Source organism: Streptomyces sp. DSM 40868 (genome assembly GCF_011820545.1).
GTDB classification, from domain to species: domain Bacteria; phylum Actinomycetota; class Actinomycetes; order Streptomycetales; family Streptomycetaceae; genus Streptomyces; species Streptomyces eurythermus.
In genome coordinates, this window is record NZ_CP050504.1 from 3524843 (window position 1) to 3637215 (window position 112373).

105 protein-coding genes, 4 tRNA genes, 2 pseudogenes and 1 riboswitch (1 of these 112 cut by a window edge) are annotated in these 112373 nt (G+C 72.4%); of the genes and pseudogenes, 39 read left to right on the forward strand and 72 right to left on the reverse strand.

Going from position 1 to position 112373, the window contains the following annotated elements:
- Positions 1–324: 324 nt before the first annotated feature.
- The 6 genes from ehuB to HB370_RS15890 all read left to right on the forward strand — a co-directional run bounded on the left by ehuB (position 325) and on the right by HB370_RS15890 (position 4407).
- A complete protein-coding gene (gene ehuB / locus HB370_RS15865; RefSeq protein ID WP_244405537.1) occupies positions 325–1242 on the forward strand; it encodes an ectoine/hydroxyectoine ABC transporter substrate-binding protein EhuB in 918 nt (305 codons plus the stop codon).
- Positions 1239–1886 (forward strand): ectoine/hydroxyectoine ABC transporter permease subunit EhuC, encoded by a 648-nt coding sequence (ehuC, locus tag HB370_RS15870; RefSeq protein ID WP_030782549.1) that lies wholly within the window; start codon positions 1239–1241, stop codon positions 1884–1886. The genes ehuB and ehuC overlap by 4 nt, the downstream gene beginning before the upstream one ends.
- The gene (gene ehuD, locus HB370_RS15875; protein WP_030782552.1) at positions 1883–2533 is read left to right on the forward strand and encodes an ectoine/hydroxyectoine ABC transporter permease subunit EhuD; all 651 of its coding nucleotides are present in this window, start codon (positions 1883–1885) and stop codon (positions 2531–2533) included. Before ehuC ends, ehuD begins: the two co-directional genes overlap by 4 nt.
- Positions 2523–3305, forward strand: a complete 783-nt coding sequence (gene ehuA, locus HB370_RS15880) for an ectoine/hydroxyectoine ABC transporter ATP-binding protein EhuA (protein WP_030782555.1) — start codon at positions 2523–2525, stop codon at positions 3303–3305. The genes ehuD and ehuA overlap by 11 nt, the downstream gene beginning before the upstream one ends.
- A gap of 179 nt (positions 3306–3484) precedes the next feature.
- Positions 3485–4237 (forward strand): IclR family transcriptional regulator C-terminal domain-containing protein, encoded by a 753-nt coding sequence (locus HB370_RS15885; RefSeq protein ID WP_030782558.1) that lies wholly within the window; start codon positions 3485–3487, stop codon positions 4235–4237.
- A 96-nt stretch (positions 4238–4333) separates the two neighbouring features.
- Positions 4334–4407: transfer RNA gene (locus HB370_RS15890), tRNA-Lys, on the forward strand.
- Between the two features lie 46 nt (positions 4408–4453).
- Here the strand turns inward: HB370_RS15890 and HB370_RS15895 are convergent.
- From HB370_RS15895 to HB370_RS42475, 3 genes are all read right to left on the reverse strand, one after another.
- Positions 4454–5059: a lytic polysaccharide monooxygenase gene (locus HB370_RS15895; RefSeq protein WP_030782561.1), complete on the reverse strand. Its 606-nt coding sequence runs from the start codon at positions 5057–5059 to the stop codon at positions 4454–4456.
- A 131-nt stretch (positions 5060–5190) separates the two neighbouring features.
- Positions 5191–6324 carry an SPFH domain-containing protein gene (locus tag HB370_RS15900; RefSeq protein WP_030782564.1) on the reverse strand — a complete coding sequence of 378 codons (1134 nt, stop codon included), beginning with the start codon at positions 6322–6324 and terminating at the stop codon, positions 5191–5193.
- Between the two features lie 113 nt (positions 6325–6437).
- Positions 6438–7439 (reverse strand): peptidoglycan-binding protein, encoded by a 1002-nt coding sequence (locus HB370_RS42475; protein ID WP_030782567.1) that lies wholly within the window; start codon positions 7437–7439, stop codon positions 6438–6440.
- Positions 7440–7625: 186 nt separating this feature from the next.
- Between HB370_RS42475 and HB370_RS15910 the strand changes: the two genes are divergently transcribed.
- Both HB370_RS15910 and HB370_RS15915 read left to right on the forward strand, forming a co-directional pair.
- Positions 7626–7699, forward strand: a tRNA-Lys gene (locus tag HB370_RS15910).
- A 226-nt stretch (positions 7700–7925) separates the two neighbouring features.
- On the forward strand, positions 7926–8615 hold the full coding sequence (locus tag HB370_RS15915) for a FadR/GntR family transcriptional regulator (protein WP_030782569.1): 690 nt from the start codon (positions 7926–7928) through the stop codon (positions 8613–8615).
- Positions 8616–8619: 4 nt separating this feature from the next.
- On the opposite strand, the gene HB370_RS15920 is transcribed toward HB370_RS15915, so the two are convergent.
- The 13 genes from HB370_RS15920 to HB370_RS15980 all read right to left on the reverse strand — a co-directional run bounded on the left by HB370_RS15920 (position 8620) and on the right by HB370_RS15980 (position 21205).
- Entirely contained in the window at positions 8620–9291 is a 672-nt protein-coding gene (locus tag HB370_RS15920) for a class F sortase (RefSeq protein WP_030782572.1), read from the reverse strand.
- A gap of 6 nt (positions 9292–9297) precedes the next feature.
- Entirely contained in the window at positions 9298–9864 is a 567-nt protein-coding gene (locus HB370_RS15925) for a hypothetical protein (protein ID WP_030782574.1), read from the reverse strand.
- 138 nt (positions 9865–10002) lie between these two features.
- Positions 10003–10782 (reverse strand): HAD-IIA family hydrolase, encoded by a 780-nt coding sequence (locus HB370_RS15930; protein WP_030620307.1) that lies wholly within the window; start codon positions 10780–10782, stop codon positions 10003–10005.
- Positions 10783–10859: 77 nt separating this feature from the next.
- A complete protein-coding gene (locus tag HB370_RS15935; RefSeq protein ID WP_208974401.1) occupies positions 10860–12392 on the reverse strand; it encodes an alkaline phosphatase family protein in 1533 nt (510 codons plus the stop codon).
- 74 nt (positions 12393–12466) lie between these two features.
- Positions 12467–13519 (reverse strand): 2-aminoethylphosphonate ABC transporter substrate-binding protein, encoded by a 1053-nt coding sequence (locus HB370_RS15940; RefSeq protein ID WP_030782591.1) that lies wholly within the window; start codon positions 13517–13519, stop codon positions 12467–12469.
- 46 nt (positions 13520–13565) lie between these two features.
- Entirely contained in the window at positions 13566–14363 is a 798-nt protein-coding gene (locus HB370_RS15945) for an ABC transporter permease subunit (protein WP_030782592.1), read from the reverse strand.
- Positions 14350–15219, reverse strand: a complete 870-nt coding sequence (locus HB370_RS15950) for a 2-aminoethylphosphonate ABC transporter permease subunit (RefSeq protein WP_078637519.1) — start codon at positions 15217–15219, stop codon at positions 14350–14352. The genes HB370_RS15945 and HB370_RS15950 overlap by 14 nt, the downstream gene beginning before the upstream one ends.
- Positions 15212–16258 (reverse strand): ABC transporter ATP-binding protein, encoded by a 1047-nt coding sequence (locus HB370_RS15955; RefSeq protein WP_030782596.1) that lies wholly within the window; start codon positions 16256–16258, stop codon positions 15212–15214. The genes HB370_RS15950 and HB370_RS15955 overlap by 8 nt, the downstream gene beginning before the upstream one ends.
- A gap of 1 nt (position 16259) precedes the next feature.
- Complete coding sequence (locus tag HB370_RS15960) at positions 16260–16976, reverse strand: HAD family hydrolase (RefSeq protein ID WP_208974519.1); 717 nt, start codon at positions 16974–16976, stop codon at positions 16260–16262.
- Positions 16977–16984: 8 nt separating this feature from the next.
- The gene (locus HB370_RS15965; protein ID WP_030782599.1) at positions 16985–18109 is read right to left on the reverse strand and encodes a TIGR03364 family FAD-dependent oxidoreductase; all 1125 of its coding nucleotides are present in this window, start codon (positions 18107–18109) and stop codon (positions 16985–16987) included.
- A gap of 135 nt (positions 18110–18244) precedes the next feature.
- Positions 18245–19000 carry a GntR family transcriptional regulator gene (locus HB370_RS15970; protein ID WP_030782603.1) on the reverse strand — a complete coding sequence of 252 codons (756 nt, stop codon included), beginning with the start codon at positions 18998–19000 and terminating at the stop codon, positions 18245–18247.
- A gap of 69 nt (positions 19001–19069) precedes the next feature.
- Positions 19070–19888, reverse strand: coding sequence for a hypothetical protein (locus HB370_RS15975; RefSeq protein WP_030782606.1), 819 nt, complete (start codon positions 19886–19888; stop codon positions 19070–19072).
- Positions 19889–20041: 153 nt separating this feature from the next.
- Positions 20042–21205: an ROK family transcriptional regulator gene (locus tag HB370_RS15980; RefSeq protein WP_030782608.1), complete on the reverse strand. Its 1164-nt coding sequence runs from the start codon at positions 21203–21205 to the stop codon at positions 20042–20044.
- Between the two features lie 56 nt (positions 21206–21261).
- On the opposite strand from HB370_RS15980, the gene HB370_RS15985 reads away from it, so the two are divergent.
- The 3 genes from HB370_RS15985 to HB370_RS15995 all read left to right on the forward strand — a co-directional run bounded on the left by HB370_RS15985 (position 21262) and on the right by HB370_RS15995 (position 23776).
- Positions 21262–22335, forward strand: coding sequence for a Gfo/Idh/MocA family oxidoreductase (locus tag HB370_RS15985; RefSeq protein WP_030782611.1), 1074 nt, complete (start codon positions 21262–21264; stop codon positions 22333–22335).
- Positions 22335–22814 carry a heme-degrading domain-containing protein gene (locus HB370_RS15990; RefSeq protein ID WP_030782614.1) on the forward strand — a complete coding sequence of 160 codons (480 nt, stop codon included), beginning with the start codon at positions 22335–22337 and terminating at the stop codon, positions 22812–22814. Before HB370_RS15985 ends, HB370_RS15990 begins: the two co-directional genes overlap by 1 nt.
- Positions 22815–22909: 95 nt before the next feature.
- Positions 22910–23776, forward strand: a complete 867-nt coding sequence (locus HB370_RS15995; protein ID WP_030782617.1) for an LLM class F420-dependent oxidoreductase — start codon at positions 22910–22912, stop codon at positions 23774–23776.
- Positions 23777–23873: 97 nt separating this feature from the next.
- On the opposite strand, the gene HB370_RS16000 is transcribed toward HB370_RS15995, so the two are convergent.
- From HB370_RS16000 to HB370_RS16015, 4 genes are all read right to left on the reverse strand, one after another.
- On the reverse strand, positions 23874–24731 hold the full coding sequence (locus HB370_RS16000) for a fumarylacetoacetate hydrolase family protein (RefSeq protein WP_030782620.1): 858 nt from the start codon (positions 24729–24731) through the stop codon (positions 23874–23876).
- 138 nt (positions 24732–24869) lie between these two features.
- Positions 24870–25580 carry a membrane protein insertase YidC gene (gene yidC, locus HB370_RS16005; protein ID WP_030782623.1) on the reverse strand — a complete coding sequence of 237 codons (711 nt, stop codon included), beginning with the start codon at positions 25578–25580 and terminating at the stop codon, positions 24870–24872.
- A gap of 287 nt (positions 25581–25867) precedes the next feature.
- Positions 25868–26194, reverse strand: a complete 327-nt coding sequence (locus HB370_RS16010) for a DUF6412 domain-containing protein (RefSeq protein ID WP_030782626.1) — start codon at positions 26192–26194, stop codon at positions 25868–25870.
- A 32-nt stretch (positions 26195–26226) separates the two neighbouring features.
- Complete coding sequence (locus tag HB370_RS16015) at positions 26227–26775, reverse strand: helix-turn-helix domain-containing protein (protein ID WP_037701580.1); 549 nt, start codon at positions 26773–26775, stop codon at positions 26227–26229.
- 158 nt (positions 26776–26933) lie between these two features.
- On the opposite strand from HB370_RS16015, the gene HB370_RS16020 reads away from it, so the two are divergent.
- Positions 26934–28421 (forward strand): MFS transporter, encoded by a 1488-nt coding sequence (locus HB370_RS16020; protein ID WP_078637520.1) that lies wholly within the window; start codon positions 26934–26936, stop codon positions 28419–28421.
- Positions 28422–28607: 186 nt separating this feature from the next.
- On the opposite strand, the pseudogene HB370_RS16025 reads toward HB370_RS16020, so the two are convergent.
- A pseudogene (locus HB370_RS16025) lies at positions 28608–29336 on the reverse strand (sortase); the annotation flags it as partial.
- On the opposite strand from HB370_RS16025, the gene HB370_RS16030 reads away from it, so the two are divergent.
- Positions 29335–30807, forward strand: coding sequence for a glycoside hydrolase (locus tag HB370_RS16030; RefSeq protein ID WP_030782635.1), 1473 nt, complete (start codon positions 29335–29337; stop codon positions 30805–30807). The pseudogene HB370_RS16025 and the gene HB370_RS16030 overlap by 2 nt on opposite strands.
- 103 nt (positions 30808–30910) lie before the next feature.
- The gene (locus tag HB370_RS16035; RefSeq protein WP_051815662.1) at positions 30911–31822 is read left to right on the forward strand and encodes an LPXTG cell wall anchor domain-containing protein; all 912 of its coding nucleotides are present in this window, start codon (positions 30911–30913) and stop codon (positions 31820–31822) included.
- Positions 31823–31898: 76 nt separating this feature from the next.
- Here the strand turns inward: HB370_RS16035 and HB370_RS16040 are convergent, their stop codons facing one another.
- Positions 31899–32651 (reverse strand): TIGR03943 family protein, encoded by a 753-nt coding sequence (locus HB370_RS16040; RefSeq protein ID WP_030782643.1) that lies wholly within the window; start codon positions 32649–32651, stop codon positions 31899–31901.
- 11 nt (positions 32652–32662) lie between these two features.
- On the reverse strand, positions 32663–33640 hold the full coding sequence (locus tag HB370_RS16045) for a permease (protein ID WP_030782646.1): 978 nt from the start codon (positions 33638–33640) through the stop codon (positions 32663–32665).
- Between the two features lie 293 nt (positions 33641–33933).
- Here HB370_RS16045 and HB370_RS16050 point away from each other — a divergent pair, with 293 nt between their 5' ends.
- Positions 33934–34950, forward strand: a complete 1017-nt coding sequence (locus HB370_RS16050; RefSeq protein WP_030782650.1) for an SEC-C domain-containing protein — start codon at positions 33934–33936, stop codon at positions 34948–34950.
- On the opposite strand, the gene HB370_RS41365 is transcribed toward HB370_RS16050, so the two are convergent.
- A complete protein-coding gene (locus tag HB370_RS41365) occupies positions 34947–36029 on the reverse strand; it encodes a YDG/SRA domain-containing protein (protein ID WP_106980655.1) in 1083 nt (360 codons plus the stop codon). The two genes, HB370_RS16050 and HB370_RS41365, sit on opposite strands and share 4 nt — an antisense overlap.
- Before the next feature lie 88 nt (positions 36030–36117).
- On the opposite strand from HB370_RS41365, the gene HB370_RS16060 reads away from it, so the two are divergent.
- Entirely contained in the window at positions 36118–39258 is a 3141-nt protein-coding gene (locus HB370_RS16060) for a DEAD/DEAH box helicase (RefSeq protein WP_030782655.1), read from the forward strand.
- An 87-nt stretch (positions 39259–39345) separates the two neighbouring features.
- Here HB370_RS16060 and HB370_RS16065 read toward each other — a convergent pair whose 3' ends face one another.
- Together HB370_RS16065 and HB370_RS16070 are read right to left on the reverse strand one after the other, a co-directional pair.
- A complete protein-coding gene (locus HB370_RS16065) occupies positions 39346–39831 on the reverse strand; it encodes a DUF2267 domain-containing protein (RefSeq protein ID WP_030782658.1) in 486 nt (161 codons plus the stop codon).
- Positions 39832–40129: 298 nt separating this feature from the next.
- Positions 40130–40558 carry an Hsp20/alpha crystallin family protein gene (locus HB370_RS16070; protein WP_030782660.1) on the reverse strand — a complete coding sequence of 143 codons (429 nt, stop codon included), beginning with the start codon at positions 40556–40558 and terminating at the stop codon, positions 40130–40132.
- Positions 40559–40725: 167 nt separating this feature from the next.
- On the opposite strand from HB370_RS16070, the gene HB370_RS16075 reads away from it, so the two are divergent.
- On the forward strand, positions 40726–41028 hold the full coding sequence (locus HB370_RS16075) for a membrane protein (protein WP_030782662.1): 303 nt from the start codon (positions 40726–40728) through the stop codon (positions 41026–41028).
- A 54-nt stretch (positions 41029–41082) separates the two neighbouring features.
- Here the strand turns inward: HB370_RS16075 and HB370_RS16080 are convergent, their stop codons facing one another.
- Positions 41083–42039, reverse strand: a complete 957-nt coding sequence (locus HB370_RS16080; RefSeq protein WP_030782665.1) for a helix-turn-helix domain-containing protein — start codon at positions 42037–42039, stop codon at positions 41083–41085.
- A gap of 153 nt (positions 42040–42192) precedes the next feature.
- Here HB370_RS16080 and HB370_RS16085 point away from each other — a divergent pair, with 153 nt between their 5' ends.
- Positions 42193–42645, forward strand: a complete 453-nt coding sequence (locus tag HB370_RS16085; protein WP_030782669.1) for a membrane protein — start codon at positions 42193–42195, stop codon at positions 42643–42645.
- A gap of 51 nt (positions 42646–42696) precedes the next feature.
- Here the strand turns inward: HB370_RS16085 and HB370_RS16090 are convergent, their stop codons facing one another.
- On the reverse strand, positions 42697–44235 hold the full coding sequence (locus tag HB370_RS16090) for an MFS transporter (protein ID WP_030782672.1): 1539 nt from the start codon (positions 44233–44235) through the stop codon (positions 42697–42699).
- Between the two features lie 62 nt (positions 44236–44297).
- On the reverse strand, positions 44298–45611 hold the full coding sequence (locus tag HB370_RS16095; protein WP_244405538.1) for a DUF445 domain-containing protein: 1314 nt from the start codon (positions 45609–45611) through the stop codon (positions 44298–44300).
- Positions 45612–45751: 140 nt separating this feature from the next.
- Here HB370_RS16095 and rdgB point away from each other — a divergent pair, with 140 nt between their 5' ends.
- Positions 45752–46354 carry an RdgB/HAM1 family non-canonical purine NTP pyrophosphatase gene (gene rdgB, locus HB370_RS16100; protein WP_030782678.1) on the forward strand — a complete coding sequence of 201 codons (603 nt, stop codon included), beginning with the start codon at positions 45752–45754 and terminating at the stop codon, positions 46352–46354.
- A 4-nt stretch (positions 46355–46358) separates the two neighbouring features.
- On the opposite strand, the gene HB370_RS16105 is transcribed toward rdgB, so the two are convergent.
- A tRNA-Leu gene (locus HB370_RS16105) sits at positions 46359–46445 on the reverse strand.
- Positions 46446–46491: 46 nt separating this feature from the next.
- Positions 46492–46959, reverse strand: a complete 468-nt coding sequence (gene bcp / locus HB370_RS16110) for a thioredoxin-dependent thiol peroxidase (protein ID WP_030782681.1) — start codon at positions 46957–46959, stop codon at positions 46492–46494.
- A 103-nt stretch (positions 46960–47062) separates the two neighbouring features.
- Between bcp and HB370_RS16115 the strand changes: the two genes are divergently transcribed.
- The 3 genes from HB370_RS16115 (at position 47063) to HB370_RS16125 (ending at position 48247) form a co-directional block, all read left to right on the forward strand.
- The gene (locus HB370_RS16115; RefSeq protein ID WP_030782683.1) at positions 47063–47392 is read left to right on the forward strand and encodes a DUF3618 domain-containing protein; all 330 of its coding nucleotides are present in this window, start codon (positions 47063–47065) and stop codon (positions 47390–47392) included.
- Between the two features lie 24 nt (positions 47393–47416).
- A complete protein-coding gene (locus HB370_RS16120; RefSeq protein WP_030782686.1) occupies positions 47417–47773 on the forward strand; it encodes a co-chaperone GroES in 357 nt (118 codons plus the stop codon).
- Positions 47774–47820: 47 nt separating this feature from the next.
- A riboswitch (guanidine-III (ykkC-III) riboswitch) is annotated at positions 47821–47892 on the forward strand.
- A gap of 34 nt (positions 47893–47926) precedes the next feature.
- Positions 47927–48247, forward strand: a complete 321-nt coding sequence (locus tag HB370_RS16125) for an SMR family transporter (protein WP_030610391.1) — start codon at positions 47927–47929, stop codon at positions 48245–48247.
- A gap of 44 nt (positions 48248–48291) precedes the next feature.
- On the opposite strand, the gene HB370_RS16130 is transcribed toward HB370_RS16125, so the two are convergent.
- A complete protein-coding gene (locus HB370_RS16130; RefSeq protein ID WP_051815684.1) occupies positions 48292–50706 on the reverse strand; it encodes a transglycosylase domain-containing protein in 2415 nt (804 codons plus the stop codon).
- Between the two features lie 1460 nt (positions 50707–52166).
- Between HB370_RS16130 and HB370_RS16135 the strand changes: the two genes are divergently transcribed.
- Genes HB370_RS16135 through HB370_RS16145 form a run of 3 tightly spaced genes read left to right on the forward strand, consistent with a single transcriptional unit; the run spans position 52167 to position 54748 of the window.
- On the forward strand, positions 52167–52967 hold the full coding sequence (locus HB370_RS16135; protein ID WP_030782691.1) for an ABC-2 family transporter protein: 801 nt from the start codon (positions 52167–52169) through the stop codon (positions 52965–52967).
- Between the two features lie 52 nt (positions 52968–53019).
- The gene (locus HB370_RS16140; RefSeq protein ID WP_030782693.1) at positions 53020–53784 is read left to right on the forward strand and encodes an ABC transporter permease; all 765 of its coding nucleotides are present in this window, start codon (positions 53020–53022) and stop codon (positions 53782–53784) included.
- A gap of 1 nt (position 53785) precedes the next feature.
- On the forward strand, positions 53786–54748 hold the full coding sequence (locus tag HB370_RS16145) for an ATP-binding cassette domain-containing protein (RefSeq protein WP_051815666.1): 963 nt from the start codon (positions 53786–53788) through the stop codon (positions 54746–54748).
- A 12-nt stretch (positions 54749–54760) separates the two neighbouring features.
- Here the strand turns inward: HB370_RS16145 and HB370_RS16150 are convergent, their stop codons facing one another.
- From HB370_RS16150 to HB370_RS16160, 3 genes are all read right to left on the reverse strand, one after another.
- Positions 54761–55174: a hypothetical protein gene (locus tag HB370_RS16150; RefSeq protein ID WP_030782699.1), complete on the reverse strand. Its 414-nt coding sequence runs from the start codon at positions 55172–55174 to the stop codon at positions 54761–54763.
- 137 nt (positions 55175–55311) lie between these two features.
- The gene (gene rph / locus HB370_RS16155) at positions 55312–56046 is read right to left on the reverse strand and encodes a ribonuclease PH (RefSeq protein WP_030782702.1); all 735 of its coding nucleotides are present in this window, start codon (positions 56044–56046) and stop codon (positions 55312–55314) included.
- Positions 56047–56124: 78 nt separating this feature from the next.
- Positions 56125–56358 carry a PTS glucose/sucrose transporter subunit IIB gene (locus tag HB370_RS16160; protein ID WP_030782705.1) on the reverse strand — a complete coding sequence of 78 codons (234 nt, stop codon included), beginning with the start codon at positions 56356–56358 and terminating at the stop codon, positions 56125–56127.
- Between the two features lie 155 nt (positions 56359–56513).
- On the opposite strand from HB370_RS16160, the gene HB370_RS16165 reads away from it, so the two are divergent.
- Together HB370_RS16165 and HB370_RS16170 are read left to right on the forward strand one after the other, a co-directional pair.
- Complete coding sequence (locus HB370_RS16165; RefSeq protein WP_030782708.1) at positions 56514–57800, forward strand: PTS transporter subunit EIIC; 1287 nt, start codon at positions 56514–56516, stop codon at positions 57798–57800.
- Between the two features lie 177 nt (positions 57801–57977).
- Complete coding sequence (locus HB370_RS16170; protein WP_030782711.1) at positions 57978–59240, forward strand: PTS transporter subunit EIIC; 1263 nt, start codon at positions 57978–57980, stop codon at positions 59238–59240.
- Between the two features lie 58 nt (positions 59241–59298).
- Here HB370_RS16170 and HB370_RS16175 read toward each other — a convergent pair whose 3' ends face one another.
- Positions 59299–60051: an MBL fold metallo-hydrolase gene (locus HB370_RS16175; RefSeq protein WP_030782714.1), complete on the reverse strand. Its 753-nt coding sequence runs from the start codon at positions 60049–60051 to the stop codon at positions 59299–59301.
- A 238-nt stretch (positions 60052–60289) separates the two neighbouring features.
- Between HB370_RS16175 and HB370_RS16180 the strand changes: the two genes are divergently transcribed.
- Positions 60290–60748 (forward strand): type II toxin-antitoxin system PemK/MazF family toxin, encoded by a 459-nt coding sequence (locus HB370_RS16180; protein WP_030782717.1) that lies wholly within the window; start codon positions 60290–60292, stop codon positions 60746–60748.
- Here HB370_RS16180 and HB370_RS16185 read toward each other — a convergent pair.
- From HB370_RS16185 to clpS, 8 genes are all read right to left on the reverse strand, one after another.
- Positions 60745–61206, reverse strand: a complete 462-nt coding sequence (locus HB370_RS16185) for a hypothetical protein (RefSeq protein WP_030782720.1) — start codon at positions 61204–61206, stop codon at positions 60745–60747. The genes HB370_RS16180 and HB370_RS16185 overlap by 4 nt on opposite strands.
- An 89-nt stretch (positions 61207–61295) precedes the next feature.
- Positions 61296–62246: a cysteine synthase gene (locus HB370_RS16190; protein WP_030782723.1), complete on the reverse strand. Its 951-nt coding sequence runs from the start codon at positions 62244–62246 to the stop codon at positions 61296–61298.
- A 17-nt stretch (positions 62247–62263) separates the two neighbouring features.
- On the reverse strand, positions 62264–62542 hold the full coding sequence (locus tag HB370_RS16195; RefSeq protein WP_030782727.1) for a MoaD/ThiS family protein: 279 nt from the start codon (positions 62540–62542) through the stop codon (positions 62264–62266).
- A 95-nt stretch (positions 62543–62637) separates the two neighbouring features.
- The gene (locus HB370_RS42680; RefSeq protein ID WP_342447365.1) at positions 62638–62733 is read right to left on the reverse strand and encodes a putative leader peptide; all 96 of its coding nucleotides are present in this window, start codon (positions 62731–62733) and stop codon (positions 62638–62640) included.
- Positions 62734–62812: 79 nt separating this feature from the next.
- A complete protein-coding gene (locus tag HB370_RS16200) occupies positions 62813–63235 on the reverse strand; it encodes a M67 family metallopeptidase (protein WP_030782731.1) in 423 nt (140 codons plus the stop codon).
- A 146-nt stretch (positions 63236–63381) separates the two neighbouring features.
- Positions 63382–64809 carry an amino acid permease gene (locus tag HB370_RS16205; RefSeq protein WP_030782734.1) on the reverse strand — a complete coding sequence of 476 codons (1428 nt, stop codon included), beginning with the start codon at positions 64807–64809 and terminating at the stop codon, positions 63382–63384.
- A 328-nt stretch (positions 64810–65137) separates the two neighbouring features.
- Positions 65138–65743, reverse strand: coding sequence for a DUF2017 domain-containing protein (locus HB370_RS16210; protein ID WP_030782736.1), 606 nt, complete (start codon positions 65741–65743; stop codon positions 65138–65140).
- A gap of 9 nt (positions 65744–65752) precedes the next feature.
- Positions 65753–66070 (reverse strand): ATP-dependent Clp protease adapter ClpS, encoded by a 318-nt coding sequence (gene clpS / locus HB370_RS16215; protein WP_030782738.1) that lies wholly within the window; start codon positions 66068–66070, stop codon positions 65753–65755.
- Between the two features lie 57 nt (positions 66071–66127).
- On the opposite strand from clpS, the gene HB370_RS16220 reads away from it, so the two are divergent.
- A complete protein-coding gene (locus tag HB370_RS16220; protein WP_030782741.1) occupies positions 66128–67474 on the forward strand; it encodes a nicotinate phosphoribosyltransferase in 1347 nt (448 codons plus the stop codon).
- A 94-nt stretch (positions 67475–67568) separates the two neighbouring features.
- The gene (locus HB370_RS16225; RefSeq protein ID WP_030782743.1) at positions 67569–68162 is read left to right on the forward strand and encodes an isochorismatase family protein; all 594 of its coding nucleotides are present in this window, start codon (positions 67569–67571) and stop codon (positions 68160–68162) included.
- A 9-nt stretch (positions 68163–68171) separates the two neighbouring features.
- Here the strand turns inward: HB370_RS16225 and HB370_RS16230 are convergent, their stop codons facing one another.
- Together HB370_RS16230 and HB370_RS16235 are read right to left on the reverse strand one after the other, a co-directional pair.
- Positions 68172–68504: a hypothetical protein gene (locus HB370_RS16230; protein WP_030782747.1), complete on the reverse strand. Its 333-nt coding sequence runs from the start codon at positions 68502–68504 to the stop codon at positions 68172–68174.
- Positions 68505–68624: 120 nt separating this feature from the next.
- On the reverse strand, positions 68625–70982 hold the full coding sequence (locus HB370_RS16235; RefSeq protein ID WP_030782750.1) for an immune inhibitor A domain-containing protein: 2358 nt from the start codon (positions 70980–70982) through the stop codon (positions 68625–68627).
- A 391-nt stretch (positions 70983–71373) separates the two neighbouring features.
- Here HB370_RS16235 and HB370_RS16240 point away from each other — a divergent pair, with 391 nt between their 5' ends.
- Entirely contained in the window at positions 71374–71610 is a 237-nt protein-coding gene (locus HB370_RS16240; RefSeq protein ID WP_030782751.1) for a hypothetical protein, read from the forward strand.
- A gap of 21 nt (positions 71611–71631) precedes the next feature.
- Here the strand turns inward: HB370_RS16240 and HB370_RS16245 are convergent, their stop codons facing one another.
- From HB370_RS16245 to HB370_RS42685, 3 genes and pseudogenes are all read right to left on the reverse strand, one after another.
- Positions 71632–72318 carry an RDD family protein gene (locus HB370_RS16245; RefSeq protein ID WP_030782754.1) on the reverse strand — a complete coding sequence of 229 codons (687 nt, stop codon included), beginning with the start codon at positions 72316–72318 and terminating at the stop codon, positions 71632–71634.
- Positions 72319–72462: 144 nt separating this feature from the next.
- Positions 72463–73845: an RDD family protein gene (locus HB370_RS16250; protein WP_106980663.1), complete on the reverse strand. Its 1383-nt coding sequence runs from the start codon at positions 73843–73845 to the stop codon at positions 72463–72465.
- Between the two features lie 582 nt (positions 73846–74427).
- Positions 74428–74784 (reverse strand): annotated as a pseudogene (locus tag HB370_RS42685) (DUF2510 domain-containing protein); the annotation flags it as partial.
- Between HB370_RS42685 and HB370_RS16260 the strand changes: the two are divergent.
- Positions 74783–75196: an SsgA family sporulation/cell division regulator gene (locus HB370_RS16260; RefSeq protein WP_030782760.1), complete on the forward strand. Its 414-nt coding sequence runs from the start codon at positions 74783–74785 to the stop codon at positions 75194–75196. The pseudogene HB370_RS42685 and the gene HB370_RS16260 overlap by 2 nt on opposite strands.
- A 59-nt stretch (positions 75197–75255) precedes the next feature.
- Here the strand turns inward: HB370_RS16260 and HB370_RS16265 are convergent, their stop codons facing one another.
- Positions 75256–76662, reverse strand: coding sequence for an FAD-linked oxidase C-terminal domain-containing protein (locus HB370_RS16265; protein WP_030782763.1), 1407 nt, complete (start codon positions 76660–76662; stop codon positions 75256–75258).
- Between the two features lie 92 nt (positions 76663–76754).
- Between HB370_RS16265 and HB370_RS16270 the strand changes: the two genes are divergently transcribed.
- Positions 76755–78221: a tetratricopeptide repeat protein gene (locus HB370_RS16270; protein WP_030782765.1), complete on the forward strand. Its 1467-nt coding sequence runs from the start codon at positions 76755–76757 to the stop codon at positions 78219–78221.
- A 9-nt stretch (positions 78222–78230) separates the two neighbouring features.
- On the opposite strand, the gene hppD is transcribed toward HB370_RS16270, so the two are convergent.
- Positions 78231–79379: a 4-hydroxyphenylpyruvate dioxygenase gene (gene hppD / locus HB370_RS16275; RefSeq protein ID WP_030782767.1), complete on the reverse strand. Its 1149-nt coding sequence runs from the start codon at positions 79377–79379 to the stop codon at positions 78231–78233.
- A gap of 122 nt (positions 79380–79501) precedes the next feature.
- Between hppD and HB370_RS16280 the strand changes: the two genes are divergently transcribed.
- The gene (locus HB370_RS16280; RefSeq protein WP_030782770.1) at positions 79502–79975 is read left to right on the forward strand and encodes an Lrp/AsnC family transcriptional regulator; all 474 of its coding nucleotides are present in this window, start codon (positions 79502–79504) and stop codon (positions 79973–79975) included.
- Between the two features lie 33 nt (positions 79976–80008).
- Here HB370_RS16280 and HB370_RS16285 read toward each other — a convergent pair whose 3' ends face one another.
- The 4 genes from HB370_RS16285 to HB370_RS16300 all read right to left on the reverse strand — a co-directional run bounded on the left by HB370_RS16285 (position 80009) and on the right by HB370_RS16300 (position 85693).
- On the reverse strand, positions 80009–80800 hold the full coding sequence (locus HB370_RS16285; protein ID WP_030782772.1) for a S16 family serine protease: 792 nt from the start codon (positions 80798–80800) through the stop codon (positions 80009–80011).
- Positions 80801–80877: 77 nt separating this feature from the next.
- The gene (locus HB370_RS16290; RefSeq protein WP_030782776.1) at positions 80878–81519 is read right to left on the reverse strand and encodes a helix-turn-helix domain-containing protein; all 642 of its coding nucleotides are present in this window, start codon (positions 81517–81519) and stop codon (positions 80878–80880) included.
- Positions 81520–82289: 770 nt separating this feature from the next.
- On the reverse strand, positions 82290–84098 hold the full coding sequence (locus HB370_RS16295) for a DEAD/DEAH box helicase (RefSeq protein WP_030782778.1): 1809 nt from the start codon (positions 84096–84098) through the stop codon (positions 82290–82292).
- 149 nt (positions 84099–84247) lie between these two features.
- Complete coding sequence (locus HB370_RS16300) at positions 84248–85693, reverse strand: MFS transporter (RefSeq protein ID WP_030782781.1); 1446 nt, start codon at positions 85691–85693, stop codon at positions 84248–84250.
- Positions 85694–85870: 177 nt separating this feature from the next.
- Between HB370_RS16300 and HB370_RS16305 the strand changes: the two genes are divergently transcribed.
- Both HB370_RS16305 and HB370_RS16310 read left to right on the forward strand, forming a co-directional pair.
- Positions 85871–85945: transfer RNA gene (locus tag HB370_RS16305), tRNA-Cys, on the forward strand.
- 125 nt (positions 85946–86070) lie between these two features.
- Complete coding sequence (locus HB370_RS16310; RefSeq protein WP_030782785.1) at positions 86071–86592, forward strand: DinB family protein; 522 nt, start codon at positions 86071–86073, stop codon at positions 86590–86592.
- 49 nt (positions 86593–86641) lie between these two features.
- On the opposite strand, the gene HB370_RS16315 is transcribed toward HB370_RS16310, so the two are convergent.
- Complete coding sequence (locus HB370_RS16315) at positions 86642–87382, reverse strand: hypothetical protein (RefSeq protein ID WP_157855570.1); 741 nt, start codon at positions 87380–87382, stop codon at positions 86642–86644.
- Between the two features lie 72 nt (positions 87383–87454).
- Positions 87455–87598, reverse strand: a complete 144-nt coding sequence (locus HB370_RS16320; RefSeq protein ID WP_157855571.1) for a hypothetical protein — start codon at positions 87596–87598, stop codon at positions 87455–87457.
- 634 nt (positions 87599–88232) lie between these two features.
- On the opposite strand from HB370_RS16320, the gene HB370_RS16325 reads away from it, so the two are divergent.
- A complete protein-coding gene (locus tag HB370_RS16325; RefSeq protein WP_030782793.1) occupies positions 88233–89603 on the forward strand; it encodes a hypothetical protein in 1371 nt (456 codons plus the stop codon).
- Positions 89604–89660: 57 nt separating this feature from the next.
- On the opposite strand, the gene HB370_RS16330 is transcribed toward HB370_RS16325, so the two are convergent.
- The 7 genes from HB370_RS16330 to HB370_RS16360 all read right to left on the reverse strand — a co-directional run bounded on the left by HB370_RS16330 (position 89661) and on the right by HB370_RS16360 (position 99975).
- Positions 89661–90818 (reverse strand): SUKH-4 family immunity protein, encoded by a 1158-nt coding sequence (locus tag HB370_RS16330; RefSeq protein ID WP_030782795.1) that lies wholly within the window; start codon positions 90816–90818, stop codon positions 89661–89663.
- A 406-nt stretch (positions 90819–91224) separates the two neighbouring features.
- The gene (locus tag HB370_RS16335; RefSeq protein ID WP_030782798.1) at positions 91225–93534 is read right to left on the reverse strand and encodes a molybdopterin cofactor-binding domain-containing protein; all 2310 of its coding nucleotides are present in this window, start codon (positions 93532–93534) and stop codon (positions 91225–91227) included.
- Complete coding sequence (locus HB370_RS16340) at positions 93531–96086, reverse strand: 2Fe-2S iron-sulfur cluster-binding protein (protein ID WP_030782801.1); 2556 nt, start codon at positions 96084–96086, stop codon at positions 93531–93533. The genes HB370_RS16335 and HB370_RS16340 overlap by 4 nt, the downstream gene beginning before the upstream one ends.
- Positions 96083–96976 carry an FAD binding domain-containing protein gene (locus HB370_RS16345; protein WP_030782804.1) on the reverse strand — a complete coding sequence of 298 codons (894 nt, stop codon included), beginning with the start codon at positions 96974–96976 and terminating at the stop codon, positions 96083–96085. Before HB370_RS16345 ends, HB370_RS16340 begins: the two co-directional genes overlap by 4 nt.
- A 283-nt stretch (positions 96977–97259) precedes the next feature.
- Complete coding sequence (locus tag HB370_RS16350) at positions 97260–98897, reverse strand: beta-N-acetylhexosaminidase (RefSeq protein WP_037701593.1); 1638 nt, start codon at positions 98895–98897, stop codon at positions 97260–97262.
- A 191-nt stretch (positions 98898–99088) separates the two neighbouring features.
- On the reverse strand, positions 99089–99373 hold the full coding sequence (locus tag HB370_RS16355) for a DUF3039 domain-containing protein (RefSeq protein ID WP_030610517.1): 285 nt from the start codon (positions 99371–99373) through the stop codon (positions 99089–99091).
- 29 nt (positions 99374–99402) lie between these two features.
- On the reverse strand, positions 99403–99975 hold the full coding sequence (locus HB370_RS16360) for a YqgE/AlgH family protein (protein WP_030610520.1): 573 nt from the start codon (positions 99973–99975) through the stop codon (positions 99403–99405).
- A 275-nt stretch (positions 99976–100250) separates the two neighbouring features.
- Here HB370_RS16360 and murA point away from each other — a divergent pair, with 275 nt between their 5' ends.
- Positions 100251–101591, forward strand: coding sequence for a UDP-N-acetylglucosamine 1-carboxyvinyltransferase (gene murA, locus HB370_RS16365; protein WP_030782810.1), 1341 nt, complete (start codon positions 100251–100253; stop codon positions 101589–101591).
- A gap of 166 nt (positions 101592–101757) precedes the next feature.
- Here the strand turns inward: murA and HB370_RS16370 are convergent, their stop codons facing one another.
- From HB370_RS16370 to HB370_RS16405, 8 genes are all read right to left on the reverse strand, one after another.
- Complete coding sequence (locus HB370_RS16370; protein ID WP_023550134.1) at positions 101758–102039, reverse strand: HU family DNA-binding protein; 282 nt, start codon at positions 102037–102039, stop codon at positions 101758–101760.
- A gap of 323 nt (positions 102040–102362) precedes the next feature.
- Positions 102363–103778, reverse strand: a complete 1416-nt coding sequence (locus tag HB370_RS16375) for an NAD-dependent malic enzyme (RefSeq protein ID WP_030782814.1) — start codon at positions 103776–103778, stop codon at positions 102363–102365.
- Between the two features lie 417 nt (positions 103779–104195).
- Positions 104196–106547 carry a UvrD-helicase domain-containing protein gene (locus tag HB370_RS16380; RefSeq protein WP_030782817.1) on the reverse strand — a complete coding sequence of 784 codons (2352 nt, stop codon included), beginning with the start codon at positions 106545–106547 and terminating at the stop codon, positions 104196–104198.
- A 91-nt stretch (positions 106548–106638) separates the two neighbouring features.
- Positions 106639–107406 carry a zf-HC2 domain-containing protein gene (locus tag HB370_RS16385; protein WP_030782820.1) on the reverse strand — a complete coding sequence of 256 codons (768 nt, stop codon included), beginning with the start codon at positions 107404–107406 and terminating at the stop codon, positions 106639–106641.
- Between the two features lie 62 nt (positions 107407–107468).
- On the reverse strand, positions 107469–108080 hold the full coding sequence (locus HB370_RS16390; protein WP_030782823.1) for a sigma-70 family RNA polymerase sigma factor: 612 nt from the start codon (positions 108078–108080) through the stop codon (positions 107469–107471).
- Between the two features lie 230 nt (positions 108081–108310).
- Entirely contained in the window at positions 108311–108904 is a 594-nt protein-coding gene (locus HB370_RS16395; RefSeq protein WP_030782825.1) for an ABATE domain-containing protein, read from the reverse strand.
- Positions 108905–109125: 221 nt separating this feature from the next.
- Positions 109126–110277 carry a uroporphyrinogen-III synthase gene (locus HB370_RS16400; RefSeq protein WP_030782827.1) on the reverse strand — a complete coding sequence of 384 codons (1152 nt, stop codon included), beginning with the start codon at positions 110275–110277 and terminating at the stop codon, positions 109126–109128.
- Positions 110278–110363: 86 nt separating this feature from the next.
- The gene (locus tag HB370_RS16405) at positions 110364–111734 is read right to left on the reverse strand and encodes a nitrate/nitrite transporter (protein ID WP_030782830.1); all 1371 of its coding nucleotides are present in this window, start codon (positions 111732–111734) and stop codon (positions 110364–110366) included.
- A 407-nt stretch (positions 111735–112141) separates the two neighbouring features.
- Between HB370_RS16405 and HB370_RS16410 the strand changes: the two genes are divergently transcribed.
- Positions 112142–112373, forward strand: partial view of a hypothetical protein gene (locus HB370_RS16410; protein ID WP_037701659.1) — the 5' portion only. Its footprint extends 104 nt past the window's final position; the window shows 232 of its 336 coding nt (coding positions 1–232); it begins with the start codon at positions 112142–112144; its stop codon lies beyond the right edge, outside the window.

Here is a 112373-nt window from a genome sequence, read left to right on the forward strand (position 1 = left end):
GGGTGCGTGCGGCTCACCGACCTCACGGCCGTCCGACTCCTGGAGGGTTACCCCACGGGCGAGTTCAGCCCGGTGGAGTGACCGGGCGGCTGCTGGAGCGGGCGCGGCGGATCCAGCCGGAGGTGAACGCGTCCGTCCTCCTGCTGCCGCGCGGCCGTCCCAGGCGGTGACACCGCCGGCACCGACGTGGTCCGACACCCGCCGGCGGGCGCAACAGGCGGTCGGGGCGGGGCACATCACCCGGTCCCGGCGAGACGGTGACGAATCGCCCGGCCGGCAGAACCGGGGTGCATAGCCGGATTACGTCTGGGTAGCCGCGCCGCCATGGCTGCACCACGTGGGAACGACGCACACACCATACGGCCGGAACGCAGACACACCCGGCGCTCCGTGCTGGCGGGACTCGCGGCGGTCGGCGCGCTGGGCGCGGCGGGCTGCACGCGGGTGGCGTCGGCGTCCGGGAAGGACGGCGGCGACCTGCTGGAGCGGCTGCGCGCCCAGGGTGTCGTACGGCTCGGGATCGCCGGCGAGGTCCCCTTCGGGTACATCGACCGGGACGGCAGACTCACCGGGGAGGCGCCCGAGCTGGCCCGGGCCATCTTCGGGCGGCTCGGGGTGGAGCGGGTGCAGCCGGTGCCGACCGAGTTCGGCTCGCTGATCCCGGGGCTGAACGCCCAGCAGTTCGACGTGGTGGCCGCCGGGATGTACGTCACCCCGGACCGCTGCGAGCAGGTCATCTTCGCGGACCCCGACTACCAGATGCCGGACGCGTTCATCGTCCCCAAGGGCAATCCGCTCGGGCTGCGCACCTACGCGGACGCGCTGCGCCGGCACGCGAAGATCGCCACCGGTACCGGGTACGCGCAGATCCAGCACGCCGTGGAGGCGGGCTTCAAGGAGAACGACCTGGTCATCGTCCCGGACCAGGTGGCCGGGCTGAACGCCGTGGAGTCCGGGCGGGTCGACCTGTTCGCGGCCACGGCGGTCACCGCGCGGATGGTCGCGCGGGGCTCCGCCAAGGCCGAGTCGACCAAGCCGTTCGTGGCGCTCGTGGACGGCAAGCCCAAGGCGGACGGCGGCGCGTTCGCGTTCCGGCCGACCGAGACCCGGCTGCGGGACGCCTTCAACGCCGAGCTGCACAAGCTGCGCCGCAGCGGGGAGCTGTACCGGATCGTGCGGCCCTTCGGCTTCACCGAGGCGGAGATGACGACCCTGACCGCGAAGGAGCTGTGCCGCCGATGACCGCGGGGCTGTGGAAAATCATCCTCCAAGGGGTCGGCGTCACCCTCCAGTTGCTGGTGTACAGCGCGCTGCTGGCCGCCGTGATGTCCTTCGTCGCCGGTGCCGCGCGCACCCACCGCTCACGGCTGGTCCGCTTCGTCGCCGCCCTGTACACCGAGGTGTTCCGCGGCACCTCGGCGCTGGTGATGATCTTCTGGGTGTTCTTCGTGCTGCCGGTCGCCTTCGGCTGGCAGCTGGTGCCGATGTGGGCGGGCACGCTCGCGCTGGGCCTGACCTACGGCGCGTACGGCGCGGAGATCGTGCGCGGCGCGCTGGCGGCGGTGGACCCGGCGCAGCGCGAGGGCGGGATCGCGCTCGGCTTCACGCCCTGGCAGCGGCTGCGGCTGATCCTGCTGCCGCAGGCGGTGCCGGAGATGATCCCGTCCTTCTGCAACCTGCTGATCGAGTTGCTCAAGGGCACCGCGCTGGTGTCCATCACGGGCATGGGCGACCTGGCGTTCAGCGGCAACCTGGTCCGGCTCGCCCTCCAGCAGAGCGCCCAGATCTACGGGTACCTGCTGCTGATCTATTTCGTGATCGCGTTCCTGCTCACCCGTGGGATGCGCGGTCTGGAGCGCCGGCTGAAGGCGGAGGTGGCCCGATGACCTGGGACTGGGGAGCGGTCGCCGACTTCCTGCCGTACTTCGGCAAGGGACTCGTCGTCACGCTGGAGGCGCTGGCCCTGGGGTCGCTGATCTCGTTCGCGCTGGGTCTGGTGTGGACGCTGCTGATGCGGGCGCCGACCCGGTGGGTGCGCTGGCCGGTGGGGGTCTTCACGGAGTTCGTGCGGGACACCCCGCTGCTGGTGCAGCTGTTCTTCCTGTTCTACGTGCTGCCCGAGGCGGGGGTGACCCTGTCCCCGCTGACCACCGGGGTCCTCGGGCTCGGGCTGCACTACTCGACGTACACGATGCAGGTCTACCGGGCCGGCATCGAGGCGGTGCCGGCGGGTCAGTGGGAGGCCGCGACGGCGCTGAGCCTGCCGGTGCGGCGCACCTGGACGGCGGTGGTGCTGCCGCAGGCGGTGCGCCGGGTGGTGCCGCCGCTCGGCAACTACGTGATCGCGATGCTGAAGGACACGCCGATACTGATGACGATCGGCGTGCTGGAGATGCTGGGCCGGGCGCGGCTCGTCTCCCAGCAGCACTTCCAGTTCACCGAGCCGCTGACGGTGATCGGGATCGCCTTCGTCGTCGTGTCGTATCTGGCCTCCCTTCTTCTGCGCACCCTGGAGCGACGCCTTGTCCGTTGAGACCAGCAAGCAGCCGGCCGCGACCGGCACCCGGCCGACCGAGCTGATCCGCATCGAGGGGGTGACCAAGCGGTTCGGGGAGAACACCGTCCTGGACGGGCTGGACCTGTCCGTGGACGCGGGCCGGCACGTCACCCTGATCGGGCCCTCCGGTTCCGGCAAGACCACGATCCTCAGACTGCTGATGACCCTCGCCAAGCCGGACGAGGGCACGATCACGGTGGCCGGGCAGCGGCTGTTCCCGGCGCCGGAGAAGCAGGTCCGGGAGGTCCGCAAGAAGATCGGGATGGTGTTCCAGCAGTTCAACCTGTTCCCGAACATGTCGGTGCTGCGCAACCTCACCGAGGCGCCGGTCCGGGTGCTCGGCCTGTCGAAGGACGAGGCCGAGGCGCGGGCGCGGGAGCTGCTGGACCTGGTGGGGCTGGCCGACAAGTGCGACGCGAAGCCGACCCGGCTGTCCGGCGGGCAGCAGCAGCGGGTGGCGATCGCCCGGGCGCTGGCGATGCGGCCCCAGGTGCTGCTGCTGGACGAGGTGACCTCCGCGCTGGACCCGGAGCTGGTCGCGGGCGTGCTCGATCTGCTGCGGGACATCGCGCGCAGCACCGACATCACGATGCTGTGCGTGACCCATGAGATGGGATTCGCCCGGGACATCTCCGACCAGGTACTGATGTTCGACGCGGGCCGGGTCATCGAGGCGGGCCCGCCGGAGAAGATCTTCGGCGATCCGGAGCGGGAGCGGACCCGGGAGTTCATCAGCGCGGTGCTGTGAGCGGCGGAGTCCCGTCGGCGGGACCGGCCGGTACATGCCTTTGGCATATGCCAGCGGATCTCGCCGCCGGTGGGAGCGCGCACACGAACGGGCCTCTTCTCGCCGACACCCTCTTCCCGGGGGTGCCCGCGCGGCTATCGTGGACACGATCCGACCCGGATCGCGGCCGAGGGGGACCCATGAGTTTCAAGCCGACCGCCCCGTACCACTGCGCCCAGGAAGCCCTGCGGGTGCTGGAGACCGTCTCCGGCCACCCGTCCGGCGTCACCGCCGCCGAGCTGGCCCGCCGCACCGGCCTGGACCCCGGGCGGCTCACCGGCCTGCTGCGGATGCTGCGCCGCGAGGGCTACGTCCAGGAGATCGCCGACAGCGCGTACGTCACCGGCGAGACCCTGCGCAGGCTCGGCTCGGCGCACGACCGGGAGCGGGCCCTGCGCGACAACCTCCAGCAGAACCTGGACCGGCTGCGCGACTCGGTCGGCGCGGCCGTCTACCTCAGCCGGTACGTGGACGGCGAGGTCCGGGTCACCCAGTACGCCGCCGGGCCGGCCACCCCGGCGGTCAACGAGTGGGTGGACTTCCGCTGCTCCGCCCACGCCACGGCCGTCGGCAAGAGCCTGCTGACCCAGCTGGACGCGAACGCCCGCCGCGACCACCTGGCCCGGCACAAGATGGCCCGGCTCACCTCGCGCACGATCACCAGCGACAAGCTGCTGCTGTCCCGGCTGGAGGCCCAGCCGCCGTCGGCGCCGGTGCTCGACCTCCAGGAGTACGCGGTCGGCACGGTCTGCGCCGCCGTACCGGTCACCGCGGGCACCACGGTCGGCTGCCTCGCCCTGTCGCTGCCGGTGCGCGACGCCCACCGGCTGAAGCGGGCCGCGGACGCCCTGAACCGCAACGCGGCACCGGTCCTGCTCTCGCTGGCGATCTAGGTCCGCCGGGGTGGTCACGAGCACCCCTCCGGACCAGGTAGTATTTTCTTCGTCGCCGGCCGCGGGAAGGAAAAACCCGAGGCAGGCGGGAGTCATGCGCCGCTAGCTCAGTTGGTTAGAGCAGCTGACTCTTAATCAGCGGGTCCGGGGTTCGAGTCCCTGGCGGCGCACCTGAGAAGGGCCCCTCGCCTCGGCGAGGGGCCCTTCGGTCTGCGCTCAGAAGGTGACGTCCGAGCAGGCGTAGAACGCGTTGCCCGTGTCGGCGATCGTCCACACCGAGACGATGACGTGGTGCCCGCTCAGGCCGGACGGCAGGGTGCCGCTGTGGCTGAGCGTGGACGGCGGCTGCTGGCCGCCGTAGGGCACCGTCAGGAACGGCGTGAGGTTGAGGTCGGAGCGGGCGAGGTTGTGGGTCTGGTTCCAGCCCGGCTTGGTGATGTAGTACTTGAAGTCCGTCGTGGCGTGCCTGGCGGTGAACTGCCAGCGGAAGCTGTAGGACTGGCCGCCCGTCACCTTCGTGGTCGGCCAGGCCGCGCCGGACGGCGTCTTCGGCGCGCCGAGCTGGGCGAACTGCCCCAGCCCGGCGTTGCAGATCTGGCCGTCGGCGGGTCCGCCGGCCGGGAAGCCCTTGGGGCCCTCGACGCTCTGCGGCTCCCACTGGATCTGGCCGCAGTTGGTCACGGTGCCGTTCTGACAGAGCTTCTGCCTGCTGATGGGGAGATCGGTGTAGCCGTGGCCGCTGGCACCGCCGGTGGAGAGCGCGAACGCTCCGGCGGTCACCGCGCCCAGTACGACCGCGGACAACTTGGTCTTGGTGCGCATGCTGCCGCTCCTGGGGAACGTGGGGAGTTCTGGGAGTTCGGTGCGCCGTGCAGGTAGGTCTAGACCAAGTCTCAGATTATTGCCGTGAGTTGAACATGTCCATACCAACCGCGCAGAGGTTCGTCCCGCCGCTACACCGGCTCCCCGCGCCCCGAGCAGAACGCCACCGTCAGGTCCCGGACCAGCACCTTGCGGTCGTAGTCGTCCAGTTCGACCAGACCGCGCGTGGTCAGCCGGGTCACCGTGTCCTCCACCGAGTCCACCACCGAGCCGAGCAGGTTCGCCCGCTGCCGGGCGTCCAGCGCGGCGATCCGGCGCCGGTGCACCGCGGCGGCCACCTCGGGGGCGTACTCCACCCGGACCGGCTGCACCGAGAACACCTCCACCCCCACCGGCGCGGTCTCCTCGGCCACCAGCCGGGTCAGCGCGTCCCCGGCCGCCGTCGTCCCGCCCCGCGCGCCGCCCGCCGGCTCCACCGGCACCCTCGCCAGCGCCGCCTCCACACACGCGCGCAGATACGTCTCGTGGTCGTCGACGCCGAGCAGGGCCCGCGCGGTGTCCCGTACCCGCCACACCACCAGCACCACCACCCGCAGCGCCATCCCGTCCGGATCCACCGCCGGCATCGCCTCGCTGCGCCAGTGCCGCAGCCGCACATCCACCCGGCGGCGCGGCACCAGCGGATTCACCCACAGCAGCCCGGTGCGCCGGACCGTCCCCCGGTACCGCCCGAACAGCCCCAGCACCCAGGCCCGCCCGGCCCGCCCCCGGGCCAGCCCGCCGAACCCGGCCGCGCCCAGCAGCCCGGACCCGGCGTACGCGGCCAGGTGGGCCAGGCCGAGTCCGGAACCGGTGCCCGCCGGCAGCCCGAACGCCCGGCCCGTCGGCGGCAGCAGCCCCGCCCACCAGGTGGTGACCAGCGCCCCGGTGAGCCCGCAGGCCCCCGCGAACAGCCCGGCCGCCCCGGGCAGCACCCGCGCCGGGCGCTCCGCCAGCTCCGGGTCTGTCTCCGGCAGCGGCCGGCGGCGCACCGGCACCGGGCGGCCGGGCCGGGGCCGCTCACCGGTGTCCTGCCGACGGCCCACCAGCGCCGGTGCGAGCGGCACCCGCACCGGGTCGGGACCGTCCCGGAAGAGCAGGTGGACGGGGATCTCGGTGGTCGCCTCGTTCTGGATCAGCCGGGCCGGCCGGACACCGGTACCGGGGGCGGCACCGTCCGACTGCCCCTCGGACTCGGGCGGCGTGTGGGATGTGGTCGTACTCATGCGTGCTCCAGCCTCCGCGCCAGACGCGTCATGAACAGGGGGTGGACGAGAGAACGTGCCCGGTCCGGGAACGGGGAAGGCGGTCCGGGAAGGGGCGGGGAAGAAGAGGGGGCCTAGGCGAACAGGCGGCGCCAGGTCTCCGGCCCCGGGTGACCGTCCGCGGCGCCGCCCCGCCAGCCCTGGGACCGCTGGAACGCCTCGACGGCCCTGCGGTCCGCCTCGCCCCAGCGCGGGCCGGGGTCGTCGGCGTAGAACCGGCCGTACCCCTTGTCCACCAGCCGGGCGCGGAGCCGGGCGACGTGGTCGTTGGCCGCGCCGGGCCGGAAGAACGCCGCGCCCGGATAGGGCACCGCCGTCTTCGCGCCGCCGGCCGCCCGGGCGCCGGCCGCGCCCTGGGGCAGGCCCTTGTAGCGGTAGGGGACGTACTTGTCGGAGTTGCTCCAGTAGGCGTAGGGGGTGGTCTGGCGGCGGGCGTGCGGGGGTGTCTGCTCGTAGGCCGTGTACGAGGTGTGCTTGTCGTCCGTCCAGCCGCCGAAGATCACTACGTGGGAGCCCTTCTCGGGGTTGTCGGGGTTGTGGAACAGCAGGATGTCCCCCTGCTCCAGCTCCGCCTTGGTGATCTTCACGCCGAACTGGCCGAGGCTGCCGGTCCACTCGTTGTTCGGCAGGCCCCAGGCCATGGAGACGTAGCCCGAGCAGTCCTGCCGGTAGCCGTCGGACCAGAAGGCCGTCATGCTGTACGGCACCTTGGCGTCCACCCAGGTCTTGGCGCGCTTGATGATGTCGGCGCGGGTGGTGGCCGGGATCGGTTCGGCGGGGGTCTTCTCGGGGCCGTCCGGTCTGCCGTACAGCGGGGCCCAGGGGCCCTGCGGGGTGGCGAACTCCTCGTCGCCGGGCAGTGCCGCGCGGTACGGGGCCTGGCCGGGGGCGGCGACGGCGACGGCCGGGGGCAGCGCGCCGAGGGCGGCGGAGGCGGCGGCCACGACCACGGCGGCGCGAGCCGCGGGGCGGGCGAGGCCGGGGTGCGGGCGGGGGGAGCTGTGCCGGGAGAGTCGGCAACCGGGGCAGAGGCAGTCGCTCGCGGGGTCGACTTCCTCGAACATCGGAGCGGTCATGCGATCTGCCTCACATTCTCTGGGATGTGTCCGCGAGTGCGCACGTCGATCAGTTTCCCAACCGCCTTGAAAACGCGCATTCTGACGGTCCGAATGATGTACGCGGGGCCTCCACCCGGGGTACGGGCCACCGAAAAGCGGTCCGGAGCACTCTCAAACCTCAGGTAGAGTTTTCTCCGTCAGCAGGCGCCGCTAGCTCAGTTGGTTAGAGCAGCTGACTCTTAATCAGCGGGTCCGGGGTTCGAGTCCCTGGCGGCGCACGATGACGATGGCGAGCCACATCCGCAAAACGCGCGGATCTGGCTCGCCATCTCTGTTTCCGCGCGGCTTCGCCGCGCGCGGTGGGGGCTTCGCCACCCACACCCCCGGCCACGGTGGCCGACGCCTGAGAACGTGCCCGAGCCCCTGCTCGGCCGGAAAAGCCCCTCGCCTCGGCGGGGGGCTTTTCGTCTGCCCGGGGTGCGGACGGGCGGTTACGCTCTGGCCATGGCAGCCCGGGACCTTCAGGAGCGGATCAAGAAGCTGATCGTGGACCGGCGGCTGCCCTCGGGTGCCCCGCTGCCCACCGAGCCGGAGCTGATGCGGCTGCTCGGGGCGAGCCGGAACTCGGTGCGGGAGGCCCTGAAGGCGCTCCAGGCGATGGGCATCGTGGAGATCCGGCACGGCTTCGGGACGTACGTCGGCTCCATGTCGTTCGCGCCGATGATCGAGGGGCTGGCCTTCCGGACCGTGGCCGGCCACTACCGGGGCGAGGACTCGCTGCTCCAGCTGCTGGAGCTGCGCGAGGCCGTGGAGACGGGGCTGGTGTCCCGGCTGGCCGGACGGCTGGAGGAGGCCGACCTGGCCGAGCTGGACGCGCTCGTGGACCGGATGGAACGGGAGGCCGCCGAGGGCACCGGGCTCGCCGAGACCGACCGCGCCTTTCACGCCACGCTGTACCGGGGCCTGGACAACGTGCTGCTCGGCGAGGTGCTGGAAGCGTTCTGGGACGCCTTCCACCGGGTGCGGCGCGATCTGGCGGCGGCGCCGCAGGACCCCCGGGTCACCTGCCGCCAGCACCGGGAGATCGTGGACGCGGTGCGCTCCGGGGACTCGCTGCGGGCCGAGCGCGCCATAAGGGACCACTTCGGCAACCTGCGCACCCGCCTGTCCCAGGCGCCGACGGCCACCCCCTGACCGCTCACCCGGACACGCCCGTCAGGTACGAGGAGACGACCACGTTCGCCGTGTAGCTGCCGTCGGCCCGGTCGAAGGAACCCCCGCAGGTGATCAGGCGCAGCTCGGCGCGGCCGGGCCGGCGGGGGCCGTATGCCTGGTGGGCGTCGAAGCCGTCGCGGGGCAGGACACGGATGTCGTCCACGGTGAACTCGGCGACCTTGCCGTCCGCGCGGACCACCCGCACGGTGTGGCCCGGCTTGAGGGTGCTGAGCCGGTAGAAGACGGCCGGCCGGGTCGTGGTGTCGACATGGCCCACCAGCAGGGCCGCCCCGGCCGCGCCGGGCTTCGGGCCGGCGCCGTACCAGCCGACCACGCCCGGCTGGTCGTAGGGCGGCGGGTCGATCGCGCCCCGGGCGTCCAGGCCGCGGGTCACCACCGGGGCCGTCACGCCCAGGGCGGGGATGTCGACGCGCTGGGGCACCGCGTCGGACAGCGGCCGGGCCGCGCCGGGCAGCCGGGCGGGGTCGCCGGCGCGGCCCGCGGCGAACACGTCGCCCGTGGCGGCGCCGTCCGCCTCGCGGGTCACGCCGGTCACCCCGCGTCCCCACAGCCACAGTCCGCACAGCAGCAGCGCCCAGGTCAGGGCGGTGACCAGCCGCCCGGTGCCGCCGCCGTGCCCCTGCTCACCGGACACGGGCGGTCAGCGGGGGGAGCGGGTGGAGCGGGCGCGGCGGGCGCGCAGTCCGACGGCGAGCGCGGCGAGGCCGGCCAGCGCCAGGCCTGTCACCGCCTGGCCGGTGTCGGGGCCGGAGCCACTGGTGGCGACGGTGGCGAAGTGCGCGGTGCCGCCGCCGCCCGCCGGGACCGGGGCGATCGGGGAGGCGGCGGCGGTGGCCGGGGCGATGGGCGCGGCGGGGCCGGCGCCGTCCGGCCCGCCGACGGTGAGGCTGCCGGTGATCACCCGGTCGCCGCAGACGGCCTTCACCGTGTAGGCGCCCGGCTCCAGGTCGGAGCGGACCCGGGTCTCGCCGGTCAGGGCGCCCCCGCCGCCGGTCAGGCGGGCGTCGGAGACGAAGGCGGCCGAGGCGGCACTGCCCTGCCCGCCCGCGCAGCCCTCGGTGCGCACGGTGAGATCGGCGCCGGGCGCCGGGGAGGCGGGGGTCACGGCGACCGAGCCGGCGCCGTCCGCCGCGTGGGCCGCGGGGGCGGCCGCGGTGAACGCGGCGGCGAGGATTGCGGTACAGACAGTGAGGCGTAGTGAGCCCATCGTGAACCTCCAGTTATCTGGAGGCTCCCCCGCACCGGGCGCCTCCGCATCCTCGGGAGGCGCCCTGCTGCTCCGAACGGGTGAGACGGGGTTTCGCCCGGGCGGAACCCGCTGCCGGAACCGCCCCGACCGCGTCGCTCAGACCAGGTCGACCAGGTCCGCGATGGAGTCGACGACCTGGGACGGGCGGAACGGGTAGCGGTCGATGTCGGTGGGCTGGGTGACGCCGGTCATCACCAGGAAGGTGCGCATCCCGGCCTCCAGGCCCGCGAGGACGTCGGTGTCCATCCGGTCCCCGATCATCGCCGAGGTCTCGGAGTGCGCGCCGACCGCGTTCAGCCCGGCCCGCATCATCAGCGGGTTGGGCTTGCCCACGAAGTACGGCTTCTTGCCGGTGGCGGCGGTGATCAGCGCGGCGACCGAGCCGGTGGCGGGCAGGTCGCCCTCGGTGGAGGGGCCGACGTTGTCGGGGTTGGTGGCGATGAACCGGGCGCCGTTGTTGATCAGCCGGACGGCCTTGGTCAGCGCCTCGAAGGAGTAGGTGCGGGTCTCGCCGAGGATCACGAAGTCGGGCTCGTGGTCGGTGAGGATGTATCCGATGTCGTGCAGGGCGGTGGTCAGGCCCGCCTCGCCGATGACGTAGGCGCTGCCGCCGGGCCGCTGGTCGTTCAGGAACTGGGCGGTGGCCAGCGCCGAGGTCCAGATGTTCTCCACCGGCACGTCCAGGCCCATCCGGCGCAGCCGGGCGTGCAGATCGCGGGCGGTGTAGATGGAGTTGTTGGTGAGCACCAGGAAGGGCCGGCCGGACTCGCGCAGCTTCTTCAGGAAGGCGTCGGCCCCGGGAATGGGCACGCCCTCGTGGATCAGGACGCCGTCCATGTCGGTGAGCCACGACTCGATGGGCTTGCGGTCTGCCATGTGCTGCGTCTCCTGGCCTGCGTGCGAACGGAAAACGGGGGCGCCGGAACCACGGCGTACCGACGCCCCCAGCCTAGTCAGGACATGCCGATCCGGACCCCGTCGATCACCCAGTACCAGTTGTTGCCGCCGGTGTAACGGAACCGGACCCGGGCGGTGGCGGCGCCCGCCGGGACCTGGAGGGTGACGGTCTCGGTGCGCGAGGGCACGTCGGCGGTGTACGTCCGCACCGTCACCGGCGTTCCGCCGTCGTAGGAGACGAGCACCTCGCCCTTCTGCGGGGACTCGTGCCGGTAGTAGGTGGTGTACGTCAGCACGGCCGTGCCGCCGCCGGTGACCGGGTAGGCGGGGCTGACCAGGGTGGAGTCGAAGGTGCCGGTGAAGGACTTGTCGGTCCACTCGTCGCCGTCGGCGACCGCGAAGACGTTCCGGGCGCGGATGTTGGACTCGCGGTTCTGGTCGCGCTGGGCCTGGGTCCAGAACTCGTCGGTGGTGAAGGACCAGCCGCGCCACTCGGTGACCCCGCCGCCGCCCATCGCCGAGTTGTCGACGGACCAGCCGGGCGGCGGGGTGTGGGTGAAGCCCACGAGGGCCGCCGGGATGCCGGTCTCGTCCACGCGGGTCGCGAGCGAGCCGCGCAGGGCGTCGAAGTCGTCCGGGGCGGGCTGCTGGACGGGCCGGCCGTCCAGACCCCACGCGGGGTCGAGGGGGATGCCGAGGTGGGCGAGGGCGGAGGCGGCGACGTCCGGCATCTTCACGTCGTGGCGCACCGATCCGGGCGCGAGCGCCGAGCCGGTCGCGATGAGGAACGTCTGCCGCTCCTGGAGGGTGGAGCCGCCGTGGCCGCCGGCGTCGGTGTGGCCGTGGTCGGCGGTGACCATGATCAGCCAGTCCTCGGCGGCGTACGTCGGCCGGGCCCTCACCGCGGCCACGATCTGCCCCACCTGGGCGTCGGCGCCGTGGATGGCGTCCAGGTACTGGCGGGAGGCGGCGCCATAGGTGTGGCCGGCGTGGTCGATGTTGTCCAGGTGGACGAAGACCGCGTCCGGGTTCCCGTCCCGCAGCCGGGCTACCGCGCGGGAGGTGGTGCCGGTGTCGTACTCGGCGCTCGGGGTGGAGACGCGGGTGTCGACCCTCGCGGAGAACACGGTGTCGGTGAGCGGCGTCCAGGAGGCGACGGCGTACGTGGACAGGGCGGGGTTCGCGGTCTCGGCGCGGGTGAGGAAGTCCGGGTACTGGGTGAACCGGGCGCCGGTGAAGGCGTTGTCCTTCACGTTGTGCTTGTCGGGCCAGACACCGGTGAGGATCGTCGACCAGCCGGGGCCGGACATGGTCGGGGCGAGCGGGTTGGCGTAGATGCTGCTGGGCGCGGTGAGCCCGGCCGCCATCAGGGCGTCCAGGTTCGGCGCGTCGGCGTCCTTGATCCGGCTGAGCAGGGCACCGTCCAGGCCGATGACCAGCACCTTCGGGGTGCGGGCCGCGGCCCGGGCGGCGGCCGTGAACGACCCGGCGCCGGCGGCCGCGGCGGCGGTGGACAGGAGGAGGGAGCGGCGGGAGAGGTGGGGCACGGGTTCCTCCGGAGGAAGAGGGGCGGACGTGCGTACGGGCATGGCGACGCCCCCGGTGGTTCCAGGGGCGTGGGGTCTCGCGGTGCGGGGCTGTGTACGGCCGCGCGGCGGAGAGATCAACTGCCGGTCGCGGACTTCCAGTCCTCGACGTAGGCGCTGAGGTTCTTCTCGATGTCGTTCCAGTCGGGTTCGAAGATCTCGACGCCGTCCATCAGCCGGGTCAGCGCGACCGCGTTGGCGTCGGTGGCCTTGATGTCCTGGCGGGCGGTGAAGCCGCCGCCGATCGCGCTGACCTCCTGCTGTTGCTTGCGGGCGAGCATGAAGTCGAGCAGCTTCTTGCCGTTGGCGCTGTGCGGGGCCTTGGTGACCAGGCCGGCCGCGTACGGCAGGGCGAACGTGGTGGGCCTGCCGTCGGTGCCGGCCGGGAACCAGATGCCGAGGTCGGGCATGGTCTTGGTCTGGGCGTGGTTCATCTGCACATCGCCGTTGGCGACGAGGAGTTCGCCCTTGTCCACCTTGGGGGCGAGCTTGCCGGTGGAGGCGGACGGGCCGACGTTGTTGGCCTGGAGCCTCTTCAGGTAGGCGAGGGCCCGCTCCTTGCCGCCGAAGTCGTGGAACGCCTTGATCAGTACGGCCGTTCCGTCGCCGGCAACGCCCGGGGTGGAGTACTGGATCTTGTTCTTGTAGCGGGCATCGAGCAGTTCGTCCCAGGTCTTCGGGGGCTGCTTCAGCTCCTTCTTGTTGTAGACGAACCCGAAGTAGTTGGTGACGACCGACGTCCAGGTGGAGTCGGCGGCCTTGTCGCCGCCCGCGACCTGGTCGGCGCCGGCCGGGGCGTACTTCTGCAGCAGGCCCTTGCCGGCGGCCTGCTGGATGAACGGCGGCAGGGTGACCAGCACGTCGGCCTGCGGGTTGCTCCGCTCGCGGACGGCGCGCTGCACCATCTCGCCGGAGCCGCCCTCGACGTACTTCACCTTGATGCCGGTCTGCTTCTGGAAGTCCTTGAACACCTGGTCGTACCAGCCGTCGCCGTTCTCGCCCTTGAGGCCGTCGGCGCTGTAGACGGTGACGACCTTGGCGTCGGAGGCGGCGGAGGAGCCGCAGGCGGACAGCGCGGGCGCCGCGAGCAGGGCGAGGGCCACGGCGAGCGGGACGCGGTTTCTGGGCATGGCGCAGCGGTCTCCTGGCGAGGTGACGGGGTGATCCGGGGAGGGTTCAGCGGTAGGAGGCCCGGGTGCGGACCCGGGAGACGGCGAACAGGACGAGCAGGGTCGCGGCCATCAGGACCACGGCGACGGCGGACCCGGTGAACAGGGCGCCCCGGTCGGTGGCCGCGTAGACCAGCACGGGCAGCGGGGTCCAGTCCGGCGGGTAGAGCATCATCGTGGCGCTCAGCTCGCCCATGGACAGGGCGAAGCACAGGCCGGCGGCGGCGGTCAGCGAGGGCAGCAGCAGCGGCAGCCGCACCCGGAACAGGATGTAGGCGGGGCGGGCGCCGAGGGAGGCGGCGGCCTGTTCGTAGGCCGGGTCCAGGCGGGTCAGGGCGGCCGACACCGACTGGTGGGCGAAGGCGGTGACCAGCACGGTGTGGGCGGTGATCACGATCCACCGGGTGCCGTTGAGCAGCAGCGGCGGCTGGGAGAACGCCACCAGCACCGCGAGGCCCACCACCACCGACGGCACGGCGACCGGCAGCACGAACAGGGCGTCCAGCACCCGGCGGTGGCGCTTGTTCAGGGCGGCCCCGGCCAGCGCGGCCCAGGTGCCGGCGGTCAGCGCGAGCAGGCTGGCGGCGACCGCCGTGACCAGGCTGGTGGTGAGCGCCTGGAGGGCCTCGCCGCGGGTGGCGGAGCGGTAGTGGTCCAGCGTGGGGCCGGAGGGCAGGGCGCCGGACCAGTGGGTGGCGAAGGAGGCGCCCAGGATGACCAGCAACGGCAGCGCGAACAGCGGCAGGAACAGGACGAGGAACACCGCCCACACGGCCCACCTGGCCTTGCGGCTATGCACCAGCACGACGGCTCACCACCCGGTACAGGCCGTACAGGCCCACGGAGATCAGGACGTTGACGACGGCGACCGCGCAGGCGCCCGGGTAGTCGGACTCCAGGATCGCCTTGCCGTAGACGAGCATCGGCAGGGTGGTGACCCCCTTCGCGCCGGTGAACAGCACGATCCCGAACTCGTTCAGGCACAGCACCAGGACCAGGCTGCCGCCGGCCGCGAGCGCGGGCAGCGCCTCGGGCAGGATCACCTGCCGGACGATGCGGGGCGCCCGCGCCCCGAGCGAACCGGCCGCCTCCAGCTGGGCGGTGTCGAGCTGCGCGAACGCGGCGAGCAGCGGACGCATCACGAACGGCGTGAAGTAGGTGACCTCCGCCAGCAGCACGCCCCAGGGCGTGGTGAGGAACTGGAAGGAGCCGACGACGCCCGTGCCGCCGTAGAGGAACAGCAGCGCCAGCGTGATCAGGAAGGACGGGAAGGACAGGTACACGTCGATGAACCGGGCCACCGCCCTCGCCCCGGGGAACGGCACGAACGCGATGACCAGCGCCAGCAGGAACCCCAGGACCAGACAGCCGGCGGTGGCGGCCAGCGCCAGCCACACGGTGGTCCACAGCGCGTGCCGGAACGCCTCCGAGGCGAAGACGTCGGCGTACGGCTGGAGCGAGGTGCCTCCGGTGTCGGGTCGCAGGGACTGGCGGACGACGAGGGCGAGGGGGTAGAGGAAGAAGAGGGCGAGCGCGACCACTGGAGGAAGGGCCCAGGCAAGCGCCCCGAAGGGGCGCGGGCCCGTCTTCGATTTGCGGCTGCCGCCGCGTGGGCGCGCCCGGCCACGGACCACCTGCGGATTCTCGACAACCTCAGCCATGGCTGACTCCCGCGGGCAGCAGCACCCCGTCGTCGGGTGCGAAGTGCAGGTCCACGGTGTCCCCGAGGGCCGGCGGAGCCTTCAGCTCCCGTACGTCCGCCATCACCGTGTGCCCGTCGACCTCGACGTACAGCCGGTGCGTGGCGCCGCGCCACTGGATCTCCCGTACGGTGCCCGGGAGCCGGTTGGGTCCCTCGCCCAGCCCGACCAGGTGCGGCCGTACGCAGAGCGTGGCGCGGGCGCCCACGGCGGCCCCGGCCGTGTCGAGCTTCAGCTCGGTGCCCGCGAGGGACACCCCGCCGGCCGTCACGGTCACCGGGACCAGGTTCGCGCCGCCCACGAAGGACGCGGTGAAGGCGTCGGCGGGCGCCCGGTACAGCTCCCTCGGCGTGCCGCACGCCCGCAGCCGGGCGGAGTCCATCACCGCGATCCGGTCGGCCAGGGTCAGCGCCTCGACCTGGTCGTGGGTGACGTACAGCATCGACACGTCGGGCAGCTCCCGGTGCAGCCGGGCCAGTTCGGCGAGCATGCCGGAGCGCAGCCGGGCGTCCAGCGCGGACAGCGGCTCGTCCAGGAGGAGCACCCGGGGCCGGATGGCGAGGGCGCGGGCGATCGCGACGCGCTGCTGCTGCCCGCCGGACAGCTCGCGCGGGTGGCGGCGGGCGTAGCCGGCCATGCCGGTCAGTTCCAGCGCCTCGGCGACCCGCTGTCGTATCTCGCCCTTGGGGGTGCGGCGGGCCTTGAGCCCGAACGCCACGTTCTCGTCCACGCGCAGGTGCGGGAAGAGGGCGTAGCTCTGTACGACCATGCCGATGCCGCGCCGGTACGGCGGGAGGTCCGTCACGTCCTCGCCGCCGAGGTACACCCGCCCGGACGCGGGCCGCACGAACCCGGCGACCGCCCGCAGCGCGGTGGTCTTGCCGGATCCGGACGGCCCGAGGAGCGCCATGACCTCGCCGGGCTCGACGGTCAGGTCGAGGGAGTCGAGGACGACGTTGCCGTCATAGGCGACCGTGACGGAGTCGAAGCGGATGCCCATGTCAGCGGTCCCCGGCGAGCAGGCCGGGCAGGCCGGCGACGGAGTCGAGGACATGGGTGGCACCGGCGGCGGTGAACTCGGCGTCGCCGTGCGCGCCGGTGCGCACGCCGGCGACCAGCCCGGCCCCGGCGCGTACGCCGCTGAGCACGTCGTACGACGTGTCGCCGGCCACCGCGATCTGCCGTACGTCGTCGGCCGCCTTGGTGCGGACGAACGCCTCCAGCACCATGTCCGGGTACGGCCGCCCGCGCCCGCCGGCGTCGGCCGGGCACAGGGTGAGCGGCACCAGGCCGCGCCAGCCGAGGGCGTCCAGGACGGCGTCCTGGGTGACGCGGGCGAAGCCGGTGGTGAGGACGACGGTGCGGCCGGCCCCGGTGAGTTCCTCGATGGCCTCGCGGGCGCCGGGGACCGGCGCGATCAGGCCCTGGTCGACCAGTTCGCCGTACGCCTTCTCGAAGGCGGTGTTGGCGCGCCGGGCGCGGTCCTCGTCGCCGAAGAGGTGGCGGAAGACGGAGATCTTGGACTCGCCCATGGTGGCGCGGACGTAGGCCAGGTGCTCGGCGTGCTCGGCGGAGCCGGGCTCGACGCCCAGCTCGGCGGCCGCGGCGACGAAGGCACGCTCGACCAGGCCGCCGTCGGCGACGGTGGTGCCGGCCATGTCGAGGACGACGAGGCGGATGCCGGAGCCGGCCGGGGTGTTCGGGGTGACGGGGGTCATGGGGATGTTCACCAGCCCAGTTCGTTCGCGGTGGTCTCGGCTATCGCGGGGGCGCAGGTCATGCCGCGCCCGCCGGGCCCGGTGACCAGCCACACCCCCTCGTGCACCTGCTGGCGGTGGACGACCTTGCCGGGGTCGGTGCACTGCGCGTACACGCCCGCCCAGCGGTGCCGCACGCGCGGCAGCGGCCGGCCGAGGAGGGACTCCACGACGCCGGTGAGGTGCTCGTAGGGCTCCTCGACGGTGTCGAAGGCGAAGGGGTGCTCGTACTCGTGGGTGTCGCCGATGGTCAGGCCGCCGTCGGCGCGCTGCACCATGAGCAGCTGCATCTTGTGCGCGGCGGCGGTGTCCGGCTGCGGCTGACGCGCGTTCAGCTCGTCCAGGGCCTTCGAGGCGTACGCCGGGTAGTAGCGGAAGCTGTCGGCGTCGGCGACGGAGGTGGTCAGCGGCTCGCCGAGCGGGTCGGTCTGCATCATCTGGAGGCGGACGCGGCGCACCGGGAGGTCCGGGCCGGCCAGTTCGCGGACGAGTCCGCCGAGCCAGGCGCCGGTGCACAGCACGACGGCGTCGGCGTGGTGGGTGTCCCCGTGGTCGTCGCGGACGGTCCCGGCGCCGGTCACGTCGCGCACCTCCCGGCCCGGCAGGAAGGTGTAGTTGGGGGACTTCAGCAGCTCCGCGCGCAGAGCGAGCTGCGCGGTACGGGGCTCCACGGCCGCGTCCCGCTCGCAGTACAGGGCGGCGGTGAAGTCGCCGCGCAGGGCGGGGTTCAGGGCGCGGGCCTCGCCGGGGGTGAGCAGCTTGTAGCCGCGGGCGGCGGCGTCCGCGCGGGCCACGGCCGCCTCGGCGACGGCGAGTTCGAGCGGGCCGCGGACCGGGGTGAGGGAGCCGTTGGGGCGGAAGCCCAGCGCCGGCACCCGGCCGCCGATCCCCTCCCACAGCTCCCGCGCCCGCAGGGCGGCTTCCAGCTCTTCTCCACCCGCGCGGCCGCTGACCCAGATCTGCCCGAAGTTGCGCAGCGAGGCGCCGCGCGCCTCGGCCTCGCGCTCGATCTGGACGACCTGGTGGCCGCGTTCCACTGCGTGCCAGGCGTGCATGGTGCCCACCACGCCTGCTCCGACGACTGTGACTCTCACGGCGGCAACGCTCCTCGTGATTCGGGAACCGGAGACATCCGGCTGACAACGAGAGCGTGAACGACCCATCACGTTTGGGCTAGACCCGTTATCTTTTTGTGATGCAGGGGTGGTGTGCGGGGCGGACGGGGTTCCTCAGCCCTGGAGGTGGGTGGTGAAGGAGAAGCGGTCGCCCCGGTACAGCGACCGCACCCGCTCCAGCGGGCGGCCCCCGGTGTCCCGGGAGATCCGGTGGATCAGCAGCATGGGCAGGGCGGGCGGGGTGCCGATGAGGAGCGCCTCGCGGGGGGTGGCGAGGACGGTCTCGATCCGCTCGTCGGCGTCGCCGAAGGAGATGCCCTGGGCGGCGAGATAGCCGTAGAAGGAGGAGTCCGGGTCGAAGTCCGTGTCCAGCCGGGGCACCCGCGCCACGGCGACGTAGGTGCTCTCCAGGCCCACCCGCTCGTCGTCGGCGAGCAGCACGCGCTCCAGGTGCCAGACGGGTTCGCCGCGGCCGATCCCGGTCTCGGCGGCGAGCGGCTCCGGGCACGGGAACCGGTCGAGGGTGACGAGGCTGCGGCCGGGTGTGCGCCCCTGCCGGCGTACGCCCTCGGTGTAGCTGGCCAGGGACAGCGGCTGGGCCAGCTTGGGTCCGGCGACCACCGTGCCCCGGCCCCGGCGCCGCAGCCGGCCCTCCAGCACCAGGTCCCGCACGGCCTGCCGGACGGTCTCGCGGGCCACGTCGTACCGCTCGGCGAGATCCCGCTCGGTGGGGATGACGCCGCCCTCCCCCAGCTCCTCCAGCAGCGCGGCGATCCGCGCCTTCACCGCGTAGTACTTGGGGATGCGCCCGTGCTCGGGGATGCCGGAGCGGACGGGGGCGCCGGGGGCCTGGTCGTTGGGGTAGTCCACGGGGGGATCGTCGCAGACGGGGTCGGTGACGGAGGGGGTGGGGAGGGGGCGCGGGCGCGGGGCGGGCGGTCAGCGGCGGCGGGCGCGGACCAGGAGGAAGGCGACGGTGGCGGCCGCGAGCAGGGCGAGCAGGGGGACGAGGGCGGTCGTGAGCGGCGTGCGGGCGGCCTGGGGTGCGGCCCGGGGGACTCGGGAAGGGGCCGGGGCGGGGGTGCCCGGCGGGTGCGGGACGCGGGCCTCCCGCGCCTCCCGTACGGGGTCGGTGCCCTCCGCTCCCTCGCCGGTGTCGCCGTCCCCGTCCTCGGTGACCGAGAAGCGGTAGGCGCCGGACTCCCCGACCCAGTCCCCGTCCTGGCCCTGCCGCTGTACGACGGCCGCGTTCGCGGTGACCCGGCCGGGAACGGCGTCGGGGGCGAGCGAGAGCCGGACCCGTACGGCGACGGTCCGGCCGGGCGGCACGGTGAACCCGGCGAACCCGGCGCCCTCCAGCACGCCGACCAGTTCCTGGGCGTCGGTGGCCTCGAAGGCGACGCGGTGGGCGCGGGGGCCGTCGTAGAAGTCCAGGCGGGGGTGGTCCGGCCGCAGCGCGCGTTCGCCGCCGACGAGGACCACGACCGGGTGGATGCCGGCGCAGGTCCGGTCGGTGGTGTTGGTGAGGTCGATGTACCAGGTGCGGGGCCTGCCGCCGGCCTCGTAGGACGCGGGGCCGCCGCGGATGCGGGTGGCCAGCGGGAACGTGCGGGCGTCGGCGGCGGTGCAGGAGGAGGGGGGCGCGGGGGCGGTACGGGCGTGGGCGGCGGAGGGCGGGGTGGGGAGGACGACGGTGGCGGCGGCGGCCGCGGCCGCGGTGAGGCGGAGGAACAGGGGCGTGCGCAGTCGCATGAACACATGACCCTGCCGGGTGGGGCGGGGGTGACGGCGCCGCCATGCCGGGGGCGGGGGGAGGTCCCCTCTACCAGCGGACAACGGGCACCGGCCGGTCGTCAGGCGCGGGTCCGTCGTGGCCGGTCGCGCAGTTCCCCGCGCCCCCATGGGGCGCTCTCAGGCGTCCCCCCGGCCGAACAGGGGTGCCAGGAGCAGTTGGGCGGCTCCTTCGGAGACCAGGTGTCCGGCTCGTGGGGCGATGCGTACCGGGACGTCCTCGTTCGCTCCCTCGCGTCGGGCGCGTGCGGCCAGTACCTCGGCGACCCCCCGTGCGTACACGTCCGGCGCGTCGGCGACCGTGCGTCCGCCGAGCAGCACTCCGTCGATGTCCAGCAGCCCGACCAGGTTCCCGGCCGCCACTCCGAGCACCCGTGCCGCCTCCGCGAGCTCGCCCCGGGCCGCCGCGCCGAGGCACAGGGCCTCCACGCAGCCCCGGTTCCCGCACTCGCACGGCGGTCCGTCCAGCTGGATCACCTGGTGGCCGAACTCCCCCGCCCCGGTGCGCGCCCCGCGGTGCACTCCGCCGTCGATCACCAGCCCGGCGCCGAGCCCCGTACCGAGGTGCAGATACGCGAACGACCGGCCCACCACCTCCGGCGCGCCGCCGACGGCCAGCCCGAGGGCCGCCGCGTTGGTGTCCTTGTCGACCACCACCGGCACCCCCAGCCGCCGCGCGAGCGCGTCCCGCAGCGGAAAGCCGTCCCACTCGGGGAACCCGGTGACCCGGTGGAGCACCCCGCGCGCGTGGTCCAGGGGGCCGGGCAGCGCCACCCCCGCCCCGACCAGCGAACCGACCCCGGCGAGGTCCTCGCCGCCCGCACCGGGCAGGCCCCGCACGACGTCGCGTACCGCCGCGCACACCGCCCCGAGCACGGCCTCCGCCCCGGCCCCCAGGTCCAGTTCCGCGCGCCGCTCGGCCACCACGGCCCCGTCCAGTTCGACGAGCACGGCGCGCAGTTCGTCGCGGTCGAGATGCACCCCGACGGCATGCCCCGCCTCCGGTACCAGCCGCAGCACGGTCCGCGGCTTGCCCCCGGTCGACGCCCGCCGCCCGGCCTCCGTGGCGAACCCCTCCGCCCGCAGCCGCGCGGTGATCTTGCTGACGGCCTGCGGGGTCAGCCCGGTGCGCTCGGCCAGCTCCAGCCGGCTGATGCCCTCGGCCCCGGCGTCCCGCAGCAGCCCCAGCACCAGTGCCGTGTTGTGGCTGCGCACCAGCCCGAGGTTCGCCCCCGCCACGCCCTTGTCCCCCGTCGTCCCCGCCCTCGGCTCGCTTCTCTTCACGCCCCCATTGTCCCCTCCGCTTGCACTTTCGCAACAGCGTTGCCAAAGTGGGACGCATGACTGCAACCCCCCTCCGCGTCGGCCTGATCGGCTACGGTCTCGCCGGCTCGGTCTTCCACGCCCCGCTGATCGCCGCCACCGAGGGCCTCGCCCTGGACACCGTGGTCACCTCCAGCCCGGAACGGCAGAAGCAGGCCCGCGCCGAGTTCCCGGACGTCCGGCTCGCCGCCACCGCCGAGGAGCTGTTCGACCGGGCGGACGAGCTGGACCTCGTCGTCGTGGCCTCCCCGAACAAGACGCACGTACCGCTCGCCACCACCGCGCTCCGGGCGGGGCTGCCGGTGGTCGTGGACAAGCCGGTCGCCGGCACCGCGGCCGAGGCCCGGACCCTGGCCGCCCTCGCCGAGGAGCGCGGTCTGCTGCTGTCGGTCTTCCAGAACCGCCGCTGGGACAACGACTTCCTCACCCTGCGCACGCTGCTGGCGGACGGCGCGCTCGGCGACACCTGGCGCTTCGAGTCCCGTTTCGAACGCTGGCGCCCCCAGCCGAAGGGCGGCTGGCGCGAGTCCGGCGACCCCGCCGAGATCGGAGGTCTGCTCTACGACCTCGGCAGCCACGTCGTCGACCAGGCCCTGGTCCTCTTCGGCCCGGCCACCGAGGTCTACGCCGAGACCGACATCCGCCGCCCCGGCGCCGAGACCGACGACGACACCTTCATCGCGCTCACCCACGCGAGCGGCGTCCGCTCCCACCTCTACGTCTCGGCGACGGCCGCCCAGCTCGGCCCCCGCTTCCGGGTGCTGGGCTCCCGCGCGGGCTACGTCAAGTACGGCCTGGACCCGCAGGAGGCGGCCCTGCGCGAGGGCGGCCGGCCCGGCACCACCGCCGGCTGGGGCACCGAGGACGAGTCCCTGTGGGGCCGCATCGGCTCCGGGGAGTCCCCGCTGACCGGCGCCGGCACCCCCGTACCGACCCTGCCGGGCGACTACCCGGCCTACTACGCGGCCGTCGCCGACGCCCTGCGCGGCACCGGGCCCAACCCGGTGACCGCCCTGGAGGCCGCCGCCGCGCTCGACGTCCTGGAGGCGGCCCGCCGGTCCGCCCGCGAGAAGGTGACGGTGACCCTGTGATGCCCGAGGACACCCCGACCGTCGAGGAGCTGGAGGAGCAGCAGCGGCGCCTGGTCTTCCGTCGGTTCACCCACGAGGACGCCTGGGCGCTCGGGTGCCTTCTGGTCGAGCGGGCCCGGGAGCGCCGGGCGCCGGTCGCCATCGACATCCACCGGGCCGGCCAGCAGCTCTTCCACGCCGCCCTGCCGGGCTCCGCCCCGGACAACGACGCCTGGATCGCCCGCAAGCGCCGGGTGGTGGAGCGCTACGGCGCCCCGTCCTACCTGGTCGGCGCCCGCTTCCGCGCCAAGGGCAGGACCTTCGAGGAGTCCTCCCGCCTGGACCCGGACACCTACGCGGCGCACGGCGGCTCCTTCCCCGTCACGGTGGAGGGCGCCGGCGTGATCGGCGCGGTGACCGTCTCCGGCCTGCCCCAGATCGAGGACCACCGGTTCGTGGTGGAGACGCTGGAGGAGTTCCTCGGCCGTTCGGCCGACTGAGGGAACGGCGGGAATCAACCCGGGTCACCCTCCGGTTGGCACAACGGAAAGCCTGACGATCATGGCACTGTCCACCACCGGAGGGATCACATCCGATGACCACCGCACTGAAGGAGAGCGTCGGCCGGTACGGCGTCTGGAGCTTCGAACTGCGCTCCGAGGACCCGGCCCGGCGCGGCGAGCTGGAGGAGGCCGCGGCCGAACTCGAGGAACTCGGGTACGGCGCGATCTGGCTGGGCGGCAACAGCACCGCGGACCACGCGGCCCCGCTCATCGGCGCCACGCGCGGTGTCGTCGTCGGCACCAGCATCCAGAGCGTCTGGCAGCAGGACGCCGCCACCACGGCGGCCGGCTTCGCCGAGCTGGAGACCGCCAACCCCGGCCGGTTCGCGCTGGGCCTCGGGGTGAGCCACGGCCCGCTGGTGAAGGACTACAGCCGCCCGTACGCGGCCATGGTCGAGTACCTGGACGAGCTGGACCGGGCGGGCGTGCCCGCCGAGCGGCGGGTGCTGGCCGCGCTGGGCCCCCGGATGCTGGAGCTGTCCCGGGACCGCGCGGCCGGCGCGATCCCGTACCTGACCACGCCCGAACACACCGAGCGGGCCCGGGAGATCCTGGGCGCGGAGCCGCTGCTGGCCCCCGAGCTGAAGGTGGTCCTGGAGACCGACCCGGCCCGCGCCCGGGAGACGGCCCGCGCCTACCTGGCCCGCTATCTCGAACTGCCCAACTACACCAACAACTTCCTCCGGCTGGGCTTCACGGAGGACGACGTCGCCGGCGGCGGCAGCGACCGCCTCATCGACGCGGTCTTCGCCTGGGGCGACGAGGCCCGGATCCGCGAGCGCGTCACCGCCTTCCACGAGGCGGGCGCGGACCACGTCGCCCTCCAGGTGGTCACGGCGAACATCGGCGAGACCCTCCCGAGGAAGGAGTGGCGCGACCTCGCCGCCCTCCTGGGCTAGCGGGTCCGGGCCGCGGGGCACCGGGCACGGGGAATCGTGCGACCGGCCCGGACGCCGCCGCGGTTCCCGGCGCTCCCCGGTTCTCCCGGCGGAGCCGCTACGCGTCCTTCAGCTCCTGCCGCTGCCGGCCGAGCCCCGCGATCTCCAGCTCCACGACGTCCCCGGCGCGCAGGTACGGCTTGGGCTCGGGCGCGCCCATCGCGACCCCGGCCGGCGTGCCCGTGTTGATGACGTCGCCGGGGTACAGGGTCATGAACCGGCTCACGTAGCGCACGACCTCGCCCACGGGGAAGATCTGCTCGGCCGTCGTGCCGTCCTGCTTCAGCTCGCCGTTCACCCACAACCTCAGCGACAGGTCCTGCGGGTCGGCGATCTCGTCGGCCGTCACCAGCCACGGGCCCAGGGGATTGAACGTCTCGCAGTTCTTGCCCTTGTCCCAGGTCCCGCCCCGCTCGATCTGGAACTCCCGCTCGGAGACGTCGTGCGCCACCGCGTATCCGGCGACGTGCGCGAGGCCCTCCTCCGCCGAGTCCAGGTAGCGGGCCGTACGGCCGATGACGACCGCGAGTTCGACCTCCCAGTCCGTCTTCGCCGAGCCGCGCGGCACCAGCACGGTGTCGTTCGGCCCGACCACCGTGTCCGGCGCCTTGAGGAAGACGACCGGCTCGGCGGGCGGCTCGGCGCCCGTCTCGCGGGCGTGGTCGTGGTAGTTCAGCCCGATGCACACGACCTTCCCGATGCGGCCGAGCGGCGGGCCGATCCGCAGCCCGGTGGCGTCCAGCGCGGGCAGTTCGCCGGAGCCGGCCGCCGCGCGGATCCGGCGGAGCGCCTCCTCGTCGGCCAGGAGCGCGCCGTCGATGTCGTCCACGAGACCTGACAGGTCCCGGAGGGTCCCCTCGGCGTCGAGCAGTGCGGGGCGCTCGGCCCCGGCCGTACCGACTCGCAGCAGCTTCATGGTCACCTTCTCCCTCGATCGCGGGCGCCCCGCCGATGGGTGCAGCCATCGAAAGGGCTGGCTGATCCTCCAATTCCCCTGTCCACTCCGCAAGACCCTGTTCAGGTACTGGACCGTAACCGGGACGCCCGGTACCGCTCAGCGGTACAGCAGGGACTGCTCCGCCGCGCTCCACGCCGTACTGGTGACGATGTACAGCGCGGCCGCCAGCGGGACGAACGCCACCGAGACCAGGGTGAAGAAGGACAGGAACGGGGTCACCCGGGTGACCGCGGCGAGGCCCGGCACCTGGTCGCCGCCGACGGCCGGGGCGGGCTGTGCGGCCATCGTCCGCCGGGCGCGCCGGAAGTTGACGGTGGCGACGGCCGCGACGAGGGCGAACAGGCCGAGGTAGACCAGCCCGGCCGGGCCGAACACCCCGCCGTCGGCGAGCGCGTCGGCCCAGCGTCCGCCGAGCGGCGCCGCGAACAGCCGGTGGTCCAGCAGGGAGTTGCTCTCGCCGCCGATCGTGGTGCTGGAGAAGAGGTGGTAGAGGAGGAAGAAGGCGGGCAGCTGGAGCAGGCCGGGCAGGCAGCCGGAGAGCGGTGAGACCTTCTCCTGGGCGTGCAGTTCGAGCACCGCCCGCTGGAACCGCTCGGGGTCGCGGGCGTGCCGGGCGCGCAGCGCGTCGATCTTCGGCTGGAGCGCGGCGCGGGCACGCCGGCCGCGGGCGGCGGCCCGGGACAGCGGGTGGACGAGGAGCCGTACCAGCGCGGTGAACAGGACGATCGCGGCGGCCGCCGCGGAGGCGTGGAAGAGCGGGGTCAGCAGGTCGGCGAGGTGCTCGACCAGACGGGCGAAGACGGACATGGGTGAGCCCTCCGGGGGTCTCGTCGTGCCGGAAGCGGCCGGGGAATCAGGGATTCGGCCGGAATCAGGGATTCAGCGGGGAATCGGTGATCCGGCGGGGAATCAGGGGATTCGGCGGGGAACCGGCAGGACGAGCCGCGCGCGGGATCAGCCGTCGGCGGATACGCGGACGTGCGGCCCTACGGCCTCACGGGTGCGCGGACGTACGGGTACGCGGATGCGCGGCCTCAGGGCTACGCGGGCGCGTGGACGTACGGGTGCGCTGGGCGTGGCTACGCGGACGTGCCCTACGCGGCGGTCGTCGCCGGTCCGGCGCGTCCGGGGGCCCGGGGCCGTCGTCGGCCGGGTGCGTCGGGGTCGCGCTGGGGCAGGAAGGCCGTACGGCGGGCCCGGTCGCGGATGGCCGTGCGCACGCGGGTCGGGGGTACGACGGGCACGCGCCGCGCGGCCAGCAGGACGCAGGCGGCGAGCATCGCGGCGACGGTCGCGGTCGCGGCGAGGGCGACGGCGGTGGTGAGACCGCCGCTGCCGAGGAGGGCGGTCTGGAGCAGCAACACCTGCGCCAGGAACAGCAGGAACGCGAGGGGACGCGGGACGACCGCACTGCCGCGCACCCCAACTCCCCTCTCTCCGCTTCGTACTGCCCTCAGTCTGCCAGACCCGCCGGTTCGGTCTCCAGGGGCTCCAGCAGCCGTTTCGGCCGCAACAGCGCCCTGCTGACCGGGTCCTTGGGCGCGGTGTCCAGTTCCGGCCCCGGCACCATGACGACGTCGGCGACCGGCACGGCGGTTCCGCAGTCGGCACACGTTCCGTACGGCCCGACCTCCCCGCCGCAGTCGGCGTGCCGGAAGGACCGCAGCCGGCCGGCGTCGGCGTGCTCGCGCCCCCACTGGCTCAGGGCGCGCAGCGCGGGCCACAGGGCCGTGCCGCGCTCGGTGACGACGTACTCGTCCCGCGGCGGCGTCTCCTGGTACCGGCGCTTTTCGAGGATGCCCTGCTCGGTGAGCGTGCGCAGCCGGTCGGAGAGGACGGCGCGCGGGATGCCGAGGTGGACGAGGAAGTCGTTGTAGCGCCGGACGCCGTAGATCGCGTCGCGGACCACGAGCAGCGTCCAGCGCTCGCCGACGACCTCCAGCGCGCGGGCGATGGAGCACTCCTGCGACGCGTAGTCCTTGCCCAGTGCCATGCCGTCCACTGTAACCGCGCAGGGCGAAACGGGTTCAGTGAACGAACCGACAGTGCTACGGTGACGGCGACCGAGGTCGATTCAATGACCGAACCGACACGCACGGGCTCCGCCGGGCCGGACCGGACCGGCCGCCGGCCACCGGCCCCGGAAGGACACGACCGACCATGCCCCGGCCCGACTCCGCGACCACCCCCGGCGCCTCGCCTGGGGACTCCCCCGCCACCCCACCGGACGACTCCCCCGGCGCCCCCGGCACCCCACCGGGCAACTCCCCCGACACCCCCGGCTCCCCGGGAAACTCCCCCGCCGCACCCGGGGAAGCGCCCGCACGCCCCCGCGCCACCCTGGCCCTGACCAGCGCCGCGACCGCCGTGGCCCTCATGTCGTACACCGCCCCGATGGTCACGCTGCCGGACACCGCGCGCGATCTCGGCACCCCGCTGTCCGCCCAGGCCTGGCTGCTGAACGGCACCCCGCTCGGCCTCGCCGCCCTGCTGCTGGTGGCCGGCAGCCTCGCCGACGACCACGGCCGCCGCCGGATCTTCCTGGCCGGCACCCTGGGCCTCGGCCTCACCACCGCCCTCGCCGCGGTGACCACGTCGACCTGGCAGTTCACCCTGGCCCGGGTCGCCCAGGGCGCGGCCAGCGCGGCCCTGCTCGCCAGCGCGCTCGGCCTGATCGTGCACGCCTTCCCCAGCCCGCGCGGCCGGCTGCACGCCACCGGGGTGTGGGGCGCGTTCGTCAGCGGCGGCATCGCCGTGGGCCCGCTGCTCGCGGGCGCGCTGCCCGACTGGCGGCTCGCCTACGGCCTGCTGGGCGCCGCCGCGCTGGTGGTGGCCGCGCTCGGCGCCCGGGGCCTCACCGAGTCACGCGCCCCGCGCGGCGGCCGGCCGGACGTGCTCGGCGCGCTCACCTTCGGCGTGGCGCTCGCCGCCCTGGTCGCGGCCCTCACCCTGGGCCGGGACGGCTGGCTGCGCGCCCCGGTCGGCCTGCTGCTCGCGGCGGCCGTGCTGCTCGTCGCCGCCTTCGCCGCGGTGGAGCGCCGCGCCGCCACCCCGATGATCGACCTCGGGCTGCTGCGCCGGCCCCGCTTCCTGGCCTCCTCCGCGGGCGGCCTGTTCACCGGTCTCGCCGTGATCGGCGTGTTCAGCTATCTGCCGGCGCTGCTCCAGCAGGCCCTGCGCCTGTCACCCCTGGCCACCGCCTGGCTGTTCCTGCTCTGGGCCGGGCTGAGCTTCGCCGTCGCCCTCCAGGTCAGGCATCTGGCCGGCCGCCTCGCCCCGCGCACCCAGCTCGCCCTCGGCTTCACCCTGCACGCGGTCGCCGTGCTGACGATGCTCGGTGCCGTCGGCGCCGGCTCCTGGCCCCGGCTGCTGCCCGGCCTGATCGTCGGCGGGGTCGGCAGCGGGCTGCTCAACGGCGCGCTGCCGCTGCTCGCCGTGGAGTCGGTGCCGCGCGAGCGGGCCGCGATGGGCTCCGGCGCCCAGCAGACCTTCCGCTACATCGGCTCCTGCGCGGGCGTGGCCCTGACCATCGCCCTCGCCACGTCGGCCGGCGACCTGGCCCGGGGCGCCGACCTCGCCCTGCTGGTGTCGGCGGGGCTGGCGGTGGCGGGCGCGGTGGGCGTGCTGGTGTCGCGGGAGGTCGCGTGAGGCCCGCCCGGGATGTTCACCTGGGCCGCACGGACAGCAGCTTCGCCCACACCCCCAGCGCGGTAGCGGGAGGTGAACTCGGGGGGTGCGGGTGGTCAGGGTGAGGCAGTGGCCCGGCTCGTCTCCGTAGGTGTACGTCGCCGAGCGCGTCTCCACCTCGACGGTGTCCCCGCGCCGCAGCCGGGGCAGGTACCGGAAGGGCTCGCCGTGGGTGTCGCGGTGCCCGGCGAGCGCGAAGTTCCCGGCCCGGCCCGGCTGCCGGGTGCCGCGGTAGTGACCGGCGTACCCCTTGTTCAGCACGCCCGCCCGGTCCACGCCCTCCGCGACGGCCACGCGCAGCCCCAGCCGGGGGATACCGAGGACGGCGTACGCCCGGGAGGGGAGGGGCGGGGGCGCGGGGGCGGTTCCGGGGCGCGCCGGGCCGGCGTCCCCGGCCGGGTCCGGGTCCGTGTCCGGAGCCGTGACGGCGCCGCCGGAGGGACCACCGCCGAGCCCGGCCGCCGTACCGTCGCCCCGCTCCCCCTCCCTCTCCTCCCCCTCCCGTTCCCACTGCCGCTCCAGCGCCGTCACCGTGCGCTCGGCGCCGTGCCGGGCCTCCCGGCCGGTCCACCACATCTGGTGGGCGACCAGCGCCGGTCCCCGTGCCCCACGACCCGTACGTCCGCCACGGCCCGCATCCGCCCCCACCTCCACCGGCAGCCGCCCGCCCGCACGATAGGCGCGACGCCCCCAACCGGGCGGCGGCAGCGGGCCGATCCACTTTCTCAACGGGTTTGAGAAAGGGCCGTCACAACCCTCGACAACGCCGTCCGGCAGCCCCGATGCTTCGTGGTGGCATGCCGGGGGGGGACGAGTCGGCACCGCTTCCAGAACGCGGTGCCGCAAGCCGCATGGAGAGGCAGCGAACGCACCCATGATCCGACGCAGAACACTGCTGGCCGCCGCGGGTGGCGGCCTGCTCGGCAGCGCACTGGCCACGGGCACGGCCCGGGCGGACGCGACGATCGCCGTCAACCCGTCCGCGTCGTACGGCACCTGGGAGGGCTGGGGCACCTCCCTGGCCTGGTGGGCGAACGTCTTCGGCACCCGGGACGACTTCGCCGACATCTTCTTCACGACCAGGAACACGACGTACAACGGCACCTCGCTGCCCGGCCTCGGCCTGAACATCGCCCGCTACAACCTGGGCGCGTGCAGTTGGAACAGCGTGGGCGGCGCGACGATGGCCGTCTCCCCGAACATCCCCTCCTTCAAGCAGATCGAGGGCTACTGGCAGGACTGGACCGACGAGGACCCGGCCTCCGCGGCCTGGAAGTGGACGGCGGACGCCGCCCAGCGGGCCATGCTCATGAAGGCCACCCAGCGCGGGGCGGTCTCGGAGCTGTTCGCCAACTCCCCCATGTGGTGGATGTGTTCCAACCACAACCCGTCCGGCGCGGCCGACGGCGGCAACAACCTCCAGTCCTGGAACCACCGGCAGCACGCCGCCCACCTCGCCGCCGTCGCCCTGTACGCCCGGCAGCACTGGGGCGTGGACTTCGCGACGGTGGAACCCTTCAACGAGCCCTCCTCGTCCTGGTGGACCGCCACCGGCACCCAGGAGGGCTGCCACATCGACGCGGCCACCCAGGCGTCCGTACTGCCGTACCTGCGCTCCGAGTTGGACAAGCGGGGCCTGACCGGCACCCGGATCGCCGCGTCCGACGAGACGAGCTACGACCTGGCCCGCACCACCTGGAACTCCTTCTCCAACACGGTCAAGGGGTACGTCGACCGGGTCAACGTGCACGGCTACCAGGGCTCCGGGGGCCGCCGGGACCTGCTGTACACGGACGTGGTGACCACCGGCCGCAAGGCCCTGTGGAACTCCGAGACCGGCGACAGCGACGCCACCGGCCTGACGACGGCGAGCAACCTCCTCTACGACTTCCGCTGGCTGCACCCCACGGCCTGGGTGTACTGGCAGGTGATGGACCCCAGCGCGGGCTGGGCGGCGATCGCCTACGACCCGGCCACCCGGCAGCCGGGCGCGGTGCAGACGAAGTACTACGTCCTCGCGCAGTTCACCCGGCACATCCGCCCCGGCATGACGATCCTGGACACCGGCGTGAGCTACGCGGTGGCGGCCCTCGACCGGCCGGCGAGGCGCCTGGTGATCGTCGCCGCCAACACCTCCGCCTCCGCCCAGACCCTGACCTTCGACCTGTCCCGCTTCGCCGCCGTCACCGGCGGCCCGGGCGGCCTGGTGCCCCGCTGGAACACGGTCACGACGGGCGGCGACCGCTACGCGCCCCACTCCGACATCCGCCTGAACGGCACGTCGGTGTCGGTGCCGTTCGCGCCGAAGTCGGTCCAGACCCTCCAGGTCGACGGCGTCACCGGATAGGTCCCGCGGCACCCCCGTACAACCCTGGGCACCATTGATCAGTCCTCAAGGTGTACGAAAAGCAACCGATCGACGCACTCGTCACACCGTGAGGACCGCTTCCATGAAGTACCGTCCGGCCGTGGTCGCGGCCGCCGCCTCCGTCGCCCTGCTCGCCGGCACGCCCGCCGCCGGGGCGGCGGAGGACGGCCTGAACTCCCTGCCCGCCTGCACCGATGTGTCGACCGCGTACGGCGACTACGAACAGCACGACCTGAAGGCGTCGCTCGACATCGTCGCCGACGAGATGGTGCCGGGTGGCGACTGGAGCCCGGCCAAGGGCACCGTGACCAACGTAGGCAAGCGGGACCTCGCGAAGTTCGGGGTGAGCGCCTACGCCTGGCTCCAGACCGACAACCCGGAACTCCAGGACCTGACCAAGTGGGTGAAGGTGGAGGTCCGCACGGCGGACGGCACCTGGCAGCCGGTGAACGGCACCGACACCATCGACTCCACCCCGCTGCCGGCCGGCCAGACCCGCTCCTACGACCTGCGGATACGGGTGACCAAGGACGTATCGGCGGAACTCGGCGGCCCCGAGTTCAACTTCACGGGCACCTTCGCGGACGTGTACCGCTTCCCGGACACCGGCAAGGAGGTGGAGTGCGCGGCCGAGGCGATCGGATACGACGCGTTCCACATCCGGCGCGCGACCACCACCCCCAAGCCGACCCCGAGTTCCGCGCGGCCCACGCCGACCGCGTCCCAGGCCTCCCCCACCCCGACGGCCACGCCGACGTCCGCGCAGCCCACGGCGTCCCCGAGCACCACCTCGTCCGCCTCCGCTTCCGCCTCCGCCTCCCCGACCTCGACGGCGTCGGCGGCCCCCGTCCCCGTGCCGGCCTCCTCCTCGGCGGACGGTGAGCTGGCCGCTACCGGCGGCTCCGACGCCACCCTCCCGCTCGCCGCCGCCGCGGGCGGACTGGCCGTCCTGGGCGCGGGCGCGGTGGTGTTCGCCCGCCGCCGCAGGGGCTGACGGGCCGGCCGGTGACGGAGTGACCGCGTGACGGTGTCACCGTGCGACGGCAGGACCGCAGGACTGTGTGACGGTGTCACCGTACGACGGTTTCCCCCGGCGGCAGGGCGTCCTGGTAGCCGTTCGTGGGCCGGGGGACCCTCGTGACCGTACGGGCGTCCAGCGCGACCGGCGCGGACGCGGTGCCGAGCGTCCCGCCGGGGTGCCAGGTCCCGGTGACCGTCACCCAGGTGTCGGCGGGCGGCACGGGCCCGCCGTGGACGCGCACCTTGACCGACTGGGCGTCGGCGGCACAGCAGTTGAGAACGAGCCGGGTCAGGTCCCAGCCGCCGTCGTCCCGGGGGGTCACGAAGCCGGTCATCCGGACGACGCGCCCCTTGACGGCCTGACCGCGGTCCTCCCGTACCCGGCTGGTGAAGTCGGAGAGGGTCATGGGCAGGGGCGAGGTGCGCGGCAGCGGATCGAAGTCGCCGCGGTGGACGACGGGCTTCGCCGACTGCCGGGCCGCCGTGTAGGCGCCGAGGGCGGGCGGGGCGTAGCAGAGCAGGCTGAGGGCGGGAAGGAGCAGCAGCCAGGCGACCTTGGGCGTACCGGAATGCCCGTGTCCGTGCCCGTCACCGCTGTCCGCTCCTCTTCCGAGTCCTGTGTCGAGTCCTGTGTCGAGGACGGCGCTCGCGAGGCCCAACAGGAGCAGCACGGCCCCGGTGGCGATGAGCAGGGGCCGCATGCCCTCCTTGACGTAGCGCAGGTACAGGTCCGTGACCAGGGAGACGTGCAGCAGCCCGAGCCCGCACAGCACGAGCAGCCCCGCCTGGAGCGACCGCCTCACCGCAGCCCCCCTCACAGCAGCACCCCTCCGGCCAGCGCCGAGCACGCGACGGCGACGACCAGGGTCGCGGCGGAGAACCGTACCGCGAAGGCCCGGCCGAAGGTCCCCGCCTGGAGGGCGATGAGCTTCAGGTCGACCATCGGCCCCACCACCATGAACGCCAGCCGCGCCACGGGCGGGAACCCGGTCAGCGAGGCGGCCAGGAAGGCGTCGGCCTCGGAGCACACCGCGAGCAGGACGGCGAGGCCGGCGAGGAACAGCACGGACAGCCAGGGCGAGGCGGAGAAGGTGTCGAGCACGGAGCCCGGGACGGCGACGTTGAAGGTGGCCGCGGCCATGGCGCCGACCACCAGGAACCCGCCGGCGTGCAGGAAGTCGTGCTGGAATCCGCGCCGGAACTCGTCCCACCGGCTGTGTCCCGCCCGGTGCCCGGTGTGCCGTGCGACGGGCCGCAGCCACTCGGCCCGCCCGAACCGCAGCCACAGCCAGCCCATGACGACGGCGGTGGCGAGGGAGGCGAGCAGCCGGGCGAGCACCATGGCGGGACTGCCGGGGAACGCGATCGCGGTGGCGGTGAGCACGACCGGGTTGACGGCGGGCGCGGAGAGCAGGAACGCGAAGGCGGCGGCCGGGGTGACGCCCCGGCCGATGAGACTGCCGGCGACCGGCACGGAGGCGCACTCGCACCCGGGCAGCACGACCCCCGCGACACCGGCCACCGGGACGGCGAGCGCGGGCCGGCGCGGCAGGATCCGGCGGAACACGCTCTCCGGCACGAAGGCGTTGATCGCCCCGGACAGGGCGGTCCCGAGCACCAGGAACGGCAGCGCCTGCACGGTCACGGCGAGACACACGGTCCGCCAGGTCTGCACGGCCGGGAGGTCCCCCCACCGCCCGAGCAGGAAGACGACGGCGCCGGGGAGGACGGCGGCGCAGAGGAGGAGCAGAGGCCAGAAGGGGGGCGGGGCGGGCGCCTGAGGAGCCGGCACCTCATGGACGGGCGCGGGTGCCTCATGGAGGTCGGCCGCATGGAGGTGGGCCGCATGGAGGCCGGCCGCGCCGCCCGGCGGATCGCCCTTCCCGAGGCCCGGCCGCCGCTCAGGCACCGGAACCACTCCGCCCGTCTCCCGCACGCGCGACCCCCTGTCCTTCCGACCCCCGGCGAGCCCCTGCGTCCGCCCGCCCGCTCCGCCCGCCCGAAGATAACGGTCGGCCACGGCCGCCCGTCGCGTGCCCCCTGCGCGCCTCACGTTTACCGGCGCCCGGCAGTACGGTGTCCCCCATGCGCCCCGACACGCCTGCCGAGATTGTCGACCACGCCACCGAAGCGGCCCGCCTGGAGCGGACCGCCGGACTGTACCCGGAGGACGCCGAGACGCTCCTGCTGCGAGCGGCGGCCCACCTGGAGCTGTCCGGCGACCGCCCCGCGGCCACCACGCTCTACGACCGCCTGCTGTCGTCCTCAGCAGGGCTGGCCAACCCCGCCCTGGTCCGCGCCCTGAAGGCCTCGAACCTGTGGGAGTACGGCCACGAGGCCGAGGCGAGGGCGATCATCGAGGGCATCCGCACGACGGCCCCCCGGGACCCGGCGCCCTGGGTGATCGCGGCGGAGGCCCTGGAATCGCACGACGAGCTGGAGGCGGCGGCGGAGACGTTCACGGAGGGAGCCCGCCTGCTGATCCCCGGCCCGGCGGAAGCGCCCCTCGCCTCCACCCACCCCCTCCTCTTCGGCCGCCACCGCGTCCGCCGCATGCTGGGCCTGCCGCACGACGACTGGGACACCCTGGCGGACACCGTGCACACGGGCCCGGTCACCCTCGACGAACTCCACGACCCGAAACGGGTGTGGTCGCTGGGCTCGGACGAGCCGGCGGAACTGGAGGCGGAGATCTCCCGCCTGCGCGCGGAACTGGGCGCCTACCGAGCGGCCCTGTCCCGCCCGTTCCCGGTGGCGGTCCTGCACTGGCCCGCCCCGGAACTGGAGGAACTCCTCACGGCGTACCCCACCCTGTCCACGGAGTACCCGTCCCACCCCGAGCACTTGGCGACCATAGAGTCCTCCTTGCGCGAACTGGCCTCCTCGGGCACGCCCAACCTCGGCATCGTCACCGGCACGGTCCCGTCCTACGAAGCCTTCGCAGCCTCAGAAGCCACCTCCCCGACCGACCCCACCCTCCTCCCCCAGTACGCGACCACCCTTGCGGCCCGGGGACGGGCGGTGGCTTGGCCGCCGGGGGAGGGGGAGGGGTGTTGGTGCGGGGTGGGTCGGCCGTACCGGGAGTGTCACGGGGCCAACTAGCGGCTCAACCACCATTCGCGGTGGTAGCGGACATAATCCAGGTGGATCTTGTGCTGTGGGCGCCGCTTGAGCTTGGGCCGGACGTTCACACCGAAGGCGCCTGCTCGTACGACGATTGACCAATCGTCCTCGATGACGAAGGCGCCTATGTCCAGGCCGACGTGGCAGTTGGGGCAGAGGCAAAGGACGTTCGGCTCGACGTCCGGGCCCCGGTGAGGTTTGCCCAGAGGTCGGATGTGGGCGCCTTCGCTGTACGGCTTGCCGTTCGGGCCGAGCAGTCGGAGGCCACACACTTGGCACTCCCCGCCATGGAGTCGTTTCACATTCCGTATCACTGCGTTGTCCCGGATCAATCGCTGTACCCGGGTCAGTCGCGTCTCAGGGAACTTCTCCTGCTGGGCCGGCTCCTCTTCCCTGTCCACCTGCTCATCGGGCTCATCTGCGATGCCTTCATGCTCCGGGCCCTCCTCCGGCGCCGCGTCTCGCCGTTCCAGCAAGTCGGTGATCTGGCCCTCGAGAGCGGTCGGATCTTGGCGGTCTTCAGGGAGACGCTTCAAGTCGAACTGGCATATTTTGATGGGTGTGCCGTCGGGAGCCGGCGACTGTGCGACGGCGGTGCGAATGTCCGTGACTAGGTACAGGCCGTCGTACCGGTAGCAGTCGACCGGTGAGTACCGGCTATCGCCTTTCCACCCACGGATGACGCGTACCGGGTGGCCGCGTTCGTAGCTTCGCTTCAAGGCAGCGTTGTCTGCATAGTCCCAGGATTGGCTGCGCCGAAGTCTTGGAACCCCCTTGACCTCGTACTTGTCCGCGTCAGGTGAGGCGCCTGTGTAGCGGATAGTGTCCCAATCATCGTGATCGTCCTGGTATCCACCGTGCAGGACAATGGCGTCCGCTATGTAGCTACCGTCATCATCTACAAGCTTCGAGATGCCCCTCATTGTGTCGCTGTGCAGGCTGTTGCGCTTCACCTGCACGCGGCGGTGGAACTCCGCACCCGGAGCGATGCCCTCGATGTGACCGATCTTTCGTTCTCTCACATCGCCATACTGAAACGAATCGATCACTTGTGTCACTCGCGATCCGCAATGTGACGCAAGCCAGGCTGTCAGTGGTCCCTGTTACAACTAGTCGTGTCACAAAGGGACCAAGGGGGCAGGCGCGATGCAGCCAGACCAGACTCAGCCAGTGGCAGGGGTGTACGAGGAGCTTGTGACCCGCCGCTTGCAGGACCGCATCCAGCAACTGGACTCGGCCGGCTGGAAGGCGGTGGAGGCAGAGGTCAGCGAAGAGTCGACTCCCCACGTGCTCGCTCGCCACATTGGTGAAGCGGTCCGCTTCCATCTAAGTCAACTCCCGCATGGCCAACAGGTCGACGCGGCGAACGAGATCATGCGTGCGCTGGCGTCCCGCATCGGCACCCCCGAAGTAGGCGAGATGGTCGAGACCATCGCGGATGGCCCTCGACAACTACTCGCCTTGGCCAAGCAGGAGGCACCGGGCGTCTTCGCTCTTCGCCCACTCACCCCCTTGTCTGAGACGGCGCTTATCACCAATGCTCCGGACGACCCCAGTCTGGGCGCGGAGCTGAGGGCGGAGCTGGCCACCGCGGACCGCATCGACCTGCTCTGTGCGTTCGTGAAGTGGTACGGCATACGGGTCCTGGAGGACGCTCTTCGCGCCGCAAAGGATCGGAACGTGGAGATCCGGGTCATCACGACCACGTACATGGGAGCCACTGATCGCCACGCGCTTGACCGACTCGTCCGCGATTTCGGCGCTACCGTCAAAATCAACTACGAGACGCGCTCCACTCGCCTGCACGCCAAGGCATGGCTGTTCCGCCGCAACACGGGCTTCGACACCGCCTACGTCGGCAGCTCGAACCTGTCCAAAGCCGCACTGCTCGATGGCCTGGAGTGGAACGTACGCCTGTCATCGGTCACCACACCAGCCGTTCTGGACAAGTTCGAAGCAACCTTCGACGCATACTGGAACGATATTGCCTTTGAGACATACGACCCCGGCCTTCACAGCGAGCGCCTCGACGGAGCACTGGCCCAGGCGAGCGGGGCGACTTCACCTACCAACCTGAAGATCAACCTTTCAGGTCTTGAGGTGCGCCCCTACCCGCACCAACGGGACATGTTGGAGCGGCTCAGCATCGAGCGTGAGATTCGCGGGCGGCACCGGAACCTGCTGGTTGCAGCCACGGGCACAGGGAAGACCGTGATGGCCGCACTGGACTACCGCAACCTGTGCAGACAATCGCGCGCCGGACGGCCAACGTTGCTGTTTGTCGCCCACCGCAAGGAAATCCTCAACCAATCCCTGCGCACGTACCGGGAGGTGCTGGACGACGCGTCCTTCGGCGAACTGCTGTACGCGGGGCAGGATCCACAGGACTGGAACCATGTCTTCGCCAGCGTCCAGTCACTCAACGTCCGACGGCTAGAACAGCTGGCGCCGGATCACTTCGACATCATCGTCATCGACGAGTTTCACCACGCCACCGCTACCACGTATCGCCGAGTGATCGACCACTTCAAGCCCAAGGAGTTGCTCGGTCTGACGGCAACCCCCGAGCGCATGGATGGGCTCAACGTCCAGGACGAGTTCTTCGATGGACGCATCGCTGCCGAGATGCGACTGTGGGAAGCGTTGGAAAACGATCTCCTCTGCCCATTCCACTACTTCGGCATCCCTGATGGTACGGACCTGAGGAACCTGGGCTGGCAGAAGGGAGCGTACGTCGACCAGGACCTCGACAATCTCTATACGGGCAACGAAGCGCGGGCACGGATCGTGGTGAAGCAGATCACGGACAAAGTCTCGAACCCCGCGGCGATGCGTGCGCTGGGCTTCTGCGTGAGTAAGAGGCACGCCCACTTCATGGCGAGCTTCTTCACCATAGCCGGGTTCCACGCCGTCGCACTGGACAGTGACTCGTCCGCTGACGTGCGTGCCCAGGCACTGAGAGACCTGCGTGATGGCAAGTTGCAGGTGATCTTCTCGGTCGACCTGTTCAACGAAGGACTCGACATTCCCGACGTCGACACCCTTCTCCTCCTGCGCCCCACCAACAGCGCAACGGTCTTCCTCCAGCAGTTGGGCCGAGGCCTGAGGCGCACCGAGGCGAAACCCGTCCTCACGGTTCTCGACTTCATCGGGCAGCACCGCGCGGAGTTCCGCTTCGAAGAACAGTTCCGAGCTCTGACGAATCTGTCACGGAACCGACTGGTGGAGCACATCGAACATGACTTCCCCCAGTTGCCGTCCGGCTGCCAGATCCTCCTGGAGGGCAAATCCAAGGACCTCGTTCTTGAGAACATTCGCAGCCAATTGAATGCCAACGTCCGCACTTTGGTGAGTGAGGTCAAGGCCTACGGGACGCCACGCCTAGCGGACTACCTCCGCGAGAGCCGCCGAGAGATTAAGGAGCTGTACAAGAACGACAACTCCTGGACAACCATCCTGCATCGAGCGGGACTGACCAACGGGACCCCACCGGTGGGAGAGGCGGCGCTGCTCAAGAGGGTTCATGCCTTCCTCCACGTGGATGACCCGGAGCGCGCTCAGGCCTACCTTCGGCTTCTCGAAGACGACGCCCCTTCATACGAGGAGCTGAGTCCAGCCGATCAGTCGTATGCCCGCATGTTGTTCTTCAACATCTGGGATGACGCCGGCGGTTTCACCAGCTTCGGGGACGGCATCGCTTCGCTGCGCTCTCAGCCGCAGTTCCGGGACGAGTTGCGACAGGTGCTGTCGTACGTCATTGAACAGGCAGACCACTTCCCCCTTCCACTGTCGGGCCGCCTCAGCAACATTCCGCTGAAAGTCCACAGCGCATACAACCGCTCCGAGATCCTCGCTGCGCTGGGTGTGGCTCGCTTTGGCGGCCAGATGCCTCGGACCTTCGCGCAGGGGGTGCAGTGGGTTGAGGAGCTCCAGACGGACGCCCTACTCATTACATTGGAGAAGAACGAGAAGGATTTCTCACCGACTGTCCGGTATAAGGACTACGCGCTAAGCCCGACGCTGTTCCACTGGGAATCCCAGAACGCGACGGCCACTGACTCCAGCACCGGCATGCGATACCAGGAACATGCGCAGCGAGGCAGTGAGGTCCTGCTGTTCATGCGCCGCTACAAGAGCACGGATACAGGTAAGGCACACCCTTGGATGCTCCTTGGCCCTGCAACCTACGTGACGCACACCGGTAGTAAGCCGATGGCGATCACTTGGCGCCTCAAACACGAACTTCCGGCCGACGTGTGGACGTACTCAGCTATCACCGGCAGCTGACCGCGGTGTCGCCTTCGGTTACGTCACGAACGGAAAGGCAGTGGGCGCCGCGTAGTGCGGCGCCCAAGGGCCTTCTCCTGCCTACATCTACGCCATCGCCGCCAGCTCCGCCCGCCCGAACAGCAAGGCATACCCCGGAGGCAGCTGGGACAGCACCCGCGTCGTCAAGGTTTCGCCGATTCGGTCGGCGAGGACGCTGAGGACCGAGCTGACGTCCCAGCGGGCCGTCGCCGGGGTCGCGCCCTCGATGCGGGTGGCGACCGAGTCAACGAACTCGCGGGCCGTCAGGGGGTGGGTCGCGGGGATCTGGGAGGCGATGACCCGTCCGGCCTCGCGCGGGAGCGCCTGCGCCAGGGCCACGCGTTCGTCGCCGGTCACGTGGCCACCCAGGGCCGACAGGACGATGCGGGTGATGCGTTCCGCCTCCGCCCTCGTCGTGTACTGGCCCGCCTCGCGCACCGCCTCGGTCAGCTCCAGCCAGCCGGTGTCCTCGGCCGCGTCCCGGGTGCGGGGACGGGGCGCAGGGGTCTGGGCAGGGACGGTGATTCTCGGCTGCGGGGTGGTCACGGTCATCGTGCTGGCTCCTCCTCCGGGACACTGCGGGGCACCGGCAACCGGGTACCCCGTAACGCGGCGGGCATGAGCGGTAGTTCAGCCAAAGAGCGGCGTGTGGTGTCTCTGATGGTGTGGGGTTCTTCGTGGCGTGTTGCGGTGGTTCGGCGGCCTGTTGCCGGTTCTGGGATTCCTCGCCGGTGATGTGGTACGGGGTGCGCCCGTCCGCGTCTGCCGTACGGGCGCGTCCCGGGGCCCGCTCCGGCCCCGGGGCGCGCCCGTACCGGCCATGGCCGCCGGCTGGCGGTGGCGGCCGGGTTCAGCCGCTGATCTGCCTGCGGCCCGATCCGCCGCCGGTGATCTGGATGCGGCGGGGCTTGGCCTGTTCGGCCACCGGGATGCGCAGCGTGAGGACGCCGGCGTCGTACGAGGCGTCGATGCGGTCCGTGTCGAGCGTGTCGCCCAGGAACAGCTGGCGGGTGAAGGTGCCCGTCGGCCGCTCGGCGACCAGTACCTCCGCGTCCTCGGGAGCGGGGCCGCGCCGCTCTGCGCGGACGTTCAGGACGTTGCGCTCGACGTCCAGTTCGATCGTCTCGGGGTCGATGCCGGGCAGGTCGAAGTGGACGAGGAACTCGTCTCCGGACCGGTAGGCGTCCATCGGCATCACGGCCGGGCTCACGGCGTTCGCGCCGAGCACCTGCTGCGCGAGCCGGTCGAGTTCACGGAACGGATCCGTGCGCATGAGCATCACAGGTCACTCCTCTCTTCAGGCGCTGTGTGCGATGCCCTTCGGCTTCTTATATAACTCTCCGCTGGAAACTTGACAAGCCTCGACTCATGTTTGTACCGGCCTCCGACCTGCGCGTTAGCCTCGGGGCAGACATCACTGTCAACGAGGGTTACCAGGAGGCACTCATGGCCAGGGTTCCCAGCGCGGTCGTCGCCGCCACCGGGCTCGTCGGCGGCTACGGCGTCGCCCGTTGGACCAAGAAGCGGCAGCTGGGCGGGGCCGTGCTGGCCGTCGCCGGGGCCACCGCCGCGCAGCAGTGGCGCTCGCGGGCCGGCGGGAAGGCCGCGGGCGCGCTCACCGCCGCCTACGTCGCCGCCTTCGCCGGCTCCCACCCGCTGGCCAAGAAGGTCGGCGCCTGGCCGGCCGTCCTCGGTGTCGCCGGTGCCGTCGCCGCCGCCTCCTGGGCCGTCGCCGACCGCAAGGCCTGACGGCCACGGGACATCACCTACAGGGGGCTACCGCGGCTACGGGTGCGGCTGCTCCTACGACGCCCTCTCCTCCGCCCGGAACGCCCTCCGGTACCCCTGCGGGCTCGTCCCCACCACCCTCCGGAAGCGTTCCCGGAAGGCCGTGGGGGAACCGAAACCCGTCTGGGCCGCGATCCGTTCCACGGGGTGGTCCGTCGCCTCCAGCAGGTACTGGGCCCGCCGCACCCGGGCCCGGTGCAGCCACTGCAGCGGTGTCGTGCCGGTCTGGTCGCGGAAGCGGCGGTTGAGGGTGCGGGTGCTCATGCCCGCCTTCGACGCCATCTCGTCCAGCGTCAGATCGCGGTCGCAGTGGTCCTCCAGCCAGCGCAGTAGCGGCTCCAGGGTCGCGCCGGCCGGTGCCGGGGGCAGGTCCCGGACGATGAACTGGGCCTGCCCGCCCTCCCGTTCCAGCGGCATCACGGACATCCGGGCCGCGTGCGCCGCGACCGCCGAGCCGAAGTCCTTGCGGATCATGTGCAGGCACATGTCCAGCGCCGCCGCCGCGCCCGCCGACGTCAGGAACTGGCCGTTGTCGACGTAGAGCACGTTCGGGTCGACGGTCACCTCCGGGTAGCGCGCCGCCAGGTCACCGGCCGCGATCCAGTGGGTCGTCGCGCGCTTCCCGTCCAGCAGGCCCGTCGCCGCGAAGAGGAACGCGCCCACGCAGATCGACGCGATCCGGGTGCCGTTCGCCGCCGCGGCGCGCAGTGCCTCGGCCACCCCGGTCGGCAGCGTCTCCGGCGGGTCCGCGACCCCCGGCAGGATGATCGTGTCGGCCTCCGCGAGCGCCTCCAGACCGTACGGCGCCCGGACCGTGAAGGCGCCCGCCGCGACCTCCTCCCCCACCCCGCACACCCGCACCCGGTACGGCTCCCGGCCGTCGGGCAGCCGGGCCCAGCCGAAGGTGTCGACGGGGGCGGACAGATCGAACGGGATGACGCCGTCCAGCGCCAGTACGGCCACGGTGTGCATGGCAGGAACCTAGCCGTACGACCGGTTGTCGCCAACCCTCGCCGAGCAGGTCCGACATGGCGAGCACGGCCTCTGCCACCGGTGGCGGGAATCCGTTGGGAGGTGGCAATCGCGCCGCTTCTCCGCGCTTCCGACCCGCCCTAGCGTCGCCCCGTGACCAAGTTCCTCCTCGCCGTGCATGTCATCGCCGCGATCCTCGCCGTCGGGCCCGTCGCCGTCGCCGCCAGCATGTTCCCGCCCGCCGCCCGCCGGGCCCTGGCCGCCGGCCCCGGCACCGACGACCTCGGGGCGCCGCGCCTGCTGCACCGCATCTGCCGCGTCTACGCCGTCATCGGCGTCGTCGTCCCGGTCTTCGGCTTCGCCACCGCGAGCGAGATGGGCGTGCTCGGCAGCCCCTGGCTGATCGTGTCCGTCGCGCTGACCGCCCTGGCCGCCCTGGTCCTGGCCGCGGTGATCCTCCCGGCCCAGACCGCCCTGCTCGAAGCCGGCAGCGGCACCCGGAACCCCACCGCCCGTCTCGCCATGGCCACCGGCCTCTTCAACCTGCTCTGGGCCGCCGTCACCGTCCTGATGATCGTCCGGCCGGGCTCCACCACCGGCGCCTGAGAGCCGGCCCCAGCCGTCCCCCGGCGACCCCGGCGCCCCGGCACCGTACGCTCACGGCCTGCTCGCCGCCGGCGGGGCCGAGGGACCGCCGCCCCGCGAACCCGGCCGCGCCGCCGCCTTGGCCCGGCTCGCCACCGCCGTCAGCGGGCGGGCGATGTCCTCCAGGGAACGGCGTTCGGCCCGTACCGCCAGGAACACCGCGACCAGGCCGGCCGCGCACATCAGCGCCGCGCCGATGGAGAAGGCCAGGACCGTGTCCCGGACCCGGCCGGTGCCCGTGAGGTCGGCGAACAGCAGCGGGCCGCTGATGCCGCCGGCCGCCGTGCCGATCGCGTAGAAGAAGGCGATGGACATGGCGCGGGTCTCCATCGGGAAGATCTCCGACACCGTCAGATAGGCGCTGGAGGCGCCCGCCGAGGCGAAGAACAGCACCGCGCACCAGCAGGCGGTGAGCGTGGCCGCGGTCAGCGCGCCCCGGTCGAACAGCCAGGCCGTGCCGAACAGCAGCAGGCCCGACAGCAGGTAGGTCGAGGAGATCATCACGCGCCGGCCGACCGTGTCGAAGAGCTTGCCGAGCAGCAGCGGGCCGCAGAAGTTGCCGGCCGCGATCACCGCGAAGTAGTAGCCGGTGCGGTCGGAGGGCACGTCGTAGAACTTGGTCAGGATGGCGCCGAAGCCGAAGGTGATGGCGTTGTACAGGAACGCCTGGCCGATGAAGAGGGAGAAGCCGAGGACCGCGCGCCTGCGGTAGCGGCCGAAGACGGTGCGGGCGATCTCCAGGAAGGAGACGCTCTTGCGCTGGTGGATCTCCAGCTCGCCCTCGGCGTCCGGCAGCCGTTCGCCGCGCTCGGCCTCCACCCGGCGTTCGATGCCGGAGACGATCTCCTCGGCCTCCCGGTCCCGGCCGTGGATCAGCAGCCAGCGCGGGCTCTCCGGGACGTGCCGCCGTACCAGCAGGATGACCAGCGCGAGGACGGCGCCGAGTGCGAAGGTCAGCCGCCAGCCGAGGTTCGCGGCCAGCAGGTCGGTGTTCAGCGCGACGATCGACAGCAGGGAGCCGCCGACCGCGCCCAGCCAGAAGCTGCCGTTGATGACCAGGTCGACCCGGCCGCGGTAGGCCGCCGGGATCAGCTCGTCGATCGCGGAGTTGATCGCCGCGTACTCTCCGCCGATGCCGAAGCCGGTCAGGAAGCGGAACAGGAAGAACCACCAGGCCTGCCAGGAGAAGGCGGTCAGGGCGGTCGCGGCCAGATACACCGCCAGGGTGATCATGAAGAGGTTCCGGCGGCCGAACCGGTCGGTCAGCCGGCCCCAGAACAGGGCTCCGGAGCAGGCGCCCGCGACGTAGAGCGCGGCGGCGACGCCGGTGACCTGCCCGGAGGAGATCGCCAGGCCGCTGCCGGACTCCGACAGCCGGCCGGCGATGTTGCCGACGACCGTGACCTCCAGGCCGTCCAGGATCCATACGGTGCCCAGCCCGATCACAATGGTCCAGTGCCAGCGGGACCAGGGCAGCCGGTCCAGCCGGGCGGGGATGTTCGTGGTGATCGTCCGGCCGGTCCGCGCGGTCGGCGTCTCCGCTTCGCTCATGGGCTCCCTCCTCGTCGAAGGACGGAAAAGCGGGTGCCCCGACCGCACCGGAACAGTCCCGGTCAGGCTCCCAGGCCGCGCGAGACCGCGTAGATCAGCAGCCCCGCGAGGGATCCCACCACCGTGCCATTGATCCGGATGAACTGCAGGTCGCGGCCGATGTGGGCCTCGATCTTGCGGGTGGTGTGCTCGGCGTCCCAGCCGGCCACGGTGTCCGTGATCAGCGAGGTGATCTCCTTGCGGTACGTCGTCACGACGTGCACCGCGGCGCCCTCCACCCAGGCGTCGACCTTGCCCTGCATCTTCTCCTCGGTGGCCATCCGGGCGCCCAGGGACAGCAGCGCGGACCGCACCCGGCGGCGCAGTTCGCTGCGCTCGTCCTCCGCCGCGGCCACGATCATCGACCGTACGGCCGTCCAGGCGGACGCGATCAGGTCCTGCACCTCGCCGCGGCCCAGCACCTCGGTCTTGAGCCGCTCCACCCGCGCCCGGGTGTCGGTGTCGGACTGGAGGTCGCCGGCGAAGTCGGTGAGGAAGCGGTCCAGCGCGCCGCGCGCCGGGTGCGAGGGCATGTCCCGCATCTCGGTGACGAACCGCAGCAGCTCCTTGTAGACGCGCTCGCCGACCTTGCGGTCCACGAACCGGGGGGTCCAGCCGGGCGCGCCGCCCTCGACGGCCACCATCACGTCGGCCCGGTGCAGCTCCAGCCAGTCGTGGGCGCGGGACACCACCAGGTCCACCACCCGCCGGTGCCCGCCGTCGGCGACGACCTTCTCCAGCATCTTGCCGATGCCCGGCGCGATCTCCTGGGCGTCGGCCCTCCGGGTGACCGCCTCGCCGACGACCGCCTGCACGTCGGAGTCGCGCAGCACGGTCAGGGCGCCGCGCAGGGCGGTGGCCAGTTCCGCCGTCACCCGGTCGGCGTGCTCGGGTTCGGCCAGCCAGGCGCCGAGCCGGCTGCCGATGCCGACCGCGCGCAGCCGCTGCCGTACGACGTCCTCGGAGAGGAAGTTCTCCCCTACGAACTCGCCCAGCGAGACGCCCAGCTGGTCCTTCTTGGTGGGGATGATCGCGGTGTGCGGGATGGGCAGCCCGAGCGGGTGCCGGAACAGGGCGGTGACCGCGAACCAGTCGGCGAGCGCGCCCACCATGCCGGCCTCGGCCGCCGCCGCCACATAGCCGGCCCAGGCACCGGCGCCCGCGTGCTCGGCGACCTTGGCCAGGACGTAGACCACCGCGACGAACAGCAGCAGGCCCGTCGCCGTGAGCTTCATGCGCCGCACCCCGCGCCGGCGCTCCTCGTCGGCCGGGGTGAACGCCGTCATGGTGCGGTACGACGCGGCCCGCGCCGGTGTGCTCGTCTCGGTACGTTCCATCAGCTCCACCCGTTCGGTGATCCCCGCGCACAATTGTCCCCGCCTGTCCGACTCCCGGACCAGAACAGGAGTTCCCCGGCGCCGCGAGGTGAGTGCGGGGCGGACGAGGGGGTGGCCGGACGGAGAGGAATACTGTCGGCATGACCCGCTTGATCCTCGCCACCCGCAACGCCGGAAAGATCACCGAGCTGAGGGCGATCCTCGCCGAGGCCGGACTGCCGCACGAACTGGTCGGCGCCGACGCCTTCCCCGAGGTCCCCGACGTGAAGGAGACCGGAGTCACCTTCGCCGAGAACGCCCTGCTGAAGGCGCACGCCCTGGCCCGGGCCACCGGACTGCCGGCCGTCGCCGACGACTCCGGGCTGTGCGTGGACGTCCTGGGCGGCGCCCCCGGCATCTTCTCCGCCCGCTGGGCCGGCCGGCACGGCGACGACGAGGCCAACCTCAGGCTGCTGCTCGCCCAGCTCTCCGACATCGCCGAGGAGCACCGCGCGGCCCACTTCGCCTGCGCGGCGGCCCTGGCGCTGCCGGACGGCACCGAGCGGGTGGTGGAGGGGCAGCTGCGCGGCACGCTGCGGCACGCCCCGGCCGGCACGAACGGCTTCGGCTACGACCCGATCCTCCAGCCGGAGGGCGAGACGCGGACGTGCGCGGAGCTGAGCCCCGAGGAGAAGAACGCCATCAGCCACCGGGGCAAGGCGTTCCGGGCCCTCGTCCCCGTGGTGCGGGAACTGCTGGGCTGATCTCTGGTGCGGCCGGAGGGACTCGAACCCTCACGGGAGTTACCCCACTGGGACCTAAACCCAGCGTGACTGCCAATTCCACCACGGCCGCCTGGTGCTGCCCGGCCATGCTAGCGGCCGGGCAGTGCCCGGGGACGTCAGATGCCCAGTTCCTTGATGATCTTGGCCACGTGGCCGGTCGCCTTGACGTTGTACAGGGCGCGTTCGACCTTGCCGTCCTCGTCCACGACCACCGTGGAGCGGATGACGCCGACGACCGTCTTGCCGTAGAGCTTCTTCTCGCCGAAGGCGCCGTACGCCTCCAGCACCTTCTTGTCGGGGTCGGCCAGCAGGGTGACCTTCAGGGATTCCTGCTCACGGAACTTCGCGAGTTTCTCCGGCTTGTCCGGCGAGATGCCGATGACGTCGTAGCCGGCGGAGGCCAGGACCTCCAGGTTGTCGGTGAAGTCGCAGGCCTGCTTGGTGCAGCCGGGGGTCAGGGCGGCCGGGTAGAAGTAGACGATGACCTTGCGGCCCTTGTGGTCCGAAAGGGACACCTCGTTGCCGTCGGCGTCGGGGAGGGTGAAGGCGGGGGCAACGTCCCCGGGCTGGAGTCGCTCGCTCATCGCACTAGCGTAACCGGGGGCCCTTGCGGTGCGGTGCGGCCATGAGCTGACAGACTGTTGGTCAAAGCAGCAGCAGATTTCGGCAGACTTCGGAGGCCGTACGGTGGCGGACACGTCGGACACCAGAACCCCGGCGCAGATCGAGGCGGACATCAGGCGCCGCCGCGAAGTGCTGGCCGAGACGCTCGACGAGATCGGGGTGCGGGTGCATCCGAAGACCGTCGTCGGGGACGCGAAGGCCAAGGTCGTCGCGAACGTCGATCACACGGTCGGACGGGCGTACGTGCAGGTCAACCGCGTCGTGAGCGAAGTGAAGGCGCGGTTCACGGACGAGGAGGGGGCGCCCCGTCTGGAGCGGGTGGTGCCCGTGGCGATGGTCGTCGTGGGGGTCGTGGGGCTGCTCGCCCTGGGGGCCCGGCGGCGCAGGGACTGACCGGGAACAGGTAGGTTTCGACGCGTGAGCGCCAACAGAAACGAGCAGAGCACTCCCCACGACAAGCTGCCCATCCGGATGCTGCACGACCGGGTTCTCGTGCGGCAGGAGACCGGTGAGGGCGAGCGGCGGTCGGGCGGCGGCATCCTGATTCCCGCCACCGCGGCCGTCGGGCGGCGGCTGGCCTGGGCCGAGGTCGTCGCGGTCGGCCAGAACGTACGCACGGTGGAACCCGGCGACCGGGTGCTGTTCGACCCGGAGGACCGGGCGGAGGTCGAGGTGCGGGGCGTGGCCTACGTCCTCATGCGCGAGCGTGACCTGCACGCCGTCGCCGCGGACCGGTTCGAGGGGTCGGAGGACTCCACGGGGCTGTACCTGTAGCACACGGCAGCGAGAGGGCCGGTGACCATCGTCACCGGCCCTCTTTGCCGTGCCCTTGCTAGGTTGGAGGGAACCCGACGAGACGCGCCGTACCGGGTCCAAGGCAAAGACGACGCACCCCCAGGAAGAGTCATTCGTCTCGGAGGTGCCGTCATGGCCTGGATCCTGCTCGTCGTCGCCGGTCTGCTGGAAGTCGCCTGGTCGATCGGGATGAAGTACAGCGAGGGTTTCACCCGACTGGTCCCGAGCCTGTTCACCGGCGCCGGCATCGTCGCCAGCATGGTCCTGCTGTCCTACGCCGCGAAGTCCCTGCCCATCGGCACGGCCTACGGCGTCTGGGTGGGCATCGGCGCGGCCGGCGCGGCGGTGCTCGGCATGGTGGTGCTCGGCGAGCCGGTCACCGCCGCCCGGATCTTCTTCGTGTGTCTGCTGCTGGTCGCCGTGGTGGGACTGAAGGCGACCAGCGGTCACTGAGCCGCCGGGGCCCCGGCCCGTCATGGGGCCGGGGCCTCGCGTCTCTACAGGCCGGGGCCGCCCCCGGCGCCGCCGTCCGTGGCCGTGGTGCCACCCGCGTCGGTGCCCCCGCCCGGCGTGCCGCCGCCGGTGGCCGTCCCGCCGCCGGGGGTGCCGCCGCCGGTGGTGGCGGTGCCGCCGCCGTCCGTGGCCGGTCCGCCGCCGGTCGTCGTGGTCCCGCCCGTGGTGGGTGTGCCGCCGGTGGCCGTGCCGCCGGTCGCGGGGGCCCCGCCGCCGGTGCTCTGACCGCCGTCGGCGGGCGCGCCCGTGGTGGCGCCGTCGGTCGGGGTGGCGGACGGGCCGCCGGTGTCCTGGCCGCCGTCGGTGGTGGTGCCGCCGGTGTCCTGGCCGCCGTCCGTGCCGGGCTCGGCCGTGCCCGAGGTGGCCGGGGGCTCCTCGACCCGGTCGGCGCCCTGCTGGAGCCGCAGGTCGAAGTCCTTGACCGGCTTGCCCTCCAGCGCGTCCCGCGTGTACTGCGCCCAGATCTCGGTGGGCGCGCCGCCACCGTTGATACGGGCCAGGCCGAGCGCGCCGTACAGCGGCTGGTGCTTCGCCGTCACCGGGTCCTGGCCCATGACCGCGACCACCGTGGCCAGCTCGGGGGTGTAGCCGGCGAACCAGGCGGCGGTGTCGTGCTCGGCGGTGCCGGTCTTGCCGACCGCCGGACGGCCCGCGGCCTGCGCGGCGGTGGCGGTACCGCTCTCGACCACGCTCCGCAGCACCGAGGTGGTGGTGTCGGCGGCCTCCCGGCTGACGGCCTGCTTCACGTTCCGCTCGGGCAGCTTGATCTCGTCCTGGCCGTTCTTGGTGATCGTCTTGACCAGGCTGTACGTGCCGTGCTTGCCGTGGTTGGCGAGGGTGGCGTAGGCCTCGGCCATGTCCAGGACGCTGGCGGTGGCGGTACCGAGGGCGATGGACGGGTACGGCTGGAGGTCGGGGGTGTCGGAGGGCAGACCGAGATCGACCGCGGTCTGCTTGACCTTGGCGGGCCCGACATCGACGGCCATCTGCGCGTACACCGAGTTCACCGACAGGTCGGTGGCCTTGCGCACGGTGATCGGACCGTACGACCGCTGGTCCTCGTTCTCGGGACCGTAGGCGCCGCCGCTCCAGCCCTGGACGGGACGCCGATTGGTGCCGTCGTAGACCGTGTTCGGGGTGATGGCGCGGCCGTCCTGGGTGGTGGACCCGTTCTCCACCGCCGAGGTGAACACGAACGGCTTGAACGTCGAGCCGACCTGGAAGTCACCGCGGGTCGCGCCGTTGGTGTACTGCTTCACGTAGTCGATGCCGCCGTACAGGGCGACGACCTCGCCGGTCTTGGGGTCGACGGAGGCGCCGCCGGCCCGGACGTAGGTGTCGACCTTGTTGTTCTTCTTGTCCAGCTTGCTCATCAGCTGGTCGTCGACCGCCTTGACGAAGGCGTCCTGCCGGTCCTTCTGGATGGTGGTGGTGATGCGGTAGCCGCCGGCCTCCAGCTGTTCGGCCGTGAGAATCTTGTTGGTGACCAGGTACTGCCTGACCGCCTCGACGAGGTAGCCACGCTGCCCGGACAGACCCGTGGAGAGAACCTGTTCCTTGGGCATGGGGAACTTCATGCCGGTGCGCTCGGCCTGGCTGAGCCAGCCCTTCTTGACCATGCCGTCCAGGACGTAGTTCCAGCGCGCGACGGCCGCCTTCCGGTTCTCCGGGTGGGCCACGACGTCGTACTCGCTCGGCGCGTTGACGAGCGCGGCGAGGTAGGCGGCGCGGGCCGGGTCGAGGTCGGTGGCGTCACGGCTGTAGTAGGCCTGGGCGGCGGCCTGGATGCCGTAAGCGCCGCGGCCGAAGTAGCTGGTGTTGAGGTAGCCCTCCAGGATCTCGTCCTTGGACTTGTTCTGGTCGAGCTTGATCGAGATGAAGAACTCCTTGGCCTTGCGGGTGACCGTCTGCTCCTGGGCCAGGTAGTAGTTCTTCACGTACTGCTGGGTGATCGTCGAGCCGGACTGCTTGCCCTTGCCGGTCGCGGTGTTCCAGGCGGCGCGGATCATCGCCTTGGGGTCGACGGCGGACTCGGAGTAGAAGTCGCGGTCCTCGGCGGCCAGGATGGCGTGCTGGGCGTCCTTCGAGATCTCGGCGAGACTGACGTTCTCGCGGTTGACCTGGCTGTCACGTGTGTCGCGGGCGATCTGGGATCCGTCGGCGTAGAGGTAGACGTTCGCCTGCTTGGTCGCGAACGCGTTGGCCGGCGGGATGTTCACCATCGAGTAGCCGACGAAGAACACGCCGATGATCAGCAGCACGAAGACGAAGCAGGTGCCGAGCACCATGCGCCAGGTCGGCAGCAGCCGCCGCCAGCCGGTCCGCTTCGGCCGCTTGCCCTTCTTGGCGTTCTTGGCCTTCTTGCCGGAGGGTGCGTCACCGTCGGTGGCGGCGAGCACGGTGGTCTCGGCTTCGGGAGCGCCCGGTGAGCCCGGGTTGGCCGGGTTGCCTGCCGGCGGGGGTGCGGAACCGGTGCGGGGGCCGGGTACGGCGCGGGTGGCCTCGGGGCCGCGGGCCTTGGCTCCGGGAACACCGGCACCGGTGCCGGCACCGGCCGCGGACGCCGACGCGGCACCGGCGAGCCCGGCGGCCTCGGCGCCCTGGGCCCCGGCGGCGGCACCGGCCCCGGCCGCTCCGGCGGCGCCCGCCGCGCGGGCGGCCCGGGCGGCGCGGGCGGCGGCCGGGGAGGAGGTACCGGTGGTGCTCGTGGTGCCGGCCGCGGGCCCGGCACCGGCGGACTCGGCGCCCTGAGCACCGGCACCGGCGGACGCGGCACCGGCGCGCTTGCTGCCCTGGGTGCCGGGCGCCTGCGCGGAACGCTTCCCGGCGCCCGGCTCCGCCGGGGAGGAGGACGGGGTCTTCGTACCGGGTGCGTCCGGCTCGCCCGCGCGGGGCGCGCTCACGCGCCGCAGCACCTGGGTGGTCTCGGGGGCCTGCCCGGCACCGGCACCGGCACCACGGGCGGCACCGCCCGCCGGACCGGCGCCCTTCCCACCGCCACGCGGCCCGCCGGCGGCCGAAGCGGCGCCGGCCCCGGGCTCGCTGCCCTGCCGTCCGCCGGACCGGTCCGCGGACCCGGGGCCCTCGGCGGACCTGGGCGGGGTGATGCGCCGCAGTATCTGGGTGCTCTCGGACGGCTGGGCCGGCCCGGCACCGGCCGGTCCGCCCGCCTTCCGGGCGCCGGCGCCGTCGGCGGAGTCCGCGCCCCCCTTCTGGTCGGCGCGGGCACCGCGCGCCGCCTGCCGGGCGCGCGCCACGGACGCCGTCCGGTCCTGCGGCGTACCGTCCTGCGGCGCCCGGCCCGCGGCCGGGGCGCCGTCGGCGGACTGCCCGTCCGGCCGCCCGGAGCGCTCCGGGCCGAAGTCGTCGCGGTCCGGCGTGCCCGGACCCTTACGGGCACCCCCGGCACCCGCGGCACCACCGGTGCCGTCGGTGCCCCCAGCGCCCCGGACACCGCCGGGCCGGCCGGCGCGCTGCCGTCCGGTTCCCTCGGTGCCGCCGGTCCCGCGCGCCCCCTCGGGGCGTCGAGGCCGGTCGGTGTGCTGTTCGGCGGCCTTCTCCTCGTGGCCCCCCGGCTTCCCGGGCCCTTCAGCCGGCAGCGGCTTTTCCGGCGCCACGCCTTCGTTCGGCTGCTGCGGCTGCGGCTCGTCGCTCATGTCGTGCACGGACTCCTGTTTCGCGTCGTACGTTCCCGTACGCCTCGTACGCTTCTGCGCTCCCCCTGCTTGAAGACTCTCGCACCTGGCGTTCCGTTCCCGGATTCCGGCACGGTTCCGGCGGAAAACGCGTGGCCGGCCGCCGGGTCGCCGGACTAGGCTCCTGCGCTTCGGTGTCGAGTGGTCCGAGGAGGTCGACTGGCGTGGGCGCGGGACGGTTGTACACGGCTGTCGCGGCAGGGGGGTTCCGACGGTACGCGACCTACCGTGCCGCCACTGCGGCAGGGGTGTTCACGAACACCGTCTTCGGCCTCATTCTCGTCTACACCTACCAGGCGCTGTGGAGCGAGCGGCCCCATCTCGGCGGCTACGACCAGGCGCAGGCGGTGACCTACGTCTGGCTGGGGCAGGCCTTCCTGTCGACGCTGGCCATCGGGGGCGGCGGGGTCGAGGACGAGCTGATGGAGCGGATCCGCACCGGGGACGTGGCGATCGACCTGTACCGGCCGGCCGACCTCCAGCTGTGGTGGCTGGCGGCGGATCTCGGCCGGGCGCTCTTCCAGTTGCTGGGCCGGGGCGTCGTACCGTTCGTGTTCGGCGCGCTGTGCTTCCCGGTGGCGCTGCCGGCCGACGCGGGCAGGTGGGCGGCGTTCCTGGTGGCCGTGGTCCTCGCGATGCTGGTCGGGTTCGGCATCCGGTACCTGGTGGCGCTGAGCGCGTTCTGGCTGCTGGACGGCACCGGGGTCACGCAGATGGGGTGGCTGCTCGGCTACTTCTGCTCGGGCATGCTGCTGCCGCTGAACGTGATCCCGGGTGCCCTCGGCGAGATCGTCCGGGTGCTGCCCTGGTCGTCGCTGCTGCAGGCCCCGGCGGACATCCTGCTGGGGCACGCCGACCCGCTGCCCACCTATCTGTTCCAGGGCGCCTGGGCGGTCGTGCTGCTGGGTGCCGGGCGGCTGGCGCAGTCGGCGGCCACGCGCCGGGTGGTGGTGCAGGGTGGCTGAGGGGCGGGCCCGGATCACCGAGGGCGTACGGGCGTACGGGCTGATCGCGGGGATGTGGGTGCGGTCCACGATGGCCTACCGCGCGTCCTTCGCCATGACCACGTTCGGGAACTTCGCGGCGACCTTCCTCGACTTCGTCGCGATCATGCTGATGTTCTCCCGGGTGGACGCGCTCGGCGGCTACCCGCTGCCCGAGGTGGCGTTCCTGTACGGGCTGTCGGCGACCTCCTTCGGCCTGGCGGACCTGCTGATCGGCTCGATGGAGCGGCTGGGCCGGCGGGTACGGGACGGCACCCTGGACACGCTGCTGGTCCGCCCGGCGCCGGTGCTGGCGCAGCTGGCCGCCGACCGGTTCGCGCTCCGGCGGCTGGGCCGGGTGACGCAGGGCGCGCTGGTGCTGGGCTGGTCGCTGACCCGGGTGGACATCGACTGGACGGCGGACCGGCTGCTGCTGATGCCGCTGATGGTGGCGGGCGGCTGCGGGATCTTCTGCGCGGTGTTCGTGGCGGGGGCCGCGTTCCAGTTCCTGGCGCAGGACGCCTCGGAGGTGCAGAACGCCTTCACCTACGGCGGGACGACGCTGCTGCAGTACCCGCCGACGGTGTTCGCGAAGGAGCTGGTGCGCGGGGTGACGTTCGTGCTGCCGCTGGCCTTCGTCAACTGGCTGCCCGCGACCTATGTGCTGGGCCGGCCGTATCCGCTGGACCTGCCGCGGTGGACCGCGTTCGCCTCGCCGCTGGTGGCGGTGGCGTGCTGCGCGCTCGCGGGACTGGCCTGGCGGGCGGGACTTCGTTCGTATCGCAGCACAGGGAGCTGACGTGGGTGACTTCATCACGCTGGAGAACGTCGAGAAGGTCTTCCAGGTGCGCCGCAGGACCGGGCTGTGGCGGCGGGAGCGGCGCGAGGTGCGGGCGGTGGACTCGCTGTCGTTCACCGTGGCCCGCGGGGAGATGGTCGGGTACATCGGGCCGAACGGCGCCGGGAAGTCGACCACCGTGAAGATGCTGACCGGGATCCTGACGCCGAGCGCCGGGCGGCTGCGGGTCGCGGGGATCGACCCGGCGCGGGAGCGGACCCGCCTGGCGCACCGGATCGGGGTGGTGTTCGGGCAGCGGACCACGCTGTGGTGGGACCTGCCGCTGATCGACTCCTACCGGTTGGCGCACCGCATGTACCGCATCCCGGACGCCCGTTACCGGCAGAATCTGGACCGGCTGGTGGAACTGCTGGATCTGGGCGCCCTGTTGGACGTGCCGGTGCGGCAGCTGTCGCTGGGGCAGCGGATGCGCGGGGACATCGCGGCGGCCCTGCTGCACGACCCGGACGTGCTGTACCTGGACGAGCCGACGATCGGCCTGGACGTCGTGTCGAAGGCCAAGGTGCGGGAGTTCCTGCGGGAGGTGAACTCCGAGCGCGGCACGACCGTGCTGCTGACCACGCACGATCTGCAGGACATCGAGCAGCTGTGCTCCCGGGTGATGGTGATCGACCACGGCCGGCTGGTGTACGACGGCCCGCTCGCGGGGCTGCACGAGGCCGGGGAGAGCGAGCGGACGCTGGTGGTGGACCTGGAGCGGGAGCTGCCGCCGGTCGAGGTGCCGTCGGCCCGGGTGGTGCGGGTGGAGGGGCCGCGGCAGTGGCTGGCGTTCCCGGCGGGGCAGTCGGCGGCACCGCTCCTCGCGCACCTGGCGGCCCGCTATCCCCTGGTGGACCTGTCGGTGCGGGAGCCGGACATCGAGGCGGTCATCGCCAGGATGTACGCGGAGAGAACGGCGCCGTAGCCCGTCGGCGTACTAGGAAGTGCACACCTTGGTCAGTTCGCCGGCCGCGTCCGTCACCGGGCTCACGTCCGGTGTCCCGTCGCCGTTCCTGATCGCCGTACGGACGTTGTCCACGGCCTTGCCGAGATCGTCCACGGCCTTGTCGACGTCGGCGTCGTCGGTCTTGTCGCCGATCCGGCGGAGGTTCTTCTCGATGGAGTCGAGCGAGGCGTCGGCCCGGGAGGGGTCGTTCGCGGCGTTCTCCACGGCCTGCTGGAGATCGGTGACGCTGTCGGCGATGGCGTCGGCGGTCTGTACGCAGTCCAGTGCCTTGTCCACGGCGTCACAGCCGGTGGTCAGGCCGGCGGTGAGCACGACGGCGGCCACCGTGGCGGCGACGACGGCGACCCGGGCCCGGCGTGGGCGTGGGCGTCGGCTGGCGGGCATGGCGGGTTCCCTCCCCTGGGACGGCTGGCCGGGCGCACGACGGTCGAGGCCGCGCGCCCGTACCCACAGGGACGCCACCGGGCCCCGGCGGGTTGCCGACGGAAGCCGGCGAGTGGCCGACGGCCCCCTTGGGCCCGTCAGGCGCGCGTCGACTCCAGGGCCGCCCGCTGGATCGCGGCCAGTTCGGTGCAGCCGCCGACGGCGAGGTCGAGCAGGGCGTTCAGCTCGTCGCGGGCGAAGGGCTCGGCCTCGGCGGTGCCCTGGACCTCGACGAAGCGGCCGTCGCCGGTGCAGACGACGTTCATGTCCGTGTCGGCGCGCACGTCCTCCTCGTAGCAGAGGTCGAGCAGCGGGACGCCGCCGACGATGCCGACGGAGACGGCGCTGACGGTGCCGGTGAGCGGCTGCCGGCCGGCCTTGACCAGCTTCTTGCCCTGGGCCCAGGCGACGGCGTCGGCCAGGGCCACGTACGCGCCGGTGATGGCCGCCGTGCGGGTGCCGCCGTCGGCCTGGAGGACGTCGCAGTCGAGGACGACGGTGTTCTCGCCGAGCGCCTTGTAGTCGATGACGGCGCGCAGGGAGCGGCCGATGAGCCGGGAGATCTCATGGGTTCGGCCGCCGATCCTGCCCTTGACGGACTCGCGGTCGCCGCGGGTGTTGGTGGCGCGGGGCAGCATGGCGTACTCCGCGGTGACCCAGCCCTCGCCGCTGCCCTTGCGCCAGCGCGGGACCCCTTCGGTGACGGAGGCGGTGCAGAAGACCTTGGTGTCGCCGAAGGAGATGAGGACGGAGCCCTCGGCGTGCTTGCTCCAACCGCGTTCGATGGTGACCGGGCGGAGCTGTTCGGGCGTACGGCCGTCGATGCGAGACATGCCGCCGAGCCTAGCCGCAGCAGCCGAAGGGGCTTCTCCCGCGTCGGGAGAAGCCCCTTCAGGGTGAACCGGTGCGGTTCACATCATGTCTTCGATCTCCGCGGCGATCGGGTCGGCGTCGGTGCCGATGACGACCTGGATGGCGGTGCCCATCTTCACCACGCCGTGGGCGCCGGCGGCCTTCAGCGCGGCCTCGTCGACCAGGCTCGGGTCGGACACCTCGGTGCGCAGCCGGGTGATGCAGCCCTCGATCTCTTCGATGTTGTCGATGCCACCGAGCCCGGCGACGATCTTCTCAGCCTTGCTGGCCATATTCCTTCTCCCTGCTCCGAACCGCTTGGTCGCAGTAACCCACAGTTGGCCCATCTTCGCGAGCGGTCGTGCCGTCCGTGCCCAATGATGGCGATCACAACAGCGGAACCGTCCGCCGACTGGTCTACACCACCGTGGGGAAGGTCGCCAAACCCATGAGCGCCGAGAGCACGGCCGGTCCCGTCCGGGCCCGCTGGAACGGCCTGTTCCAGGGGTTGCAGAAGATGGGCCGCAGTCTCCAGCTGCCCATCGCCGTGCTGCCGGCGGCGGGCATCCTGAACCGGCTGGGCCAGCCGGACCTGTTCGGCGCGGACGGCCTGGGCTGGACGGACGTCTCCAAGGTGATGAGCGGGGCGGGCGGCGCCCTGCTGGACGGGCAGCTCGGGCTGCCGCTGCTGTTCTGCGTGGGCGTCGCGATCGGCATGGCGAAGAAGGCGGACGGCTCGACCGCGCTCGCGGCGGTGACCGGTTTCCTCGTCTACTACGGCGTGCTCCGGCAGTTCCCCGAGGCGTGCCCGGCGGGCGCGAAGGTGGTGACGACCGGCTGCCAGGCGGCGAGCGGCACGGTGACCGCGTTCACCTACCAGAACCCGGGTGTCTTCGGCGGCATCGTCATGGGCCTGCTGGCGGCCTTCTTCTGGGCCCGCTACCACCGCACCCGCCTGGTGGACTGGCTGGGCTTCTTCAACGGCCGCCGGCTGGTGCCGATCATCATGGCGTTCACGGCGATCGTGGTCGCGGTGGTGTGCCTGCTGGTCTGGCCGGCCATCGGGGGCGCCCTGGAGGGCTTCAGCGGGTGGCTGCGGGACGCGGGCGCCTGGGGTGCGGGCGTCTTCGGGGTGGCCAACCGGGCGCTGCTGGTGGTGGGGCTGCACCAGTTCCTCAACGTGCCGATCTGGTTCCAGTTCGGCAGCTACACCAAGCCCGACGGCACGGTGGTGCACGGCGACATCAACATGTTCCTCCAGGGGGACCCGAACGCCGGGCAGTTCACCTCGGGCTTCTTCCCGGTCATGATGTTCGCGCTGCCGGCCGCCGCGCTGGCCATCACGCACTGCGCGCGGCCGGAGCGGCGCAAGGAGACCGGCGGGCTGATGCTGTCGGTGGCGCTGACCTCGTTCGTGACCGGCATCACCGAACCGCTGGAGTACTCGTTCCTGTTCGTCGCGCCGGCCCTGTACGCCGTGCACGCCGTGCTCACCGGGGTGTCGATGGCGGTGACCTGGGCGCTCGGGGTGCACGACGGGTTCAGTTTCTCGGCGGGGCTGATCGACTACGTGATCAACTGGAACCTGGCGACGCGGCCCTGGGCGATCATCCCGATCGGCCTGTGCCTCGCGGCCGTCTACTACGTCGTCTTCCGCGTCGCGATCACCCGGTTCGGCCTGCGGACACCGGGGCGGGAGCCGGCGGAGGAGGTGGAGGACGTCACCAAGGTCTGAGGCCGTGTCAGCGCGGGTGCGGGGCGCACAGCGCGTAGCGCCCCGGTCGCGGAATCACGGGTTCCTTACGCCGCCTTCATCGTGCTACAACAGGTCTACACCACAGGTGGTGTAGACCAGAGACGCTGCCGTCCCCTTCCATGGTTCCCGGGCGGCGCCCTGCCCGATGGAGGAAGTATGACCACCGCCACCGAGTCGGCGGCCCCGGCCAAGAAGCCGGCCAAGAAGAAGGGGGCGGGCCTGCTCCAGGGCCTGCAGAAGGTCGGCCGCAGCCTACAGCTCCCGATCGCCGTCCTGCCGGCGGCGGGCATCATGGTCCGGCTCGGCCAGGACGACATCTTCGGCAAGGACGGCCTGGGCTGGGACAAGGTCGCGACCGTCTTCAACGCCGCGGGCGGTGCCATCACCGGCAGCCTCCCCATCCTGTTCTGCATCGGTGTGGCCATCGGCTTCGCCAAGAAGGCGGACGGTTCGACGGCACTCGCCGCGCTGGTCGGCTTCCTCGTCTACGACAAGGTGCTGCAGGCCTTCCCGGTGACCGAGGAGCACATCGAGAAGGGGAAGATCGTCGCGGCGACGTACAACAACCCCGGGGTGCTCGGCGGCATCATCATGGGTCTGCTCGCCGCCGTCATATGGCAGCGGTTCCACCGCACCAAGCTGGTGGACTGGCTCGGCTTCTTCAACGGCCGCCGGCTGGTGCCGATCATCATGGCGTTCGTCGGCGCCCTGGTCGGCGTGCTCTTCAGCCTCGTCTGGGAGCCCATCGGTGACGGCATCACCAGCTTCGGCGAGTGGATGACCGGCCTCGGCGCCGGTGGCGCGGCCCTGTTCGGCCTGGTCAACCGCGCTCTGATCCCCGTCGGCATGCACCAGTTCGTCAACACCGTGGCGTGGTTCCAGCTCGGCGACTTCAAGAACGCCTCCGGTGAGATCGTGCACGGCGACATCACCCGCTTCCTCGCGGGCGACTCCTCCGCCGGCCTCTTCCAGACCGGCTTCTTCCCGATCATGATGTTCGGTCTGCCGGCCGCCGCGATCGCCATCGCGCACTGCGCCCGCCCCGAGCGCCGCAAGGCCGTGATGGGCATGATGGTCTCCCTGGCGCTGACCTCCTTCGTGACCGGTGTGACCGAGCCCATCGAGTTCACCTTCATGTTCATCGCCCCGGTCCTCTACGTCATCCACGCGGTGCTGACGGCCGTGTCCATGGCGGTCACCTGGGGGCTGGGCGTCCACGCGGGCTTCAACTTCTCGGCCGGCGCGATCGACTACCTGCTGAACTGGAACCTGGCGACCAAGCCGTGGCTGATCATCCCGGTCGGCCTGGTGTTCGCGGTGATCTACTACGCGGTCTTCCGGTTCGCGATCGTCAAGTTCGACTTGAAGACCCCGGGCCGCGAGCCCGAGGAGGAGGTCGAGGACCTCACCAAGGCGTGAGCGAGGCGTGGGAAAGGCCCCGGAGCCATGGCTCCGGGGCCTTTTCGCGTGCCCGGCGTCAGATCTCGTACGTGTGGCGCGGCACGGCCAGCTCCACCGGTCCGGGGAACACCTCGCGCGCGTGCCGCAGGTTGACCTGGGGGTCGGTCCACGGCGGGATGTGGGTGAGGACCAGTCGGCGGGCGCCCGCGCGGGCCGCCGTCTCGCCCGCCTCGCGGCCGTTGAGGTGCAGGTCGGGGATGCTCTCCTTGCCGTGCGTGAACGCGGCCTCGCACAGGAACAGATCGGTGTCCCGGGCCAGCTCGTCCAGCGCCTCGGTGACCCCCGTGTCGCCGGAGTACGTCAGCGACTTCCCGCCGTGTTCGACGCGGATGCCGTAGGCCTCCACGGGGTGTCGGACCCGCTCGGTGTGCACGGTGAAGGGGCCGATCTCGAAGGTGGAGGGCTTCACCGTGTGGAAGTCGAAGACCTCGCTCATGGAGGAGGCGGAGGGGGTGTCCGCGTAGGCCGTGGTCAGGCGGTGTTCGGTGCCCTCGGGACCGTAGACCGGCAGGGGGGCGCACCGGCCGCCCTCGTGGCGGTAGTAGCGGGCCACGAAGTACGCGCACATGTCGATGCAGTGATCGGCGTGCAGATGGCTGAGGAAGATCGCGTCGAGGTCGTAGAGACCGCAGTGGCGCTGCAGCTCGCCCAGGGCGCCGTTGCCCATGTCGAGAAGCAGCCGGAAGCCGTCGGCCTCGACGAGGTAGCTCGAACAGGCCGATTCCGCGGACGGGAACGACCCCGAGCAGCCGACGACGGTGAGCTTCATGAAGCAGAAACCTCCGTTGGCGGAAAAAGCGGTGGGCAGGATGGCGGAGCCGCTCGGATGAGGGCTGTCGGGGGTCGTGCGGTCCGTCGAGCGTAAGGCGCGAGGGCGCGGGTCGCTCCTCCGCCAGGGGCCGTTGTGGGCGAACTCACCTGTGCTGTCACCGGTTCGGCTGGACCGGGGGCGCACCGGGTTCCCAGGAGGGCGCGCGATGTGCGGCGCGCGCCGGTAACGTCGTCGTATGGACACGTCCTGGTGGCTGGCGCTCGCGGCGGTGGTGCTGCTCGCGCTGGTGGCCACGCTCGTCGACGGCTGGGGCCGGGGCCGCCGGCCCGCCGGGCGGCGCCTCAGGCCCCCGGGCCGGGCGGGCGCGCGCTCCGGGCACGCGCCGCGGCCGTCGCCCGGGGACATCTGGTGGGCGCACGTCCCGTTCGAGGACCGGCCGGGGCACAAGGACCGGCCCTGCCTGGTGCTGGCCGTGCGCGGCGACCGGGCCACGGTCGCGAAGATCACCAGCAGGTACCACGACGAGCGCAGCGGGGTGATCCCGCTGCCGCCCGGCGCGGTCGGCGACGCCCAGGGCCGCCCCAGCTTCCTGGAGACCGACGAGCTGCGCGAGGTCCCGGTGGACGGCTTCCGCCGCCGGGTGGGCGTGGTCGACCCGGTCCTGTGGGACCAGGTACGGCACCTGGCCGGTTAGCCGACCCGGACGGTGACCGTCCACTCCTCGACGCCCTTGCAGGAGACCTGGTCCGGCGCGGTGGGCTCGGGACACCGGGGGCGGGACGAGCTGAGCCTCACCGTGCCGGCGGCCACCGCGCGGTAGGCGGCCGTGGCGTCGCCCGGCTGGAGGACGAGCCCCGCGTTGATCGCCTCCAGTCCGCTGCCGCTCACGGTGACCGGCTTCCAGGGGCGGGCCCTGGAGCCGTCCAGGGTGAGCCGGAGCTCGCCGCCCTCGGCCACACAGACGGTGCGGTCCTGGTCGGCGACCGTCAGGTTCGCGTGACCGGTGCAGTCGCCGGCGTTCCGGCCGGCCGACGGCGCGCCGGTGCCGGACGGCGCCGGCGCCCGGCCGCCGCTCCCGGTGTCCTGCTGCGAGCCGCAGCCGGCCAGGAGCAGCGCGGCCGCCGTGAGGACGAGGGGCGTGGTACGGCGCATGGAGTCCGCCTTTCCGCAGGAGTACTGGTGCGGATGTGACGTACCACCGGCGCGTCCGGATCCCGCCAGGTCCTGTCTGACGACAGGGCCTACGCCCAGAGCTGTCCCTGGAGGGTGGCGATCGCTTCCTCGGTGGTGGCCGCCGTGTAGACGCCCGTGGACAGGTACTTCCAGCCGCCGTCGGCCACGATGAAGACGATGTCGGCGCTCTCGCCCGCCTTGACGGCCTTGTTCCCGACGCCGATCGCCGCGTGCAGGGCGGCGCCGGTGGAGACGCCCGCGAAGATGCCCTCCTGCTGGAGGAGTTCGCGGGTGCGGGTGACCGCGTCGGCCGAGCCGACCGAGAAGCGGGTGGTGAGCACGGAGGCGTCGTACAGCTCGGGGACGAAGCCCTCGTCGAGGTTGCGCAGTCCGTAGACCAGGTCGTCGTAGCGCGGTTCGGCGGCGACGATCCGCACGTCCGGCTTGTGCTCGCGCAGATAGCGGCCGACGCCCATCAGGGTGCCGGTGGTGCCGAGGCCCGCCACGAAGTGGGTGACCGAGGGCAGGTCGGCGAGGATCTCCGGGCCGGTGGTCGCGTAGTGGGCGCCCGCGTTGTCCGGGTTGCCGTACTGGTAGAGCATCACCCAGTCGGGGTGCTCGGCGGCCAGCTCCTTGGCCACGCGCACCGCGGTGTTGGAGCCGCCGGCGGCCGGCGAGGAGATGATCTCGGCGCCCCACATGCCGAGCAGGTCCCGGCGTTCCTGCGAGGTGTTCTCCGGCATCACGCACACCATCCGGTAGCCCTTGAGCTTGGCGGCCATGGCGAGGGAGATGCCGGTGTTGCCGGAGGTGGGTTCGAGGATCGTGCAGCCGGGGGTGAGCCGGCCGTCCTTCTCCGCCTGCTCGATCATGTGCAGCGCGGGGCGGTCCTTGACCGAGCCGGTGGGGTTGCGGTCCTCCAGCTTGGCCCAGATCCGCACGTCGGGGGACGGCGACAGCCGCGGCAGGCGCACCAGGGGGGTGTTGCCCACCGCGGCCAGCGGGGAGTCGTAGCGCATCGCTGCTCGGGAGCCGATCAGCGCATGCCGCCGGCCACGGCCGGCAGGATCGTGATGTTGTCGCCGTCGGACAGCTTGGTCTTGATGCCGTCCAGGAAGCGGACGTCCTCGTCGTTCAGGTACACGTTGACGAAGCGGCGCAGCTCGCCGCCGTCCACCAGGCGGGCCTGGATGCCGGCGTGCCGGGTCTCGAGGTCGGCGAACAGGTCGGCGAGGGTGTCGCCGTTGCCCTCCACCGCCTTCTGGCCGTCGGTGTACTGGCGGAGGATGGTCGGGATGCGGACCTCGATGGCCATGGCTCAGGGCTCCTGTCGGAAGGTGTCGTCGGTTCGGTCAGGCGCGCGGCGGCGGCCCGCCGCGGCCCAGGGCCGTACGGCGGCAGCGGCGCGGGTCAACAGAGGGCGCTGTTCAGCCTGCACAGGTCGACGTGCAGCCGCGCCACGAGCAGCGTGCCCGGCGCCCTGTCGCCCACGTCGAGAAGAACCATGGGCTCATCGTATCGATTCCCGGCCCGCGGCCCGGAGTGTGATTCCGCATGCCGGACGGATATCGTCCGGTGGGCGAGATCAGTAGTCCGTCACGACCCTGACCTCCTCCTCGGTGACCTGGCCGTCCACGATCCGGAAGGAGCGGAACTGGAAGTCGCCGAGGCCGTCGGTGTCGGCGGTGGAGACCAGGACGTAGTGGGCGCCGGGTTCGTTGGCGTAGGAGATGTCGGTGCGCGAGGGGTATGCCTCGGTGGCGGTGTGGGAGTGGTAGATGACCACCGGCTCCTCGTCGCGGTCGTCCATCTCGCGGTAGAGCTTGAGGAGATCGCCGGAGTCGAACTCGTAGAAGGTGGGCGACATCGCCGCGTTCAGCATGGGGATGAAGCGCTCGGGGCGGTCCGAGCCCGCCGGGCCCGCCACCACGCCGCACGCCTCGTCGGGGTGGTCCTCGCGCGCGTGGGCGACGATCTGGTCGTACAGGGCCTGGGTGATGGTCAGCATGGGGGTCAGGATAAGCAGAGGGCCGCTCCGTACCGAGGGGTGGTACGGAACGGCCCACATGCCGGACGTCCTGAGCGGCGGCCGACGGGGGCGCCACGAGAGCTCCCGGCGGCCGGACGTCCCTTTCCGGAAGGTCCGGGGTCCTCTCAGCGCTTGCGGAAGGCCGCTGCCTCCGGGTTGCGGCGCCGGAGCACCAGATAGGCGACGGCGAGGACCAGGCCCCACACCGGCGCGCAGTACAGCGAGACCCGGGCGTCCTTGTCGATGCCCATCAGCACGATCACCATGCCGATGAAGGCGAGCGCGATCACGCTGGTCCACGGCGCGCCCGGGGCGCGGAACTCCGAGCGGGGCAGCTCGCCGCGGTCGGCCTTGGCCCGGTAGCGGATCTGGCAGATCAGGATGACGATCCAGGCCCACATGCCGGAGATGGTCGCGAAGGAGACCACGTAGTCGAACGCCTTGCCCGGCCACTGGTAGTTGATCCAGACGCCGACCAGCATCAGCGCGGCGGAGAACGTGGTGCCGATCAGCGGGGTACCGCTCGACGTCAGCTTGGTGAACGCCTTGGGACCCTGGCTGTTGAGCGCCAGGTCGCGCAGCATGCGGCCGGTGGAGTACATGCCGGAGTTGCAGGACGACAGCGCGGCGGTGAGCACGACGAAGTTGACGATGCCCGCGCCGGCCGGGAGGCCCATCTTCTCGAAGGCGACCACGAAGGGGCTGTTGCCCGCGCTGAAGCTGGTCCACGGCACGACCGAGAGGATCATGATCAGCGCGCCGACGTAGAAGACGGCGATGCGCCACGGCACGGTGTTGATCGCCTTGGGCAGCACGGTCTTGGGGTCCTTGGACTCGCCCGCGGTCACACCGACCAGCTCGACGGCGAGGAAGGCGAACATCACCATCTGCAGGGTCATCAGCGTGTCGTCGATGCCGTGCGGGAAGAAGCCGCCCTGGTTCCACAGGTGGGCGACGGAGGCGGTGTCGCCGGCGTCGGAGAAGCCGAGGGTGAGGATGCCGGCGCAGATCAGGATCATGCCGATGATGGCGGTGACCTTGACCATGGAGAACCAGAACTCCAGTTCGCCGAAGAGCTTCACGGAGATCAGGTTGGCGCCGTAGAGGATGACGGTGAACACCAGGGCCGACAGCCATTGCGGGATGTCGGTCCAGTACGTGATGTATTTCGCCGCGGCGGTGACCTCGGTGATGCCCGTGACCACCCAGAACAGCCAGTACGTCCAGCCGGTCACGAATCCGGCGAACGGGCCGATGAACTCCCGCGCGTAATCGGAGAACGAACCCGACACGGGGCGGTACATCAGCAGTTCGCCGAGTGCCCGCATGATCATGAAGATGATGAGGCCCGCGACGGCGTACGCCAGGATCAGGCTCGGGCCGGCCTTGGAAATGCCCTTGCCCGCGCCGAGGAACAGGCCGGTGCCGATGGCCCCGCCGATGGCGATCATCTGGATCTGCCGGGCTCCGAGCCCGCGCTGATACCCCTCGCCGCCCTCGGCCCCCGCGGCCTCATTGCCGTCGCGATGCTGATCGACCTGCGCTGAGGTCATGTGTGGTGCGCCTTTCTCCATACCGAACCGGGCCTTGCGTCGGCCTCGGATCGGATCTCGATCCCCCCGGATTGATGGAGCTGTTGCCTGGCCGACGGTCGTCGGCTCGGTGGCGCACCCGGCCGAACATGGGTGGTGTTGGCCGGGCGGTCGTGAAGATTTATCACGGGCGCAATACTGATCACAGAGGGGCAGTGTGAGGCACCACACAGCCAAAACCGGACAAAGACGGTCCGAAAGTATCAAAAAAGGCCGGTATGGTAATGCGATCGTTATCCGGGTTTGAGCGTCCTCTGAGCGGACACCGATCGGAACCAGCCACTCCGCCTCACGGCATCAAGGTCGACACCAAGGTCTCCTGGAGCCCGCCCAGCCAGAGGTACGCCAGCACCATCGGCTTGCGCGGATCCTCCTCCGGCAGCCGGTAGAGCAGATCCGTGTCGTCCTCGTCGGTGATCTCCAGCCGGGCGCCGATCGCCAGCCGCAGGTCGTTGAGGGCGCCGAGCCACTGCCGGGACTCCTCCGGCGTCAGCTTCAGCACCGCGCCGCCCTCCCCGGCCGGGGCGAGCGCGTCCAGCGAGCGGACCACGCCGAGCGCGTTCTCCCGCTTGCCCGCGCGCAGGTCGTTCTCGGTGTAGCGGCGGAACTCGGCGGAGTGCGCCCGCCGCTCCTCGGCCTCGGCCGGCGAGGCGGGGGCCTGCTCCGGGTCGCTGTAGGCATCCGGGAAGAGCCTGCGCAGGACCGGGTCGGCCGGCGGCTCGCTCGGGCCCTCGGCGAACAGCTCGGCCAGCGGATCGGCCGGGGCGTCGGCGCCGGGGCCGGGACCGATCAGCTCCAGGAGCTGGACGGCCAGCGAGCGGATGATGGAGATCTCGACGTCGTCGAGCGCGACGGCCGCGCCGCCGCCGGGGAGCGGTTCGAAGTGTCCGGGCATCTGCGGCGTTTACTTCCGGTCCTGCTGGAGGGTGGCCCACAGTCCGTAGCCGTGCATCGCCTGCACGTCGCGCTCCATCTCCTCGCGGCTCCCGCTGGAGACGACCGCCCGGCCCTTGTGGTGGACGTCGAGCATGAGCTTGGTGGCCTTGTCCTTGGAGTAGCCGAAGTACGTCTGGAAGACGTAGGTGACGTAGCTCATGAGATTGACCGGGTCGTTGTGGACGATGGTGACCCAGGGGACGTCGGGTTCGGGTACGGCGGAGATCTCCTCCGCCGACTCGGTGCGTTCGATCTCTACGGGCGCGGGTGACGTCACACTGCCCATGCTGCCACGCCCTTCATAAATCGTCACACCGACGAAAAGGGAGTACGATTCCCCGACATGAACACAGCGGACCTTGGGCTGCCGGTGGATGTTCCCTCGACGGCGCTCTTCACGGACCAGTACGAGCTGACGATGCTGCGCGCCGCGCTGAAGGCCGGTACGGCCGAACGGCGGAGCGTGTTCGAGGTCTTCACCCGGCGGCTGCCGAACGGGCGCCGCTACGGCGTGGTGGCCGGGACCGGGCGGGTCCTGGACGCGGTGGAGAACTTCCGCTTCGACCCGGGCGTCCTCGGCTTCCTGCGCGAGCGGCAGATCGTCGACGAGGAGACCCTGAAGTGGCTGGCCGACTACCGCTTCAGCGGGGACATATGGGGTTACCCCGAGGGCGAGGTGTACTTCCCCGGCTCGCCGATCCTGCGCGTCGAGGGCAGCTTCGCCGAGTGCGTCCTGCTGGAGACGGTGATCCTGTCCATCCTCAACCACGACTCCGCGATCGCCGCCGCGGCCTCCCGGATGGCCTCCGCCGCCGGTGACCGGCCGCTGATCGAGATGGGGGCCCGGCGCACCCACGAGCTGGCCGCGGTGGCCGCCGCCCGCGCCGCCTACGTCGGCGGCTTCGCCACCACCTCCGACCTCGCGGCCGGCTTCCGCTACGGCATCCCCACCGTGGGCACCTCGGCCCACGCCTTCACCCTGCTGCACGACCGCGAGCGGGACGCCTTCCAGGCCCAGGTGGAGACCCTCGGCCGGGGCACCACCCTGCTGGTGGACACCTACGACGTCGCCGAGGCCGTCCGTACGGCGGTGGAGGTGGCCGGTCCCGAGCTGGGCGCGGTCCGCATCGACTCCGGCGACCTGCTGCTGGTGGCCCACCGGGTGCGGCAGCAGCTGGACGAGCTGGGCGCCACCGATACGAAGATCATCGTGACCTCCGACCTGGACGAGTACGCCATCGCCTCGCTGGCCGCCGCGCCCGTGGACGCCTACGGGGTGGGCACCCAGCTGGTGACCGGCTCCGGGCACCCCACCAGCTCCATGGTCTACAAGCTGGTCGCCCGCGCCGACTCCGCCGACCCCAAGGCGCCGCTGGTGCCGGTCGCGAAGAAGTCCAGCGGCGGCAAGATGTCGGTCGGGGGCCGCAAGTGGGCGGCACGCCGGCTGGACACGGACGGGATCGCCGAGGCCGAGGTCGTCGGCACCGGGCCGGTGCCGGCCGAGCTGGCCGACCGGCAGCTGCTGGTACCGCTGGTGCGCGGCGGGACCGTGGTGGCCCGGGAGCCGCTGGACGTGCCCCGGGAGCGGCACATCGCGGCGCGCGCCAATCTGCCGCTGTCCGCTACCCAGCTCTCGCGCGGGGAACCCGTCATCCCGACGGAGTACGTACACGGGCGCTCGGGTAGCTAAAGCGCGACCGCCGTCCGCCCCTTCCCACCCCTCCCGCACGAGCCCGGAAGTCTCTAGGCTCGGTTACTTCACTCTCAGTCGAAGGACACCCACCATGCGCCGCGCCTTGATCGTCGTAGATGTGCAGAACGACTTCTGCGAGGGGGGCAGCCTCGCGGTGGCCGGGGGGGCGGACGTGGCCGCCGCCGTCACGGAGCTGATCGGCGAGGCGGCGGGCACCGGGTACCGGCACGTGGTGGCCACCCGGGACCACCACATCGCGCCCGGCGGTCACTTCGCCGACGACCCCGACTACGTCCGCTCCTGGCCCGCGCACTGTGTCGCGGGCACCGAGGGCGTGGGCTTCCACCCGAACTTCGCCCCCGCGGTCGCCTCCGGCGCGGTGGACGCCGTGTTCGACAAGGGGGCGTACGCGGCGGCGTACAGCGGCTTCGAGGGCACCGACGAGCACGGCGTGTCCCTGGCCGACTGGCTGCGCTCCCGGGAGATCACGGAGGTGGACGTGGTGGGCATCGCCACGGACCACTGCGTACGGGCCACCGCCCTGGACGCGGCCCGCGAGGGCTTCCGCACCCAGGTCCTGCTGGACCTGACGGCCGGGGTGGCCGCGGAGACGACCGAGCGGGCCCTGGAGGAGCTGCGGGCGGCGGGCGTCGAACTGACCGGCAAACCGGTGGTCGGCGGCTGAGCGGGCGCGTCAGCCCACCGTCGCCGGCCCCCGCAGCAGCGCCCGGATGGGGTGCCACAGTTCCGTCGCCATGACGCCGCCGGCCGCCGTGGGGGCCGTGGGTGCCGTGCGCCAGACCAGGCCGTCGGGGTGGTGCAGGACCGCCGTGATCTCGTCCGGTGTCGGAGGTGATGCGTTGCCGCGGAGGTACACCGCCCGCAGGCCCAGGTTGCGGAGCCTGGTCAGGGCGCGTGCGCGGTTGGCGGCGTGCACCAGGATCCGCACCCCGGCGGAGCCGTACGGCAGGTTGAGCGCCACCACCACCGTGCCGTTCGGCAGCTTGCTGAAGCCTCCAGCGGCCATGCGGTCACATCCCCGTTCCGATTGGTGTCAATAAGCGGTCCACAGGACGCACCTAAACACGATCGGCGGCAACCCGCCAGGGGTTGCCGCCGATACGCTTTTGACCTGCGGTGATACGGGTTACTTCACCGCGGGGCCGACCTTGAGGGAGATCGTCGAGCCGTCCTTGGCCTCCTTGACGATCGTGATCTTGGTGTTGGTGTCAGTGACCTTCACGCCACCGGTCGGGTTCGCCGGGTCGTAGTAGGTGCTGGTGTGGTCGTTGAAGACCGGCACGCCCTTCGAGCCCTTGATCTTCAGCGCGACGTCGGCCTTGTGCAGGGTGATGCCGTCCGTGGCGTACAGGCTGAACGGGGAGTCGTAGGCCTGGACGCGGTTGCGCAGCAGCGTGCCGTCGGCCCACTTCAGCGCGGTCGGGTGCGAGTCGACGGGGAGGATCAGACCGCTGCCCGGGTGACCGTTGGTGCTGTTGGTGTTGTTGTCCGCCTGGGATGTGTCCCACTTCCAGATCAGCAGGCCGTTCTGGTACGGGTAGTGCTCCACCCAGTCCGGACGCGACGCGAAGCCGAAGTTGTACGGGCCCGTCTTCAGCGTCTTGTCGTACGACACGTACTGCCGGTTCTCGGCGATGTAGTACTGCTTGTAGTCCTTGGTGAAGGACGCGCCGATGCGGGAGAAGCCGTTCGCGGTCCAGCCGGCGTCGGCCTTCTCGGCGTCGTCCGAGAACAGCGGGGCGCCGTCGGCGGTCACGGTGATCTCGTCGGCGGTGAAGCCGTTCTCCGCGACACCGCCGTCGGTGGCGTAGCGGAAGCGCAGGTCGACCTTCTTGCCCGCGTAGGCGTCGAGCGGGAACGACAGCTTCTTGTGCGTCTGCGAGAAGCCGCTCAGCGCGGGCTTGCCGCTGGCGTCCTTCGGCAGGGCCTGGCCGTCCGCCGTGCCGTCCAGCGCGGTCCAGTTGGCGCCGCCGTCGGTGGACACCTCGGTGTAGACGTAGTCGTAGCCGTCCTCGGTGGCCCACCAGCCGTCCAGGGTGAGGCTCGCCGAGGTCTTGCCGGTCAGGTCCACGGACCGGGTCAGCGTGTTCTTCAGGTCGTTGCCGCTGCCGCTCCACCACTGGGTGGAGCCCTGGGCGGGCTGGACGATCGTGGTGGTGACCGCCTTGTCGGGCAGGTTGACCACGAGGGCCTGCTTGTCGAAGGTGTTGTACTCGGCGGGGCCCAGCTTGTGCGTGGACTGCTTGCCGGCCGTGGCGGTGTCGTAGTTCAGCCAGCCCAGCTGGAGCTTGTCCCAGGCGTTCATGTCACCGGGCAGGTCGCCGATGGAGTCCTTGCCCCGGCCGAGCCAGGAACCGGAGGACATCAGCGTCCAGAAGCCGGTGGAGTTGTCGCCGCCGGCGGTGTCGTACTCGTCCGGCAGGCCGAGGTCGTGGCCGTACTCGTGGGCGAAGACGCCGAGGCCGCCGTTCTCCGGCTGGATGGTGTAGTCGCCGACCCAGATGCCGGTGTCGCCGACCTGGGTGCCGCCGAGCTTGTTGTTCTGCGGGCCGGTGGCGCCGGCGTCGGTGCCGAAGGCGTACCAGCGGTGCGCCCAGATCGCGTTCTCGCCCTCGGCGCCGCCGCCCGCGGACTCGTCCTCACCGGCGTGCACGATCTGGAAGTGGTCGACGTAGCCGTCCGGCTCGTTGAAGTTGCCGTCGCCGTCGTAGTCGTACCGGTCCCACTGGTCGTACTGGGCGAGGTCCTTCTTGATGTCGGCGTCGGTGCGGCCGGCCGCCTTCTGCTGGGCGACCCAGGCGCTCAGGCCGTCGCTGACGACGTTCCACACGCTCGGGCAGTTGGTGGAACCGCACGCGTTGTTGCCGTAACGGGCCTCGTTGTAGGGCACCTTGACCCAGTCGGTGACCTCGCCGGAGACCGAGTAGCGGCCCGAGGACTGCTTCTCGTAGTACTTCTTCAGCGACTCGGTCTTCTCACCGGTGCCGAAGTAGAGGTCCTGGTAGTGCTTCTGGTCGTAGTCCTGCTGCCAGGCCGTGGAGTTGTCCTTGGTGCGGTCCGGCGCGGCGATCTGGTTGTGCAGCGGGCCGGGCGTGCCGCCGAACTTGGGGTCCGTCTTGTCCCCGAACTCCACCAGGATGGTGAAGATCTTGTCGGTCTTCTCGCGGCTCAGCTCGACGTACTTGCTCTTGCCCTTGCGGCTCTTGAGCTTGACGACCTTCGAGCCGTTGCGCTCCTGCGCGGTGGCCTCGCCGGATATGAGCTGGTTCAGGGCCTCTTCACGCTGGGCGTCCTGGGTCTTGCTCAGGGGGCCGTCCAGGTCGTGCTTGTGCTGCTTCACCGGCGCCGGGTCGTGCCGGTTCTCGGCGGCGGGCCGGGGCTGGGTGCCCGCCTCGGCGACGGCGAACGTCGTGAACGAGGCGGACGCCGCCGCGAGGGTCACGCCGATGGCGGCCGCTCTGAACGTCCAGGATCTGCTGGTCACTTGAGTTCCTCCCCCGCGCCGCGCACACGGACAGGGGGTTCCGGGCATGGTGGAATCCGTGCGCGCAAGATCAACGCGTGTAGTCAAGTGACGACATTTGACTAGAGGTTTGGCAGAAAAGACAGACCTTGACTTGAGCAGGACAAGTGCACTATGCGGAGGTGGAGTTCGCTTTACGGACAGGTGACGACATGCCGGCAGCCCTGCGGAACCCTCCGTCTGACGGGCCGGTGACTCCGTGCGCCCCCCGTGCACCGGCACCGCCGGTCAGGTCACGCTTACCGGGAGTTCCCTGCGGGCAGGGACGCCAGGAGAATCGAACGGCACAGAGAACCGAACGTGCCTGCGCCGTCTCCCACTTCCCCCGAAGACTGCCGAGGACCCGATCGCCATGCCTCGTCCGACCGCCGCACAGTTCGCCTACGGCTCCTGCACCGTGGTCGTCTCGGCGCTCGCCATGCTGCTGCTGTCGCGGACGACTTCGGGCCCCTGGATCGCCGTCATCGCCCTCGCGGCCCTCGCGCTGGGCCTGCTGGTCGCCTGGACGGTCCCCCTGCCCGGGACGCGCGGAACGCGGACACCCGCCGAGCCGGCCGCGCACGAGGGGCGCGTGCCCACCGCCCTGTGACCCGCCCCGGCGCTGCGCCGCTCAACGGGTGCTGACCACCACCGTCTTGGCCGCCTTGTCGTGCAGGCCCTGTTTGTACGGCTTGTCGAAGAAGCTCCAGCCGCCCGCGATCGCCGTCCAGACACAGGCGCAGCAGAAGGCGAACGGCACCCACAGCACCAGGGCGCGGGTCAGCGAGGTCGACACGGACGGGGTGGCGCCGTTGTCCAGATCGGCCACCCGCAGGCCGAGCCACTTCTTGCCGAGGGTCTGCCCCGACCGGCTGGTCATGAAGGTGTCGTAGGCGACATAGAGCACGGCCGCGATGAAGGACTGGGCGACGGACCGGCCGACCTCGATCCGGTCGCCGTCGACGGTGTACTCGCTCACGCCGAACCCCAGGGTGAGCAGCCAGACGACGATGCCGACCAGGATCATGTCGATGATCCTCGCGAGCGTCCGCTTCCCGCTGTCGGCGAGCGGGGGCATACCGGCCAGCGGATCGGCGGGATAGCCGCCCGCCCCGGACCCGTAGGGGCCGCCGCCGTACGGCCCACCGCCGTAGGGGCCTCCCCCGTACGGGCCGCCGGGAGGCGGGGGCTGGCCGCCGCCGTACGGGGGCGGGGTGTCGTACGGCGAGCCCGACCCCTGGTCCGACGGGGGCCGCTTCCTGAAGGGGTCGTCCTCGGGGGGCTGCTCTCCGGAGCCGGGGGGCGGTTCGCTGCTCATGGCCCGAGTGGAACCCGCGGGCCGCCGCCGCGCATCCGGCAGACGGCCGGACGGAGTACCCGGCCCTCCCAGGCCCCGCCCTCCGTCCCTCCCCCGGTCTTTTCCTCCGCCTCTCCCCCGGTCCTTTCCTCCGCCTCTCCCCGCTCAGCCCGCGACGAACGTGTGCGCCGCCTTGTCGTGCCAGCACTGGCGCCAGGGCCGGTCGAACAGACACCACAGCACGCCCACGACACCGACGACCAGCAGACCCGGCACGCTGAACACCAGCCAGCGGCGCAGCGCCGGGCCGAACGTCGGCGGCTCGTGCGCCTCGATGTCCCGCACCTCCAGACCGCACAGCTTCTTGCCGAGGGTGCGGCCCCAGCGGACGGTGGGCAGCACCTCGTACAGGACCCCGGCGAGCAGCAGGACGGCGAGGACGATGCCGAGGCCGGTACCGGTCGTGCCGTCGATCAGCCACACGGTGACCTGGTGGCCGGAGAGCCGGGCCGCGTCGATCTTCTGCTGGACGTGGTCCACGGCTCGGATGCCGAGCGGCACCGCCGCGGCGGCCGTCACGGCCCCCACCACGGCCAGGTCGATCAGCCGCGCCGCGAGCCGCCTGCCGAGCCCGGCGGGGCGGGCGGCGGCCTGCCGGCGCGCGGCGGCCTGGAAGAGGTCCTCCACCGGTGGCTTCCACGGCGCGACGGACGGCTCGTCCCCGCCGCCGGCCAGCTGATGCACCTGCTGCGCCCAGGACGCCTGCCCGCCGCCGGGCCCGCTGGTCACAGGGGTGGTGACGGGAGCGGGGCCGGACTGCTGCGGCACGGGGGACGCCACGGCGGGGGCGGGGTGGGGCGCCTGCGGCTGTGGTGCCTGAGGGGTGACGGGCGCCTGCGCGGCGGCAGCGGCCTGGGCGGCGGCCTTGCCGGCACCGAAACCGGAGGCGGCGGGCGCGCCGACGGGGCCCTGGGCGCCCTCGGCGGCGGGGCCGGGCGGGTCGGCGGGCACCGGGCGGATGGTCATCGTGCCGTCGTCGGTACGGGCCGCCGCCGGACCGGGCACCGGGCGCCGGAAGACGAACGTGCCGGGGTCCGGGGCGTCGCCGGCCTCGGCCGGGAGGACCGTCGCGGCGCCGTCGGCGGCACCCTGGCCGCCGGAACCGGCCGGGGAGTCCATCGGCACCCGCGGGTCGGCGCCCCACGCCCCGCCACGCCCGGCGTCCCCACCGAACCCACCCGACCGGTCCCGCTGCCCGGGGAGACCGGGGGTGGCGGGCTGAGCGGATACGCCGGACTGGGCGGGCACGCCGGACTGGGCGGGCACGCCGGACTGACCGGGCCCGCCGGACTGACCAGGTACGCCGGGCTGAGCGGGCGCACCCGACTGGGCGGGGGCACCGGGCAGGCCGGGACCGCCGGACTGGGCAGGGGTGCCGGGCAGGCCGGGTGTGCTGGACTGACCGGTTGCTCCAGGCTGGGCGGGAGTGCCGAGTTGGCCTGGCTGAGCGTCCGGTCCCAATTGCCCCGGCTGGTCCGGCTGGCCCAGCCAGCCCGAGTGCCCCGGCTGCCCCGGCCGGCCGGAGTGGGGTGACGGGGCCGACTGGCTCCACTGCGCGGCTTCGCCCGCCTGTGCGACCACATCGCCCTGCGCCGCCGGACCGCCCGGCACCGCCTGGCCATCCCGCCCGGCCGGATTGCCCTCGCCCGCCTGACCGCCCTGCCCCGCCTGGGCCCACGGACCTGCCTGGCCGCCTTGGCCTGCCTGGCCGTTCCGACCTGCCTGGCCGCTCTGGCCCGCCTGGTCCACGGCCCCCCACTGACCGGCCTGGCCACCCGGACCGGTCTGGCCGGTCCGGGCCCACTGGCCGGCCGGGCCCGCCTGGTCGCTCTCGCCCGCCCGGGTCCACTGATCCGCCTGGGCGGCCTGGGCTCCCTGTGCCCACTGGCCCGGCCGGGCGCCGGCGGGGTCCTGCCGGCCGGTGTCGGCGGCCGGACCGGACTCCGCGGCCCGCGTGCCGGCGGCGGGCGGGTCCTCGTCGAAGAAGTGGGGGCCCGTTTCCTCCACGGCCGGGGCGGCCGGGCGGATGCCGGGGGGCGGGATGAGCGGCTCGCCGTCCTTCGGCGCCGGACGGCTGGTGCCGGGCACCCAGGAGGCGCCGTTCCAGTACCGGACGTAGCCGGGGATGGACGGGTCCGGGTAGTAGCCCTCGCGGGGCCTGTCGTCGCCGGGTGCCGGGGTTGGGGCGCTCATGTCCGTCGTCCCGTATCTGCTCGGGGGTGGGATGGGGGCCTCCACATCTATCAGACCGGGGCAGCCCGCAGCGCCAGTCCGGCGGGACCCACCCCTTTCCGGGCAACGCCGTACCCGCTTTCCGGGGCCCGCGAAAAAAACTTCCCCGGACCCGCGTAATGGTCCGGCCCCCGCCCGCTCTCCCCTGGTACGGGCCCGGTCCGAGCGGCCCCGACCAGAAGGGAAACACGTCATGCGGCACACCGTGGTGGAGCGGGAGCTGGAGCTGAGGCTCGTTCTGTCGCCGGAGGAGAGCGTCCCGGTCCCGGCCCGGCTGACCTACCGCTCCGACGACCCCTACGCCGTCCACATCGCCTTCCACATCAACTCCGAGCACCCGGTGCACTGGACGTTCGCCCGCGAGCTGCTGGTGGAGGGGGTGTTCCGGCCGTGCGGGCACGGGGACGTGCGGGTGTGGCCGGGGAGGTCGGAGGGGCGCGGTGTCGTCCTGATGGCGCTGAGCGCGCCGGACGGCGACGCGCTGCTCCAGGCGCCCGTCGCGCAGGTCTCGGCCTGGCTGGAGCGGACGCTGCGGGCGGTGCCGCCGGGCACGGAGGGCGGTCAGCCGGGTCTCGACGACGCGCTCGACCAGCTCCTCGCCCGGTGAGCCGGACGCCAGGGAACGGGGGGCCGGAACGGCTCGGGAGGCCGGAACGGCCCGGGGGGTCAGAACAGCTTGCCGGGGTTGAGGATGCCCAGCGGGTCGAAGGCATGCTTCACCGCCCGCTGCATCTCCACCCCGACCGGCCCCAGCTCCCGGGCCAGCCACTCCTTCTTCAGCACGCCGACCCCGTGTTCCCCGGTGATGGTGCCGCCCAGCTCCAGGCCGAGGGCCATGATCTCGTCGAAGGACTCGCGGGCCCGGCGGGACTCCTCGGGGTCGCGGGCGTCGAAGCAGACGGTGGGATGGGTGTTGCCGTCGCCCGCGTGCGCGCACACGCCGATCGTCAGGTCGTACTTGGCGGTGATCCGTTCGACGCCGGCCAGCATCTCGCCGAGCCGGGAGCGGGGCACGCACACGTCGTCGATCATCGTCGTGCCCTTGACCGCCTCCAGCGCGGTCAGCGAGAGCCGCCGGGCCTGGAGCAGCAGTTCGGACTCGGCCGCGTCGTCGGCGGGCACCACCTCGGTGGCGCCGGCGGCCTCGCACAGGGCGGCGACGGCGGCCAGGTCGGCGGCCGGGTCCGGGGTGTCGAAGGCGGCCAGCAGCAGCGCCTCGGTGGTCTCGGGCAGGCCCATGTGCGCGAGGTCGTTGACCGCCTTGACCGTCGTACGGTCCATCAGTTCGAGGAGGGACGGGACGTGCCCGCCGGCCATGATGCGGCACACCGCGTCGCAGGCGGCGCTCGCCGAGGCGAACTCGGCGGCCAGCACCAGCTGCCGGGGCGGCTTCGGCTTCAGCGCCAGGACCGCCCGGACGACGATGCCGAGGGAGCCCTCGGAGCCGACGAAGAGACGGGTGAGGTCGTAGCCCGCGACGCCCTTGGCGGTGCGCCGGCCGGTGGACATCAGCCGGCCGTCGGCGAGGACGACGTCCAGGCCGAGGACGTACTCGGCGGTGACGCCGTACTTGACGCAGCACAGCCCGCCGGAGGCGGTGCCGATGTTGCCGCCGATGGTGCACATCTCCCAGCTGGAGGGGTCCGGCGGGTAGTACAGGCCGTGTTCCTCGACCGCGCGGGAGAGGGCCGCGTTGACCACGCCCGGTTCCACCACGGCGATCCGGTCGACGGGGCTGATCTCCAGGATGCGGTCCATCTTGGTCAGCGACAGCGCGATACAGCCGTCGGTGGCGTTCGCGCCGCCGGACAGGCCGGTGCGGGCGCCCTGCGGGACGACCGGGACGCGCAGCTCGGTGGCGGTGCGCATGACGTGCTGGACCTGCTCGACGGTGCGCGGCAGGACGACGGCGGCGGGCCGGCCGGCCGGGCAGAAGCTCGCCATGTCGTGGGCGTAGGAGGCGGTGACGTCGGGGTCGGTCAGGACGGCCTCGGGCGGCAGGCCGGCCAGGAGCCGGTCGGCGAGGTTACCGGTGTGCTCGTCGCGTGGCGCTTCGATACGGCTCATGATCACAGCGTGACACTCACGGCCATCGGTGTGAACCCCGCCCGCGCCGCCCTTGGGCCACCCGGATGTGCTCGTCATATTGACGCACAGTGAGCGCCATGGAGAACCGGCAGTGCGTGGGTACGTCCCTGATCTCCGAGCCGCCGGCACCGCGCCGGCGGCGGGTGGTGCGGCGGCTGCTGCTCGCCGCGCTGGCGGGCAGTCTGGCGACGGGCGCGGTGCTGGTGCTGCTGCCCGCGGAGGCGCAGCGGCACCGGCCGGCCCGGCCGCCCGCCGCCGGCCCGCAGTCCCGGCCCCGGGAGCAGGCGCTGACGGCGGTGACCTACGGCGTGCCGGCCGCGCTGCCCGCGCTGACGACGCTGATCGGGCGGCAGGAGCAGCGGGTGCGGGAGCGGCCGAAGGACGCCGTGGCCTGGGCGGTGCTGGGATCGGCGTACGTGGAGCGGGGCCGCCGGGCGGGTGACGCGGCCGACTATCCGCGCGCCGAGCGGGCGCTCAAGACCTCGCTGGAGGTGCGGGGGGCGCGGAACACCGAGGCGCTGGACGGGCTGGCCGCGCTGGCGCTGGCCCGCCGGGACTTCCCGGCGGCGAAACGGTACGCCGAGGAGGCCGGGAAGGCGGCGCCGAAGCGGTGGTCGGCGTACCCGGCGCTGATCGACGCCTACACCGGGCTCGGCGACTACGAGAAGGCCCGCGCCGCCCTGGACAAGCTGCTGGCGCTGCGCACCGACGCGGCGGCGCGGCCGGCCGTGATGGCGCGGGCGGCGGCGGTGTACCGGGACCGGGGCTGGCGCGAGGACGCGGTGGCGCAGCTGACCGACGCGGCGGCCGCCGCCCGCACCCCGGCGGAGCGGGCCGACTGGCTGGCCGGGGTGGGTCAGCTGGCCTGGGAGCGCGGGGATCTGCCGGAGGCGCTGCGGCACTTCGAGGCGGCGCTGCGGCTCGACCCGGACCAGCGGGCGGCACCGGCCGGGCGGGCGCGGACGCTGGCCGCGCTGGGCCGCACCTCGGAGGCGCTGGCCGCGTACCGGGCCGCCGTCGCGAGCCGGCCGCGCCCGGAGGACCTGCTGGAGCTGGGCGAGCTGCAGGAGTCGCTGGGGCAGCCGGCCGCCGCCGAGGAGAGTTACGCGCGGATGCGGGAGGCGGTGGCGCGGTCGGTGGCGGGCGGGGTGGACGAGGAGCTGCTGACCGGCCGGTTCGAGGCGGACCACGGGGATCCGTGGGAGGCGGTGGAGCGGCTGGAGGAGGAGTGGCGGCGGCAGCCGGGCATCGAGGTGGCCGACGCGCTGTGCTGGGCGCTGCACCGCACCGGCGAGGACCAGGAGGCGCTGACGTACGCGGCCGTCGCGACGGACAAGGCGAAGGGCGGCGGGGTGCGCAGCGCGCTGTACGCGTACCACCTGGGGGTGATCGAGGCGGAGCTGGAGCGGACCGGCCCCGCCCGGCGGCACCTTCAGGAGGCGCTCAGGATCAACCCGTACTTCTCGCCGCTGCGGGTGCCGCTGGCGCAAGAGGCGCTGCGGGAGCTGGGCGACGTACCCGACGAGCCGCCGCCCAGCGAGTAGGGCCCGCCGTTACAGGTTGCCCCGCTTGGCCTGCTCGCGCTCGATCGCCTCGAACAGGGCCTTGAAGTTGCCCTTGCCGAAGCCCATCGAGCCGTGCCGCTCGATGAGTTCGAAGAACACCGTCGGCCGGTCCTGGACCGGCTTGGTGAAGATCTGGAGCAGGTAGCCGTCCTCGTCGCGGTCGGCGAGGATCTTCAGCTCGCGCAGGGTGTCGATCGGCACGCGGGTGTCGCCGACCCACTCGCCGAGGGTGTCGTAGTAGGAGTCCGGGGTGTCGAGGAACTCGACGCCGGCCGCGCGCATGGTGCGCACGGTCCCCACGATGTCGTTGGTGTTCAGCGCGATGTGCTGGACGCCGGCGCCGCCGTAGAACTCCAGGTACTCGTCGATCTGGGACTTCTTCTTGGCGATGGCGGGCTCGTTGATCGGGAACTTGACCTTGAGGGTGCCGTCCGCGACCACCTTCGACATCAGCGCGCTGTACTCGGTGGCGATGTCGTCGCCCACGAACTCCTTCATGTTCGTGAAGCCCAGCACCTTGTTGTAGAAGGCCACCCACTCGTTCATCCTGCCGAGTTCGACGTTGCCCACACAGTGGTCGATGGCCTGGAAGGTGCGCACGGCGGGCGGCTCGACGAGCGGCTCGGCCGCCGTGTAACCGGGCAGGTAGGGGCCGTCGTAGCCGGAGCGGTCGACCAGGGTGTGGCGGGTCTCGCCGTAGGTGGCGATCGCGGCGAGGACGACCGTGCCGTGCTCGTCCTTCACCTCGTACGGCTCGGTGACGCCGCGGGCGCCGTGCTCGACGGCGTACGCGTACGCGGCGCGCGCGTCCGGGACCTCGATGGCCAGGTCGACGACGCCGTCACCGTGCTCGGCGACGTGCCGGGCCAGGAAGTGGCCCCAGGGGCTCACCGGCTTGATCACCGAGGTGAGGACGAACCGGGCGGACCCGTTCTCCAGCACATAGCTGGCGGTCTCGCGGCTGCCGTTCTCCGGTCCGGAGTAGGCGACCAGCCGCATGCCGAAGGCGGTGGAGTAGAAGTGCGCCGCCTGCTTGGCGTTGCCCACGGCGAAGACGACCGCGTCCATTCCCTTGACCGGGAAGGGGTCGTCCTGCCGGGCGGTCGTGTCGGGAGTGTGGTGTGTGGTCTGCGTCATACCCGAAGGGTGGCCCCGCTCTGCAAGGTGCGCAATAGTTCGCGAATCCGCTGGGCAATCTGTTCAGCGGTACGGCCGTTCCTACGGTCTTTCTGTACAGGCTGACCATCTCAGGGGGTCCCGTGGCGATCGATCATCTGGACGGGCGGATCATCGTGCTGCTGGCCGAGGAACCGCGCGTCGGCGTGCTGGAGATGTCCCGGCGGCTGGGGGTGGCCCGGGGCACCGTGCAGGCCCGGCTGGACCGGCTGCGGTCGAACGGGGTCATCCGGGGCTTCGGCCCGCAGGTGGACCCGGCGGCCCTCGGCTACCCGGTCACCGCGTTCGCCACCCTCCAGATCCGCCAGGGCCAGGGCGCCGACGTCCGCGCGCACCTGGCGACCGTGCCGGAGGTGCTGGAACTGCTGACCACCACCGGCAACGGGGACATGCTGTGCCGGCTGGTGGCCCGCTCGAACGCCGATCTGCAACGGGTGATCGACCGGGTGGTGGGCTTCGACGGCATCGTCCGGGCCTCCACGACGATCGTGATGGAGACACCGGTACCGCTGCGGGTGATCCCGCTGGTGGAACAGGCGGCGCGGGAGGGGAGGTGAGCGGGCGGGGCGGCCGGGGTTTCGGCCGGGGGCTCAGCAGCTCGGGACCGGGCCCTTGCCCTTCTCCAGGGCCACCAGGGCGTCGACGGCGCCCTTGAGCGTGGTCACCGGCACCAGGCGCAGCCCCTCGGGCAGCTCGGCCTCGGCCTCGGCGCACTCCGCCTTCGGCACCAGGAACACGGTCGCCCCGTCCCGGCGCGCGGCCTGGGTCTTCAGGCCCACGCCGCCGACCGCGCCGACCTTGCCGGAGCCGTCGATCGTGCCCGTACCGGCGATGGTGCGGCCGCCCGTGAGGTCGCCGCCGCTGCCGTCGCCGTCCAGCTTGTCGATGATGCCGAGGCTGAACAGCAGGCCCGCGCTGGGCCCGCCCACGTCGGCGAGGCGCAGCGTGACCTTGACCTTGTCCGGGCTGAGCCCGAGGTGCTTCAGCGCCGCCTGGGTGGCCGAGTCCTGGGACTCGCGCATCTGCGCCAGGTTGTGCTTCTCGATCTCCTTGACGGTGTCGCCCTTCGGATAGACCGAGTCGCGCGGCATGACGGCCCGGTCGGTACGGAACCAGTCGCCGACCACGTCACCGAGGGAGACCCGGGCGTCCGGGCCGGTCGCCACGATCGTGGTCATCCGCAGCTGCCCGCTGGTCTTGCGGGTCGGCGTGCCGGAGACGGTGATCACCGGGGTGCCCTGGTTCTCGCCGAGCACGTTCGCCGTCGAGCCGGGCTGCGCCACGGAGAACGGCAGCGGCGCGAACGCCGCCGTGGCGAGCAGGGCCACGACGGGCAGCGCGCTGACGGCGAGGGCCTGGGGGCGTGTGAGACGTGAGAGCACGGAATCAATCTAACGTGAGGGCCGCGGGGGCCCTCGCCGTGTCCGGGCCGCGCGGTCAGCGCAGTGCTGCCGCTTGGTCAGCGCAGTGCTTCGGCGACCTCGCGGGCCGCTTCCACCACCCGCTCGCCGACCCGCTCCGGTACGGCGTCGGCCAGCATCACCACGCCCACGCTGCCCTCGACGCCGGTGACCCCGACCAGTGGCGCGGCGGCCCCGCTCGCGCCGGCCTCGAGTTCGCCGTGGGTGAGGGTGTAGCCGGGGTCGGCGGACGGCGACTGGCGCGCGGCCAGGATGGCCCTGCCCGCGGCCCCCCGGTCGAGGGGGTGCCGGAAGCCGGCCCGGTACGCCACGTGGTAATCGGTCCAGGTGGGCTCGACCACGGCGACGGCGAGCGCCTCCGAGCCGTCCACCAGCGTCAGGTGCGCGGTCGCCCCTATGTCCTCGGCGAGGGAGCGCAGTGCGGGCAGCGCGGCCTCGCGTACCAGCGGATGCACCTGCCGGCCGAGTCGCAGCACTCCGAGGCCGACCCGGGCCCGGCCGCCCAAGTCCCGGCGTACGAGCGCGTGTTGTTCGAGGGTGGCGAGCAACCGGTATACGACGGTCCGGTTCACGCCCAGTTTGGTGGACAACTCGGTGACGGTCAGCCCATGGTCGGTGTCGGCCAGCAGCTTGAGGACGCGCAGTCCCCGGTCGAGCGTCTGAGAGGTCTCCGCGGTCACGACGCCCACTCCTTCGACGGTGAGGTCGGCGGGTCCCTGAGCGGCGGATGCGTCACCGAGTCCCGTCGGCGACGCGCTTCAGAGGCCGCCGATCGGCAGGACGGCCCGGCGGCTCCAGGCCCTGTCGCTTCACGGCTGCGCTCCGCGGCGGCGCTGCCACGGGGCGTGTGCGTAGCCGGACAGTAGCGAAGCGGGTTCGCTGAGCGGAAGTCTCAGTCCAGAATCCGGGCAAGGGCAGATCCGGCCTGGCTGCATTCGTCCGGATACGCACACGGGGCGGCGTCGAAACCGAGTCGAACGGGATCCCCGCAGCCCACCCGCGCGCCTCAGCCCGGCACGCTATCTCCGGGGCCCCGGGCGAAGCCCCGTGGCGGTGACCGCTCAGCCGCCGAGCCGGATCCCCGGCCCTCGTCCCAGCACCTCACCTGCGCGCCCCGCCGCCGGGTCCGGGGCGGAGCCCCGCGACGGGAACCACTCACCCACCGAACCGGAACTGCGGCCCTCGTCCCCTTACCCCATCCCCGGGGCCCGGGGCGAAGCCCCGTGGCGGTGACCGCTCAGCCGGCGAGCCGGATCCCCGGCCCACCTCCCAGCGCCCCACCCGCGCGCCCCGCCACCGGGGTCCGGGGCGAAGCCCCGCAACGGTGGCGTCTCAGCCGCCGAGCCGGGTCCCCCGCCCCCCGGGGTCCGGGGCGGAGCCCCGTGGCGGTGATCATTCAGCCGAGCGAGTCGGGTGGGTGGGCGGGCAAGGAACTTCTGGTGCGCGGCCGTCACTTCATTCGGGTCGCCCACTCCTGGACCTTGGCGATCCGCTGCCGCAGCTGTCCCGCCGTGGCCTCCGCACTCGGCGGCCCCCCGCACACCCGCCGCAGCTCGGTATGGATCACCCCGTGCGGCTTACCGCTCTGGTGCACATACGCGCTGACCATGGTGTTCAGCCGCTTCCGCAGCTCCATCAGCTCCTTGTGCGTCACCACCGGCCGCCGCTCGGCCGGCAGCTCCAGCAGATCGGCCTCCGTATCCGGCTTCTTCCGGCTGTGCGCGATCTGCCGGGCCTGCCGCTTCTGCAGCAGCAACTGCACCTGCTCGGGCTCCAGCAGCCCCGGAATCCCCAGGTAGTCCTGCTCCTCCTCGCTCCCGGGGTGCGCCTGCATGCCGAACTCGGCGCCGTCGTACAGCACCCGGTCGAACACGGCGTCGGACTCCAGCGCCTCGAACGGCAGCATGTCCTGCTCGCCGGTGTCCTCGTCCTGCTGCTTGTTCGCCTCATCCATCTCCTTCTCGGATTCGGCGTACGGGTCCTCCTCGCCCTCCTTCTTCGGCTTGTCGAGGGCGTGGTCCCGTTCCTTCTCCATCTCGTTGGCGAAGGTCAGCAGGTCGGGCACGGTCGGCAGGAACACGGACGCGGTCTCGCCGCGCCGCCGGGACCGTACGAAACGCCCGACGGCCTGCGCGAAGAACAGCGGCGTCGAGATCGTCGTGGCGTACACCCCGACCGCGAGCCGCGGCACGTCGACGCCCTCGGACACCATGCGGACGGCGACCATCCACCGGTCGTCGCTCGCGCTGAACTCGTCGATCCTCTTCGAGGCGCCGGCGTCGTCCGAGAGCACGAGCGTCGCCTTCGTCCCCGTGATCTCCCGGATGAGCTTGGCGTACGCGCGCGCGGAGTCCTGGTCGGAGGCGATGACGAGCGCGCCCGCGTCCGGGATGGCTTTGCGGACCTCGGTCAGCCGCTGGTCGGCGGCGCGCAGCACGCTCGGCATCCAGTCGCCACGCGGGTCGAGGGCCGTACGCCACGCCTGGCTGACCGCGTCCTTGGTCATCGGCTCGCCGAGCCGGGCGGCGACCTCGTCACCGGCCTTGGTGCGCCAGCGCATGTTGCCGCTGTAGGAGAGGAAGATCACCGGCCGGACGACACCGTCCGCCAGCGCGGAGCCGTAGCCGTAGGTGTAGTCGGCGGCGGAGCGCCGGATACCCGCGTTGTCCTCCTCGTACGTCACGAAGGGGATCGGGTTGGTGTCGGAGCGGAACGGCGTACCGGTCAGCGCCAGCCGTCGCGTGGCCGGCTCGAAGGCCTCCAGGCACGCCTCGCCCCAGGACTTGGAGTCACCGGCGTGGTGGATCTCGTCCAGGATCACCAGGGTCTTGCGCTGCTCGACCCGGTTGCGGTGCAGCATCGGGCGGACGCCCACACCGGCGTACGTCACGGCGACGCCGTCGTACTCCCGGCCGAGCGGGCCCGCGCTGTACTCCGGGTCGAGTCTGATCCCGATCCGGCCCGCGGCCTCGGCCCACTGCTTCTTCAGGTGCTCGGTGGGAGCGACCACGGTGACCTGCTGCACGACGTGGTGGTGCAGCAGCCAGGAGGCCAGGGTCAGCGCGAAGGTCGTCTTGCCGGCGCCGGGCGTGGCGACGGCGAGGAAGTCGCGCGGCTGCTCCTGGATGTACTTCTCCATCGCCCCCTGCTGCCAGGCACGCAGCTTGCTGGCGGTACCCCAGGGGGCACGGCCCGGGAAGGCGGGCGAGAGGTGATGGGAGGAAGCGGAGGTGGCGGAGGATGCGGCGGTGGTAGTCACGGTCTCCGTGGATCAGGGTCGGGCGGCTACGTACGACAACCGGGCCACCCTACCGGCGCCGTCCCGCGCGCACGGCGTGAACGAGCCGGGGTCGCCCCCGGGTGGGAGCGACATCACAGCGACCCCGTGAGCACCCTGACCACCACCGGTCACTCGGGGTGCGCGGTACGTTCCCGCAGCCGCGTCGTCACCCAGGAGCCCACCAGTGCCACCACGGCCATCGGCAGGAAGACGGCGGCGAAGGCGGCGGGACGGCCGCCTTCGCCCGCCGTGGTGGCGGCGGTGCTGCCACCGCCCAGGGCGGCGAAGGCCGCGCCGGCCGCCGCCAGCAGGACGACGTTGGACAGGGCGTCGGAGATCTGGAGCGCGGCGGAGTTGGTGCCGGCCTCCTCCGGGGCGGACAGCTTCAGCAGCAGCACGCTGGTGGAGGAGATCACCAGCCCCATCCCGAAGCAGCCGACGCCCCACGCGGCGGCGACGGTCCACACGGGCACGGAGTGGATCAGCACGCTGGGCGCGGTCAGGATCGCGGTGGCGACCAGCACCATGCCGAGGGTCATCAGCCGCTCCCGGTACGGCGCCAGGCGCGGCCGGGACTGCACGAACGAGCCCAGCGCCCAGGTGCCGCCGCCGGCCGCGAGCGAGAACCCGGCGAGGGTCGGCGACAGCCCGCGCTGGGTGACCAGCATCAGCGGGACGAAGGACTCGGCGGCGATGAAGGACCCGGCCGCCAGCCCCCGCAGCAGCACGACGGAGGGCAGGCCGCGGGCGGCCCGGTAGGTGCCCCGGGGCAGCAGTCCGAGGACGGCGGGGACCAGCAGGGCCGCCCCGGCCAGTCCGGGGAGCAGGGAGAGGAGCCGCAGGTCCTGGGCGGCGTACTGGAGGAGCCCGGCGCCGAGGGAGATCCCGAGCGCGAGCCGGATCCGCCGCCGGTCGAAGGCGGCGGCACCGGCCCGCTCGTCCACCGGGCCCGCCGCCCGCCGGCGTATCTGGGGCAGGGCGAGGGCGAGCGGGAACACGACGAGGACCGGGATGCCGAGGAACACCCAGCGCCAGCCGAGCTGCTCGGTGACGGCACCGGAGGCGAGGGGGCCGACGATGGACGGTACGACCCACCCGGCGGCGAACGCGGCCATGATCGCGGGCCGCAGCCGCTCGGGGTAGGCCCGGCCCACGACGACGTACAACGCGACGATGACCAGCCCGCCGCCCAGCCCCTGCACGGCGCGGCCGAGGATGAACACCCACATGGCCTGCGCGGTCCCGGCGACGACGAGGCCCGCGGCGAAGGCCCCGATCCCGCTGGTCAGCGCGCCGAGCGGGCCCCGCCGGTCGGACCACTGACCGGCGAGCACCATGCCGAAGAGGCTGGTCGTGAAGTAACCGGAGAAGGCGAACGCGTACAGCGCCACGCCGTCCAGCTCCCGCGCGGCGACCGGCATCGCCGTGCCCACGGCGGTCGCCTCGAACGCGATCAGCACGACGACGGACACGATGCCGACACTGAGCGCCCGGTAGGCCCGGCTCAACACACCGGTCGCCTGGTCGGCCGGGGGATCAAGGACAGCGGGGTCGCGGGATTCGAGGGCGCTCATGCTCGTCAGGGTAAGGCCCACAACCAACTTTGACCCCTGTCAGGAGCCCCACCTCCCCTCATCCCTTGGTCGTACACCCACCACCCCTTCATGAACGCCGTATGGCAGTCACATTGCATCCCCCGCCCCCCTCTTGAGCCCCGCCCACCCCACCCCATACGTTCATCCCATCAACACGGCCGTGTGCCCGAGTGGTTGAGGGACTCGCCTGCAAAGCGAGTTACGCGGGTTCGATTCCCGCCACGGCCTCCACACCGACGCTGCGGCCGACCACTGGCGGGTGGTCGGCCGAACGGCTCAGGAACATCGTCGGCCGAGTGTCCCGGATACCGGCAACCTTCCCCATCGGCAGGGGAACTGAGGGATCCTGGGTAACCGTGGTCGAAAATCCGAGCGAAACTCATCCGGACGGTGAGGTCAGGGCGCTTCTCCGGGTCCTGGACGAGCAGCGGCGCCATGTGCTCGGCATCCTCGACGGGCTCGACGCGACGGCCCTGCGGCGGCCCGTGCTGCCGTCCGGCTGGCATTGCCTGGGGCTGGTCCAGCACCTCACGCTGGACGTGGAGCGGTTCTGGTTCCGTGCCGTCGTCGCCGGTGACGAGAAGGTCATCGATGGGCTGACGAGCGGAGACGAGGCGTGGCGGGTGGCACCCGACGTGCCGGCCGGTGACGTGCTCGACCGGTACCGGCAGGAGGCGAGACTCGCCGACGCCGTCATCACCGCGACCCCTGCCGACGCTCCCCTGGCCTGGTGGCCCCACGACCTGTTCGGCGAACCGCACCTGCACACCCTGCGCGACGTCCTGCTCCACGTCATCACCGAGACCGCCTGCCACGCCGGCCACCTGGACGCCGCACGCGAACTGCTCGACGGTCGCCGCTGGCTGGTCCTGACCTAGCCGGCCCGCGTACCGGCCCCCTGGTCGGCCAGCCCACGCAAGCTGGTCGTTACCGCTGCCGTGCCCCCTTCACCCTCCGTTCCAGTCCCGCCATGCGCAGGACGTCCGGGCGAGGCTGGTTCCAGAGGTTCTGGGGGATCTCGACGCGCCGGGCGGCGGGGCAACGGGCGAGGAAGGCACCGAACTGTTCGTCGCACCAGCTCGGCACCCAGGCCCCGGAGCGGCAGACGAACACGGCGTCGAAGACGACGCCGGGCGGACGGCCGTCATCGATGGTCATGGTCACCGGGATCAGGGGCCGTTCGGCGGGTCTCGTCATGGATTCCCGCCACGGGGGGAAGCGGACGTACACCTTCGATCCGTGCCAGTAGTGGGCGAGGAGCCAGTTCTCGGCGGAGATTGGGCCCTTGGCCGTCCACTCCTCGAAGGTGCGGTGGTTCGGCGGGTAGCCACAGTCGTGGTGAGCGTCGTACAGGTGCACCGATTCCCACGGCCCGGTCCCGCCCAGGTTCGAGGGGAAGAGCTGTCCGGCCCACGCGTTGGAGTCGGCGTAGAAGAGTGTCGCGTCCGAGGAGAAGCCGAACCGGTCCCAGAAGTCGAAGAAGCCCTCGCAGTACGGCAGGGATACACCCGCCTTCAGGAACGCGCGGACTCGCCGGAGCCAGATCATCTCGACGTGTACGGCGTCCTCGGCGACGGGCCAGGCGTACAAGTGCGCGTCCTCGGCAACCGGCGCTCCGGCTGTGGGAGTCGGAAAGAAGTAGTCCCAGTCGACCACTAGGAGATGCATGGCGTGACTCTCGTGAGCAGGGGGGAGCCCCCCGGCAGAAACCGGAGGACTCCCTTCGTGGTTCGGAAGGGGTCAGGAGAAGTGCAGGTGACCGGGAGAACCGGAACCGCCCTGGCCGTCGCCGTCCTCGATGTCCGTGTTATCGGACCCGTGGCCGCCGTCGTCGCCGCCACCGCGCGCGGTAGCCTTCCTGCCGAGTGCTTCCTTGAGGGTCATGGGCTTCTGCCTCTCTCAAGCTGCGGCCGAGGGTCCTTCCCACGGCCCTTGTGCACTTGCCGACCCACCCCTCGGTCCGGTCCCGCGAAGATCAAGACCGAGGGGTGGGCGCTTTTGGCCGCTCCCCTGCCGACTCCCCGGCCTGCACAGGGCGAGCGGAGTTCCCGCCGAGACGGGAAGCGGAGGATCAAGGCCGGCTTCTCTGTTCCACCGCCGTGGTCACCCAGCGGCCTCGTGTGTGCACTGCCGGATGCTGCGGGCCGCCTCGAAGCGCGCGCTCGCCTCGCCCCGCCGCGTGGCACGGTCGAGTTGCGTCTTCAGCTCCACGCACCTGGCACAACCGGGCTCCGGCCTGGCCTCGTACAGCCACCCGTCCAGCGGCAGATCCACCGGTGGGCCGGGATAGGTCCGCTGCCTCATAGGGCCGCCCACACGCCGGGGAGCGGTCGCCGGACAGCGACCGGAGTGCGGTACCGATGGGCTGGAGCCACGACGGCTCCTTGAGTTGCTCGCATTGCTCGCCTCTCACTGACGTTGTCGCTCTACGCAACCAAGTCGTCGCCCACAGCGGTACGGTGGGAGCCGGGGCAGAACTTGAACGACTTGAACTTCGAGTTCGCGGAGAGTGGTCGACATGCCGAAGCGCCAGCCGAACGAAAGCCTTGCCCGGTTGCTCGATGAAGCCGACTGGACGTACGGGCAACTGGCATCGGCCGTGAACCGGACCGGTGCCGAGCGGGGGCTTCGGCTGACCTACGACGAGTCCTCCGTGAAGCACTGGCTCGACGGCACGATGCCCCGGAAGAACGTCCGCCCTGTCGTCATCGAGGCCTTGGCCCGCCGCACCGGGCGCCCCGTCACCCTCGAGGAAGCGGGACTCGGCTCATCCACCACCGTGACCGGATCGGACGTAGCGACAGGCGAGCACGACCTGAACACCATTGAGGGTCTGGTTCACACCGGAAGGGCAGACATGGACCCATCTCGCCGCACGGTCCTGACCACCGCGCTCTACTCGGCCACGCTGGCGGTACCGCGCTTCGATGACGCAGAGGAGACGCTGGACCGGCTGGAGCACCAGGCCGCCGGCCGCACCGTCCGGATCGGCGCCGGGGACGTCGCCGTGGTCCGGAGCATGACGGACAGGATCGCCGACATCCTCGACGAACTGGGGGGCGCGCACGCGCGGCCCATGGCCGCCGCGTTCCTTGTGAACTCGGTCGCCTCGTACCTTCGGGCCGATGGCCACGATGCCGTGAAGAAGGACATGCGGGCCGCCGCGTCCGATCTGGTCTACCTGACCGGGTGGATGGCCATGTACGAGCGCGCGCACGGACTTGGCCAGCGGTACTACCGGCAGGCCCTCGGCCTGGCGAAAGCGGCGGACGATCAGGTGACGTACTGCCGCACCCTGCGGGGCATGGCGCTCCAGGCCGCCAACCTCCGGCACGCGAACAAGGCCCTGGAACTGGCGGACTCCGCCGCCGAGGCCGCACCCTCCGCCGGTCCACGCCTTGTCGCCTTCCTGCGGGGGCAGCAGGCGCACGGGGCCGCGCTGGTCGGTGACCGTCGGCAGGCCTTCTCGCGGCTCAGGGAGACCGAAGCCGCCCTGGCGAAGGCGGACACCCGGCGGGACGCCATCGGGGGCTACGACCAGGCCGCCTACTTCTTCCACCAGTCCGCCGTACTCCACGCCCTGGGCGATGTCCCCGGGTCGATCACGGCCATGCAGGCATCGAACCGGGTCCGCCCGCCCAAGGAGAAGCAGGGCAACGCCCACGCCAACGGACTGCTCGCCCAGCGGCAGTTCGAGGTCGGGCACGTCGAGGCGGCGTGTGCCACCTGGCACGCCTTCCTGGACGACTACGCGACGCTCAGCTCATCGCGGGCCGATGAACACTTCGACATCATGCGGCGGCGCATCCGTCCCTACCTGAAGAACGCGAAGGTACGGGAGCTCAACGACCGGGCCCGGGAGATGGCCCGGCAGAAGGCCGCCGCCTGAACGAGGGCGTTCAGGGCGTCCCAGACCCGACAGCGTCGCCGGCCATGGCCCGACGTGTCACAACACCCCGCCCGTCTCGTCCTGGAGCAAGTGGGTCCAGTAGTGCCAGGTCGTTTCCGGGAGGGTGGCTGTGGGGTCTATGGACTGCAGGGTGTGGATCATGAGGGCGACCAGGTGGTCGTAGGCGTGGGTGGCCAGTTCGTGGCCCAGGTGGGTGTCGATCACGCGCTCGTGGTGGATGAGCCACAGGGTGAACGCCAGTGTGGAGACGTCGGTGTTGAGGGGGTGGAGCGTCGCGTCCGGCTCGCTGAAGGTCAGGACCGTGCCCGTTCTGCCGTCCACCACCAGGCTGGTCTCGTCCCTGAGGTGGCCGAGGCGGATCAGGTGGTCGCAGTGGGCCGGGAGGTCGGTGACGGGGCGGTCGGGGTGTTCCTCGGTGAAGTACTCCCGGAGCGTGGGCAGCGGGACGTCCGTGTCGGCCTGGTACAGGACCCCGGACTCCGGCAGTCCCGTCTCGCGCAGGAAGCGGCGCGTCGGCTCGTGGGTGAGCGTCGGCGGGAAGTCGACCTCCTCGAACCTGGTCACCCTGCCGTGCCCGAACTCCTGGTCCAGCACCCGCGCGGGCACGTCCAGGGCGAGCCCCGAAACCGTACCGGGGCCGGCGACCAGGGCGAGGGGGCGGAGCAGGGCCGCCGCCTTCCAGTACGGCGGGACCTCGCCGTCCGAGTCCTCCTCGAAGAGGGTGAGGAGGCGGCGGGACGCCTCGGTCACGGTCTGCGGGCCGTACTGGCCCGCCAGGGAGGCGAACCGGCCGCGCAGGCCCGCCAGTTCCTCGGTGACCGCCGCGAACCGCAGCAGCGTGTGCAGGGACGACGCTAAGGGGCGCGCGTCGTACGGGTCGCGCAGGAACGCCGTGGTCAGCTCGCCGGTCACTCCGTCGAGCAGGATCGACTCGCGCTCCATCCCGGCCGGGGTGAGCAGTTCGCCTATGACCAGCCGGCCGCGCAGGTCCTCCGCCAGGCGCAGGGGGCCGTCGGCGGCGTCGGCGAGGGTGCGCAGGCCGTGCGTGCGCAGCGGGGAGAAGGTCAGCAGGTCGGTCACCGGGGGCAGGCCGGTGTCCGTGAGCAGGCCGCGCGTCGGCGCGTGGGTGACGTAGCGGTCCAGTTCCGCCTCGGTCAGCGTGATCGCCGGAACCCCGGCGTCGGTCGTGCTCATCGCTCCCCCGCGATCTTCCCCGTGCGTGACGGACCCGCGCACACCGTCGTACGCGGTCCCGGGCAGGTGCCCCCACCGCTTCGCAGCCTACGCCGCCCCACTGACAACGGCCGCCACCAGGCAAGACGTCGGCCGGGCCGGGCACGTTGCCCGCCCGGCCGGATCGGCGTCCAGGAGCCCGCGCCCCGTCCGGCTCAGGTGAAGTAGATCCCACCGAGGACAACGGCCAGTGCCGCCGCGGCGAACAGCAGGATCCACAGGGCCAGCCTGCCCGGCCCGGGAGGGGGTTCGTAACGCGGCTCGCCGGACGAAGCCACAGAGCACGGCCCGGCGGACGGGGCCGCGGAGCACGGTTCGCCGGACGAGGGGACGTGGCGTCGCTCGTCCCCATCGGCCGGCGGTGTGCTCATCGGTCCGTGGCCACCGCCGCCTGCGGGCGGATCGGGAGCCGGTTGACCGGGCGGCCGGTGGCGGCGCGTACCGCCGAGGCGATCGCCGCCGGGGCCGTCACCACCGGGACCGCGCTGACCGACTTGGCGCCGAAGGGCGCGACCACGTCCCGTTCCTCGACCAGCTTGACGATCCGGATGTCGGGGGCGTCCAGGGCGGTCGGGAGGGCGTAGCCGGTCAGGTCGGGGTGGCGGACCAGGCCGCGGGGCGCGCGCAGGTTCTCGGTGAGGGCGATGCCCACGCCCTGGGTGACGCCGGCCTCGATCCGGGCCGCCAGCTGGGCCGGGTTGAGGACCCGGCCGACGTCCTGGGCGACCGCCAGCTCCACCACCCGCACCGAGCCCAGCTCCACGTCCACGTCCACCACCGCGCGGATCGCGCAGAACGCGAGGCCCACGAAGGCGTCACCCTGCCCGGAGGCGTTCAGCGGCTCGGTCGGGTGCGGGCGGCACTGGGCCGTGGCCCAAAGCTCCTTGCCCTCCAGCGCCTCCATGACGGTGGTCGACAGCACCCCGTCGTACGAGGTGATCTTGCCGTCGGTGATCTGGAGCAGCTCCGTCGACATGCCGAACTTGTGCGCGAGGGGCTGGAGGAGCTGGGTGCGGACCATCTTCGCCGCGCGCTCCACCGCGCCGCCCGACACCCAGGTGTGCCGGCCCCGGCAGCCCGCGCCGGCCGGCGGCTGGTCGGTGTCGACGGGCGCGACGTGGACCTCCTCGATGCCGAGGGTCTCCTGGACGATCTGCCGGGCCAGCGTGGTGAAGCCCTGGCCGGTCTCCACGGCGGCGCACAGCACGGTGGCCACCCCGCCGTGGACCTTGACCGTGGCCGTGGACACCTCGTCGGCGCCCTCCGCGCCCAGCATGTGCACCATGCCCAGGCCGTAGCCGACGCCCCGGCGCACCGCGCCCGGTTCGCCCGCGCCCTCGGGGCCGCCGGGCAGCAGCCACTCCTCCTCGGGCGTGTCCTTCGGCAGCGCGGGCAGCGGGTAGTCCCGTACCGCCTGGAGGAGTTCGGCGACCGGCGCCGGGCAGGTCACGGTCTGGCCGATGGGCAGGACGTCCCCGGTCGCCAGGACGTTGCGCAGCCGCAGCTCGGCCGGGTCCACGCCCAGTTTCCGCGCCAGTTTGTCCATCTGCGCCTCGTACGCGGCGCACACCTGCATGGCGCCCTCGCCGCGCACGTGGCCGGAGGGCGGGTTGTTGGTGCGGACGGCCCAGCCCTCGATGAACGCGTTCGGGACGACGTACGGGCCGCACGCGAAGGAGACGGCGGCGGCCAGGGCGTCGGCGGAGGTGTCGGCGTACGCGCCCGCGTCCAGCAGGATCTGCGCCTCGACCTTGACCAGCCGGCCCTCGGCGTCGGCGTGGTGGCGGTAGCGCAGCAGGGTGGGGTGGCGGTGGGCGTGGCCGAGGAAGGACTCCTCGCGGGTCGCCGTGAGCTTCACCGGGCAGCCGGTGCGCAGCGCGAGCAGGCCGAGCGGGAGCTGGAAGCCCTGGTCCTCGCGGTCGGCCGTGGCGCCGGGCACCCCGGTGACGACGATCTTCACCCGATCGGGTGACAGGCCGTAGCAGGCGGCGGCCGTGTTGCGGTCGGTGTGGGGGTCGGTGGAGGCCAGGTACAGCTCCACCCCGCCGTCCGGGCGGGGCACGGCCAGACCGGCCTCGGCGCCGATGGGGGCGGGGTCCTGGCGGCCGATGCGGTACAGGCCCTCGACCACGACCTCGCCGACCGCCTCCGGGTCGCCGTGGCGCAGCGGGATGTGGCGGATCAGATTGCCGTCGGGGTGCAACGGCTCGGCCTCGAATGCCTGTTCCGGGTCGGTGACGGGGTCGAGGACCTCGTACTCGACGATGACGGCGGCGGCGGCCATCCGCGCGGTGTCCGGGTGGTCGGCGGCCACGGCCGCGATGGGCTCGCCGTGGTGGCGTACGACGTCGGAGGCGAACACCGGCCGGTCGGGCGTGCCGCGACCGTGGCGGGGGGTGCCGGGTACGTCCGCGTGGGTGATGACGGCGCGGACGCCGGGCATCTCGCGCGCGTGCGTGGTGTCGATGGACACGATGCGCGCGTGCGCGTGCGGGGAGCGCAGTACGGCCGCCCACAGCAGGCCCTCGGCCCACAGGTCGGCGGCGTACGGGAAGGTGCCCTCGGTCTTGGCGCGGGCGTCGGCGTGCGGCAGGGAGACGCCGAGACCGTGCGGCGACGGCTCGGCCTCGGGGGCGGGTTCCGGGGCGGTGGTCGCGATGCCGGCTTCATTGCTCACGCCTGGCCTCCGTCCTGGCCGTAGTGCTGCTGGTCCTGCGGTCCCGGGGGCGTGGTGCCGTACGGGTCCGGCGCGTCGTACTGCTCCGGGGGCCGGGGGGCGGCGAACGCGCCGGGGGCCTCGAAGGCCGACGGGTGGACACCGCCGGAGCCCGGGGCCGCCTGGTGCGGGATACGTGCCTCGTCCGCGTCCGTCTCATGGCCGGCGTGGGACGCCTCACGCGACGCCTCGCGCTCGGCGACGACCTCCTTGACGGCCTCCAGGACGCCCCGGTAGCCCGAGCAGCGGCACAGGTTGCCGCACAGGGCCTGCCGGGTCTCCAGCTCGGTGGGCGCCGGGTTGCCCTCCAGCAGGTCGTGCACGGTCATCGCCATGCCGGGCACGCAGAAGCCGCACTGCACGGCACCGCAGCGGGCCAGCGCGCGCTGGACGTCGGAGGGCTGCCCGTCCACGGCCAGGCCCTCGACGGTGCGGACCTCGCTGCCGGCCGTGGTGACCGCCGGGACCAGGCAGGACGCCACCAGCCGGCCGTCCACCTGGACGTTGCAGGCCCCGCACTCGCCCTGCGAGCAGCCGTCCTTGGCACCCGCGAGACCGAGCCGTTCGCGCAGCACGTAGAGCAGCGACTCGCCGATCCAGGCGTCCGTGACCGGCCGGTCGGTGCCGTTGACCCGCAGGACGTAGGAGGCGAGCGGGTGGTCGTCGTGCGGCGGCAGGGGGGCGGCGGGGGGCTCTTCGGCGCCGTCGGGTACGGGCTCCTGGGCCTCCCGGGGTTCCAGAGCCTCGCCGGTTTCCGGGTGTTCCTGGGTTTCGTGGGCGGCCTGGGGGTTGCCGGGGGCGCCGTCGTCCTCGGACGGCTCCGTGACGGCGGGCTCCTCGGCGGGTTCCGCCGGGGGCGCGGCGGCCTCGGGTACGGCGGTCCCGGCCGGCTGCTCCGCGGTCTCGGGGTCATCGACGGCGCCGGTGGCGTCGGCGGCGTCGGCGGCGTCGGCGGCGGCCGTGTCGGCGGGTTCCGCGGGATGGGCGGCGGGCCGCGCGGCTACGGCGGGGTCGGCACCGGGCTCCGGGGCCGCGGTGGGGTCGGTGACGGAATGCGGCGCTCCGGCGGGATCCGGTGCGGGCTGCTCGGCCGCCGCCGGCGTGCCGGTGGGCGCGATGGGCGTGCCGGGCGGGTCGGCCGGGTGGGCAGCGGGATCCGCCGCCGGGAGGGCCGCCGCCGGGTCCCCGTGGGTCTCCGGGGAGGCCGTGGGCGCCGCTGTGGCGGGCTGGGGCGCTGAGGCCGGGTCGGTGGGCTGTTCGTGGTCCGACGGCGCTTCCACAGGGCGCTCGGGGGCTTCCGCGAGGCCGTGGGCGTCCGCTTCCGGCGCCGCGCCGGGGCCGGTCGGCCGAGACGCCGGTACGGCCGGTTCGCCGGGCGTGTCCGCGGTGCCGGGCGCGACCGTACCGCCGGGCGTGTCGCCGTCGGTCGCGTCGGCGTGCCCCGCGTGGGCGTGCCCCGCCACGGGACCGTGCTCGGCGTGCCCCGCCTCGACGGCACCGGCGCCGAGGTGACCGCCGTCGGTGTGCCCCGCCTCCGGCAGGGCGTGCCCGGCGTGCTCCGCGTCCCCGGGACCCTCCTCGACGTGCCCGGCGTCCGGGTAGCCCGTACCGGCATGCCCGGCGGCACCCTCAGGCTCGCCTCCGGCATGCCCGGCGCCGGAGTGACCCGCGCCCGCAGGCACAGCACCGTCATCGCCACCCGGGACGTGCCCGGCGTCCGCGTGACCACCGCCGACGTGCCCGGCCTCCGGGTAACCGGCACCGGCGTGCCCGGCGCCCTCGTGACCGCTCTCGACGTGCCCGGCGTCCACGTACCCCGCACCGGCATGCCCGGCGGCACCCTCGTGACCGCCCTCGACGTGCCCGGTGTCCCCGTAGCCGCCCCCGTGGCCGTCCGGGTAGCCCTCGCCGTGCGTGGCGGGGCCATGTCCGTAGCCGGTCTCGGGGCCGTACGTCTGCGGTGCCGTGTCCGACGGGTGGGTGGCGGTGTCCCAGGAGTGGGGGGTGGCCCAGGGGGCCGGGGCGCCGCCGGGCAGGGTGGCCGGCGCGGTGCCGCCCCACTGATCGACCAGTGAGGACGTGGTGTACTCGCCGGACTCGTCCGGCAGCTCGCCCCCGGCGACGGGGATGGACCACTGCCCGGTGACGTCGTGCCCCGGGGCCGCTGGTGCCGCGGGTTCCTCGAAGGTCCACTGCTGGGTGGCACCGGGCTCGTAGGTGAACCGGTCGTCCGCCGCGTGCGAGGAGGCCGGCGCGGCGTTCGGGTCGGGCCACTGGCCGCCCTCGGGCGCCGGCCAGCCGGCGGTGCCGTCGGTGTGCGTGGCCGTGATCGGCGGCGGTACGTAGCCGTGGCCCGGCGCGGCCAGCGGGCTGTCACCGGTCAGCAGGGCGTCGATGCCCCCCTCGGGGAGCTGGACGAAGGCGGTGGCGCCGTCGTCGTAGTCGCCCTGGGGCAGCGGGTTCCAGCGTCCGCCGCCCTGGGGCGTGCCCTCTCCGTGCTGGTCGTCGGTCACGACAGCGCCCTCCCCAGTGCTCGTCGGGCCAGCGCGGCGACGGTGCGCCGCAGGTGCAGTACGGCGGGCGGAAGCGGGGCCACCGTGCCGTCGGGTTCGGGGGCCGGGTCGGGGATGCAGGCCGCGGCGACGTACTCGCCGAAGGCGTGCAGGGCCTCTGGGACGAGGGCGCGGTCGTTGTCCCAGTCGATGAGTCCCGCGATCCACTGCTCGGCCTCCAGGGGCCTGAGCGGCATCGGCGCTATGGCGCCGACGGCGCAGCGCACACCGCGCCGGGCGGGGTCGAGGACGAGGGCCACGGAGGCCAGCGCGCGACCCGGGCCGGTGCGTCCGGTGGCCTTGAGGAAGACCTGCGGGGCGTGCAGCAGCGGTACGCGGACGTAGCCGATGAGTTCGCCGCCGCGCAGCATCTCCACGCCGGCCAGCAGGTGCGACACCGGGATCTCCCGGCGGGCCCCGCCCGGGCCCGCGATGACCAGCGTCGCTTCCAGGGCGGCCAGCACCGGCAGCGCGTCCCCGGTGGGGGCGGCGGAGGCGATGTTGCCGCCCAGGGTGCCCGCGTTGCGGATGTGCGGCGGGCCGGCGGCGCGCGCGGCGGCGGCGAGCGCCGGGATGAGGGCCGCGAAGTCGGGGCGGCCCATGCGCGCGTGGGTGAGGCCCGCGCCGAGCAGCGCGTGGCCGTCCTGGTACTGCCAGCCGCGGATCTCGCTGATGCGGCCCAGTCCCACCAGCGCGGCGGGCCTGAGCTGACCGGAGTTGACGGCGGCCATCAGGTCGGTGCCGCCCGCCACGGGGACGGCGGCGGGCAGGGCCGCGAGGGCCGCCACCGCCTCGTCCAGCGTCGTGGGCAACGTGACGGCCTGTGCCGTCCGCGGTGCGTGCGTGGTCAAACCGGCTGCCCCTTCCCGCTGCCCCACCTGGTCCCGCCTGTGTTGCCGTACGGTACGTGCTGACAGGGCGGACGACGCAACTCTGGCACATCTTCGCAACGCCCGAACGCGGGGGTCCGCTAGGAGGCTTTCGCCCACCTCACCGGGGGGTTGGTCCGGTTTCGCACTCCTTCGGCGGTGCGTGCGGATTGCCACTCTTCGGTGATACTGCCGGGGTTTTTCCGGTACTTGTTCGGGGGCGGGGAGGTGCGGGGCGGGGCAGGTCCGGCGGGGTGCCGTGCGGTCAGCGGTTCGGGGGCGGTCCCTCGATCGGGCGGCCGGGCACGCCGGGGCGGCGCTGCCACGGGCGGGGTCCGGCGGGTGGCCGGTAGGCGACGCCGAGGGCGTCAAGTCGCCGGTAGTGGGCGGTCATCCGGCGTTCGAAGTCCGCGTAGTCCCGGTCGGCGGGGGCGGGCAGCGGGCTCCAGGCGACCTCGGCGAACGCGGCGAGGCGGGGGAAGGCCTGGTAGTCGACGCGCGCGGAGTCCTCCAGCACCTCGGTCCACACGTTGGCCTGGGTGCCCAGTACGTGCCGGGCCTCCTCCTCGGTGAGCCCGGCCGGTACCGGTTCGAACCGGTAGACGTCCTCCAGGGTGCGTACGAAGCCGATGGGCACGGGTTCGTCGTCGCCGGGGGCCTGCCGGTGGTCCAGGTACACGTACTGCTCCGGGCACATGACCACGTCGTGGCCGGCCCGGGCGGCGGCGATGCCGCCCGCGTAGCCGCGCCAGGAGGCGACGGCCGCGCCCGGCGCGAGCCCGCCCTCCAGGATCTCGTCCCAGCCGATGAGGCGGCGTCCGCGCGCGGCGAGCCAGGCGTCGAAGTGCCCGATGAACCAGGACTGGAGGGCGTCCTCGTCGGTGAGGCCGAGGTCGGCGATGCGGGTCTTGGCGGTGACGGACTCGGTCCACTGCTCCTTGCGGCACTCGTCGCCGCCGACGTGCACGAACGCGGAGAACCCGGCGGCGTCGGCGGGGAACAGCTCCAGGACCTCCTCGAACACCCCTTCGTAGAAGCGCAGGGTGGTGTCGGTGGGGGCGAGCACGTTGGACGAGATGCCCCAGGTGTCCCAGACGGAGAGGGCGCTGGTGTCGACGACGTCGGTGTTGCCGAGTTCGGGGTAGGCGGCGATGGCGGCCTGGGAGTGGCCCGGTACGTCGATCTCGGGGACGACGCTGATGTGCCGCTCGGCGGCGTAGGCGACGATCTCCCGGATGTCGTCCTGGGTGTAGTAACCGCCGTGCGGTTTCTCGTCCCACAGCGGTGAGGCGCGGTGGCCGAATTTGGTCCGCGAGCGCCAGGAGGCGATTTCGGTCAGCTTCGGGTAGCGCCGGATCTCGATCCGCCAGCCCTGATCGTCCGTCAGGTGCAGGTGCAGGACGTTGAGTTTGTGCGCGGCCATCAGGTCCAGATAGCGCAGCACGCCCTCCTTGGGCATGAAGTGCCGGGCGACGTCGAGGAGCAGGCCGCGCCAGCGGAAGCGGGGGGCGTCCTCGACGACCCCGGCGGGGACGGAGCGTGCCGCGGCCGGGCGCAGGGGGGCGCGGCGGAAGGCGTCGGCGCCGAGCAGCTGGCGCAGGGTCTGGGCGCCCCAGAACACGCCGGCCGGGCCGCCGCCGCGGATCTCCACGCCGGTCCCGGGAGCGGCGGTGAGCCGGTACGCCTCGGGGGCGAGGGTGTCGTCCAGGAGCAGCCGTACGCCGTCGCGGGCGTCCGGCGGCCCGGGGCGCAGCGGCAGGTCCAGGGCGGCGCCGAGGGTGGCGCGCAGCCAGCGTTCGGTGCATTCGGTGCCCGGAGCGGCCCACAGTGTGGTGTCCGGGCCGAGCGGCACGCCCGGTCCGGTGGGTTCCTCGACGGCGCGCGGCGCCGGAATCAGTTCCACGTCCTCAGCCCCCTGGGGAGGTCGTTGCAGTATGCGCAACGGTCGTTGCGCAAAGCGACACCTCGAAGGCTAGGCACTGCGCCGGACCCTCACAAGAGGTCTGGACCACTCGGCGGCCGGAAAACACGAAGATCCCCGGGACGCGCCGTACGCGCGTCCCGGGGACCTCACCGCCTCGGCCGGGCCGGGACCTACTTGTCGCCGCCCTTGCCCTTGTCGTCGCCGCCGCTGCCCATGGATTCGTAGATCTCCTTGCACATCGGGCAGACGGGGTACTTCTTCGGGTCGCGGCCCGGCACCCAGACCTTGCCGCACAGCGCCACGACGGGGGTGCCGTCGAGGGCGCTCGCCATGATCTTGTCCTTCTGGACGTAGTGGGCGAAGCGCTCGTGGTCACCGTCGCCGTGGGACACCTGCGGCGTCGGCTCTACGAGGGTCCCCGTACCAGTCCCGCGCTCGGGCTCGAGAGTGCTCATAACAGCCAGGGTACTGAAGCCCACACGCATCAGTTGAGCGAAGGGTCGTCCGGATACGTGGCCACCATCGCCAGCTCGCTGCGCTGGCGGCGCAGCACCTCGCGCCACAGCCGCTCCGGGGCCGGCGAGGACACGTCGCCCGGCTCGGACTCCACGACGTACCAGGCGCCCTCCACCAGCTCGTCCTCCAGCTGGCCGGGGCCCCAGCCCGCGTACCCGGCGAAGATCCGCAGGCTGCCCACGGCCGAGGCGAGCAGCTCCGGCGGCGCCTCCAGGTCGACCAGGCCGATCGCGCCGTAGACCCGCCGCCAGCCCAGCGGCGCCCGGTCGCCGTCGGCGCCGCCCGGGATGACCGCCACGCCCAGCGCCGAGTCCAGCGACACCGGGCCGCCCTGGAAGACCACACCGGGCTCGCCGGCCAGGTCGGCCCAGCCCTCCAGGATGTCGCCGACGACCACGGGGGTGGGACGGTTCAGGACGACACCGAGGGAACCCTCCTCGTCGTGGTCGAGGAGGAGCACCACCGCACGGTCGAAGTTCGGGTCCGCCAGGGCGGGAGTGGCCACGAGCAGCCGCCCTGTGAGCGAGGACACCTCGGTCATGCCAGACATGATCCCGCATCTTCCCCGGGTGTGGGGAGCCAATCGGGGGCACGGAGGTGAAGCAGGTCGGGACCGGGACACGCCCCCGGCGCACACCCGGGCCACCGGTGACCCCATGTGCCCGAAAGGGAACGGTTCGTGTTGTGACACAGCTATGACGGTCTGGCCGGGTACTGGGCTTACGGGAGGGGGGTAATCGGCGATTACCCTGTCTTCCCGGCCCCTGCGCACAGTGATCGGCCGGCCCCTGACCAACTCATCGGAACGCGAGATTCATGACCGTCAACGACGATGTCCTGCTTGTCCACGGCGGAACCCCGCTGGAGGGCGAGATCCGTGTCCGCGGTGCGAAGAACCTCGTGCCGAAGGCCATGGTCGCCGCCCTGCTGGGCAGCGAGCCGAGCCGACTGCGCAACGTTCCGGACATCCGTGACGTGCGCGTGGTGCGCGGCCTGCTCCAGCTGCACGGGGTGACGGTCCGTCCGGGCGAGGAGCCGGGCGAACTGGTGCTGGACCCGACGCGTGTGGAGAGCGCCAACGTCGCCGACATCGACGCCCACGCGGGTTCCAGCCGCATCCCGATCCTCTTCTGCGGCCCGCTGCTGCACCGTCTCGGCCACGCGTTCATCCCCGGTCTCGGCGGCTGTGACATCGGCGGCCGGCCCATCGACTTCCACTTCGACGTGCTGCGGCAGTTCGGCGCGACGATCGAGAAGCGGGCCGACGGGCAGTACCTGGAGGCTCCGCAGCGGCTGCGCGGCACGAAGATACGGCTGCCCTACCCGTCCGTCGGCGCGACCGAGCAGGTGCTGCTGACGGCCGTACTGGCCGAAGGCGTCACCGAGTTGTCCAACGCGGCCGTCGAGCCGGAGATCGAGGACCTCATCTGCGTGCTGCAGAAGATGGGCGCGATCATCGCGATGGACACCGACCGCACGATCCGCATCACCGGTGTGGACAAGCTGTCCGGCTACACCCACCGCGCCCTGCCGGACCGCCTGGAGGCCGCCTCCTGGGCCTCGGCGGCGCTCGCGACCAACGGCGACATCTACGTCCGCGGCGCCCAGCAGCGCTCGATGATGACGTTCCTGAACACCTACCGCAAGGTGGGCGGCGCCTTCGAGATCGACGACGAGGGCATCCGTTTCTGGCACCCCGGCGGGCAGTTGAAGTCCATCGCCCTGGAGACGGACGTGCACCCCGGTTTCCAGACGGACTGGCAGCAGCCGCTGGTGGTGGCCCTGACCCAGGCCACGGGCCTGTCCATCATCCACGAGACGGTCTACGAGTCCCGGCTCGGCTTCACCTCCGCGCTGAACCAGATGGGCGCGCACATCCAGCTCTACCGCGAGTGCCTGGGCGGCTCCGCCTGCCGCTTCGGCGCGCGCAACTTCCTGCACTCCGCGGTCGTCTCCGGCCCGACCAGGCTCCAGGGCTCCGATCTGGTCATCCCCGACCTGCGCGGCGGCTTCTCGTACCTCATCGCGGCCCTCGCCGCCGAGGGCACCTCCCGCGTCCACGGCATCGAGCTGATCAACCGCGGCTACGAGAACTTCATGGACAAGCTCGTCGAACTCGGCGCGAAGGTCGAACTCCCGGGCAAGGCGCTCGGCTGACGATCCGGGTACGACGAAGGGGCGGCCCTCCTGTGAAGGAGGGCCGCCCCTTTGACGTTCTCGGCTGGGCCGCGCCCCAAAGGGGCGCGGGGAACTGCGCGACCGGCCACACCGGACCGGCAGTCACCCGCGGCGCTCAATTGAGACGGCGCTCGCAGCGGAGCGCTTACTTGCCCTTGGCGGCTTCCTTGAGCTTGCTGCCCGCGGTGACCTTCACGCTGTAGCCGGCCGGGATGTTGATGGGCTCGCCGGTCTGCGGGTTGCGCGCGGTGCGAGCGGCACGGTGGGTGCGCTCGAAGGTCAGGAAGCCAGGGATGGTGACCTTCTCGTCGCCCTTGGCGACGATCTCGCCGACGGTCTCGGCGAACGCGGCCAGCACGGCGTCGGCGTCCTTGCGGGTCACCTCGGCGCGGTCGGCCAGCGCGGCCACCAGCTCACTGCGGTTCATGTTGTTACTCCCGTATTTTTCTTGCCGTTGGGGTGTGCCACGCGGCGGTGCCGCCCGAGGCACTGCGATGCCGATGCGCTCGCGCCCTTGGGGGTGCCCCCGGAGGGACATGGTCCCTGGGGGAGCATCCTGCCCCTACCTGCGGCGGGAAAGCCAATCCGGCACCCGTAGGAGTCGTGAGAACACCCTGGGGAGTCACACGAAGAGCGCCCGCTCGGCCGTCACCCTAGAGTGCGCCCGGCATCCGGTGGTTCCACGACGCGCCGGTGCGGGGGCCGCCGTGGTGATGCTCACAGCCCCCCGCACCGTACGACACGCCGTGGTCAGGCCGTCGCGCCGGCCGCCTTGGCGGCCTCCCGGACCGCCCCGGCCACGGCGCCCGCGACCTTGTCGTTGAAGACGCTGGGGACGATGTAGTTCGGGTTCAGCTCGTCCTCGCTGACCACGTCGGCCAGGGCCTTGGCGGCGGCGAGCATCATCTCGGTGTTGACGGTGCGGGACTGCGCGTCCAGCAGGCCGCGGAAGACGCCCGGGAAGACCAGCACGTTGTTGATCTGGTTCGGGAAGTCGGAGCGGCCGGTGGCCACGACGGCCGCCGTCTGCCGGGCGATCGCCGGGTCCACCTCGGGGTCGGGGTTCGCGAGCGCGAACACGATGGCACCCTCGGCCATGGCGGCCACGTCGGAGCCGTCCAGGACGTTCGGGGCGGAGACGCCGATGAAGACGTCGGCGCCGCGCACGGCCTCCTTCAGGGTGCCGGTGAGGCCCTCGGGGTTGGTGTTGTCGGCGATCCAGCGCAGCGGCGAGTCGGCCGGGGCGTTCACCAGGTCCTCGCGGCCGGCGTGCACGACACCGTGGATGTCCGCGACGACGGCGTTCTTCACGCCGGCCGCCAGCAGCAGCTTGAGGATGGCCGTACCGGCCGCGCCGGCGCCGGACATGACGACCCGGATGTTCTGGATCGCCTTGTCCGTCACGCGCAGCGCGTTGGTCAGGGCGGCGAGCACGACGATGGCGGTGCCGTGCTGGTCGTCGTGGAAGACCGGGATGTCCAGGGCCTCGCGCAGCCGGGCCTCGATCTCGAAGCAGCGCGGCGCGGAGATGTCCTCCAGGTTGATGCCGGCGAAGCCCGGGGCGATCGCCTTGACGATCTCCACGATCGCGTCGGTGTCCTGGGTGTCCAGGCAGATCGGCCAGGCGTCGATACCGGCGAACCGCTTGAAGAGGGCCGCCTTGCCCTCCATGACGGGCAGCGCGGCCTTGGGGCCGATGTTGCCGAGGCCCAGCACGGCGGAGCCGTCCGTCACGACCGCAACGGAGTTGCGCTTGATGGTGAGGCGGCGGGCGTCCTCGGGGTTCTCGGCGATGGCCATGCAGACGCGGGCCACGCCGGGCGTGTAGACCATGGAGAGGTCGTCACGGTTGCGGATGGGGTGCTTCGACGCCATCTCGATCTTGCCGCCGAGGTGCATCAGGAACGTACGGTCGGAGACCTTCCCGAGCGTGACGCCCTCGATGCCGCGCAGCTTCTCGACGATCTCCTCGGCGTGGGCCGTGGAGGTGGCCGCGATGGTGACGTCGATACGGAGCTTCTCGTGGCCGGACGCGGTGACGTCGAGGCCGGTCACCGAGCCTCCGGAGGACTCCACGGCGGTGGTGAGCTGCGAGACGGCCGTTCCGCTCGCGGGCACCTCCAGCCGGATCGTCATCGAGTAGGAGACGCTGGGCGCCGTTGCCATGGCCGACTTCCTCTGCTTTCACCGTGTCGCGAGTTGTGCCGTCCGATCGTCGCACCTACCACTCAGTACGTGGTAGTCGCCCTGGGTTGCGGACGTTTTGTTCACGCGACGTTCCCTGCGGGATCGTGGTTTCGGAAAACTACTTCCACCATACGAGAAATGATCGGACGTGGAAAGAGGCCACCGGGGCAAAGAAAGAGGCCCACGTCACATCCGTGACGTGGGCCTCCCACGCTTGTGACACCGACCCGCCATGCTCGCCTCGCGGCAAGTGGTCGCTCGTAGCGACGAAGGTTGGGCCCGGGGGCTTGGATCGGGCCGGTGCCACACCAAGGCTAACAAACCCTCGCCCAGGGCCATTCCCCCTGCGCGGGATTGCTTCAAATCGGTCCCCGAGCGGGACCGCTCCCCCGCCCGTCAGTCCCTGAGCAGGTCCGGCACCCCGGCCGCGTCCGGCTCGTCCCGCTGGCCCGAGACCACCGTCAGCTGCTGGGTGGCCCGGGTCAGCGCCACGTACAGCACCCGCAGGCCGGCCGGGGACTCGTCGGCGATCTCCGCGGGGGAGACGACGACCGTCGCGTCGTACTCCAGCCCCTTGGCCTCCAGGCTGCCGAGGGCCACCACCCGGTCGCCCAGCCCGGCCAGCCAGCGCCGGGCCTCCTCGCGCCGGCCCATCGCCACCACCACGCCGACCGTGCCGTCCACCAGGCCCAGCAGCCGCTCGGCCTCCGCGCGCACCGTCCGCTCCAGGGAGTCCGCCACGACGGTGAAGCGCGGCCGCACCCCGGTCGACCGCACGGCGGTGGGTGACTCGGCGCCGGGCATGGCGAGCGCGAGCACCTTCGCGGCCAGCTCGGCGATCTCGGCCGGGTTGCGGTAGTTCACGGTGAGCTGGAAGCGGCGCCGGGGCCGGGTGCCCAGCGCCTCGTCGCGGGCCTCGGCCGCCTCGTCCGGGTCGGACCAGGAGGACTGCGCCGGGTCCCCGACGACCGTCCAGGTGGCCTGCCGGCCGCGGCGGCCGACCATGCGCCACTGCATCGGCGTCAGGTCCTGCGCCTCGTCCACGATGACGTGCGCGTACTCGGTGCGCTCCTGCGCCAGCCGCTCGGCCCGCTCGCGCTGGGTCTCCTCGCGCACCGGCATCAGCTCCTCCAGGCCGGTGAGCTGGTCCAGCGGATCGAGTTCGCGCTTCTTCCGGGGGCGGGCCGGGGCGCCGAGGATCGCCTGGAGCTCGTCGAGCAGGGCGATGTCGTGCACGGACAGGCCGTCCCGCCTGAGCGAGCGGGCGACCTTGCGGACCTCGCCGGGGTTGAGCACGCGGCGGGCCCAGCGGCCGAGCCGCTTCTCGTCGGCCATCGCGGCGAGCACGGCCTTCGGGGTCAGCTCGGGCCACCAGGCGTCGAGGAACGCCAGGAAGGAGTCCTCGCTCGTGACGTCCTCGTCGAAGGAGGAGCGCAGCTCGGCGGCCAGCTCCGGGTCGGTGTGCCGGCCGGCGGCGCCGGAGCGGGCCCACAGGGCGTCCAGCAGCAGCTTGCGGGCGCGCGGGCGGAGCAGGTTGACCGGGGCGGTGCCGGTGAGCGCGGTACGGCGGATACGTTCCAGCTCGTCGGCCTCCAGTTCGAGCCGGCGCCCGAAGGCCACGACGCGCAGCCTGGAGGGCGGACCGTCGCCGGGCCGGCCCTCGTCGTCCTCGGCGTCGGCCGGGGCTGCCGGGCCCAGCTCCAGGGCGCCCCGGGCGGCCTTGCGCAGCACCTTCAGCATCCGGGAGGAGCCCTTGGCGCGGGCCACGGACGGGGAGTCGTAGACGGTGGCCTCCGCGCCGTCGACCAGGGAGCCGATGGCGCGGATGGCGACCTGGCCCTCCTCGCCGAGCGAGGGCAGCACGCCCTCGGTGTAGGCGACCAGCAGCGGGGTCGGGGAGACGATCAGGATGCCGCCCGCGTAGCGTCTGCGGTCCTGGTAGAGCAGGTAGGCGGCGCGGTGCAGGGCGACGGCGGTCTTCCCGGTGCCCGGTCCGCCCTCCACGTAGGTGATGGAGGCGGCGGGGGCCCGGATGACCAGGTCCTGCTCGGCCTGGATGGAGGAGACGATGTCCCGCATCGTGTGGCCACGGGCCTGGCCGAGGGCGGCCATCAGGGCGCCGTCGCCGATGACGGGCAGCTCCCGGCCGTCCAGGTAGGCGGTCAGCTCCGGCCGCATCAGGTCGTCCTCGACGCCGAGCACCCGGCGCCCCTTGGAGCGGATGACCCGGCGCCGCACCACCCGTCCCGGTTCCACCGGCGTGGCCCGGTAGAAGGGCGCGGCGGCCGGCGCCCGCCAGTCGATGACCAGCGGGGAGTAGTCCTCGTCGAGGACGCCGATACGGCCGATGTGCAGCGTTTCGGCGATGTCGGCGGTGTTGTCCTCGCGCACGGCGCCCTCGGCGGGCTCGACGGCCGTGTAGGCGCCGTCGGGCCCCTTCTTGCCGTCCTTGCCGAGCAGCAGGTCGATCCGGCCGAACAGGAAGTCCTCGAACTCGTTGTTCAGCCGGTTGAGATGGACACCGGCCCGGAAGACCTGGGCGTCCCGTTCGGCGAGCGCGCCCGGGGTGCCGACCTGGCCGCGCTGGGCCGCGTCGTGCATCAGGAACTCGGCCTCGTGGATCTTCTCCTCGAGCCGCCGGTACACCCGGTCCAGGTGTTCCTGTTCGACGCTGATCTCCCGGTCACGGACGGAATCGTGTCCCTCGTGTACCGAGCCGACCGCGGACTGCTGAACCTGAGCGGCCACCTGGCCCCCTTCTGACGTGCTGGGCAGCCGTCAACCGTACGCGAAGGGGGCCGGTCAAAGCTACGGGGCGGTCACCCGGGGCGCGCCCGGGCTACGCGTCGACCTCCACCAGCTTCCTCCCCTCGAACGTCACCACCTCGAAGTGGTCGATCTCGTCGGGCCGGAAGGCCGCCGCCCCGCCGATGTAGAGCGGTTTCTTCGCGTTCTCGCTCTCCGCGTCCGGGAGGCCGTACCCCCGGTCGGGCACCGTCCACGACGACATGGTCACGCGCTGGCCGTTCTTGGCGACGAGCACCAGGGAGCACTTCAGCGGCCCCTTGACGTTCTTCAGCTCCAGCACCGCCTGGGTGCCCCAGTCCTTGCCGGTCAGGGCGACGGTCGCGCTGACGTGCGTCGAGGCGTCCGTGGCGGACTTCCGGTCGGACATGGTGCGGAACGCGGACTGGGCCGGCGGCGCGGCGACCTGCCCGCTGTCGTCCGAGCCGCCGCCGGCCGCGACCGCGGCCAGCGGGCCCGCGACGACCAGCGCCGCCGCGGCGGCGATCATGTAGAAACCGCGGCGGCGCTTGCGGGCGCGCTGCTCGGCGACCTCGTCCACCAGCTTCTCCACCAGCCGGGGGCCGGGCCGGGCGGCCAGCGACTCGCCGATCGCGGGCGTACCGCCGGAGCCCGGGAGGTCGGCCAGCGCGGCGAGCATCGGCTCCATCCCGGCCAGCTCGTCCAGTTGCCGGGCGCACCACTCGCAGCCGGCGAGGTGCGCCTCGAAAGCGGTTGCCTCGGCGTCGTCGAGGATCCCGAGGGCGTAGGCGCCCACGGTCTCGTGTTCGCTCGGCGGCGAGGATCCCTGGCTGGGGTTCATGGGCCCAGACATACCCGGACCACCCGGTCCGAATCCCCGCTCTCCCGCGTACCCGCTGCTCATCACGCCGTCACCCCCCGCTCCTCCAGTGCCAGCTTCATCGACCGCAGGGCGTAGAACACCCTGGACCGGACGGTTCCGCTGGGTATGCCCAGGGTCTGGGCCGCCTCATTGACGGTACGCCCCTTGAAGTACGTCTCGACGAGGACCTCCCGGTGGGCCGGGGTCAGGTCGTCGAGCGCGTCCGACAGCGTCATCAGCCACAGCGCCTTGTCGATCTCGTCCTCCGCGGGGATGACCTCCAGCGGCGACGGATCGACCTCCTGCGGCCGGGCCTGCCGGCTGCGGTGGCCGTCGATGACGATGCGGCGCGCGACCGTCACCAGCCAGGGGCGTACCGAACCGGTCGCCCGATTGAGCTGACCGGCGTTCTTCCAGGCACGGATGAGCGTTTCCTGCACGACGTCCTCGGCGCGCTGCCGGTCACCGGCGACCAGCCGCAGGACGTAGGCGAGCAGCGGACCGGCGTGCTCCCGGTACAGCGCGCGCACCAGCTCCTCGTCCGGCTCCGCGGACGGTGCGGGCACGCGGGGTTCCGCGGGGTGTGCGGACATGCGATGTCGGGCCCTCGTTCCACGGTCCTTGGCCACGGCCGCATCCTTGCGCACGCCCACCTCCGGTGTCCGGGGGTTCCCCCAGTCGGTCGCTCGCCCACCCGTACGCAGCGGGGCGGCGGGGTGTTCAAACCGGAGGCGCGGATTTCCCAACGGCGAGCCGCCGAACGGGACATGCCCGCACATTTCCACCTCGGGATCTTCACCCGGGCGACACGGCCGGGCGCGGTGGCCGTGCGTGTCCCGGCATCGGGTGGCCCTGTGCCGGGGACCGGCCCGGTGTTCGTGCGTCAGGCGCGGGCGGGCGCGGTCCGCCGCCGGTGGCGGGCGACCCGTTCCCGGTTGCCGCACACCTCGCTGGAGCACCAGCGCCGGCGCCGCCCCCGGGAGGTGTCGAGGTACACGAGGGGGCAGTCCTCCCCCGCGCACTGCCGCAGCGAGGCACGCGCGGCGGGATCGGTGAGCAGCTCCACGGCGTCCCGGGCGACGACGGCGAGCAGCCCGGCACACCCGGGCGGCCCCGCCAACTCCCGCACCAGGCACCCGTCGTCCCCGGGTACGGCGACGGGCGCGGGCGGCACGGCCCGGGCGGCGCCGTTGACCCGGGCGAGCGCACCCCCGTACCCGGCCGCCTCACCACGCAGCAGCGCGCGCACCAAGTGCCCGACATCGTCCCGCAGTTCCCGGAAGGCGACCGGCCAGGAGACGTCCGCGTGCCCGAGCGGCGTCCCGTCCGGCACCAGCCCGGCACCGGTGATCCACGCGCACAACGCGCCCACCCCGTCCAGGCGTTCGCCCGGATGCCGGGTGGCGAGCAGGTCCAGGCACACCCGTCCGGCATCGAACCGCAGCGGGTACGCGGGCGTGCCTCCACCGAGTGCCATGTGCCAGTCACCGCCTAGGCAGAAACCGCGCACAGGCGTACGCCCCCGCGCGCGGACGGCATACGGGACCATCGCGTCCCGCCTTCTCCACAGTGCCTGGCGGGGGGTGGGGCCGGAAGCCCTCGCGCGGGGAACGGGGCGCCCGCCACGGTCCAGGGCTCCGCACCCCCTGGTGGAACTCCGCGCCGGGCCCCGAAGGCGGTGTGGTGAGGCCGATCGCCCTACGCGTCCGCGTACTTGGTGTCCGCCGCCGGGTCGAGGGCCAGCCGGTAGCCCCGTTTCACCACCGTCTGGATCAGCTTCGGCGCGCCGAGGGCCGTGCGCAGGCGGGCCATCGCCGTTTCCACGGCGTGTTCGTCGCGGCCCGCGCCGGGCAGGGCCTTGAGCAGGTCCGCGCGGGGGACCACCCAGCCGGGGCGGCGGGCCAGGGCGCGCAGCAGGGACATGCCGGCCGGCGGGACCGGCTTGAGCGCGCCGTCGACCAGGACCGCGTGGCCACGGATCTCCACCCGGTGCCCGGCGACGGGCAACGCGCGGGCGCGGGCCGGGAGTTCCTGGCAGAGCAGCTGCACCAGGGGGCCGAGGCGGAAGCGTTCCGGCTGGACCGTGTCCACCCCGTGGGCCTGGAGGGGCAGCGCGGTGACCGGGCCGACGCAGGCGGGCAGGACGTCGTGGGCCAGCGCCGACAGCAGCTCGCCCAGCAGGCCGCGCTCCTCCGCGCGGGAGAGCAGGGAGGCGGCGGCGGGGGCGCTGGTGAAGGTGAGGGCGTCCAGGCCGCGGCCGACGGCCGTGTCCAGCAGGCGGTCCAGCGGGCCGGTGTCCTCCGGGGGCATCCAGCGGTACACGGGCACCGGGAGCACCTCCGCCCCGGCGGCCCGCAGCGCCTCCACGAAGCCGGGAAGGGGCTCGCCGTGCAGCTGTACGGCGACGCGGCTGCCGTCGACGCCCTCCTCCAGGAGCCGGTCGAGCACCTCGGCCAGGGACTCCGAGGACGGCGACCACTCCTCGGTGAGGCCCGCCGCCCGGATCGCGCCCTTGACCTTCGGGCCGCGGGCCAGCAGCCGTACCCCGCGCAGCCGGCCCACCAGCTGTTCGCCGAGTCCCCAGCCGTCCGCGGCCTCGACCCAGCCCCGGAAGCCGATGGCGGTCGTGGCCACGACGACGTCCGGTACCCGGTCGATGATCTCCTTCGTGGCGGCGAGCAGTTCGCTGTCGTCGGCGAGCGGCACGATCCGCAGCGCGGGGGCGTGCAGGACGGTGGCGCCGCGCCGCTGGAGCAGGGCGCCCAGTTCCTCGGCCCGGCGCGCGGCGGTGACGCCCACGGTGAACCCGGCGAGGGGTCCGTGCTCGGGTTGCTGCTCTTCGTCGTACATGGGCTCTCCTAGCTGACCGGCGCGCCGGACGAGCCTGTCAACACTGCGTGACAGGCTCGGTTCGGCTCGATGTCGCCGGTGTTACGTCACACCTCGGCATAGCTGAGCTGGGCCTTCTCCTCGGATGCGGACGCCTTGGCCGGAATCCTCCCGATCGGACGGCGAAGGTATACGGCCCAGGTGACCACGAAGCAGACAGCGTAGAAGCCGAGGAACGCGACGAAGGCGCCGGTCCCGGAACCGTAGGAGAGGAAGGACTGGCGGAAGGCCAGGTTGATGCCGACCCCGCCGAGCGCGCCGACCGCGCCGATCAGCCCCATGGCCGCGCCGGACAGCCGCCGGCCGTGGGCGACGGCCGCCTCGCCCTCGAGCCCCCGGGCCAGGGCCTTGGCCTGGAAGATGCCGGGGATCATCTTGTACGTCGATCCGTTGCCGAGGCCGCTGAGCACGAACAGCACGACGAAGACGGACACGAACAGCGGCAGCGACTTGCGCATGCCGGCCCCGATCAGTACGGCGGTGGCGGCGGCCATGCCCACGTAGTTCCACAGGGTGATGCGGGCGCCGCCGTAGCGGTCGGCGAGCCAGCCGCCGACCGGGCGGATCAGGGAGCCGAGCAGCGGGCCGATGAAGGTGAGGTAGGCCGCCTGGAGCGGGGTCCGGCCGAACTGGTTCGTCAGCACCTGGCCGAAGGCGAAGCTGTAGCCGATGAAGGAGCCGAAGGTGCCGACGTAGAGGAAGGCCATGATCCAGGTGTGGCCGTCGCGGGCCGCGTCCTTGGCCGCGCCGGTGTCGTTCTTCACCGAGGCCAGGTTGTCCATGAACAGCGCGGCGAGCACGGCGGCCACGACGATCAGCGGGATGTAGATGCCGAGCAGTACGCGCGGACCGCCGCTCGCGCCGATGATGGCGAGCGCGATGAGCTGGATGACGGGGACGCCGATGTTGCCGCCGCCCGCGTTGAGCCCGAGCGCCCACCCCTTCTTCCGCAGGGGGAAGAAGGCGTTGATGTTGGTCATGGAGGAGGCGAAGTTGCCACCGCCGATACCGGCCAGCAGGCCCACCAGGAGGAAGGTGGAGAAGGACGTGCCCGGCTTCATCACCGTGAACGCGGCGATGGTCGGGACGAGCAGCAGACTCGCCGAGATCACCGTCCAGTTCCGGCCGCCGAAGACGGCCACGGCGAAGGTGTACGGCACCCGGACGACCGCGCCGACCAGCGTCACCACCGAGGTCAGCAGGAACTTGTCGGCGGGGGTCAGCCCGTACTCGGGGCCCATGAACAGCACCAGCACGGACCACAGGGTCCACACCGAGAACCCGATGTGCTCCGACAGCATGGAGAACCACAGGTTCCGGCGGGCGATCCGCTCTCCGGTCGCGTTCCAGAACGCCTCGTCCTCCGGATCCCAGCGCTCGATCCAGCGGCCACGACGGGTTGGGGCTGGGGCTGTCATCACGCCTCCACGATGCTCCGGCTGCTCGGTCTGCCGACCACTGACTCGGTTGACTCGGTCCGAAGGTAGAAAGGACGCGTTTCCGCACTGTGGCAGCGGGTGACCGGAAGGGAACGTTGCTCTCACTCGGGCGGGGGGTGGCCGGTGAGGGGGCCAGACCTGTCCTTGCGGTTCCCGCCCACCTCGAACCACACGGGTCCGCCGCCGAACGGCTGCGCTCCGGCGGTGACGTATCCCTCGGCGCCTGTCCGGAGCGCCCGGCCTCCCTGTCCCTGGCCGTCGTGACCTGCTCCCCCGACCACGCCATCGGCAGCTGTCCCTGCCCGGCGTCGCGGAGATCGGGCCGACCCTCTGGATCTGCTCAAGTGGTTTGGAGGGGGCGGGCCGGGCGATTCACCATGATCCATGTGAAGGGACTCGTGGGATTCGGCAAGAAGCAGGACTGTGTGCTCGTCATCCGGGACTCGGACGTCGTGCTGGAGGCGTTGCGGGAGGTGCTGGACGGGGCCCCGGAGCGGGAGCGGGCCGGGCTGGAGCGGGCCCTCGCCGTGGTCGGGGGTGTCGCCGGGGCGGACGAGGGGCCGTTGCGGGCCGCGTGGGTACGCAAGCGGCTCGCCGGGGTCGGGTTCGCCGGGGACG

Bases quoted from the DNA above. Each gene is read 5' to 3' on its own strand.
- ehuB (WP_244405537.1), top strand. From the start codon at position 325: ATGGCTGCACCACGTGGGAACGACGCACACACCATACGGCCGGAACGC.
- ehuC (WP_030782549.1), top strand. From the start codon at position 1,239: ATGACCGCGGGGCTGTGGAAAATCATCCTCCAAGGGGTCGGCGTCACC.
- ehuD (WP_030782552.1), top strand. From the start codon at position 1,883: ATGACCTGGGACTGGGGAGCGGTCGCCGACTTCCTGCCGTACTTCGGC.
- HB370_RS15885 (WP_030782558.1), top strand. From the start codon at position 3,485: ATGAGTTTCAAGCCGACCGCCCCGTACCACTGCGCCCAGGAAGCCCTG.
- HB370_RS15895 (WP_030782561.1), bottom strand. From the start codon at position 5,059: ATGCGCACCAAGACCAAGTTGTCCGCGGTCGTACTGGGCGCGGTGACC.
- HB370_RS15900 (WP_030782564.1), bottom strand. From the start codon at position 6,324: ATGAGTACGACCACATCCCACACGCCGCCCGAGTCCGAGGGGCAGTCG.
- HB370_RS42475 (WP_030782567.1), bottom strand. From the start codon at position 7,439: ATGACCGCTCCGATGTTCGAGGAAGTCGACCCCGCGAGCGACTGCCTC.
- HB370_RS15915 (WP_030782569.1), top strand. From the start codon at position 7,926: ATGGCAGCCCGGGACCTTCAGGAGCGGATCAAGAAGCTGATCGTGGAC.
- HB370_RS15925 (WP_030782574.1), bottom strand. From the start codon at position 9,864: ATGGGCTCACTACGCCTCACTGTCTGTACCGCAATCCTCGCCGCCGCG.
- HB370_RS15930 (WP_030620307.1), bottom strand. From the start codon at position 10,782: ATGGCAGACCGCAAGCCCATCGAGTCGTGGCTCACCGACATGGACGGC.
- HB370_RS15935 (WP_208974401.1), bottom strand. From the start codon at position 12,392: ATGCCCGTACGCACGTCCGCCCCTCTTCCTCCGGAGGAACCCGTGCCC.
- HB370_RS15940 (WP_030782591.1), bottom strand. From the start codon at position 13,519: ATGCCCAGAAACCGCGTCCCGCTCGCCGTGGCCCTCGCCCTGCTCGCG.
- HB370_RS15950 (WP_078637519.1), bottom strand. From the start codon at position 15,219: ATGGCTGAGGTTGTCGAGAATCCGCAGGTGGTCCGTGGCCGGGCGCGC.
- HB370_RS15955 (WP_030782596.1), bottom strand. From the start codon at position 16,258: ATGGGCATCCGCTTCGACTCCGTCACGGTCGCCTATGACGGCAACGTC.
- HB370_RS15960 (WP_208974519.1), bottom strand. From the start codon at position 16,976: ATGACCCCCGTCACCCCGAACACCCCGGCCGGCTCCGGCATCCGCCTC.
- HB370_RS15985 (WP_030782611.1), top strand. From the start codon at position 21,262: ATGACTGCAACCCCCCTCCGCGTCGGCCTGATCGGCTACGGTCTCGCC.
- HB370_RS15990 (WP_030782614.1), top strand. From the start codon at position 22,335: ATGCCCGAGGACACCCCGACCGTCGAGGAGCTGGAGGAGCAGCAGCGG.
- HB370_RS15995 (WP_030782617.1), top strand. From the start codon at position 22,910: ATGACCACCGCACTGAAGGAGAGCGTCGGCCGGTACGGCGTCTGGAGC.
- HB370_RS16000 (WP_030782620.1), bottom strand. From the start codon at position 24,731: ATGAAGCTGCTGCGAGTCGGTACGGCCGGGGCCGAGCGCCCCGCACTG.
- yidC (WP_030782623.1), bottom strand. From the start codon at position 25,580: ATGTCCGTCTTCGCCCGTCTGGTCGAGCACCTCGCCGACCTGCTGACC.
- HB370_RS16020 (WP_078637520.1), top strand. From the start codon at position 26,934: ATGCCCCGGCCCGACTCCGCGACCACCCCCGGCGCCTCGCCTGGGGAC.
- HB370_RS16030 (WP_030782635.1), top strand. From the start codon at position 29,335: ATGATCCGACGCAGAACACTGCTGGCCGCCGCGGGTGGCGGCCTGCTC.
- HB370_RS16035 (WP_051815662.1), top strand. From the start codon at position 30,911: ATGAAGTACCGTCCGGCCGTGGTCGCGGCCGCCGCCTCCGTCGCCCTG.
- HB370_RS16050 (WP_030782650.1), top strand. From the start codon at position 33,934: ATGCGCCCCGACACGCCTGCCGAGATTGTCGACCACGCCACCGAAGCG.
- HB370_RS16060 (WP_030782655.1), top strand. From the start codon at position 36,118: ATGCAGCCAGACCAGACTCAGCCAGTGGCAGGGGTGTACGAGGAGCTT.
- HB370_RS16065 (WP_030782658.1), bottom strand. From the start codon at position 39,831: ATGACCGTGACCACCCCGCAGCCGAGAATCACCGTCCCTGCCCAGACC.
- HB370_RS16070 (WP_030782660.1), bottom strand. From the start codon at position 40,558: ATGCTCATGCGCACGGATCCGTTCCGTGAACTCGACCGGCTCGCGCAG.
- HB370_RS16075 (WP_030782662.1), top strand. From the start codon at position 40,726: ATGGCCAGGGTTCCCAGCGCGGTCGTCGCCGCCACCGGGCTCGTCGGC.
- HB370_RS16080 (WP_030782665.1), bottom strand. From the start codon at position 42,039: ATGCACACCGTGGCCGTACTGGCGCTGGACGGCGTCATCCCGTTCGAT.
- HB370_RS16090 (WP_030782672.1), bottom strand. From the start codon at position 44,235: ATGAGCGAAGCGGAGACGCCGACCGCGCGGACCGGCCGGACGATCACC.
- HB370_RS16095 (WP_244405538.1), bottom strand. From the start codon at position 45,611: ATGGAACGTACCGAGACGAGCACACCGGCGCGGGCCGCGTCGTACCGC.
- rdgB (WP_030782678.1), top strand. From the start codon at position 45,752: ATGACCCGCTTGATCCTCGCCACCCGCAACGCCGGAAAGATCACCGAG.
- bcp (WP_030782681.1), bottom strand. From the start codon at position 46,959: ATGAGCGAGCGACTCCAGCCCGGGGACGTTGCCCCCGCCTTCACCCTC.
- HB370_RS16125 (WP_030610391.1), top strand. From the start codon at position 47,927: ATGGCCTGGATCCTGCTCGTCGTCGCCGGTCTGCTGGAAGTCGCCTGG.
- HB370_RS16140 (WP_030782693.1), top strand. From the start codon at position 53,020: ATGTGGGTGCGGTCCACGATGGCCTACCGCGCGTCCTTCGCCATGACC.
- HB370_RS16150 (WP_030782699.1), bottom strand. From the start codon at position 55,174: ATGCCCGCCAGCCGACGCCCACGCCCACGCCGGGCCCGGGTCGCCGTC.
- rph (WP_030782702.1), bottom strand. From the start codon at position 56,046: ATGTCTCGCATCGACGGCCGTACGCCCGAACAGCTCCGCCCGGTCACC.
- HB370_RS16160 (WP_030782705.1), bottom strand. From the start codon at position 56,358: ATGGCCAGCAAGGCTGAGAAGATCGTCGCCGGGCTCGGTGGCATCGAC.
- HB370_RS16165 (WP_030782708.1), top strand. From the start codon at position 56,514: ATGAGCGCCGAGAGCACGGCCGGTCCCGTCCGGGCCCGCTGGAACGGC.
- HB370_RS16170 (WP_030782711.1), top strand. From the start codon at position 57,978: ATGACCACCGCCACCGAGTCGGCGGCCCCGGCCAAGAAGCCGGCCAAG.
- HB370_RS16175 (WP_030782714.1), bottom strand. From the start codon at position 60,051: ATGAAGCTCACCGTCGTCGGCTGCTCGGGGTCGTTCCCGTCCGCGGAA.
- HB370_RS16180 (WP_030782717.1), top strand. From the start codon at position 60,290: ATGGACACGTCCTGGTGGCTGGCGCTCGCGGCGGTGGTGCTGCTCGCG.
- HB370_RS16185 (WP_030782720.1), bottom strand. From the start codon at position 61,206: ATGCGCCGTACCACGCCCCTCGTCCTCACGGCGGCCGCGCTGCTCCTG.
- HB370_RS16190 (WP_030782723.1), bottom strand. From the start codon at position 62,246: ATGCGCTACGACTCCCCGCTGGCCGCGGTGGGCAACACCCCCCTGGTG.
- HB370_RS16195 (WP_030782727.1), bottom strand. From the start codon at position 62,542: ATGGCCATCGAGGTCCGCATCCCGACCATCCTCCGCCAGTACACCGAC.
- HB370_RS42680 (WP_342447365.1), bottom strand. From the start codon at position 62,733: ATGGTTCTTCTCGACGTGGGCGACAGGGCGCCGGGCACGCTGCTCGTG.
- HB370_RS16200 (WP_030782731.1), bottom strand. From the start codon at position 63,235: ATGCTGACCATCACCCAGGCCCTGTACGACCAGATCGTCGCCCACGCG.
- HB370_RS16205 (WP_030782734.1), bottom strand. From the start codon at position 64,809: ATGACCTCAGCGCAGGTCGATCAGCATCGCGACGGCAATGAGGCCGCG.
- HB370_RS16210 (WP_030782736.1), bottom strand. From the start codon at position 65,743: ATGCCCGGACACTTCGAACCGCTCCCCGGCGGCGGCGCGGCCGTCGCG.
- clpS (WP_030782738.1), bottom strand. From the start codon at position 66,070: ATGGGCAGTGTGACGTCACCCGCGCCCGTAGAGATCGAACGCACCGAG.
- HB370_RS16220 (WP_030782741.1), top strand. From the start codon at position 66,128: ATGAACACAGCGGACCTTGGGCTGCCGGTGGATGTTCCCTCGACGGCG.
- HB370_RS16225 (WP_030782743.1), top strand. From the start codon at position 67,569: ATGCGCCGCGCCTTGATCGTCGTAGATGTGCAGAACGACTTCTGCGAG.
- HB370_RS16230 (WP_030782747.1), bottom strand. From the start codon at position 68,504: ATGGCCGCTGGAGGCTTCAGCAAGCTGCCGAACGGCACGGTGGTGGTG.
- HB370_RS16240 (WP_030782751.1), top strand. From the start codon at position 71,374: ATGCCTCGTCCGACCGCCGCACAGTTCGCCTACGGCTCCTGCACCGTG.
- HB370_RS16245 (WP_030782754.1), bottom strand. From the start codon at position 72,318: ATGAGCAGCGAACCGCCCCCCGGCTCCGGAGAGCAGCCCCCCGAGGAC.
- HB370_RS16260 (WP_030782760.1), top strand. From the start codon at position 74,783: ATGCGGCACACCGTGGTGGAGCGGGAGCTGGAGCTGAGGCTCGTTCTG.
- HB370_RS16270 (WP_030782765.1), top strand. From the start codon at position 76,755: ATGGAGAACCGGCAGTGCGTGGGTACGTCCCTGATCTCCGAGCCGCCG.
- hppD (WP_030782767.1), bottom strand. From the start codon at position 79,379: ATGACGCAGACCACACACCACACTCCCGACACGACCGCCCGGCAGGAC.
- HB370_RS16300 (WP_030782781.1), bottom strand. From the start codon at position 85,693: ATGAGCGCCCTCGAATCCCGCGACCCCGCTGTCCTTGATCCCCCGGCC.
- HB370_RS16315 (WP_157855570.1), bottom strand. From the start codon at position 87,382: ATGCATCTCCTAGTGGTCGACTGGGACTACTTCTTTCCGACTCCCACA.
- HB370_RS16320 (WP_157855571.1), bottom strand. From the start codon at position 87,598: ATGACCCTCAAGGAAGCACTCGGCAGGAAGGCTACCGCGCGCGGTGGC.
- HB370_RS16325 (WP_030782793.1), top strand. From the start codon at position 88,233: ATGCCGAAGCGCCAGCCGAACGAAAGCCTTGCCCGGTTGCTCGATGAA.
- HB370_RS16330 (WP_030782795.1), bottom strand. From the start codon at position 90,818: ATGAGCACGACCGACGCCGGGGTTCCGGCGATCACGCTGACCGAGGCG.
- HB370_RS16355 (WP_030610517.1), bottom strand. From the start codon at position 99,373: ATGAGCACTCTCGAGCCCGAGCGCGGGACTGGTACGGGGACCCTCGTA.
- HB370_RS16360 (WP_030610520.1), bottom strand. From the start codon at position 99,975: ATGACCGAGGTGTCCTCGCTCACAGGGCGGCTGCTCGTGGCCACTCCC.
- murA (WP_030782810.1), top strand. From the start codon at position 100,251: ATGACCGTCAACGACGATGTCCTGCTTGTCCACGGCGGAACCCCGCTG.
- HB370_RS16370 (WP_023550134.1), bottom strand. From the start codon at position 102,039: ATGAACCGCAGTGAGCTGGTGGCCGCGCTGGCCGACCGCGCCGAGGTG.
- HB370_RS16375 (WP_030782814.1), bottom strand. From the start codon at position 103,778: ATGGCAACGGCGCCCAGCGTCTCCTACTCGATGACGATCCGGCTGGAG.
- HB370_RS16385 (WP_030782820.1), bottom strand. From the start codon at position 107,406: ATGAACCCCAGCCAGGGATCCTCGCCGCCGAGCGAACACGAGACCGTG.
- HB370_RS16395 (WP_030782825.1), bottom strand. From the start codon at position 108,904: ATGGCACTCGGTGGAGGCACGCCCGCGTACCCGCTGCGGTTCGATGCC.
- HB370_RS16400 (WP_030782827.1), bottom strand. From the start codon at position 110,277: ATGTACGACGAAGAGCAGCAACCCGAGCACGGACCCCTCGCCGGGTTC.
- HB370_RS16405 (WP_030782830.1), bottom strand. From the start codon at position 111,734: ATGACAGCCCCAGCCCCAACCCGTCGTGGCCGCTGGATCGAGCGCTGG.